Raw genomic sequence first — 115,343 nt, 5'->3', positions numbered from 1 at the left:
CACCACCGTCCTCGGTGCGCCAGAGTACAGTGGAGTCGCTGTACACAACGTTGGAATTTTTCGGATCGACGGCTATCGTCGGCAGATCACCGCCACCAATGCGTATGGTCGGGCGGGGATCCACCGTCGCAGTCGGCGATGCGGCGGACGTGTGCGGGTCGTGTGCGGCAAGATACCAATGCTCGCCAGCGTCCGTCGACTTGTAGAGATTGACCGTCCCCGTCGTACCCTCCTTGGCCGTGGCAACTTTCCCGACGGTGCCGGCGACCATCGCGTAGATCGTGCCCGGGTCGCTCAACGAGAGGCTGAGGTTCGCTTCGATGACGCCGGAGGGCAATCCGTTGCTCAGTTGCTTCCACGTGCTGCCGCCGTCGGTGGACTTGAAGATCCCGCCTTCGGTTCCGCCGAATTCGGCGCCTTCGAGATAACTCTGCTGCTGCTGCCACAACGCGGCGTAGACAATGTTCGGATTGCTCGCATCAATCCGCACGTCATTGCCACTGACATACTCGTTTTTGTACAGCACCTTGGTAAATGTCTTGCCACCATCGGTGGAGCGGAAAATCCCGCGCTCCGGATTCGGCCCATACGGATGACCCAGGGCAGCGACGAACAGGCGGTCGGGATTCCCGGGATCCACCACGATGTTCGCAATCATCTGACTGTCGCGCAGACCCAGGTGGGTCCAGGTCTTGCCGGCGTCGGTCGATTTGTAGACTCCGTCACCTACCGCGAGATCCGGACGGATGATCCCCGCGCCAGTTCCCACGTAAATGATGTTGGGATCGGAAGGTGCCACCGCGATGGCCCCTATCGAGCTGGTTGGCTGATCGTCAAACAGTGGCACCCAGTTGGCGCCGTAGTCTGTCGAACGCCAGACGCCACCATTGTCGTAACCTGCATAGAACACGTTTGGCTGGCTGGGAACGCCAGACAACGCGCGGGCACGACCGCCGCGAGTCGGTCCGATACCCCTCCAATGCATTTCCCCGTACAGCTTGGTGGACTGGGTTGTCGCACTCGCCTTCCCGGGTTGCGCTGTGGTTACCGACGGCAACGCGAGCAGGCCAAATGCGGTGGCGATCAAGCCGATCGAGGCAGCCGTAAACGAGCGGAGAATAGACATGGGTCTTGCCTTCGGCTTCAGTTGGGGGCGGGTTTGTCGCGGAACACTAGCATCGAAAGGTGGAGCGGCCAACCTGCCGCCTTTTCGAGGACCCATGACGGCTGCGCAGGGTGAGCAACAGCAAGCCAGAGAATGTTCCGGGGCCGTAACGCTGATGGCCGCGTAGCCGACTCCGCTGGTGGACCGGTCCGCGTGCCGCGCCACTCCGGATTGGAGGACTTCCGGCATATTGTGCAAGGGACATACTGTGCACGACCATCGGGCGGGGCCGGGGGTCAAGGCACTTCGCGGCGTGGGCGACGGTGTGATTCCTTGGATGCGCGTTGCTTCGCCCTTGCCGGGGCATTCGGAATCTTGAGGCGCGTTGGTTGGTCCGGCAGGGGGCTCGCTTCAGGTTTTCGGCAATTTCCTGCAATCACTATCTTGATGTTCGTGGCGTTCGTGTCGCAGGGCGTACCACACCCGGATTGAGGACAGATTCATGCAAGCAACACGCAACCCCGCGATAAAGCTGTGTTCCGCGTTGCTGCTTTCGACGCTGACCCTGCTGGCACTTCCCGTGTGGGCTCAGCACCCGGGACCAGACGAGCAAAGCGGGATGCAGTGGCGGTTGATTGGGCCGTTTCGGGGAGGCCGCACGGTGGGGGTTTCCGGCACGGCAATGCAGCCGAATGTCTTCTACATGGCGCCCAACAATGGCGGGGTATGGAAGTCCGAAAACTATGGTGTGACCTGGGAGCCGCTGTTCAAGGGCGATGAAAACAATTCGGTGGGCGATCTTGAAGTGGCGCCGTCGGATCCGAACGTGATCTACGTGGGCTCCGGCGAAGGCCTGTTGCGGCCGGATCTTTCCACTGGCGACGGGATGTACAAATCCACGGACGCCGGCAAGACCTGGGTGCACCTCGGCCTTCGCGATAGTCAGCAAATCGCTTCGGTGGTAGTGGATCCCCATGATGCCAACCGCTTGTTCGTGGCCGTACTCGGGCATCCCTACGGCCCGAATCCGGAGCGCGGCGTGTTCCGCTCGACCGATGGCGGCAAGTCGTTCGAGAAGGTGTTGTACAAGAATCCGAATGTCGGAGCGGTACAGGTCGCGCTGGACCCGAAAAATGCGCAGATTGTCTACGCCGTGTTGTGGGCCGGACGCACGCCGCCGTGGTCGATGAAGTCAGAGAATACCTCCATCAATGGTCCTGGCAGCGGCGTGTTCAAGTCCACTGATGGCGGCAACACCTGGAATCAGATCGGACAGGGCCTGCCGAGCGTGGCGCAGGGCCTTGGCCGGATTGGTATCGGCATCGCGCCAAGCGATCCCATGCGCGTCTATGCACAGGTGCAGGCTCCGCCCGACTTTGGTGGAACATATCTTTCCGACGACGCGGGCCAGACCTTCCATCGCGTCAACCACGAGGAACGCATCTACGGTCGCGGAGCAGACTTCGCCGAAGTCGCCGTCGCGCCCGACAATCCCGACGAGATTTATGTGGCCAGCACGTCTTTCTATCGCTCGATGGATGCAGGAAAGAGCTTCAGCGCCATCAAGGGTGCGCCCGGTGGAGATGACTATCACCGCATCTGGATCAACCCCTCGAACCCGAAGATCATCCTGCTGGGCGTGGACCAGGGCGCCACGCTGACGGTTGACGGCGGCCAGACCTGGAGCTCCTGGTACAACCAGCCAACCGCCTCCTCGTACCACATCATTACCGATAACGTCTTTCCTTACCGCGTCTACAGCTCCCAGCAGGACAGTGGCTCGGTGGGAAGTTCGAGCCGGAGCAATGACGGTCAGATCACACTTCGCGACTGGCATCCGGTCGGCGCGGGGGAGCATGCGTACGTGGCACCCGACCCTCTGGATCCGAACATCGTCTATGGCGGTGATGTCACCCGTTACGACTGGGTCACCGGGCAGAGCCAGTTTGTAGGCCCGCAAGTTGTCGGGGACCAGTACCGTACCAACCGAACGGCGCCCCTGTTGTTCTCACCGGCCGATCCGCACCTGCTGTATTACGGGATGAACGTCCTGTTCAAGACCACCAATGGCGGCCAGAGCTGGCAGAAGATCAGCCCCGACCTGTCACGCTCCAACCCGGGGTTGCCATCCACGCTGGGAGTGTTCGGCAGCCATGAGAACCCGCTCCATCACCGCGGCGTGATCTACAGCATCGGGCCGTCTTTCAAGAACGTGGATACGATCTGGGTCGGTACCGATGACGGCCTCATCTGGATCACCCGCGACGCCGGCAAGCATTGGGCCAATGTCACGCCCAAGGCCATGACACCGTGGAGCAAGGTGTCGATGCTGGTCGCTTCGCATTTCGACGACCAGACCGCGTACGCCGCCGTCAACCGCTTCCGCCTGGACGATCTGAAACCGTACATCTACCGCACCCACGATGGCGGCAAGACCTGGAAGCTGATCGTCAATGGCTTGCCCGACAACGCCTCGGCGAACGTGGTGCGCGAGGATCCCGAACAGAAGGGGCTGCTGATCGCGGGAACGGAACGCGCCGTGTGGTATTCGACGGATGATGGCGATCACTGGCAATCGCTGCAGCTCAACCTGCCACAGACTTCGATGCGCGACCTGGTGATCCACGACAACGATGTGGTGCTGGGCACGCATGGCCGTTCGTTCTGGATTCTCGACGACATCACCCCGCTGCGCCAGATCGCCGCAGCCGAGGCCGCCGATCCTGGCTATCTCTACAAACCGGCTGCTGCCTACCAGGTTTTGCGCAACACCTATACCGACACCCAGATGCCGAAGGAGACCCCCGCAGGCCAGAATCCGCCGGACGGTGCGATCCTCGACTATTACCTGAAAGCAGATACCCGTGGACCGGTGACACTGGAGGTCTACGACGCGGCCGGCAGGCTCGCCTTCCACCTGTCCTCGGCAGATCAGCCCAAGCCGGTTGATCCCGGCACTCTCAACTTCCCCACCTATTGGCTGCGTCCGCCTCTGGCACTCCCGTCGAACGCAGGCATGCACCGCATCGTCTGGGACCTGAACTATCCGGCGCCGAAGTCGTTGCGCCGGAGCGCGCCGATTTCAGTGATCCTGCATGACACGCCGCTTGGACCTCCCGGGCCCTCGGCCGTGCCGGGCGAATACACCGTCAAGCTCACCGTGGACGGCAAAACCCAGACGCAGCCACTGACGCTGCGCATGGACCCGCGAGTCGATACACCGATCGCAGGGCTTGCGCAGCAATTCGACGTGGCGACCCAGCTCGTCGACGACATGAACCGCACGTTTGACGCGTTGCAGGAAGCAAAGGCCAAGGGCAGCAAGGTCGATGCCTTGCGGAAACTGAATTCGGCACTTGGCGCAGCCTACAGCTCCATTTATGGCGGTCAATATGGTGCCGTGTCGGCCTTGGCGCCACCAACGACGCAGCAGATGTCGACGGCTGCGGACCTGCATCGACAGGTGCTCGCCGCGCTTGGCCACTGACCGCAGCGCGTTCCGCATGTTTCCTTTTCCGGGATACGCGGGAAATCGGTCAGTGCTTTGCGCGTCACGGAAGAACCGGTCCAGGCGGCAGCATGCATCGATGTGCGGCTACTGGCTGTTGCCCGCCGCTGGCGTGCAAACCGATTTCTGTGTGGGCCAGCCTTTGTACGTAATTCCATCGGGAGTGCTCACATGATTATTTGGCCCCGCGCGCGGCGCTTGCTGTGGATTGCATCGGCCGCTGCCATGGTTGCCACGATGCTCCCGGTGACCGTCAGTGCCCAGAAATACGACCCCAGCCTCCTTTCCGGCCTGCAGTGGCGTTTGCTCGGACCATTCCGCGCCGGCCGCACCGTGGCCGTGGCGGGGGTCCGCAGTCAGCCCAACGTCTTTTATTCCGGGGCAGTCGACGGTGGTGTATGGAAGACCGACAACGCGGGCATCACCTGGGACCCGATCTTCGATGATGCGCCGATTGCCTCGATTGGCGCGATCGCGGTGGCGCCGTCCAATCCCGACATCATCTATGTGGGCACGGGCGAGTCCGATCCGCGCTCGCAGATTTCCTACGGCGACGGCATGTACAGATCCACCGATGCGGGCAAGAGCTGGACGCATATCGGCCTGGACCGGAGCATGCACATAAGCCACATCATCGTGGACCCGGCCAATCCGGATCGTCTGTTCGTTGCGGTACTTGGAAACCTGTATGCCGCCAATCCGGAGCGGGGAATCTACCGCTCGAACGACGGCGGCAGCTCATGGCAAAAGGTGCTGTACAAGAATCCGGACGTGGGCGCTATCGATGTCACGTTCGCGCCGGACAACGCCCAGGTGATTTACGCGGCGCTGTGGGCAACACGCCGTCCGCCGTGGAATGTGTACCCGCCCGCGAATGGACCCGGCAGCGGTGTCTACAAATCCACCGACGGCGGCGCGAACTGGACGCATCTCACCAACGGTTTGCCGACTGCCGGCCTGGGCAAGATCGGACTGGCCGTGGCACCGACCAACAGCAATCGTGTCTACGCCATTCTTGATGCCGACCAGGGTGGTCTCTATCGCTCCGATGATGCGGGTGCGACCTGGAAACTGGCCGATGGCGAGGCCCGCATCTGGGGCCGTGGCTGGTACTTCGATCGCGTCACGGTGGATCCTAAAAACCAGGACAAGCTCTACATCATGAACACGTCGGTTTACCGTTCGACCGACGGCGGCAAGAGTTTCGATGCGATCAAGGGCACCGCCGGTGGCGATGATTATCATCGCCTGTGGATCAATCCCGACGATCCGGACCGCATGGCCCTCAGCAGTGACCAGGGCACCATCGTGAGTGTGAACGGCACGCGCAACTGGAGCGATTGGCATAACCAGCCCACTGGCCAGTTCTATCACGTGATTGCCGACAACCGTGATCCGTTCTGGGTGTATGGCGCGCAACAGGATAGCGGCTCCTGGGGTGTGGTCACGGACGTACCCGAGGGGCGCATAACCTACCGCCAGTGGGCGCGTACCTGCACCGGAGGTGAAAGCGACATGTTCGCCATGGATCCGGACAGCAAGGCGGACCTCTACGCCACCACGCTGCTCTACGATCTCAATGACAACACGCTGACGCGCTGCAACCAGATCACCGGCGTGAAGAAAGTCGTGACGCCGTGGCAGGCCTATCCGGGCGTGGCATTCCGGCATACGTGGACCTTGCCAACGGTATTCTCGCTGGCGGAAGGGCACGCGTTGTACTTCTCCAACCAGTTCCTGTTCAAGAGCATCGATAAGGGGGAACACTGGAAAAAGATCAGCCCGGACCTGACCCGGGCACACCCCGGTGTCCCCGCCAATCTGGATCCGGCCACTGCGGCCGATACCAGCTACCTGCAAAAAACCGGTGACTCGCACTGGGGTGTGATCTACGCGATTGCGCCGTCGCCACTGCAGGCGGACACAGTCTGGGCAGGTACCGATGACGGCCAGATCTGGATTACCCGTGACAGCGGAGATCATTGGCAAAACGTCACGCCACGCGAGGTCACCGCCTGGAGCAAGGTGATCATGATGGACGCTTCGCATTTCGATGCGAACACCGTTTATGCGGCGATTGATCGGCATCGCCTAAACGACTTCACGCCACATGTGTTGCGCACGCGTGACGCGGGCAAGACCTGGCAGGAAGTGACCAAGGGCCTTCCTGCACATGCTTACGTACAGGCGGTCCGGGAGGACCCCGATCGCAAGGGCCTGCTGTTTGCCGGTACGTCCATCGGCGTCTACGTATCCTTCGATGACGGCAATCAGTGGCAGTCATTGCGATTGAACATGCCGGTGGTGGAAATCCGGGATTTCGCCTTTCATGCCAATTCCGTTGCGATCGCCACCTTCGGCCGTTCGCTGTGGATTCTGGACGACCTGAGCCCGCTGCATCAGCTCGACAGCGCCATTGCCCGGTCGAACGTCCACCTGTTCAAGCCGGAAGTGGCGATCCTCCGGCCGGGCGACGACCATCCCAACCGAGACACAAACCTGGTCGTAGCCACCAACCTGACCCCACTCGACATCGCTTCGGGTGCGCCGCGCATGAAGGGCGCGCTGCTGGACTACTACCTGAAGTCCGCGACCAAAGGCCCAGTCATGCTGGACATCCTCGATGCGGGCGGCAAGGTCATCCGGCACTACTCGAGTGACACGACGTATCCCGAGGTAGATCCGAAGAGCCTGAACGTGCCGGCGATCTGGCGAAGCAATCCGCCGCCGTTGCCGGCTGCGTCCGGCATGCATCGCTTCAGTTGGGATCTGCGCGCCGTGGCCACGGGAGCGCACGGCTTCGGCGGCTACCGGGTTCTGCCCGGTGAGTACACGGTCAAACTGACCGTGGACGGGAACAGTTATACCCAGCCGTTGACAGTCGAACAGCATGCCGGCACCCGACAGGATCCGGCCGCACTTCAGGCGCAAACCCGGATGATGCAGCAGATCATTGGTCTGCAAACCGAGGTGGCCGAGGCACAAATCGATGTGGCACATTTGCGCACGCAACTTCAGAAGCTGCGGCGGCAGGCGTCAGGCAAGAAGGGAATTGCGGCTGAGATCGCTGTGGTGGACAAGCACGCACGCGAGATCGAGGGCCATGCCCCGCCGCCGCTCCCGGATACGACCGGTGTGGGTGATGCGGCACCGGCCACGAACAGCTTGATGGGACTTGCACAGATTCTGGATGGAATCTCGAAAACAACCCAGGAGAGCAGCGGCGCGCCCACCGCGGCAAGAGTCTCCGGCCTGGACAAGGTGAGGCAGATCGTCAGCGCGACCATTGCTCGCTGGGACCAGTTCAAGACCAAGGATGTGGCGCAACTGGACGTCAAGCTGCGCCTGGCCGGACTACCGGAGGTCGACCACGCCCACTGACGTGCAGTGTGGCGAGCGGCGATGGCAGCGGACGCATGCTTGCGCAAGCATGGCCGTCTCGATTAGCAAACAGGAAGCGGGCCCGCTGCCCGAAGACCAGATGAACCCGGTTTCCCGATTTGCTGCTTGCATAAATTGATCGTAGCCGCCGTCAAAACAACCAGCCTTGCAGATGGCGACGACGAAGGCAGGGCGATCGGGCAGTTGGCGAGACAGCCGCCTTGGGGCGTCTTCAGGCGTTATGAAACCGCGTGCGGTGTTGTTGCCCCGCAAGCCGGTCACAACGGCGTCAGCCAACAGTCGCGGGGCCACGAACTCTGACCAGGAACCCGATCCGACCGCAGTGCATTGGCGGCTCTTGCGGGCGTCAATGCACTGCGGGGTCACGTCGAACATCCGGCTCCATCGCAAACGGGCGCAATGACCCGTATTACGACTTGTTGAGGAGTGCCGTGGCCTTTTCAATTTGCGCCCGATAACCGTCGATAACCTTGGCGGTGACGCCAGCGTACTCATTCGCCTCGTTCCAGCGGCGCGCCTCGAGGGCTTCACGTACACCCGGCAGGGTCTTCACTCCATAGCCGGTGAGCATGCCAGGTGCATAGACCATGTGCTTGAACCAGGTCCGTCCGGGAAGGCCGGCAGGATCGGTCAACGACGCCTCCATGCGCCCGATCAATTCATTCAACTGCCGCTCCTGACCCTTCGGCATCCGGTAGCCGGCATCCTGCACCTTCTTGTAGGCCGCATCATAGGCTTGCATGCTCCGCGCCAGCTTCTTGATCGACTCATCCAGCGGCTTCAGGTCAATTTGCGGCATGTCGGATTCGCGCACCGGAGGAGCGACCGGATCCAACGGATCTGCCGCAAGCTTGAACGCGTCGCTGTCCAGCAACCGGTGCTGCTGCTCCGTGGCCGCGCGCGTCTTGGCGACAAGTTGATGCAACTCGCCCATGTATTCGGTGAGCTTGGCGCTGAAATCGCTGAAGCGCATCGGCAAGACGTCTGCATCGGCCATCCGCATGACCAGTCGACCAACGACCTTGGCCAGGGTCACCCCGTATTCGAACTTCGGGTCACTGAAGCGCGCGTAATGGTCGAACGTATCGTAAGCAGAGTGGTAAACACCGCCGCCGCCTTCGCCGCCAAAACCGACATTAAGCGATGCAATACCGAGGTGTTGCAGGAACGGGGTGAAATCCGAGCCTGATCCCAGGGCCTCGATTGGCAGGTCACCGCCCGAGGCCGCGGCCTTGGCCTGGGCCTTGGCTTCGGCAGAGCCGCCTTCATGGCCAGTTGTCATCAAGTGAGCACGCAATCGTTTCTCGACGCTCACGTTGGTTTCCGGATCGGTGACGTCTGCTGCTACCTGGTTGACCAGATGTTGCAACGAGTGGCTGCCGCCAGCGCCTAGAAAACCGCGGGAGGTGCCGTCCGTGTTGATGTACAGGACCGCTTTCTGGCTCAGTTCCTTGGCATGCGTCTCGACCCACTCGGTCGAACCGAGCAGGCCGGGTTCTTCGCCATCCCAACTGCCGTAGACGATTGTGCGTTGCGGCCGCCAGCCCTTCTTGTACATGGCGCCGAGTACCTTCGCCTCTTCCAGCATGGCCACGTGGCTGGACAACGGATCCTCTGTGCCAAACACCCAACCGTCGCGATGATTGCCACGTATGATCCACTGGTCGGGCATCGTCGAGCCCTTGAGCTTGGCGATCACGTCGTAGATTGTCTTTTGATCCCAGTCCGACTCGACCACCATGTGCACCTTGGCCGGGCCGCTACCCATGTGGTACGCCATCGGCAGCGAACCGCGCCAGCTGTCCGGGGCGATCGGTCCGCCAAGCGCCTCAAGCAGCGGCGTGGCATCGCCATAGGAAATCGGCAGCACGGGTATCTTCAGGATCGTCTTGGCATCCTTGATCGCCAGACGCTTGGCATCCTTGGTCGAGCCGATATTCGGCGTCAGCGGATCACCCGGATGTACCTGCATCTTGGCGACTGAACCACGTTGCACACCCTGGTCCGGACGCCAGCTGCCCTTGGGGTAGACATCCCCCTTGAAGTAGCCATCTTCATGTGGGTCGGAATAGATGAGACAACCTATCGCGCCGTGTTCCTGTGCGAGTTCCGGCTTGAGACCGCGCCAGCCGCCGCCGTAGCGCGTGATGACAATCTTGCCGCGTACGTCGATGCCATGCCTGGCCAATTCAGCGTAATCGTCCGGCAATCCGTAATTGGCGTAGACCAATTCGCCAGTCACATCGCCGTCGCCGCCGTAAGCGTTGTAGGGCGGCAACACATTCTTGGTGATGTCGGTCGACGGATCGCCCGGAATCGGCGGCTCACGCAACACGGCGTCATAGTGGGTAGGGGCGATCAGCTGCAGTTGCACCTTTTTCGGGGTCGGATACAACACGCTGAAAGTCTCGATACGTGCGTCCCAGCCAAACTCCTTGAACTTCGCGAGCACGAACTCGGCATTCGCCTTGTCATGCGGCGAACCCACCTGGTTCGGCTCCGAGGACATGCTCTTCAGCCAGCTCTTGATGTCCGACGCCTGCAACTGGGCGTCAAAGCTCTCTTCCAGCTTTTGCTGGCTGGCCGCGGTATTCGCGCTGAATCCGAGCATGTTGCCCGCTGACTGATCGCCGTTGGCCGTAGAGGCCGCACCCAGGGCAGTCACCAGGCAAGCCACCAAGAGCAGTGGCTTGGTCGTCATTCGAATCATGGTCTCGCTCCGGGTTGATGATGAAGGTACGGGTTATCGGACAGACAGCTCACAGTTCACCGCCGAACAGGAATCTCAAACAAAGCAGTGCTCTTCAGGGGCGGTGCTCAGATGGCGCCGGCAAGATCAGCCATACCAACATGGACGCATCCCCTCGCCTCGGCGCAATTGCATGTCCATGACACGACTGGACTTAGCCAAACGGACGCTCAAGCCATCGCCGCTGGGCTAAACCAGCGGGCGCCATTCCCAGTTGAAGTGCACCACGTATCCCACAAAAACCGGAGTCACGGTCAAGTCGATTGCAGACCTCCGAAGATTAAAGCACAAAATCCGAAGCCGAAGTCCGGGGTTCTCCGATCCACGGCAGGCGTCCGGGTGATTCATCTGGCGCGTGCCTTTATGTCGGGCACGAATACCCGCTTGCGCCACCCGGGCCTGCTGGCTGGCTCGTGACGCGATGCCCGGTTCTGTGAAGATGCCGGAACATCGGCGAAGCATCTCAGCACCAACTGCATCTTTCGAACAGGCGGGCAAGGCAACGGTGAATCGCGGTTCATGCGTGCATCTCCTTCGCTGGTGCTTGGTGCGTGTCCGCTGACCACGCCGCAAGCTCAGTTCACTCGTGGAAGCTTCGACGCAACAGTCATTTCCATACGCATGACTGCTGCAAGGAGGCTGGGTCGAAAATAGCTGTCCATCAGGCCTGAAAATGATCTGACACGTGGCGGTCCCGAGGGTATTGTCACGACATCAAAGTGCAGCGAACGCTGACTGGTCCGGCTTTGAGCAGTGCGCCCGCTCGCCAGCCAGCCACTTGTTTCTGGCCCCGATCCGTCGGCCCGCGCACATTGCATGTCCAGACGTTCTGGCGCGCTGATGCATGCGTCGACCCTCGGTTGACAAACATCAAAAATCTCATCCACTATCGAACGGCATCGATCAAACCTGGGGCCGCCATGAAACGACCTGCCGATTGCACGAGATTCGACAAGCACCTATATGCGGCAGTCTTTGCGACTGCCGCTTTTTTTATGTCCATGCCTGCGGTCGCGCAGACAGCAACGAAGCCGTTGGTCGCGCCCATGAGCGATACCGAGCAGGCCAATCCGGAGTTGCCGGTGATTCTGCCGCTTCGGGATCGCGCCAAGGTCGTCAACGAAATTCTGGCCGAGCGCCTGGATACGGTCGTGCCGAAACTGATGCGCGACAACAATGCCAGCATGTGGATACTGATGGCACGGGAGTATTTCGAAGAGCCTGTCGTGGCGACCATGCTTGATGCGGAAAGCCTGCATGCCCGCCGGCGCACCATCCTGATTTTCTACAATCCCGGCAACGGCCAGCCAATCGAGAGGCTGACGGTCAGTCGCTACGGAGTTGGCGGATTGTTCAAGCCGGCTTGGGATCCCGACAAGCAGCCTGACCAGTGGAAAGCGGTAGCCGAGATTGTCGAGGCGCGTGATCCGGCGAACATCGCGATCAACACGTCCAGCATGTTCGCGTTCGCGGACGGGATGACCGTGAGTCAGCACAAGGAGATGATGGCGGCATTGCCGCAAAAATATCGCTCCCGTGTCGTCTCCGCCGAGCCTCTGGCCATTGGCTGGCTCGAAGCACGCACGCCGACCGAGCTCCGAATCTATCCGGGCATCGTGCGCGTCGCCCACGCGCTTATTGCCGAAGCGTTCTCGCGCAAGGCGATCACCCCGGGCAAGACCACCACCAACGACGTCGTCTGGTATTACCGCCAGCGCATGGCGAATCTCGGCATCGATACCTGGTTTCAGCCGTCCATCGCGGTCCAGCGCAAAGGGGCGAAGAAGATGCTGGAGGGAGACACGGTGATCCAGCCGGGTGACATGCTGTGGACGGACTTCGGCATCACCTACCTGCGCCTCAACACCGACACGCAACACCTCGCCTATGTGCTCAGGCCGGGCGAGACGGACGCACCGGCCGGACTGCGCGCTGGCCTGAAGGCAGTCAATGGTGTGCAGGACGCTTTGCTCTCCTCGTTCAAGGCCGGCGCCAGCGGCAACTCGATACTTGCTGCTGCACGCAAAAGGGCGATCGCCAACGGACTCGACCCTTCGATCTACTCGCACCCGACCGGCTACCACGGTCATGCAGCTGGATCGGCGATTGGCATGTGGGACAACCAGAATGGCGACGATCACGGCGAATATCCGGTACATGCCAATACAACTTGGTCGATCGAGCTGGTCGCCTACAAGGGTGTCCCGGAATGGGACGGCGAGAGGGCGGAGTTCCGCCAGGAAGAAGATGCCTGGTTCGACGGCGAGAAAGTGCATTTCCTGGATGGTCGGCAAACCAGGTTCACGCTGATTCCCTCGGACTCCTGAATTTCATGATCAACAACCTAGAGGCTGTATGACCATGCACAAGACACTAGTCAAACTGGCGACCACGGGACTTGCGCTTCTGGCAACATCCGCAACAGCCGAAACTTTTCGTGTAACCATCCCGTCAACGGCCGCCAAGGGTCCTTTTGATGGCCGGGTCATCCTCATCCTGACCCCCAACGGCGCGACTGAACCACGCGAGCAGGTCGTCCCGGGCGTAAAGGCCGCGCAGATATTCGGCGTTACCGTGGATGGCCTCAAAGCGGGGCAAAGTGCGGAAATCGACACCAGTACCTTTGGCTATCCAAAGGAAGACCTGAAACAGGTGCCTGCCGGACGCTATTTTGTCCAGGCGGTGCTGCACCGCTATGACACCTATCATCTGGGCAACGGGAAGACAGTGAAGTTGCCTGCGGCCCGCGGCGCAGGTCAAAACTGGCGAATGGAGCCCGGCAACCTGGTCAGCACGCCGCAGCAGGTCAGCTTCGATCCAGCCAAGAGCGGCGAGATCAACATTACCCTCGACAAGGTCAACCCGCCGATCGTGGCCGAGAAGGACACGAAATATATTCGCCACTTCAAGTTCCGCAGCGAGAAGCTGTCCAGGTTCTGGGGGCGCGACACCTATATCACCGGGCACGTACTGGTGCCGAAGGGGTTCGACGAACACCCGAATGCACGCTACCCGCTCATGGTCAACCAGGGACACTTCCCGATGACGGTAGGTGGCTTTCGCACCACGCCACCCGACAAGAACCTGAAGTGTGAGTACAGCGAGCGCTTCAACTTGCCCTGCTACAACCGCATGGAGCAGGAAGAAGCGTACAAGTTCTACCAGAAGTGGATCTCGGATGATTTTCCGCGCTACCTGGTCGTGGAGATCGACCATTCCAATCCGTATTACGACGACTCATACGCCGTCAATTCGGAAAACCTCGGCCCGTACGGCGATGCGATCACGTATGAATTCATCCCCGCGCTCGAGAAGAAATTCCACGGCCTCGGCCAGGGCTGGGCGCGTTTCCTCTACGGTGGTTCGACCGGCGGCTGGGAGGCGCTCGGCGTACAGGTGAAGTATCCGGACCAGTACAACGGTGCGTTCGCCGCCTGTCCGGATCCGATCGATTTCCGCAAGATGATGCTGACCAACATCTACACCGACAAGAACATGTATTACAACATCGGCACATTCAACAACGTCCAGCGCCCGGCTCACCGCAACTATCTCGGCGAGGTTCAGTACACGATCCAGGACGAGAACCACCTGGAGTTGGTGTTGGGCGACAAGAACCGTTCCGGCGGCCAATGGGATGTCTGGGATGCCGTGTTCTCGCCGATGGGCGACGATGGCTATGTCAATCCGTTGTGGAACAAGCGTACCGGCGAGATCAACCCCACGGTCGCCAAGTACTGGCAGGATAATTACGACCTGCGCCACATCATGGAACGCGACTGGCAGACGCTTGCACCGAAGCTAAAGGGCAAGATCCACATCTTCGTCGGCGACATGGACAACTATTATCTCAACGACGCCGTGTATCTGACGGAGGACTTCCTGAAGAACGCCAAGCCAGCCTACGAGGGGGTGGTGGAGTACGGTGATCGCGCCGAGCACTGCTGGAACGGCGAAAGTCCCAACGCGCTGGGCCGCCTGCATTACAACACGATGTATCTGCCCACCATTCTGAAGCAGATGGAAGATACGGCGCCGAAGGGAGCAGACCTCACCAGCTGGAAATACTGACTGGTCAAATCGCGGCAGCGAGACACGGCCCCGGTTGGTCGATGAGAGGTGCCTTCTCCGGTACCTCTCATCGCCTGACGCATGTGCAAGTTCGCGCTGTTGGCTTCTGGTCGTCACGGGCCCCAGGTACTGTCTGCCTGAAATCAGCATCGGCTCGCGCGCGAGACGCGACACCGGCCGACGAACCTCCTGATACCTGGCTCCACCCAAGGCCCGCCTTTTCCTCTCTGGAAATTCCCGCGGCTTGCCAAGTTCGAAAGGCTACCGGGCCGACACTTCAATTGGTCACTGCGCGTTGCCGGCATGGGCGGCGCCGGGATCGAGGCGAATGATGTAGCAAAGGCGAAACGCGCGTGGTCTGAGCATTTCAGAGGCATGCGGCCAGCACGCGCACGCGCGAGCCGATTCAACTTGCACTACGACTCCGCCGGGTGATTTGAAGCTGGTGTATTTCCGAGGTTGTACTTCATGATGGCGCCGTGCGGGCCGGCGCGATCGCGTTCCAGTGCATACACCTCTCCACTCGGGCCGCGCCGCTGGGCGAGGATCAACTCAATCGCCTCCCGGTCCTGCGCAGTCAGCTTGAGTGTGCCCAGTCGAATCGTGTCTTCCAGGTGGCCGGCGTGGCTTGCGCCCACGATCACCCCGGCGACCAGCGGCAGTTCCAGCACATAGCGGGAAGCGACATTGGCGATGCTGGCACCGTGGCGCTCGGCCACCCGCCTGAGTGTTTCCAGCAGGCCCTGGAACAGATCCCAGCCACCGAATTCGTCGATGATGAGTTTGTATTTGACGCGTGAGCGATTCGTCAGCACATCGGTCGGCTCCGCCTTGCCAAGCCAGCTTTCGCTGAGGAAGCCGCCGGCGAGCGTGCCGTAGCAAAGCAACCTGGTTCCCAATTGCCTGCAGGTGTCAGTCAGGCCCCCTGCAGGTCGATGATCGAGCAGCGAGTACTGGACTTGCAACGTGGCAAAGGTGACGCCCGCATCAGCAATCTGCTGTACGTGACCGGCGTCGAAATTGGTTCCACTGATCAGATCGATCTTGCCCTCGGCCTGCAGGTCGCGCAGATGCAAGGCGGTATCGACATAGCGCGGTTGGGTGTAATCCCACCAATGGAACTGCACCAGGTCAAGGCGTTCCATGCGCAAGCGCCGCAGGGAGCGATTGATGATGCGGCGCACGTCCTGAGCGGTGATTGTCGGCAACAGGTCGATGTCCGGGACAAACTTGGTGTGGACCTTGAGTCGGTCCAGTGCGTGCGAGCCGCGACTCTGCAACATGGCCGCGCGGAAGTCGCCAATCATTTCCTCGACGCCGGTGTAGATATCGGCGCAATCAAACGTGGTCACGCCAGCATCGTAAAAGGCCGCGAGATCCCGGGTCACCCCATCGCGTTCGACCGTGCCGTGTCCACCGGCCAGTTGCCAGCCGCCGCGAATGATCCGCGAGATGACATAGCCCGGCTTGATTTCGCAAGTTTCCGACAGCGTCATGGCGCGGAAGTCCGCACGGCAGTGACCTCATCGTGATGGAAGCGCCGGCGGCCGAGCCGGGTGATGCGCAGGCGCGATGGACAGCCCGGATCGGGGCAGGCCACTTCGGCGTCGGTGCTCATCCAGTCGTTCGCATCGGTCACCCGCTGCTTGGCAGCCAGCAGCGGGAGTACTGCTGCCAGCGAATAAATGGAAAATCCCTGCCCGTCCGGAAGATGGAGCAGTTCACCGCGCAGCTCGAAACTGTCGCCCACCGTGGCCGAGCAGTACAGCTTGGCGCCGGGCGGGGCCACCACTTCGACCCGCAGGTCGTACAGCTCAAAGGTGTCTTCGTCGGATGGTTGCATCAGGATCTCCGTGTTCGGATGGCGGCTGCCAGCACCAGCGCTGCCAACAGGTAGGAAACGACTACTGTAAAGCTGATCGCGGGCCCAAGCCCGGCGCCCGGCCCGAACACATGGTCTCCTGCGAGTGCGACTGCAGTCGGGCCAAAGCCTGCGCCGATCGCCACGTTGAGAAAGAAGCTGATCGCCATTGCCCGCCCGCGCATGCGATTGGGTGTTGCGTCGAGGATCGCGGACAGGCCAGATGCGGTGACCACGGCCGAAAGCGCGAAATAGATGGGAACGGCAAACATGACGCCGGATGCGCTGTGGCTGTTTATCATCACTGCGGCCGGCAAGGTGGCCACCACGGCCAGACAACACAGTTCGATCTTGCCGTTCCGTCCGCGCCAGATGGCGAAGCGGTCGGCCAGGGCGCCACCCGCCAGCATGCCGCCACCGTAGCCGAGCATCAGCAGCAGTCCGAGTTCAACGCCAACCTTGGCCGGATCCATACCAAATTGCCGTATCAACAGCGAAGGCGCCCACGCGCCAACGGCATTGTCGACCATGGATGCCACGGCAACGACCAGAAACACCGGCGCCATCCTTCGCAGGATCGGGAACAGCGAGTTCTGGCCCGCGGCAGGCGGCAAGTTCTCCTCGAAAACCTGATCGTGCCTGCGTACCGGCTCCTTGATGACAAGCAGAAGCAGGGCCCACAGCATGCTGGGCAGGCCCACTGCCAGAAGCACGAGCCGCCATTGCGCCCAGTGTGCAACCGGCGTTGCTGCAAACAAGCCATCGCGCACCAGGTCAAGTACGCCACCGCCGATCAGGATCGAGCCGCCGATCCCGACCGCGATGCCGGTGAAGAACGTGCCGACCGCGAGTCCGCGCCGCTTGGGCTCGAACGTATCGCTGATGAGGGAGATGGCTGCCGGCGAGAGCACGGCCTCGCCAAGACCGACTACGACCCGCCCCACGAACAACATTGCAAACGAAGGCGCCACGGCACACATGAGCGTGCCCACGCTCCAGATCAGCACACCGGCAACGATCAGATTGCGGCGCGACGTGCGGTCGGCAAGAAACCCCAGCGGAACCCCCGCGACCCCGTAGATCGCGGCAAACGCAGTACCCAGCAACAGGCTCATCTGCGTATCGCTGATGTGCAGATCGTGCCGGATCGGATCGACCAGCAGGCTGAGTACCTGACGGTCGGTGTACGCGAGTACCGCTGTGGCAAACAGGATCAATACGACGGTGCAGGCGCGAGCGAGGCTCGGATAGGGTGCAGTGGTCTGAGTGGAAAGTGTCATTCGGCGACCGGCTCGATTTCGGCGCAAGATGCAGCACCCACCCGTATGGCACATGGGTGGCAGGGATTGCCCGGCTTTGGCTGGTTGCTGGCGATGGCGGCGGCTTTTTGAATATCGATGGCAGTGCAGTTGCGTAACAGTCTACGACTGAATACATCGGTTGCGCTCGTCGGAAAGCGACAGGGAACCTCGGCTTTCTTACCCCGTCGTAAGTCACGGTGGCCTGTTGTGCTGGAACAGCGGCTCTTCACCCGCGAGGCCGGAGAAGATCCCCCGAGGCTGTCGGGTTCCGGCAGAGCGGCACCGGCAGCGCAAGGTATTCACTGGCGGAGCCAGCCGATGACGCTTCGTTGATTCAACCATCGCACCCCACTATATTGCCGGCCATTCGTCCGAGTTTGTGCGACCTTCGAGATGACCGCGGGCAGACGGCACGAACGGCCGACTCGCACCCGCTGCATCATGAGCACCTCTTGCGGAATTTCGCGCCATGACATCCACGTTGGCAACGTCGCTCGAACGCAGACTTGGCCTCGTGGGTCTGGCTGCCACCGGTATCTGCTCGATGGTGGGCGCCTCGATCTACGTGATTCCGTTCATGATCCAGCGGAACGTGCCGGGGATCGGTCCCTATGTCTTGCCGGCGTTCCTGCTTGCTGCGATTCCCGCTGCACTTGCGGCCTTTGCTTACGCGATTCTCGCCTCGGCCATGCCGCGCGCCGGCGGGAGCTACGTGTACGCGAGCCGCGCACTCGGACCCTACTTCGGCTTCGTGGCCAGCTTCTCGCAATGGTTTGGCTTGTCCATTGCGATCGGGGTGGTGGCCTATCTGGTCGTGCCGTTTTTTCGCGATGTCGCGAGCTTGCTTGCTCTGAACCAGCTCGCTGGTGTACTGGACAGGGGAGCGGTCCGCGTCACCGTCGCGCTGTTCATCCTGTGGACGTTCGTCTGGCTGAACATTCGGGGAGTCAAGCTGTATGAGCGGATCGTGATACCGCTCATGATCTTGATGTTCCTGTTGGGCGGCGTCGTGATAGTGGCCGGACTGTCCTTCAATCATCAGGATTTTGCTGCAGCGATCCTGCACAAGGAAAACCGGACCCTTGCGCCGACGGACGCCGCGTTTCACTGGTCTACACTGGCCGCCGGTTCCGCCGTCTTGTTCTCGAGTTTCATCGGCTTCGACTCGATTGCGCAAGCGGGAGGTGAAGCGAAGGACCCATCGCGCGCACTGCCGCGGGCGATTGGCATAGCGATCGTCGCGGTCACGCTTTTCTATGTCGCGTTCACGTTCTCGGTCTACCACACGGTTCCCTGGAGTTTTGTAGCCGAGCAGGCGCGCAGCGGAGACGTTACCGCGCCTGGCCTGCTGGGCTACGTGCTGTCTTCGGGTTGGGCCGTGCCCATCGTTCTCGGTGCTTCCATCGCATTGTTGAACGATCTGCCCGCAATGATCCTGTCGGTGTCGAGGCTCATGTTCGCGTGGGCCGAGGACGGGATATTCCCCGCACCCATGGCGTCGATCCACCCCACGTACCACACGCCATACATGGCCATCCTCCTGAGCGGATTCATGGCGACCGTCGGTGTCCTGGGCAGCCATTTCGCTGGCGATTTCTTTCTCGGCATCGACATCATGGTCACCTCGATGCTGGTCAATTACCTGTTGATGTGCGTGTCGGTCCTGTGGTTGCCACGGAACAACCCGGAGATCGCAGCGAGAGTCACGGTGGTGCGATCTATCTCTTTGCAGCGTTCGCTGGCCGTTGGCGGAATTTCATGTCTTTCGCTCCTGCTGATTGTCCACATTGTCAGCGACCTTGGAACGACAGTGAGCGCGTGGTATTTCCACTCGACAGTTCCGTGGCTTCTCGTGATGCTGATCGCCTCGGTCATTTTCCTGTACTACTGGAGAAGGCTCCGCGCTTCAGGCGTGGATACGGCCGAACGCTTTTCCAGACTGCCCCAAGGTTGAAGGATCCCGATGAACAACAACGCAAGCCGCGAGCCATCCCCGGGTCTGGTGGTCTGTCCGGTCGTCACAGGCCTGTGGCAAGTTGCCGACCTCGAGCGCGACGGATGCGTGCTCGATCCTGCGCAGGCCGCGCTGTCCATGAAGGAGTATCTGGATGCCGGATTGACCACGTTCGACATGGCCGACCACTACGGATCGGCCGAAGACATAGCCGGTGTGTTTCACGCACGTTTCGGGGGAAGCGACGCGCAGTTGCTGACCAAATGGGTGCCCGCGCCGGGCGTGATCACAAAACAAGATGTCCGCGCAGCAGTGCAGAAGTCATTGCGGCGTCTGCAATCCGAGCGGATAGACCTGCTGCAGTTTCACAGCTGGAACTATGCGGACCCGGCTTGGCTGGACTGCCTGTACTGGCTGAATGAACTGAAGGCGGAAGGGCTCATCGCCCACCTGGGACTGACCAATTTCGATACCGCACATCTGGAAATGGTTGTGCACAGCGGTATCGAGGTGTTTTCGAACCAGGTGTGTTACTCCTTGCTCGACCAGCGCGCGTCCGGGTCGATGACCGCGGCGTGCCTACGCCACGGCGTCAAGCTGCTTGCGTTCGGAACGGTTGCCGGCGGCTTTCTCTCCGGGAAATGGCTGAACCAAAGCGAGCCGCGTCTCGACGATGCACTCACGTGGTCGCAGATGAAGTACAAGCGCTTCATCGACACGGCCGGTGGCTGGACAAGGTTCCAGCAACTTTTGCAGGTGCTTCACGAGGTGAGTCTGACAAGCGGCATGTCAATCGCCAATTTGGCCAGCCGTTACATACTCGAACAACACGGCGTGGTCGGCGTGATCGTTGGCGCACGGCTGGGTCGGAGTGAGCACATCGCAGAAAACAAGGCGTTGCTGACGCAGCCGCTGGACGACGCCAGCAAGAGCAAGATTCGAAAGGCCGTATCGGGAATGAGCCCGATACCCGGCGATTGCGGCGATGAATACCGAAAGCCTCCGTTCCTGACCGCGTCCGGCGACTTGAGCCATCACATGGATGCAGCAGTCACGCCCTATGCGTGCCAGTCTTCTGGCACTGACGGACGGCAAAAAGTGCTCACGGGGACGACATGGGAAGAAGTGGCCGGCTTCAGCAGGGCGGTGCGCGTGGCGGATCGAATTCTGGTCTCGGGAACCACCGCCACGCTGGGCACCCGACACATCGGCGGCTCGGACCCAGCATCGCAGATGCACTTCGTGATCGACAAGATCGAAGGCGCCATCCAGTCCTTGGGAGGCAGCCTGCAGGATGTCGTGCGCACCCGGGTCTTCGTGAAAAACATCTCAGACTGGGAACAGATTGCCCGCGTACATGGTGAGCGATTCAGGGGAATCCAGCCTGCCAATACGATGATCGGTGCCGAACTGATTGGGGAAGAGTACCTCGTGGAAATGGAAGCGGAAGCGGTGCTGCCTCAAAGGACGCTTCCCGCAGCTTGAAAAAGTGTTCGCCTGGCCGCCGATATCAAGGTCCCTGCACGGCCCTTGCTGCGGCAATGCGTCTTGCCGCTGACCATCAGCCACTGTGTATCCTGCATCGCTGCGGAGCACTTGTCGCCGTTCTTGGGCGCCAGCAAGTACTGATGCACCTTGATCTGGCATGGCAGCGGAACACTTCAAGTCTCCGCTGCCATGATGTCGGGACGCTATCGTTCGCGCTCCATCAGGTTGCCGTTTTCGTCGCTGGGCGGCGGGGCAGGCATTCTGAGCAGTGGCAATGCCAGCGTCGGATGGCCCTTGCTCGTGAGCCTGGCGTTGAACTCCGACAGGCCCGTGCCCTTCACCTTGTCCCACTTGGCCATCACTGCTTGCACGTTTTGACGTGCCTGGCTGCAGGCTTCGATCTGCGCCGCCGTGGGTGCGGTGTCCGCCGTCTCCAGTGCCAGCGAAGCAGCCAACGCGGCATCGCTGACGTCCTTCAACGTGGCGGGTGTCGGGTAGGGCAAGCCATACCCGCGCGGACCTGTGCTCTGCGCCACGGCATCGACGCTGGCCTTGAACGATTTGCTGGCAGCTGGTTCGATCGACTCCAGCTTGCCCACTTCCTGGGCAAGCTCCCGGGCCTGCCCATAGGCCATGAGCGTGCTGCGCGCCAGCTCGTATATTTCAACCGAGAGCTTCTCTGACTGGGCCAGAGCGGCAGCAGGTGTGGTCACCCGCGGATCAAGGCGCACCGTCAGCGGCTGTGTATACGTCTTGCCATCGACCGCGAGGCGCACCGTGTATTTCCCCGGAGGCGCCCACGGTGAGCTCGGCAGCACTGAGCTGCGATGCGGGATCACGATCGGACGCTGGATGGGAGAACGTTCCTGCGCAAGCGGCTGGTAGCGCAGGCTCCAGCTGATGCGATGCATGCCGGCGCTGGTCGGCATGGACTTGATCGGCGAGGGCCAATACAGCGGGATGCTGCAGTCCGGTGAATCGGGTTTGGCCTGGCAAATCTTGTTGTACGCAGCGGGGTCCACGGCGGGGTCCGGATTGCGCTTGAGTTCGCTCGAATACGTCCGCACGACACTGCCTGCTTGATCCAGAATGTCGATGGTCAGCGGGCCGGTGGCGTCGGAAGCGAGGTAATAATCGATGATGGCGCCGTTTGGCGGATTTTCGCCGGACGGGACTTCCGGAGGGAACGGCATCGAATCGTAGGTCACCAGTCGTACGCGCGTAGCCGTTTGCGGCTTGAACAGATAGGCGGCCCCGGCCTTGCGTGCATCGGCCACCTGTCGCAAGGGCGTCACGTCGTCGAGGATGTAGAAGCCGCGGCCATGCGTGCCGGCAATGAGGTCGGCACATCCGCATTTGGCATCGTCCTTCACCTGCAGGTCGCGCACCGAAATCGCCGGCATGTCGAGCCGCAGCGATTGCCAGTGATCCCCATCGTCGAACGATACCCATACCTGGGTATCCGTGCCCGCGTAAAGTAGTCCCGGCTTGCGTGGGTCTTCGCGAATCGTGTTGGTCAATACGCCCGGGCTGATGCCGTTGTTGATTTCGGTCCAGGTCTTGCCGCCGTCATGCGTACGCCACAAGTGCGGGTTCATGTCGTCGATGCGCATGGAGTTGGCGGCCGCATACGCGGTTTTCGCATCGAAATGGCCGGCCTCGATGTTGTAGATGCGTGTCCATGGCTTGATCGGTGGCGGAGTCACGTTTGACCAGTGCGCGCCACCGTCCATGGTCACCTGGATGTTACCGTCGTCGGTGCCCGCCCAGAGCACGTTCACATCGAGTGCGGACGCCGAAAGCGCGGTAATGCTGCCTTGGGGACCTGGCTTGACCTTGTTTGCATACTTGCCGACGGAGGCCGGAATCTTCCACGTCTGTCGTGCAAGGTCAGGGCTGATGCGCGTCCAACTGTGGGCCTGGTCGGACGACTTCCAGACCACGTTCGATGCGTAGAACAGCACCTTCGGATCCTTTGGCGACCAGAGCAGGGGCATCGTGCGCACATTGCGGTTGTAATCGATGCCGCGCTGTTCGCGCGATGGTCCGACCAAGGTGGTTTGTCCGGTCTTGCGGTTGTACAGCGTGACGTTGTTGCGTCCGCTCCCAAATACCAGGTCTGGATCTTTCGGGTCGCTCGCCGCAATGCCGTATTCCTGGATGCTCACGGAGTGCCAGTCATGGAACGTGATGCGGCCGTCCATCGAGCGGCTGGCGACGCAGGCCGAACCCGAGTCCTGCTGACCGCTGCACACGCGGTAGGGAAACGCATCGTCGGTGGATACGTGATACATCGCTCCGGTGAGCTGGTTGTACCAGTTGCTCCACGACACACCGCGGTTGGCCGAAACCGTCGCTCCCTGATCGGCAACGACGAAGACGATGTCAGGATTGTTTGGATTGACCCACGGCTTCTGGTAATCGTCCCCGTTCGGGCCGCCACGAACCGCAGCCCAGGTCACGCCGCCATCTTCGGTACGCCAGAACACGGTCGAAGCGCTGTAAACGACGTTCGGGTCCTTGCCGTCCACTGCCAGGGTCGGCAGGTCGCCGCCACCGATGCGCACGACCGGCCGCGGATCCGGTACGGCGTTCGGTGACGAGCCGACATTTTCCGGAGCGCGCGCGGCGAGGTGCCAGTGTTCACCACTGTCGATCGACTTGTAGAAATTTACCGTTCCGGTCGTGCCTTCATGTGATGTTGGCACCTTGCCGACGGTGCCGGCCACCATCGCGTAGATCGTGCTCGGCTGGCTGGGGGCGATGCCGAGATTTGCCTCGATCACGCCGGCGGGCAGGCCGTTCGTCAGCTCCTTCCAGGTATTGCCGCCATCGGTGGACTTGAATATGCCGCCTTCCGTGCCGCCGAACTCAGGGCCTTCCAGATAGCTTTGCTGCTGCTGCCACAGCCCGGCGTAGACAATGTTCGGGTTCTGCGGGTCGATGCGCACGTCATTCCCGCTGACATACGGGCTTTTATACAGGACCTTGGTGAAGGTCTTGCCGCCGTCGGTGGAGCGGAAGATGCCGCGTTGCTCATTTGGTCCGTACGGATGGCCCAGCGCGGCGACGAACACGCGGTTCGGATCGTGCGGGTCGACGGCGATGTTCGCGATCATCTGCGTGTCGCGCAGGCCCAGGTGGGTCCAGGTCTTGCCCGCGTCCGTGGACTTGTACACGCCATTACCCACGGACAGGTCCGGGCGGATGATGCCGGCGCCCGTGCCCACGTAGATGATGCTCGGATCCGAGGGCGCCACCGCGATGGCGCCTATCGAGCCGGTCGGTTCGTTGTCGAACAGCGGCGCCCAGTTCGCTCCGTAGTCGGTCGAGCGCCAGACGCCACCATTGTCGTAGCCGGCATAGAACACGTTCGGCTGACTTGGAACCCCGTCCAGTGCCCTGGCGCGGCCACCTCGGGTCGGCCCGATTTCTCGCCAGTGCATCTCGGCGTAATACTTCGAGGACTGATCAGCTTGGGGCGTGTTGCCGGATGCGGCCTTGGCGACCGAAGGCAACGAGACAAAGGCAGTGGTGGCACCAATGAAACCACAAGCGACAAGACCAAGCAGGCGTGAAATCGACATCGGCGGTCAACTCGCTGAGGCTGTATGGAGAAGTTCCCTGATCTCAAACCATAACAGTGTAGAAACTGTGTAGCCAGCCGATAGCTCTTGCGCGCGCCGCGGCTCGGTCATATCGGACCATAAGAGAACCTGATTGGCGACGACGCGCAGCCATGAAAAATGGTCAACATCCGGGTAATGAGCGTATGGCAGAATGACCCGACGCTTACCCAGCAGATTCACCCCGTACATTCGAGGAGATCACCCACGATGATTCGTGTACGTAACGTCTTGTGGTCCGGGTGCTGGATGCTGATCTCCGCTTTCACGTGGCCAGTGTTTGCCAGCCAATCGGTTAAAACGCCGCCGCCGGTAAAGGCCGTGGTGACCAATTTCTATTACAACAATTTGCCGGCCGCGAAAGCGTGGTATGTGGATGAGATAGGTTTTCCGGTCGTCTACGACGATGGCTGGGTGGTTATCGTGGAAGTCGGCAAGGGCATGCAAATCGCGTTGGTCGATGCATCCAGGGGCGCGCTAAAGGCTGTAAAGAACAAAGGCGCCATGCTGGCAATTGAAACTGGCGCACTGGAACAATGGCATGACTACATGAGCAAGATCAGCGGCATCGAATGGTATCCATATAACGGTGAGGATCCGCGACATTTCAAACATGAGATCCGGACACATGGAGACTATGAGGAGTTTCGCGTGCTCGATCCAGGTGGATACATCATTGAATTCTATCGATGGAAGTCCGGAAAGACCCCATGAGGCAACGGCTCTGCGTCTAACTCGACGCGATGCTGCCATCAGCATTGATGTCGCCACCATTGCTGCGTGTCCTTCCAGGTGACCTGGCAATGGCGAGGAACACGGTAGTAGCGCCAACGCGTCCGATGCAGCAGGCTTGTGCGTCGCCCTGATCCGAAGTGCTGTGGCAGGCGTGGCTGAGTCAGCGACCGCGGAGAGGGCGGTGTTACGCGGCAACTGCCAACAACGCAGGCGGATTCAACCGGTCGGCGCAACACATCGCCGCGGACAAGCTGCTGCATGGCAAGGAGAAGAAGACCGTCTACGCTGATGCCGGGTATATCGGTGCCGAGAAGCGCGCGCCCAAACGCGGCCGCACGTGGCACATCACCGCCAAGCGGATGTGGTCAAGGCGATCCCCGAGGACGAACTCAAGGATGTTGTCAGGCACACGGAACACGTGAAGGCAGCGGTACGCTCAAAGGTCGAACATCCGTTTCGCGTCGTGAAACGCCAGTTCGGCTTTCCCGAAGGTTCGCTTCAAGAGCTTGGCAAGAACACGGCACAGATACCGACGCTGTTCGCCTTGTCGAACCTGCGATGGCACGACGAACGCTGATGCTGACGGGAAAGGTACGCGATGAAGCATAAAAAAGCCCGCCGAAGCGGGCTTTTTTTCCATCTGTGCCGGGGGAGGGCTTGGGACGGTGCGCCTCACGGCGGGGGAACCAACAGAGGTGATACCGATCACATTTACTCATGTTGGCCGAGGTGGTTTTGTGATTTCCATCACGGTCTGAAGAAAAACAGGCCCCGGTGGAGGGCTCGCGAGGCTGCGAAGCCCCTGCAGCACGGGAATCTGAACGCTGCCGACCACACTTAACCGGACCATCGCGATTCTTGAACTTCTGCTTGAGCACGCTCGAATCTCCGGAAAATGCGAGGTTGCCCGTCATGGGAACGCTTTATGTGGTGCAGTGTTTTCATGAGGTCGACGGTGACGTGGTCGCCGACAAACCCATCCTGCACGGGATGGAGCAACTTGCGCGCCATCGCGCCGAATTGCTGGCAGAAGAGCGCGATGGGGTGCTCGTCTATGCGCAGGCGGCGGATGCCGATCGCGGCGAATATTCCGAACCGGTGATCCTCGCCAAATACGGTCGCGTGCCTCATCCCGAACAGCAGAGCCTGCGTCAGGCCGGTTGAGCGGATCCTCGAATCGCAGGACCGTCAAGTCAACGAGAGCGCCGTTGGCCATCATCGACTCGCTGGCACGAAAACTGCGTGGGTCCGGGATGTGCATTTCGCGCAAAAAACTTGTTAGGATCAGCCCATTGGTTGCAGGGGTAGCCGAGGGTAAACTGACATGCAAACGCTTCTCGCACATTCCGCCTTCTGGCGCGGAATGTCGCCGTTTGCAGGGATGCTGTTGGCGAAAGTCGTTCGACACGCAGAGTCCGGATCCGTGACGGATCGCCGCGACGAACTGGTCTCATGGTGTTCAGGCGCGCGATCGCGTCGCGAGGACGAACTGGCACGAAGTCGCCAGGAGTCACCACAGTCGCAGGCCGACTACGCGTCTTCGTCGGGTTGTCGTACCGGTTGTTGATCAGCGGCTGGCGTCAAGCCGATGCGGTGGCAGGCGCCTCGCGCATCATTTCGCCAGCTTGTCCACCATCCGCAGCAACACGCCGCCGCCGGGTACGATCGCGCTGGCCAGTTCGACGCCCAGGTCGAACAGCGCATCACGCGAACCCAGCGCGCGCAATTTACCGCTCAGCATGCGCCCCTCGCGGTTGACCCGGCCGTTCAGGCCATCGATCTCGATGACGCCGTGGCGTTCTTTCCAGACGAAGTCGAACGCATACATCGGTCGGTAGAACAGGGTGATCGACTCCACCTCGATGAGATCCTCCAGGATCTCGTCGGCGTCCAGCGGTTTCATCAGCCGCGACTTCATCTCCTGCATCAGGAACGAAGCAGTCACTACCGGCACGATGAAGTGCGGCTCGCTGCTGGTCTCGATGACGTGGTTCGCGAAATGATTGGCGTAGTCCAGCAGCACCTTGCCGGGCGTTTCCCGCTGCATGCCGTCAAAATACTCCGACAGGGTCACCACGCCGCTGCAATGCTCGATCGCGGCAAGTTGCAGCATATGCCGGGCGTCCGGCACGCAGGATTGCCCGAGCACCTCCACGCTCTGGATATGCGGGTTCGCCAAGGCGATGCTGTAGCAGGTCTTCTTGTCGTAACGGGTCTTGCGCACCGCCCTGAGGTGCCAGAACGGCTCGTAGCGTTTCTCGGTGGAATGCAGCGTGATGTCGGCATCCTTTGGCCGGTCCCACACCTTCATCCGCGCGAGCATGCCGAAGGCCTGTGCCTTTTCTTTCTCGGCCTGCGAATGCGCAGCGCCCTCGTGATAGACATCGTCGAATACACAGATCTGCTCTTCCATCGCGCTCTCCGTTGAGTGCGGCCCGCATCCGACGCCAGGCTGATGTACGCCCGGGCGATTATCTGCCCGGAGCGGCGCATTGTGCGAGCACGAACGCGCGAGCGGCAGGCGATCCGGCGCCGAAAGGGCTGTTTCCGGTAAACTTCAATCCGTCTGCGACGTAGTGTCGCGAATGTTTTTTTCACAGGGATGGCGGTGATTCGTTCGGAGTTGGCGGCATGGCGCCGCGATCCGGCGAATGCCGCACCGAATCTCGACGGCGCGATCGGCCAGCGCGAAGTCGACATGCCACAGGCAGGTAAACAAGTTATGAGCAAACAGCCCGTTTCACTGATCGGCGTTCCCACCGATATCGGCGCCGGCCATCGTGGCGCCGCGATGGGGCCGGAGGCATTGCGGGTGGCCAACCTCGCCGCGAAACTGGAGCGCTGCGGGCGAACGGTGATCGATCGCGGCAACCTGCAGGGGCCGCTCAATCCGTGGCAACCGCCCGAACAGGGTTATCGCCATCTGGACGAGGTGGTTGCTTGGAATACGGCCGTCTATACGGCCGTTCACCAGGAGTTGCAGTCGGGCCGCCTGCCGATCATGCTCGGTGGCGACCACTGTCTGGCGATCGGCTCGATTTCGGCAGTGGCCCGCTATTGCCTCGACGAGGGCAAGCGGCTGCGCGTGTTGTGGCTGGATGCGCATACGGATTTCAATACCGCCGATGCGACGCCATCGGGCAATATCCACGGCATGCCGGTGGCTTGCCTGTGTGGCAACGGTCCGGCCGAACTTGCCGGGCTCACCGGCAGCTCGCCGGCAACCACGCCGGACGTGTTCCGCTACATCGGCATTCGCTCGGTCGACGAGGGCGAGAAGCGGCTGGTGCGCGAGGCGAACATGCAGGTCCACGACATGCGCCACATCGACGAGATCGGCATGAAGCGCGTGATGGAAGAAGCCCTGGCCGGCATGGACGAGAATACGCACCTGCACGTGAGCTTCGACGTCGACTTTCTCGACCCCAGCATTGCACCCGGCGTCGGCACCACCGTGCGCGGCGGTCCGAATTACCGCGAAGCGCAGCTGTGCATGGAGATGATCGCCGACACGGGTCGCATGGCATCGCTGGACATCGTCGAGCTGAATCCGGCCTACGACAAGCGCAACCAGACCGGCAAGCTGGCGGTGGACCTGGTCGAATCGCTGTTCGGCAAGTCCACGCTCATCCGCTGATTGCAGCGTCTCGAACCCAAGCGAAACCCCATGCAGACTCGTGTACTCACCGGCATCACCACCACCGGCACTCCTCACCTGGGCAACTACGTCGGCGCGATCCGCCCGGCCATCGAGGCGAGCCGCCGCGATGAGGTCGACGCGTTCTATTTCATGGCCGACTACCATGCGCTGATCAAGAGCGACGATGCCTCGCGCATCGAGCGGTCGCGGCTGGAGATCGCCGCGAGCTGGTTGGCTGCGGGCCTCGACCCGCAGCGGGTGACGCTCTACCGGCAGTCGGATATTCCGGAGATCCCGGAACTGACCTGGTTCCTTACCTGCATCGCCTCCAAAGGCATGCTCAACCGTGCGCATGCCTACAAGGCCGCCGTGGATCGCAATACGGAAATCGGCGATGACGCGGATGCCGGCATCACCGCCGGCCTGTACATGTATCCGGTACTGATGGCGGCCGACATCCTGGCGTTCGATGCGAACCAGGTGCCGGTGGGTCGTGACCAGATCCAGCATATCGAGATGGCGCGCGATCTCGGTCAGCGCTTCAATCACCTCCACGGCCATGCGTTCTTCGTGCTGCCGGAGGCGTTGATCGAGGACCAGGTGGCCACGCTGCCCGGCCTGGACGGGCGCAAGATGTCGAAGAGCTACGACAACACGATCCCGCTGTTCGCTGGCGGCAGCCGGCAGTTGCGCGAGGCGATCATGCGCATCGTCACCGACTCGCGGCTGCCCGGCGAGCCGAAGAATCCGGAAAACTGCGCGGTGTTCACCCTCTTTCGCGCATTCGCCAGCGAAGTGGAGACGGCGGCGTTCCGCCAGGCCTTGCTCGACGGCATCGGCTGGGGCGAAGCGAAGCAGGTGTTGTACGAGCGCATCGAAGCCGACGTGGCGCCGATGCGCGAACGCTACGAGGCGCTGATGGCCGACCCCGCCGCGATCGAGACGATCCTGCAACAGGGTGCGCAGAAGGCGCGCGCGGTCGCCACGCCGAAGCTGGCCGCATTGCGCGAGGTGCTGGGTTTGCGCGCGATGACCACGGCGCCAACGCCTGCCGGTCGGCCGAAGGTCCCGTCGAAGCAGGGCAAATTGCCGCGCTTCGCCAGTTTCCGCGACGCCGATGGTAACTTCCGCTTTCGCCTGTTTTCCGCGGACGGCGAGGAGTTGCTGCTGTCCCGGTCGTTTGCCGATCCGAAGGCGGCCGGTGCGCTGCAGAAGCAGATCAGGTCGTTGGGTGCGGGCGCTGCCGAGCTGCAGATCCGTCCCCTTGGCATGAGCCTGGCGCTGGATGGCGAGACGGTGGCCAGCACTCCCGATTATCGCGACGAGCAGGCACGTGACGATGCGCTGGCGCAATTGCGTGATGCGCTGGATCGACTCGCCGCGCAGGAGTGACGCGCGGCACCACGCCAACGGAGTGATTGATCGATGCGTTACCTCGCCATCCTGCTGCTCGCGCCCTGGCTGCTGATCCTTTGCTGGGGCTACTGGGCCTACCCGAAGAGTCTGCCGCGCACGTCGTTCCGGCGCGTTTTCGATGTCGTCGCCCTGTCGCTGGCGCTGCTGGCCGCGGCGGAATGTGCGGTGATCGGTTTCGACAGGGTCGAGTTGCCCACGGTCGATGGCTTCGGCCGCGCCAGCGGCGCCATCTGGCAGCAGGTGTTGCCGGCGCTTTACGGCTACGGCGCGTTCACCGTCGTGCTGGTGCTGGCCATGCTGCTGCGTCACCTTGTCTGGGGACGCAAGCGACTGCCGTGAGGCGCACGCGAGGGGTCGCGATCGGCCAGGAACAAGCGTGATCACGCGTGCGTGACCAATGGCTCTGGCCGACAGCTAAACCCTGACGGCAATCTGTGCATCTATCTGCTGCGGCGAGTACGTCGTCGCAGGCGCAATCCCGCACAGTCCCCACTGGAAGTCCCCACGACATGCGCATGGCATGCCTGTTGTTTCTTGTTCTTGCCGCATTGTCGGCACCCGTGTTTGCCGTCGAGATCGACGGCCATCTAAGCCCCGGCGAATGGGCGGGGGCACGGCATGTCACCGACTTTCGGCAGACCCAGCCGCTCACCGGCAAACCCTCCTCGCTGCCGACCGAGGCCTGGATTCTGGCTACGCCGGACGGGCTGGCCGTGGCCTTTCGCTGCGAGCAACCGGCCGACGTCCCGCGCACGCGACAGCGCGTGCAGCGCGACTTCAAGGATCAGGTCGACCGCGTGAACCTGATGGTCGACTTCGACGGCAACGGTCGCACCGGCTACGACTTCGTGGTCAGCTCCACCGGCGGCATCAACGACGCCGTGGTTACGAACGAATCCAACTTCAATACCGACTGGGACGGCAACTGGCAGCATGCGGTGAGCGAAGACGCCGCCGGCTGGACGGTCGAGATACTGATCCCGTGGTACACCGCGCCGATGCACATCGCGCAGGACGGCAAGCGCACGCTCGGCATCTACCTCGACCGCGTGACGGGCTCGACCGGCGAGCGCGATGCGTGGCCGGTGGCCAGCTTCATGCGCTCGCGCTTCCTGTCGGATTTCAACCCGGTCGAGGTGCCCACGTACAGCCAGTCATTGCTGGCGATCACACCCTATGTGTCCGGCCTGTACGATCATGTGCGTGGCCGCAGCCACGTGCAGGAGGGCGCCGACATCCTGTGGAAGCCGAGTGGCCAGTTCCAGCTGACCGCGGCGCTGAATCCGGATTTCGGCCAGGTCGAGAGCGACGATCTGGTGGTCAACTTCGGTGCCACCGAAACCTATGTCAGCGACAAGCGGCCGTTCTTCACCGAGAACCAGGGCATCTTCGATTTCAGCCTGCTGGACGACAACAGCCAGCTGGTCTACACCCGACGTGTCGGCGGCCCCTCCGACGACGGCCACGGCGCCGCCGACATCAATGCCGCGGTGAAGCTCAACGGCAGTGTCGGCAGCACCAGTTACGGCGTACTGGCGGCGGACGAGGACGGCGAGGCCGGCCGTTTCTTCGGCGCGGCGCGGGTGACCCATGATTTCGGCTCGCAGAGCCTGGGCATGCTGCTGACCCGGGTCGACCGGCCATGGCTGGATCGACAGGCGACCGTGCTCGGCGTCGACCATCATTGGCAGCCGACGCCGAAGCTGACCATCGCGACCAACGTGGTCGGCAGCGACATCCTGCAGTCCGGCACGCGCACGCGCGACAGCGGCGCGACCTTGATTGCCGATTACGAGATGGGCGGCGGCTGGCGCCAGCAATGGCTGGGCATGCATTTCGGCGATCAGTTGCAGATCAACGATTTCGGTTATCTCCCGCGCAACAATTTCAACTACGCGCATTGGGAAGTGCGCAAGCGCAACACGGCGTTGCCGGCGGATTCCGCCTACAGTTCGCACGACTGGCATTTCCGCATCGACGCGCTGGACAACGACCACGGCCTGCGCCTGCGTCGCCAGCTGCGCATCCGGCGCACCAGCGAGCTGCGCGACGGCGCCACTGAGGATGCGCAGATCAACATCAACAGTGCCGGCTGGGATGACCTGCTCACGCGCGGGCACGGCGCACTGTTCCTTCCGCCATCGCTCGACTTCTTCTACGAACGGATCAGCCCGCGCCACGGCGACTGGGCGTTCAAGCTGGATGCGGAAATGCTCAGCGGCGGCCTCGGCGGCAACCGCCAGATCGGCTACAACATCAAGTTCATCCCGACCTATTTCATCAGCGACGCGTTCAGCGTGTATGCCGGCCCCTACTACGAGCACATTCCGGACTGGCTGGTATGGCAGCACGACAACCTGATCGGCCGCTTCGACGAACACACCCTGCAGCTGGATGCCGGCTTCGACTGGAGCATCGACGACCGCCAGGAGCTGCGCCTGAAACTGCAGGCGATCGGGTTGGATGCGCGGTCACGCGGCGGCTATCGCGTCGACGCCAATGGCCGTGCCGTGGCCAGCGCCGACGATGTCGGCGACTTCAGCGTGCGCAATCTCGGCCTGCAGATCCGTTACCGCTACGAGCTGGCGCCGCTGTCCTACCTGTACGTGGTCTACGGACGCGGTGGCTATGCCATGGATGGCTATGCGCGTACCACCGGCGACGTGTTCAGCAACAGCTTCGCGCTGCGCGACGACGAACAATTGCTGGTCAAGCTGAGCTATCGCTTCGACATCTAGCTCATCATTCCCAGCGATTGAGGTGCCGCCCGGGTACCTCGCGCTGTGGCCGCACCACGCAGAAGCGATGACCGGTGGGTGCTTCCATGACCCACCAGCGCTCCCGCACGAACGCCACGCGCTGCGCGCCGAGTTGCTCCAGCCGCGCCACTTCCGCATCGAGGTCGTCCGTCTCGATATCCAGGTGCACGCGGCTGGCGTGATCCACCTTTTGCAGCAGGATGATCGGCTCGTCCGCGGCGGTCCGCAGTTCCGCGTATCTGCCGTCGCCATCCTGGTCGGGATCGGCGACCGGCTTGCCCAGGGCCTGGCTCCAGAATGCCGTGGCCGTGGCGAGGTCGTCGACCTGGCAGTCGATGACGAGGGTGCTGAGTCGGCTGTGATGCATGGATCGTCTCCGCTGGACGGCGCGCGAATCGGCGCAGTGCGAGAATACGCGCATGATCCCGCTGAAATACCTTCAGGCCTATCCCGTCACCTTGCAGGACAAGGTGCGCGAGCTGATTGCGCAGGAGCGCCTCGGCGAGCACCTGGCCAGGCGTTATCCGGGGCGCCACGAGGTGCAGAGTGACAAGGCGCTGTACGCCTATACGGCGGCGTTGAAACAGCAGCACCTGAAAAACGCGCCCGGCATCGACAAGGTGCTGTACGACAGCAAGCTCGATGTCGTGCGCAATGCACTCGGTCTGCACACGGCGATCTCGCGCGTGCAGGGCGGCAAGCTCAAGGCGAAGAAGGAGATCCGCGTGGCGACGCTGTTCAAGGCCGCCGCGCCGGAATTCCTGCGCATGATCGTGGTGCACGAACTGGCCCACCTGAAAGAGATGGACCACAACAAGGCGTTCTACCAGCTGTGCACGTACATGCTGGCGGACTATCACCAACTGGAGTTCGACCTGCGCGTGTACCTGACCTGGCGCGAGTTGCCCTCGACGATCGACGCGAACCCACGGGAATGACGATGGACAGTGTGGCGCTACAAAAATACCTGCTCCGCTTGTTCGAACGGCACGATGTCGAGCTGGAAGCCGATGAAGACGGCTGGCTGGTGACCGATGGCGACTTCCCGGCCATCCGCGCCGAATGGCACGAAGGCGCCGTGGGCGGGCCGGGCCGGCTCGATGTCGACGTGGTGCTTGGCGAGGAACGCCGCATCGAGGAGAGCTTCGCCGGCATGGGTGCCGGCGAAGCCGGTTGTCGCAATGCGTTGCACACGTTCGAGCAGAGCGTGTTCCACCCGCTGCTGGCCGCGTGCTGGTACGTCACCGACGACCGCAAGGTGCGGATCGCGGCGTGGGAGATCGGCGTGCGCACCTGGGACGTGTTCATCGGCCCGTTCAGCGCGCGCGGCGCGGACGCCGCGAACATGCCGGCCGAAGCGCTGACGTCGATCGAGGCCGCATTGAAACGCGAAGCGCTCAGCCCCGAGCTGCACTGGCTGCGCCTGGTGCACAGCCATGCCGAAGAGGGCGACTCGCGCTGCAAAGCGCTGCTCGACAACGAGCTGTGGACGGCCGGCACGCTGGCGCTGAACGAAGTGGCCTGGCCGCGTGGCGGGGACTACAGCGCGCGCTGTTTCATGCTGCTCGACGTGCGCGATTACTGACAAGGCGTTCCGGCCCGGTGGAAGACCTCGGTCGACCCCGGGTCACATCTGGCGAAAGAGGTGCAGGTAGTGGCGGCTTACCGGCAGCACGTCGTCGCGTGCCTTCAGGTGAATCCGTGCGGTTTCGTTCTCACCTCGCGTCACGTGGCTGATGGCGTGAAGGTTCACCACCACGGCGCGATGCACCTGCGCGAACTGCGTGGCGTCGAGCTGGGCCACCAGTTCCTTCAATGGCGCGCGGATGAGCGCTTCGACCGGCTTGCCCTCGTCGCGCCAGGCAATTCGCGTGTATTTCTCGTCGGAGCGAAGAAAGTCGATGTCGCCGACCGCGATCATCCGCACCGTTGATCCCACCGAGGCGCGAATCCATTGCAGAGCAGCGGGCGCGCTGTCCTTGCGAAGACGCGTCGCGAGTTGTTCGATCAGCGTCTCGGCATCGATCGCGGGTTGCGCGGTGAGCCATCGCTCACGCAGCCGCGTCACCGTGTCGGCCAGGCGTGCCGGCTCCACCGGCTTGACCAGATAGTCGAGTGCGCCGTGTTCGAAGGCCTGCACGGCGTACTGGTCGAACGCCGTGACAAACACGATGTGAGCTCGCCGGCCGATATGACGCGCCGCCTCCACGCCCGACAGCCCGGGCATCTGCACATCGAGAAAGCAGATGTCCGGTCGCCGGGCCTCGAACTGCTCGACCGCCTCGCGGCCATTGCGCGCCTGCGCCACGACCTCGAGTTCCGGCCAGGCCTGCGCCAGCAGGCGCGCCAGTGCCTTGCGCAACAACGGCTCGTCGTCGGCAATCAGGGCGCTCGGGTTTCGCGCGATCATGCAGCCTCCATGCGTGCGGGGAATTCCAGCTCGGCGCAGACGCCATGCGGAACGACTTCGCTCAGTCGCAGTTGCGCATCGTGGCCAAAGGTCAGCTGCAGGCGTTCGCGCAGTGTCGTCAGCCCGGTACCCAGACTGTCGCCAGCGGGCTGCAGGCCGACGCCGGTATCGATGACCTGGGCGAGACACCGGCCTTGGCGCAGCGTCACGCGAACTTCGATCCGGCCGCCATCCTCGCCGGGATCGATGCCGTGACGCACGGCATTCTCGACCAAGGTCAACAGCGTCATCGGCGGGCAAAGCAGCACGAGGGCGGCCTCCTCGACATGCAGCGTGTACTGCAGGCGGTCAGGGATGCGCATGTGCATCACTTCGAGATACGCGCGCACCAGGTCGATTTCCTGCGCCAGTGTGGTGGCCGGATTGTGCAGGCGAGGCACCGCGGCGCGCAGGTAGGCGATCAGGCTGCCAAGCACCACCGATGCGTGTGGCGAACCGGAATCCACCAGTTCGCGCACGTTCGCCAGCGTGTTGAACAGGAAGTGCGGTTCGACCTGCGCCTGCAGCAATCGCATGCGCGCATCCAGCGCCTTGCGTTCCAGCTCGCTGCGTTCGAGCTCGAAGGAGAGCGACTGCCGCTGCGCCTCGCCATTGATCTGGCCGATCAGCGCCGACACCGCCATCCACGGCGCCAGCAACACGCCCACGAAGGTCATGAAGCCGAAGCCCATGAGGCGATCGCTGTCCCGCCAGAACGGCACGGGATCGCTTTGAGTGGTCGCGAAATAGGCCACCCATGCCGCGAGTGGAATCACGATCGCCACCGCGGCGATCTGGAGGACCCAGCGCGCGATCCACCGCGGCTGACGCGTCGGCCATTTTTCGAACAGGCCGAAGGCAAGCGTGGCGGTCAGCGCGACGAAGAGCAGGCGTGCGAACAGGATCCAGTAGTGGTCCTTCCAGCCCGGCATGAGCAGCAGCCCCAGCAGTACCGCCGCGCCGGACGGATAGCGCACGCGTCGCCAGCCCAGCACTCGCTGAACGCCTCGTGGCTTGGCTGGGATGTCAGTGGGCATGCAGGAGCGATGGTAGCGGTTGCGGCACGCGACGGGTGGCCGAGCGTGCCGCCGTGGCGATCAGGGTCCGGAGTCGGGGGAAGTTTTCACACCTCGTACCCACAGCCAGAGGCCCGTGCCGATCTCGGCAACAAAGATCGGCGCCCACCCGAACTGGATCACGTCGGCGTGGGCCGGCAGTACCAGATTCCCGAGGCTGGTGAACAGCACGACGATAGAAGCGAACACTCCCAGCGCCGAAAGCACCCGCGGAATGCAGCGTGATGCGAGAAACAGGTAGAAGAACAGCGTGGAGCCGACGGAGAAGAAAGTGGTGGTGATGTTGAAGCTCGCGAATCCCACGCTGCGGGCCAACCCGATGACGGCCTGCAGCTTGTCCGCACCGAGGAGCTCCAGATACTTCGGATCGGCGTAAAGGTTCAGGGTGGCGAAATCGATCATGGCTGCGGCACCACCAATGAAAGCTTCGCCCAGCCGCCAGTACATGGCCATCCGGGCAAGGTCCTCATTTACCGACCGCAGCGTCGCATACAGCGCATAAGCCAACAGCACCGTGAGCACCGAGGCAAGCATCTGGAGCGATAACGCAACCCGGTATAGCCGTTCGCCGGCAACGATGTGTTGTACGTCGTCGGCGAAGTTTTCCTCGCCGACGACGTGGGAGATCGCGAATTGCCCACTCATGAACAACACGATCAGCAACAGGTAAATGAAGCCGGCTATCCGGGCATATCGGATCCTGGCGTTGGCTGCAAGGGCTTCTGGCATGGCTCCGTCCTTGATGAATGGATATCGCGGGAGACTCGTCCTGCTAGCGCAGATGCGGCAGCCACAGCATCATCGAGGCCGCGACGATGCCGGCTGCCGTAACCAGCGTTGACGCGAACAAACCTGCACTCATGGCCATGCGGCCGTGCGACCCTGCACGGTCCTGCGTGTGGAAGTAGAGCTGGAGCATGGCCAGCGGCAGCAGGTACTGGGCAAACGCGATGACGGTGAGTGCCGGTCCGGTGAACGTGTCCGGGTCGAAACCCGCCGGACCCTGGTTCACCATGATCCAGAGCGCCAAGCCGATGCGGAAGAACCACACGCCGCTCACCACCAGGAACAGACGCAACGCCCAGCGCCGATGCAGGGCGAAGCGGCGTGTCAGTGCATGGCGCAACACCATGACCGCACACAGCATGATCAGCACGGCATTGATGCTGATGGCGATCTGCTGTGAAATATCGCCCACGTTGGTCCCCGTCCATACCATCGCCAGTCCGCCCAGCCCCATCACGAAGGCCGAGACCAGATAGGCTCGACCGTTCCAGCGATGAAACCGGGGAAACCACCGGCGCACTCCGGTGATCAATTGGAGCAGTCCGCCGACGGTGATCAGTGCGGCGAACGCCAGATGCATGGCCACGACGGCGTTGTGCCCGGTGTCACCGGCGACGTGGGCGCGTTGGAAAACCTGGTTCCAGGCTTCGAATCGGCCCAGGACTGCCGTGCGTCCGTAGAAGCCGAACAGATAGGCAACGAACATCAACTGGCCGAGTCCGGCGACCACAAACCAACCCGTGACCGCCGCCTGCAGTGTCGATTTCGCCCGGCTGGACGAACGGCCCTGCCGAGAGAGGACAACGGGGCGGGGCGTCGCCGTGCTGAAACCGGTCGACGGGATGGAATCGGCGATGAGGGTTGCCGCATCGATCGGGTGAGGCATCGGAACCAGTCCCAGTCATGAGTTCCTGAACAGTGTTGCCGGCGGCTGATCAGCCTGGGAAGCGCGAAATGACGGACGACGGTTCCAGATCATTGAAGGGCGTGGGAAGGCGACAGGCTGCGTAGCGCGGGTGGCGAGTGGCAGCATCGCCCCGCGGAATGCAGGCGACTTCACGCACCCGCAAAAAAAAGCGGACGCCCGCAGGGCGCCCGCTTTTCCATCCGCCATGACCGCCGGCTGGATCAGTTCGGCAGGGACAGATCGTCCAGCATCGCCTTGAGGAACCTTGCCGCTTCGCCGCCGGTGGCGGCGCGGTGGTCGAAGGTCAGCGACAGCGGCATGCGGCGGTGCACTTCGATGCCGCCGATCACCGCGACCACGTCGTGGCTGAGCTTGCCGGCACCGACGATGGCGACGGTCGGCGGCACCACCACCGGCGTGGCGTAACGGCCGGCGAACATGCCGAAGTTCGACAGGCTGATGGTGTAGCCGGACAGCTCCGAGGCCGGAATCGTGCGCTCCTCGACCTGCGTGCGCAGGCGCTTGATCGCGGCGCGCACGCCGGCGGCGTCGAGCACGTCGGCGTTGCGCAGCGCCGGCACGAACAGGCCGTCGTCGGTGTCGACCGCGATGCCGATGTCGACCTGCGGATGCAGGGTACGGGTGAGGTTCTTGCCGTCGAACCAGGCGTTCAGCGCCGGCACCGTCTTGCAGGCCGAAACGATCGCGCGGATCAGGCGCGCGGTGATGTCCTGCTTGCCGATCCATGCGTGCAGGTCGGCGTCGTCGACCAGGGTGGTCGGCACGACCTGGGCATGTGCGTCGGCCATCACGCGGGCCATGTTGCGACGCACGCCCTTCAACTGTTCCGGCTGGCCGCTGGCCGTTTGCGACGGCGGTGCGGTGCGCACCGGCTTGCCGGCGAGCGACACCGGGCCGCGGCTCGGCTCGGGCTGCGGCAGTTCGGGTGCAAGGTGACGGCCGGCGGAAGCCGGCACGCTGCGCGCCGGGGCAGCGCCGAGCGCGGCCGAACCGTTCGCGGCGGCGTCCTTGACGTCCTTCATCGTCACCACGCCATCGGCGCCGCTCGGACGCACGCGGCCGAGGTCGACCTTGAGCTTCTTCGCCAGCGCGCGCACGGCCGGCACGGCTTTCACGCCGCCGATGCTGGCGGCCTGTTCGACGTGCACGTGGCTGCCGCTGACCATCGCGCCAACCACGGTGCCTTCGTCTTCGCGATCGGCCTTGCCGTTGCTCTCGACCTCGCCACCTTCGTCCGAGGCGACCACCTTGCCGCCATCGTCGGGCGCCGGGCTGCCGACGCTCTTCTTCGGGCCATGGTGATGGCCGGTTTCCTGCGACTCGGCGCGCTGCTTCGCGTTCGGATCGGGTTCGAAGTCGGCCAGCGCGGCGCCGGTCTCGACGATGTCGCCGGGTGCGCCGTGCAGCTTGACGACCTTGCCGGTGTACGGCGAGGGCACGTCGACCACCGCCTTGGCGGTTTCCATCGAGCACAGCGGCGCGTCGAGCTTGATGCTGTCGCCCACCTTCACGTGCCACTCGACGACGGTCGCGTCGGGCAGGCCTTCGCCGAGGTCGGGCAGGTAGAACGTCTTGATATCAGCCATGAGTTTTTATCCGGGAACGGGAAACGGGGAACAGGGAACGGGTTTGGGTGCGCGAGGACTTGATGTTCCCCGTTCCCTGTTCCCCGTTCCCCAGGCCAGATCAGCTTGCCGCCAGCGTACGCTTCGCCGCGTCAACGACGCGCTCCACGCTCGGCAGGTATTTCATTTCCAGGCGGAACAGCGGGATGTGCGTGTCGAAACCGGTGACGCGCTCGACCGGCGCGAGCAGGTCGTACATGCATTCCTCGGCCAGGCGCGCGGCGATCTCGGCGCCGAAGCCGGCGGTCTTCGGCGCCTCGTGCACGATCACGCAGCGGCCGGTCTTCTGCACTGATTCGGCGATGGTGTCGAAGTCCAGCGGGGTCAGCGTGGCGACGTCGATCACTTCGGCGCTGATGCCCTGGCTGGCCAGTTCATCGGCCGCTTCCAGCGCTTCCTTCACCTGTGCGCCCCAGGTCACCAGGGTCACGTCGGTGCCGTCGCGCAGCACGAAGCACACGTCCAGCGGCAATGCCTCGCCGTCGTCCGGCACTTCCTCCTTGTACTGGCGGTAGATGCGCTTGGGCTCGAAGAACATCACCGGGTCGGGATCGCGGATCGCGGCCAGCAGCAGGCCGTAGGCGCGCGCCGGCGAGGACGGCATCACCACGCGCAGGCCGGGGATGTTGGTGAACAGGTGCTCGTTCGCCTCGGAGTGGTGCTCCGGGGCGCGGATGCCGCCGCCCCATGGCGCGCGCCACACGGCCGGCACGGTGAGGCGGCCGCGGGTGCGGTTGCGCATGCGTGCGGCGTGGCAGGCGATCTGTTCCATCATCGGGTAGATGAAGCCTTCGAACTGCGCCTCGGCGACCGGCTTCATGCCTTGTACGGCCAGGCCCACGGTGACGCCGGCGATGGTGGTTTCGTCCAGCGGCGTGTCGAGCACGCGCAGCTCGCCGAATTTTTCCTGCAGGCCCTGAGTGGCGCGGAACACGCCGCCGTTGACGCCGACGTCCTCGCCCAGCACCACGACGCTGTCGTCGTGCGCCATTTCGTAGGCAAGCGCCTGGGTGACCGCTTCGATGAGAGTGATTTGTGCCATGACTTAGTGGCCCTTGGTTTCAAGCGAGAGGACGTAATCGCGCTGCTTGGCGAGATCGGCGGGGACTTCGGCGAAGATGTAGTCGAACATCGCCGAGACCGGCTGCGTCTTGGTTTCGAGGTAGGCGTTGACCTCGTTGTCCATCCACTCGTCGCACTCGGCCTTCCAGGCTTCTTCCTTCGCGTCGTCCCACACGCCCTTGGCCACCAGCCAGTTGCGCAGGCGCTTCATCGGCTCCTTGTCCCAGCCGTCCTTCACTTCCTGCTCGCCGCGGTAGCGGCGCGCGTCGTCGGCGGTGGTGTGGTCGCCGAGGCGGTAGGTGACCGCCTCGATCACGCTGCCGCCCTTGCCGCTGCGGGCGCGCTCCAGCGCATCCTCCATCGCCTTGCGCACGGCGATGATGTCGTTGCCGTCCACCTGGATCGAGAACAGGCCGGCGGCGATGCCCTTCTGCGCCAGCGTCGGGGCGCCGGACTGGATCTTGCGCGGCACCGAGATCGCCCACTGGTTGTTGACGATGACGCAGACCAGCGGCAGGTTCTGTGCGCCGGCGATGTTGATGGCGCCGTAGAAGTCGCCCTTGGACGAGCCGCCGTCGCCGATCGTGCACACCGCCACGCGCTTCTCGCCGCGGATCTTGAACGCCAGCGCGCTGCCTGCGGCATGCAGGCACTGCGTGGCGATCGGCACCGACCAGGCAAAGTCGTGCCGCGCCGGTTCCTTCTGGTAATCGTTGCCGCGTTCGTCGCCACCCCAGTACATGTACACCTCGCGCGGCTGTACGCCGCGATAGAGCTGCGCGCCGTATTCGCGGTAGCTCGGCGCGTACACGTCCTCGGGTTTCATCGCGCTGCCGATACCGACATGCGCCGCTTCGTGGCCGAGGCAGCTGGCATAGGTGCCCAGCTTGCCGGTGCGCTGCAGCGCGATCGACTTGGCGTCGAACACGCGCGTGGACAGCATCAGCTTGTACAGCTCGACCATGTGGCCGAGGTCTTTCGCGAACTCGGGCAGGTCATCACGGACCTGCTTGCCCTCGGCATCGAGGTATTGCAGGTATTCGATTTCAAACTTGGCGGCGATGGTCACGACTCGCTCCGGATTGAGGAAAAGGGTTGGCGGTGGCGTGCGCCGAAACGCACAAACGACCGAACAAGACCGCGCTTGATAACAGGCGGGCATGTTGCGCTGCAAGGTACGGTGCAGCATTCGAGGGCGTATGGGGAGCGGGTTTTACCTGCGGCGGAAGAGCGCCAAGGCGCATTCCACCGGGTCTTTTCGACCGCCACCGGCAGGAGCCCGCTCGCGGGCGATGCTTTTCTCATGGGACCCGAAATCGCAAGAGCATCGCCTGCAAGCGGGCTCCTGCGCGGGGCGATCGACACGGTCTGGGGGATCGGGCACTTCTCCGCTTCTCCACATCTGCTCGCCGCCCATGTCCTGGGTCAAGATTTGATCGGGGCTCAACCGTTACCATGACCGTTCTCGAAATTACGTGATGGACCAGCATGAGCGACAACCAGCGCGATCTCGAAGCGGGCATCCAGACCGATCTCAACGGACAGATCACCTATGGCGGCTATCTGCATCTGGACACGCTGCTGTCCGCGCAGCAGCCGTTGAGCGATCCGCCGCATCACGACGAGATGCTGTTCATCGTGCAGCACCATGTCTCCGAGTTGTGGATGAAGCTGCTGATCCATGAATTGAAGGCGGCGGTGGCCTACCTGCAGGCGGACGACATCGACGCCTGCCTGAAGATCCTGGCGCGGGTGAAGCAGGTGCAGCGCCAGCTGTTCGAGCAGTGGGCGGTGCTGGAGACGCTGACACCGTCGGAATACCTGGAGTTCCGCGGCGTGCTGGGGCCGTCGTCCGGCTTCCAGTCGCTGCAGTACCGCAAGATCGAATTCCTGCTCGGCAACAAGAATGCCGACATGCTCAAGGTATTCGCGCACGATCCGCCGGCGCAGGCCGAACTGCGCGCGGTGCTGGAGGCGCCGAGCCTGTACGACGAGTTCCTGCGCTACCTGGCGCGGCGCGGCCACGCCGTGCCGGCCGAACTGCTGCAGCGCGACTGGACCCAGGCCTACCGGCGCAACGAGGCGCTGCTGCCGGTGCTCAAGCGCATCTACGAGCAGCGCGCAGAGTTCTGGCCGGAATACCACATGTGCGAACAGCTGGTGGACGTGGAAGAGAGCTTCCAGCTGTGGCGCTTCCGCCACATGAAGACGGTGGAGCGCATCATCGGCCACCGCCGCGGCACCGGCGGTTCGTCCGGCGTGAGCTTCCTGAAGAAGGCGCTCGACCTGGAATTCTTCCCCGAGCTGCTCGACGTGCGCACCGTGCTGGGCAGCTGACTCTTTCGTAGGAGCCCGCTCGCGGGCGATGCTCTTTGGGCGGAATTCGGAAAGGCATCGCCCGCCAGCGGGCTCCTACATAATGGGGCTCGGGGTGGTGCCGTCGGCACGACAGCTCTTGAGGAGATTCCATGAGTCAAAGCATCGATACCGCGCCGGCCGACGCGCCGACCTACCCGCAAATGCTCGGTCACCCGCGTCCGTTGTGGATGCTGTTCATGACCGAGTTCTGGGAGCGCTTCGCGTTCTACAGCGTGAGCTGGGCGCTGGCGTTGTACATCGTGGCGCACTTCTACCACGGCGACGCTTCCGGCCAGGCCTGGGCCAGCAGCATCTTCGGTGCGTATACCGCGCTGATCTACGCTTCCGCCATTTTTGGTGGCTACGTGGCGGACAAGATCATCGGCTACCAGCGCTCGATCCTGCTCGGCGCGCTGATGATGGCGCTGGGCCTGTTCGTGGTGATGCTGCCCAGCCGCGAAGTCTTCCTGATCGGTCTGGCGATGGTGATCGTCGGCAACGGCCTGTTCAAACCGAACATTTCCACCATGGTCGGGCAGCTGTACGGGCGCGACGACCCGCGTCGCGATCGCGGCTTCACCCTGTTCTACATGGGCATCAACGGCGGTGCGCTGCTGGCGCCGCTGCTGACCGGCTGGATGGCCGGTTATTTCACCGACACGCCGATGCAGCAGAACTACCGGATCGTGTTCGGTGCCGCCGGCGTCGGCATGCTGCTCAGCCTGTTCTGGTTCTGGTTCGGCCGGCGTGGCCTGAAGGGCGTGGGCCGACCTGCGCCGGAGGCCGCCAGCCGCATGCGCGTGGTGTGGGTCGTGCTGGGCATGCTGGTCGCGGTGCCACTGGTGTACCTGCTGCTGGCGTTCGTCACCAAGGGCCTGTCGTGGGTGCTCGGCGTGCTGTTTGCCGCCGCCGCCGTGATGCTGCTGGTCGAGGCGGTCAGGCATGGCCGGGTGCAGGTCGATCGCGTGGTGGCGATGCTGATCATCTTCGCCTTCAACATCCTGTTCTGGATGTTCTACTTCCAGCTCGGCACCTCGTTCAATTTCCTCGCCGAGAACCTGGTCGACCGGCAGATGTTCGGCGGCTGGATCTTCCCGGTGGGCTGGTTCCAGTCGGTGAGCCCGCTGGCGATCATCGTGCTGGCGCCGCTCGTTGCCATGATCTGGAGCCTGCTGGCCGCGCGCCGGAGCGAGCCGTCGATCCCGCGCAAGTTCGGCCTGGGCCTGATCTTCAACGGGCTGGGTTTCGCGGTGCTGATGTATGCGCTGGCGCGCCTGCTCGATGCGCAGGGGCTGATTCCGTTCTGGCCGCTGGTGCTGTGCTACGTGCTGCAGACGGTGGGCGAGCTGTGCCTGTCGCCGATCGGCCTGTCGATGGTGACCAAGCTGGCGCCGCCGCGGCTGGTCGGGCTGGCGATGGGCGGCTGGTTCCTGTCGCTGGCGGTGGGCGGCAACCTGTCCGGCCTGCTGGCCGGGCGCATCAGCGGCAACAGCGGCATGACCGCGGCGTCGGCGCTTTCGGGTTTCAGTTTCAGCTTCTGGCTGCTGGCCGGTGCCGGCGTGTTGCTGCTGCTGGTTTCGCCGCTGATCAACCGGCTGATGCACGGGGTGCGCTGAGCGGCGCCAAGCGCGGGGCGGGCACGATAGCCCCGGCCGCTAGGTGCCCTTGCCGATCCGCCAGCAGGCTGCGAGGAACAGCCGTCGTTCCGACTCGCCATCGATTTCCGGTGCAAGGCGCTGCGCCATGGCATCCAGATCGCCGCCCTCCTGCGCGGCCCGACGTATCAGGTGCCCGGCCAGTGGTCCGATGCGCCTGGCGAGTTCGACCTCCAGCAGGCGCAAGTGCGCGGCATCGACACCGGCGGCCGGATGGGCGATGTCGGCCGGGCCGGTGCCTCGCAATGGCCGCTGTTCCACTGGCAGGTCGCGCGCGACGGATCTGCCCAGGGCCGTGTCGAGGTAATCGCACAGGCGATCGATGTGCGGCTCGATGGGTGGCGGGAACGCGTCCATCCAGTGCTGTGCGCTGAGGAAATACTCCAGGCTCTTCGATGGCAGTACATCCTCGATCCGGAACGGCAGGATCGGCAACTGCTTGTGCACGGCCCGCTCGACCTCGCGGCGCACCTGGCCCGAGTCGTTGCTGCTGCCGGAGAAAACCAGAACCATGAGGCGCGCACTGGAAATCGCGTCGATGATTTCGGCAGCCCAGTCGGCCGCCGGGGACACGTCGCGCGGCGCGATCCACACGCCGATGCCACGCGCCTCCAGGCGCTGCACGAGAACGAAAGCGGCTTCCCGGTCCGGCTGCGAATAGCTGACGAATATGTGTGTCACGGCTCAGTCGCCAAGCATCCGCAGCGCCTTGTCCAGGCTCTTGCGCATGCGGTTGAAGGAAGCCGACAGCGCCGCCACCTCGCGTCCGCCGCCGCTCGGAAATTCCGCGGCCGAGGTATCGCCGAGGCTGACCTGGTCGGCGATCCGTGCGATCCGGCGCACCGGGCGGATGACCAGCACATAGAGCGAGGCATTGACGACCAGCAGTACGCAAACAAGCATCGCGGCGATGGCGGTCAGCACGTTACGGCGCACGCGTCCGGCGCTCGACTCTGCGTCGGCGAACGGCACCGAGACGATTTGCGCACCGACGATCTCGTTGGCCTGCCAGCCGAAGCCGTTGTCGCTGCCATAGCGCGCGAGCATCGTTGCCGGTGCCGCCGAAGGCAGGCCGTGACAGCCCAGGCATCCGGTCTCGACGTGAATCGGGCGCGCCATGTAGAGGACTCTGCCGATCGGGGTGTCGCGTGTTCCACTCACTTGCCGGGCGGCGGAGTCGTTGCGGAAGCGCTGCACGATGTCCGCCTCCCAGTCGGTCGCGCGGTCGCGTGGATTGGTCGGGTTGAGCGTCGCTTCCTTGTAGGAGTAGTCGGGATGCTTCTTGTGCAAGGTGAGGAAGTTCTGCGTCGCGGCATAGAACGGCACGCTCTGCGGGCGAAACGCGGTGACCATCTTCTCGTCGAGCAGCGGCCCGATCTCGGTTTCCGTGTAGGAGCGGATGGCCGCGGCGCTGTCCAGCATCAAACCGGCTTGGGCAAGCACCTCGCGCGTGGCGTTTTCCTGCAACGTCGAGGTCACGACGATGGAGATCGCGAACATGCCGAGCGCGAAGGCGACAAGCAATATCAGGTTGATCCGCAGCAGCACACCAGACTCCGATGGCGGGAGCGCGGGTCCCCGGGCCTCGATCCGACCGTGTTCACTGTCGCTGGAACCACGCTGGCGCCCGCAGGGCGCCATCCGCCGCGATTATGCCCCCAACGCGCCGGCAAGACTGCACTTTTCATGTCGCCATCACTGGCGCAGCTCACTGCGCCCGGTCGCGTGCTGCAGCGCATTTGACGGGCGCGCTGCCTCCGGTTACATCTGGCCGTTCGCAATATCTTGCGATTCACCCACAACCAGGGGTTTCACCGCATGGGCAACACCGCACGTCCCGACGCCATCGGCGCACTACCCGACTACCCGCAACTGCTCGGCCATCCGCGTCCGTTGTGGATGCTGTTCATGTCGGAGTTCTGGGAGCGCTTCGCGTTCTACGGCATGCGCTGGGCGCTCACGCTGTACATCGTGGCGCAGTTCTACAACGGCGACGTCGCCGGCCAGGCGGATGCCAGCCGCACCTACGGTGCGTACCTGGCGCTGGTCTACGCCACCGCGGTGTTCGGCGGCTACGTGGCCGACAAGATCCTCGGCTACCAGCGCTCGATCCTGCTCGGCGCGGTGGTGATGGCGGCCGGCCTGTTCATGATCATGGTGCCGATCCACGAGGTATTCATGCTCGGGCTGGCCACGATCATCGTCGGCAACGGCCTGTTCAAGCCGAACATCTCCTCGATGGTGGGCCAGCTCTACACGCAGGGCGACTCGCGCCGCGACCGCGGCTTCACCCTGTTCTACATGGGCATCAACGCCGGCGCGCTGATCGCGCCGGTGCTGACCAGCATCCTCGCCAACAAGGTGTTCGGCACGCCCGGCCACCACAGCTACAACGTGGTGTTCGCCGCCTCCGGCGTGGGCATGCTGATCAGCCTGGTGTGGTTCTGGTTCGGTCGCCGTCAGCTCGGCCCGGTCGGTCGTCCGGCCCCGGAGCAGTCCAGCCGCATGCGCGTGGTGTACGTGGCGCTCGGCGTGCTGGTGGCGATCCCGCTGGTCTACCTGCTGATGGACAAGGCCGGCGCGGTGGCGATCCAGTGGCTGCTGACCGTGCTGTTCGTCGGCGTGGGCGTGATGCTGGTGGTCGAGGCGATCCGCACCGGCCGCGTGCAGATCCAGCGGGTGATCGCGATGCTGATCATCTTCGCCTTCAACGTGCTGTTCTGGATGTTCTTCGAGCAGGCCGGCAGCTCGTTCAACTTCCTGGCGCAGCACATCGTCGACCGCAACCTGGGCGGCTGGGAGTTCCCGATCGGCTGGTTCCAGTCGGTCAACCCGGTGGCCATCGTGCTGCTCGCGCCGCTGGTCACCCTGGTGTGGGCGTGGCTGGACAAGCGCCGCATCGAGCCGTCGATCCCGCGCAAGTTCGGCCTGGGCCTGATCGGCAACGCGCTCGGCTTCGCCGTGCTGATGTACGCGCTGTCCCACCTGGTCGGCGGCGACGGGCTGATCCCGCTATGGACGCTGGTGCTGTGCTACGTGCTGCAGACCGCCGGCGAGCTGTGCCTGTCCCCGATCGGCCTGTCGATGGTGACCAAGCTGGCCCCGGTGCGCCTGGTCGGCCTCGGCATGGGCGGCTGGTTCCTGTCCACCGCCATCGGCAACAACCTGTCCGGCCTGTTCGCCGGTCACGTCAGCGGCGAGAGCGGCATGACGGTGGACTCGGCGCTGTCCGGCTACACCATGGGCTTCTGGATTCTGCTCGGCGGCGGTGTGCTGTTGTTCGTACTTGCGCCGTTGATCAACAAGCTGATGCACGGGGTGAGGTGAGCGACGTGACCCGTTTGCAGCCGCTTTGAGCGCGATGCAGCGCGGGTTGAATCGCGCAACTCCCGGCGCCTGCAAGGGAAGCTAGCGTGTCGAGGGAGTTTGCGTAGGGTTGCCCGGATCAGTGTCCACGTAGCGCAACAGAACGCTCATGAAGAATTACTGGACGGCTATGTAGCGCAATAGAACATCGATGAAAATTCAGTGGCCGCCCTTGTGGCGCAATAGAACGTTCATGAAAAATAGATGGGCATCCATCTGGCTAGATAGAACGTCCATGAAGAATCACTGGGCGTCCACGTCGCGAAATAGAACGTTCATGAAGAAACTCTGGCCGTCCATGTGGCGCAATAGAACGTTCATGAAGAGCCACTGGCCGTCCAAGTGGCTTGATAGAACGGCCATGAAAAATTACACGTCGTCCATGTAGCGCGCATGGACGCGAAATTCGACCCGAAGACGCCGGCGGGTACGCGAGGCGTGGATCCGCCGGCATGTCCGTCAGGCCGCTACTGAAGCTGGCGCGGTACGATTGCCCCGTGGTCCAGGAAAGCGCACGCGAAGATCGTCATAGGCATCCTGTGCCCCAGCTTGCCCGGTTTTGGCCGCTTCGCGGACGCCTTTGTAATAGTCCAGGTCAGCCAGCCAAACCTCACTGGACACCAGTTGCAGGGTATCGTCGGCGCAACTGGACAGCGTTTGAAGTTCCATCGTGAAGCGAAGTAGCTGCGAGCGAAGCGCCCGAACCTTTTGTACCTCAGCGACATCGACGAAGCCTGGTGCAAACTCAGGGCGATTGTTCATGTAAGTCGCGCACTTCTCATCAAAACCCACGGACTTCGGCCCCATCTTCGCCAGTTCGCGCCGCTCCTGTCCGGACAGAGTTACCAAGAATGGCAATACGCCGCGGATGCTGGTCAGTGCTGTCTGGATAGTGGTCACGTCTTCATCTGATAGGACTGCATCGACGCGATTGTCATAAGCCATGAAACTCTCCTTGTCTTAAAAAAAAAGCCGCCCCAATGGCGGCATGGAAATCGTATCAGTGGTCTACTGCAGGCTTGGGGCGTGACATCGTGTAGGAAAAGGATTAACGCTTCAGACCACATGGCGGATCAGGCATCCCCTACTTGTTGCCAAGGTGATATCCGCTTTAGCAAATATGGGTTGGACGCGATCCTAGGGCCGCTCTGTGAGTCAGGAACAACAAACCGACTAGACGCCAGGCGTTTGCCGACATCGGGAAGTCAGGCGGAACCGACGAAGCAGGGCGACCACATCATCTGTATTGCGGTGCACATGGCCGTCTACGTAATCGAGTAAGAAGATAACGGGAACTAGATTGCCCGGGTTCCCCTACTTGCGTCGCACAACATCCTCTCCAGCTGCCTCGCGTAGCCCCCGATCTCTTTCGCGCGATTGAGTTCACTTGCCTTAGGGATGTAAAGCCCCGTCTTGAATGGAGTATCGGGTATCGCGCACTGGCTGCGCTTGCGAACTGCCTTTCGACAGTTGGCGTTGATCACAGCACGCGAACGATCGTAGTCGACCTCGGTGTCAGTGATAAAATCGCTAATCAAAATTGGGGTTTCGGGTTTAGTCACGCCGCCCGCGGCATCGGTTCGATATGGTTCGAACCACCCCTTAATCATCCCTTTCGCCAGAATGGTGTATGCGATCTCTGGTTTTGTCGCGAGATCTGCGTTGTGAAGGAGGTCTATGCCCAGCATCTTGCCAATCTTATCGTACCTATAGTAACCGGTGAGCTGCACCCAGCCTCGACCCTTGTATATCGTGCCTCCAATAGGTTTCATGTAGTCACTATCCGCGTTGGCGTGCCCTTGAATTTCGTGACCTGGCGTAAAGTCAATCACCGCTGTTTCACCTACCGCAGTGGCGAGCAAGTAGGCAGCGGTGCCAACGTTCGGCACTTCTGCATCGTTCAAGACCTTATCAAGCAGCCAGCTAAAATTCTTCCATCGCGCCGAACAGTTTTTACTATGCGCGCAGAAATTTTTCACGAAGTCTTGCTTTACACGGTCAACGGGCACCGTGTTGAGGTGATCGATTCGACAGGCCGGTTCCTCTGCGAGAGCAATCCCGGATACCGCCAGCGACATCCACACCCCGACGACACAAAGGTTCACGTTCATCGTAGGCACTCCTTGATCAAAAACGGTATTAGGAGGCGCGAGACCAATTACCTCGCTATTCTTGCTAAGGAATATTTTTGGACTGCGTGCTGCCGCGCTGCGCATCGATAATTCTTTTGTCTGACTCTTGGACCTTTGCTGCCGCCGAGGAGATGGCATCGAGCACGGCCTTGTCTGCCTTGGAGGAAGCTACACGACAGTTGTTAGCCATGATGTTCGCGTCCGCTACGCGAGAAGAACTGTCGTGGTCCTTCTGAAAGGTTGCCGTGCCGGCCGTCATGGCATCGGCGATAGCGGCACGCTCCTGTACGGTGATCGCGTAAGAGAACTGCTCATCAAACTGGGATTGAATGCCGTTCGCTGCGCCGGAAACGCCCGACCAAGCAGCCGTTCCGGACCCTTTTGCCAAAGGTGCCGCAACTGCTCCGGCTAAAGCCCCTACTAGGGCGATGCCGAAGTGAAATCGCTTGGAATTAAACCCGCGCTTTTCGTATAGGTTTTGGGTTGAAGTGCAGGTCTTAAGCGCAAGATCGAGCGCTGCAAGGGCATCTGCGTCATCACATTTCGGATTTTGGCAACTGTACGGCGCGATTTTCGACGTCTGACCGCCCCCTTGGTCCCCTGGTCGTTGGCCCCTCCTTACGCCGTTGCTGCAAGCACTCAATGTTGCAGCCAAGATGCAGCTTAAGACCAATACTGCGTGTCTCATGAGGCCCCCGAGGAGCTCAAGGATACAGTGGAGAAAAAGGGCTTGGACTTTAGCTCCTCGTGTCTCAAGCTTCTGTGAAATTTTCGCGCGTCCAACCGCCCGCTTAGGTTTCGGTTCAACGCTGACGGTTTATTCGTACTGCGTTCCTTTAGCTTCAACTTTCGAAGGCGGCTGCCGCCAATGATCAGGTCGGCTGGCGGAACCATGCGTCAACAATCCGAGCGCGTGAGACGGGTCGCCGTTATCCTGACCACCAACTTCGGAGGCGGCGGGCAGTCCCATGTGTTATTCGGCGCAAATCTGGGATGACTTTACAAAATACGCGCGCTTCGGCGGCAAGCTCAATATCAAAGAGTTTGCCAAATTAGTCGGCTGGACCAAGCAAAAGGGCTCGTGGATCAAGGTCGTCCCGAAGGCCATGCGGAGCGCCATCACCGATGCCGCCAGCGGCACATTGGACGTCGAAACTATAAGTGCGGCACGAGCTGCCGATACGGAGGCGATCGCCTTGATCGCGTCGGAGATTGGGGTTCAGGAGGCACGCTTGGTCGAGGCCAACGCCAAGCTTGCGTCGCCCAAGCCAACCAAGAAAGCCGAGTACGATCGCAGAGTGGCAACCAACAAGATCGAGGCCGGAAAGAAGAAGCTTGAGGACATGGCGTCGCCCTCGCCGGCGGACGGTGTCGACCGCATTTGGCCTGGCCATTTCGCGCCGGTGCTTATTTGCGATCCGGAAAGCGGCGAGCGCATGATTGTCCCGATGCGCTATCGCTGCCGCCTGCCGGGTTGGACGGAAGCGGATGAGATCGAGAAGCCGGGTACGTACAACGCGCGTCGAGACAAGCTATCGACGGTCTGGCGCAACGTGTTCGGCTACGGCCACGGCGTCATGGTTGTGGATCGCTTTTATGAGAGTGTGCATCTGCACGACCTGCAACAGCGGGCACTGGTGCCCGGGGAGCGCGAGCAGAATATTGAAGTGATGTTCACGCCTTCGACCCGCCAAGAGCTCTTCGTCGCCTGTTTGTGGACATATGTCGAGGCGGCTGGTGACAATCCTGGGTTCTACACGTTCGCAGCCATAACAGATGAGCCACCGCCGGAGGTGGCCGCTGTGGGGCACGACCGCTGCATCGTTCCGCTTCGACAGGAGAACATTGACGCCTGGTTAAATCCGGACGCGATGAACTTGTCGGCGCAGATAGGCATCCTCGACGACCGCGAGCGGCCGTATTACGAACACCAAGTGGCGGCTTAGGCGATGGCCCGCAAGGTTCATCGCGCGAAGTCCTTCTCTTACGATCTGCTGGCCGACTGGCGACCTCACGCTGCGCCGCCGGACGCGTCTCGCAATGTGCACGGCTGGATCTACCACGGCACTGTGACACTTGAAGGCACCACCGGCGCGCTGGCGCATCGCCAAGGTTGGTACGGCATCGCGATCGGGAGCTTCGATGTCCGCGAGCTTGGGATGTGGGAACGCATCCGGATAGGCGACGACATCCGATCCCGGAGTGTCCCAGGTTGGGACACGACGCCGACGTATCCCGACGCGCATCCGACGCCAGCAACGGGACGCTAGATAGGCCATACCCTACACGCGCCGACGCTCGCCGCCGATGCATGCCAAGCCTCCGTCCGTGCAATCTGTAAGTGCCCCGTTAGTCAGGAACAAACCGACCGGACGTCCGGCGTTGCCGACATCACAAGGTCAGGCGGAACCGACGAATCGGGGCATTCCTCATGGTGGGGCTTTCGTGCCCCGATAGCCTCAACCCTTCGCGCCTGAGTGTCAGGCGCCGTTTTTGAGAAGCGCCGACCATGCTCGAAGTCCAGCCAGCACCCGACGGTTTCATGGTGTATGACACCGACGCCGGCGAGGCCGTGATGAAGTTTGCCAGTCGGGCCCAGGCGGATGAGATGATCGCCATGCTCCAAATTGCGGACGTGCATGCCGAGCTGCAAAGATGGGCACCGGATGCGATGCCGCAGGCATACTGACCGTTCCAATCGGGGCAATCGTCGCTCAGTTGTTCAGCCGGATGACGGCTGGTAAATCGTTCAAGGCGGACTGCTTCGCACCGTCGGCTTCCGACCCAAATCTGACGCTGATTGTCATCGTCTTTTTTTTGAACCGCCCGCGTTAACGGGGCAGGCCCCCTAGCAGCTGTTGAGAATGCAGTCTCCGCCAAAATATCTAGCAACCGCGTCGTTCTATACCCGCACACTAGCCTGCGTAACTCATACACCCTCGAAAGTGCCGGGTAACTCTGGCATCGCGCACCGAGCCCGACTTCGATTTTTGACCGCAAGCGTAAGACCAGTCGCGAAAATTCGCCGCTTGAACGGTTAGAAAATGGGCCGCATACTCGGTGCAACACCTCGTTTCTGGGGGCTACCAAGCGTTAACACTCACAGGGGAAGGTTCGGTGGACGGTCGCGATCTCGTATGGGACCACTTCAAGTTCAATGCCGAGCAGCGTTTGCGCGGGTTCAACTTCTTTGTCCTCCTCTCAATTTTTGCCGACGGCGGCGTCTTCACCGCCTTGGAAAAAGGGCTCAACCCCAAACTACTGCTGCTTCTTGGCGTCTTTATCGTCGTACTTGCCTTCGTTTTCTGGCTCGTAGATGCGCGTAGCCGCCAACTACTCAATCTCACAATTCCTGCGCTCAAGGAAATTGAGTCATCGTTTCCCGAGACGCACCGGCTCTTCGCGCTCGACGCAACTTTGCAAGGCAAGTATGTTCGCTACACGTTTGCGATCCGCGTGCTGCTCGTAGCCCAGCTTCTCTTCGGGCTTGGCATTGCGTTGTATGGGGCTTGCCGGTGGTGAGCGCTAACCATTCATCTGAGGCTGACGGCTGCACCGTCGCTCAACTCCAACGTTAGTCCTGACTGGTCACATCATGAATCCCCAGCTGTTTTTTTCCGACTATTTCGAGATTCAGCCTGGTGTGCTCCAAAAGTTTGGGACGTTGAACATCTGCGTGGAAGCAGATCTACCCCTCTTCATTGACCCATTCCTACTGTTTGCTTCGAGTAAGCCGGAATACAAATCGCTTCACAAAAGAATTGTTGGGCACCTGCTTGAGCTAAAAGGAGTGGCTCTTTCAACAAGCTCACCAAACGAAGAGCTATTCAAATTCCCCGAGGTCAAACAAAACTGGCTGGGCGTCTGCAAGTGGGGCAACAACGGTCGAGGATTAGGGCCAAAGTTTGCCAAGAGCCTAATAAGAGCCTTTCGAGGCTTCTATCGCAACTTTGGCGAGGAAGATATTCTCGAATCGTCCCACATCGAAAAACTAACACTTGTAGGGTCAGGGATCGGGCGTGACTTCATTAGCGATTTCACGGCTAACTTGGCCCTTGAATATTTGCTTGAGTATACGGAGCGCTTCGCCAAGAAGTATTTAAAGCCTTATCAAAGAGCACGGTTCAGTGTCAGGTGCTCATATGACGCAGAGCTGAAAGTATGGCAGCCGCGAAGCTTCGAACTCCCATACTTCTACCGGGATGGCTATAGCGGTGACTTCATCGTTCTGACGCCACTGGATATCCTGAGCAAAGACGAGGCTTTCATCTCACACTCCAGCTTTGTGAGTCAATTCAGATCCGTCACAAATTCCCTTGACAACACGACTCTTAGGAACTCGATAAACGAGTTCTTCGCATCAAAGTTGCCAGCAAATCCGAAGCGCGACGAAGTTGAGTACGCGATCGATAAGACAGTCGAAAGGTTCCCTGAAATCCTAGACTACTACATTCATCACCAAGAGAAGAACAAAGATCGCGCATCGGCCATCTCCGCCGAGAAGGTAGAAAAGTTTAAATCGGAGATTATTGAAACCATCGGACAGCTGGTTCGAGCCCTCTTCAAGGAGAGTGAGTTCTATAGAACGCCTACGACTAGTTACGGTGAGGCCCTGGCTAGAGCCAAATTCCTTAAGGACGTTATAGAAAACAATGATGGCTATCGGGTTTTCTACAAAGACGGTAAACCAATAGCTCAAGAAGAGTCTGTCCAGCGCATATTTCGTCTTACCTGGTTTTCATCTCCATACGACGTAAATGCGGAAGTGAACAATGGCCGAGGCCCGGCCGATTATAAAATTTCGTTTGGAGAGAGAGACTCAACAATCGTCGAGTTCAAGCTCGGCGGCTCATCATCCCTTGAGCGAAATCTCAAAAATCAAGCCGCCATCTATAAGAAGGCGTCCAAAGCAATCACCGATATCGCGGTGATCCTCTGCTATACAAGGCCTGAAATTGCACGTGTTGGTAGGGTTTTGAGGAAGCTAAAGATTGAGGACGCCGAGAACATCATCGTAATTGATGCGTCCCCAAAAGTCTCCGCGTCAAAGGCGTGAGGGCTAACGTTCATTAGCCGAAGCCGCTTCGGGCTCGGAATAATTCAGGTGTTATCCAGCAGAGGTGATTTTTGCGCAACGCAACCGATGAAGCAATCGATCAAGACGAGCATCTGTGGCGATACTTCAAGACGGAGCGATTCGTCGACCTTATGCAGACAGCTGAGCTCTACTTTGCTGCTGCCCGTCAGTTTCCAGACCGATTCGAGGGCGCAACCGCCATACTACCGCCGGGGGCCTATATCGATCCTCGCTACCCGCTCGACGGTGAACTTGGTGAGCGTGCATTTGAGGAGCTTCGGCGGCTAACAAAGATAAGTTGTTGGCATCGTTCGTCATACGAAAGCGATGCAATGTGGCAACTTTACGCTGGTGCTTGGAAGGGAGTTGCGATTCGCACAACTCCGGGGCGTCTGTCAGAAGCGGCAGCAACTTTCCGTTTGGAGCCACAACATAAGGGCGAAGATTTGTGGGGCGGCAACGTAACGTATGTTGATCTGCTTAAAGAGAGGCTTCGAGTCAACTCACTAGCGAGGTTTTGGCACAAGCACATGGCATTCTCCTGGGAGCGCGAGTTCCGTCTCGGCATATCGCTTAGCTTCGCTGAAGAGTTCGGCGTGTCTGTCCCAGAGCAAGGAATCAGGGTTCCTTTCAGTCTTGACGTGCTCGTGGATCGCATATTTCTTGGGCCCTCTCTTGATCCGCCGTCGATTGAGGTCATAAGGCGGGCTGCGGAGCAGGCTGGCCTAGGCGAGCGAATTCGCGTTTCAAGCATGCTTGGTGTCCCGAGGTACACGTGATGCTGGCTAACAATTGGTTCGAGGCGGACGGCGCCGCCGCCGCTCAACTCCAGCGTTGAACGTTAGTTCCTGGCCGATAGCGGACGGCTCCGGGTGTCAGTAGGTTAATTACTCCGCCTCAAACGCCCCACGCAACCATTCACGGCGAACAGCCTCCGCCGGCCCGTCATAACTCACCACATCAAAACGACAAGCGCCTCGCGCGTGTTGCGGATGCGCGGCCAGCCAGTGTTGCGCAGCGAGGATCAGCTTGCCCTGTTTGCTGGTGGTGACGGAGGTGGCGGCGTCGCCGTGGCTGGCGCTTTTGCGGTAGCGCACCTCGATGAAGACGACGGTGTCGCCGTCGCGCATCACCAGGTCCAGTTCGCCGTGGCGGGTGGTGTAGTTGCGCGCGAGCAGTGTGAGGCCGGCGCGTTCGAGTTCGATGCAGGCGCGCTGCTCGAACTCGTTGCCGGCGGCGCGCATCAGCCTGTGATGGGCTGGGTGATCGGCTCGAAGCCGCCGCTCGACGACGACGGGCTGGCCGGTGCCGGCATACTGGCGGGCGGTGCGGTGGAGGGCATGTCGTCCATCTGCAGGCTGCCGCCCAGGGGGCGGGCCAGGCCGTTCTGGAATTGCGCCCAGATCAGCACGCGGCGCACGCGGCCGAACTGGTCGGCGGCGAGCTGGCCGCTGGCGCCGGGCATGTAGCTGCCCGGGTGGGCGCGCAGCCAGTCGAGGTAGGGCACCAGGTTCCATGCGTCCATGCCGAACGCGAACAGTCGCGCGCCGCCGCCGCGGGCGGCGGGCAGCTGGGCGGCGATGTCGTCGTGGTTGGGCAGGCCGGGCTGGGCGTCGAACAGCCACGGCGCGTCGCAGAACTCCAGGCCGTTGAGGTCGCTGTTGGCGGCGACGTCGTCGCTGCCTTCATAGGCATGCGAGGTGGCGAATACCGGCAGGTTGACGCGCGCGATGCGCAGTTGCGGCAGCAGCAGCCGCGCCTGCGGCGCACGCATGCTGATGAAGATGCCGCTGCCGTCGCTGGCGACGGGGCTGGCGGTGGCGCCGGAAGGACTGGTGCTGGCGTCGGCCGGGCTGGTGTCGGACGGCGTGGCGGTGATCGTCGCGGCGACGGGCGCGTGCAGTGCGGCGATCGCGTCGGCGTAATTGCTCGCGCCGGTCGGCAGGGTGACCATGCCGGCAAGCTCGCCGCCGCGAGCGGCCAGTTCGGCCTTGAACGCTTTCGCCGCGCGCTGCGCGAAGTCGTCGTCCGAGATCACCACGTAGGCCTTGCGTGCGCCGCGTTCGATCATGTGATCGGCGGCCTGGGCGCCTTCGGTCTCCGGCAGCAGGCCGAACTCGCTGGCGTCGCCGGCGGGCAGTTGCCGGTCGTCGGGGTGGTTCAGCGCCAGCACCGGCACCGGCAGTTGCGCCAGGCCGAAGACGGCGGAGACTTCCGTGCGCGTCAACGGGCCGACCACCAGTTTGGCGCCATCGCTGACCGCCTGCTGGTAGGCCTGCACGGCGCCGTCGGGCGTGCCGTGGCTGTCGTACACGCGTACCGACGGACGCGGCGCGTGGTTGCGTCCGGCGTCGATGTAGGCGGCGAAGAAGCCTTCGCGGATCGAGGTGCTGGCGGCCGCGTAATTGCCGTCGCCGGGCAGCAGCAGCGCGACCTGCGCGGGTACCTTGTAGCCCTCGCGCACGTTGGCGTCGGCGCCGGGCAACAGGGTGCCGACGGCTTGCTGCAGCTCCGGTGGCGGCTGCGCCACGGTGACGCCAAGTTGGCTCAATGCCTCGTTGACCCACGGCAGCATGCGGTCGCCCGGTTTCATCGCGGCGGCGCGATTGCGCAAGGGAGCGACGCCGAGCTTGGTCAGCAGATCGAGGATCTGCTGGCGGTTCTGGGCGTGGTCGAAGCCGCTCAGTTGATCGTCCATCTGCACGCGGGTGCGGGCGGCGCCCCACGTGTCGCCGCTGGCCAGCATCGCGCGCGCGCGCAGTTCCAGCAGGCGCAGCTGCAACGCGGCGGGCACCGTGACGTTCGGTTGCGTGGTGAGTCGCAGCGCGGTCGCGTTGTCGTGCTGGGCGAGCGCCATCTCCGCGCGCAGCAGGTCGAAGCGCAGCGGCTCGTCGCCGCTCAGGCGTTCGCGCTTGATGTCGGCGAGGGTCGGCGCGGCGCGTTCGATCTGGCCTTCCTGGCGCCATGCTTCCGCCGCCGCCAGCCGATAGGAATCGGCGTGGCCGCGGTACTGCCCGGCCAGGTCGAGGTAAGCCTGTGCGGCCTGGTCGAACTGGCCTTGGCGGGCGAGCGTCTGCGCGCTCTGGACGGCGGCGAGCTCGGCCGGCGAGCGCTGCACGTTCATCGGCGCGCATGCGGCCAGCACCAAGGACAACAGCAGTGCGGTCGCGGCGGTGCGCGAAAGGCGCATGAGGCGCATGGGAGATCCCTTGTTCGTCATGGTCGTCAATGCGCGATCATAGCCGATCGACTTGCCGGCTTACGGCGCAGGAGTTCTCGATGTCATTAGAGCCTGTTCATGATCTCCAAGTGCCCCGCGCCGGGAGCTGTTTGCGTGCAGGCCAAGGAAGAGCGAGGGAGTGGACGTCCGTCCACGACCGAGTGATGACGCCAGCCTGTGGGCAAACAGACCCGGCCCCGGCATTAATAGGTGCTGGGGTTGCCATCCAGTGGCCGCCATGCGGCAGCGCGTGGCTTGACCTGACCGCCAGTCAGGCGCTGCGCCACGCACTACCACCTGACGGCCACTCGATGACAACGCGGGGTACTTGGAGATCATGAACAGGCTCTCAATTCAGTCAGGCTGCCTGTGGGTAGTGGCCACCCCGATCGGTCATCGCGATGATCTGTCCGTCCGTGCGATCGAGACCTTGCGCGCGGTGGCGGTGATCGCCGCGGAGGACACCCGGCATAGCCGACCCTTGCTGGTTCATCACAACATCGACACGCCGCTGATCGCATTGCACGACCACAACGAACGCGACGCGGTGGATCCGATCGTGCGACGGATGGTGGCGGGCGATTCGGTGGCGCTGATCTCCGATGCCGGCACGCCGCTGATCAGCGACCCCGGTTTTCGCCTGGTGCGCGCCGCGCGTGCGGCCGGCATTCGCTGCATTCCGGTGCCGGGCGCGTGCGCGGCGATCGCCGCGTTGTCGGTGGCGGGGCTGCCCAGCGACCGTTTCGTGTTCGAGGGCTTCCTGCCGCCGAAGGCGGCGGCGCGGCGCAGCCGATTGCAGGAGCTGGCCGGCGATGCGCGCACGCTCATCTTCTACGAGTCGTCGCATCGGGTCGCCGAGAGCCTGGCCGACATGCGCGATGTATTCGGTGCCGAGCGCGAGGCGGTGCTGGCGCGCGAATTGACCAAGATGTTCGAGACCGTGCTGGGCGAGCCGCTGGCGGAACTGGCGGCGCGGGTCGTCAGCGATCCCGATCAGCAACGCGGCGAACATGTGATCCTGGTCGCGGGTCGCGGCGAGGAAGTCGATGCGAAGCTCGCCGAGGGCCAGCGCATCTTCGCCATTCTGCGCGAGGAGCTGCCGCCGGCGAAGGCGGCGAAGCTGGCGGCGGCGATCAGTGGAGCGCCGCGCAAGGCACTTTACGAGAAGTGAGTGAAGCGGAGTGAGAAAAGAGAGAGCCAGGCGCGCGGCGGCTTTTCTCTCGTTTCTCACTCCTCTCCACTCACTCCTGTATTCTTGCTCGTGGAGTCGGCCGGACAGTCGCGTCGCGCGCAAGCGCATCGAGGAAAGTCCGGGCTCCATAGGGCAGAGTGCCAGGTAACTCCTGGGCAGCGTGAGCTGACGGCCAGTGCAACAGAGAGCAGACCGCCGATGGCCCGGCTACTTTCGGGTAGCTCGGGCACAGGTAAGGGTGAAAGGGTGCGGTAAGAGCGCACCGCGTACGGGGCCAACGTCGTACGGCACGGTAAACCCCACTCGGAGCAAGACCAAATAGGGGAACGATAACGCGGCCCGCGTTGTTCCCGGGTAGGTTGCTGGAGCCAGGCGGCGACGCCTGGCCGAGAGGAATGACTGTCGCGTCGCAAGACGTACAGAACCCGGCTTACAGGCCGACTCCACCTCTTTCACGCCCCTGTCACCCGCGCGACACCGATCGCGCGGGTAACAGGAGGCATCTGTGTGAACGGCGATTCATCCGCGGAGCGCGATAGAGCGCAGTTTCCGGCCGGTTATGGCCTGGATGATTGCAAAGCTCGATATAAAAAATTCCATGCATTCAAACACCTTGCTGGTGTTCCTGAGAATATGCTGCACGTATGGTCAGCATTCTGCCTTTACTCCTTGATTCACAAGCGAATTTCCCTTGACAGTCTCATGGGGCGAGATTATCGTGGGTTCCAGTGTGAAATCGTGGGTTTTAGTGGAGTCAGCTGACGTGTTCCAGGGCGAAACCGCCATCACTGTAGACGACAAGGGCCGCCTGGCCATTCCGACCGCGTATCGCGAGTTGGTGGCGGGCGAATGCGCCAATCGTCTGGTGATTACCTACAACCCGTTCGAGCCGGGCTGCCTGTGGCTGTTCCCGCACGCGGAGTGGGAGCAGGTGCGCGATCAGGTGAATGCATTGCCCAAGGTCAAGGCGGCGCATCGCGACATGCAGATGAAGCTGGTCGGCGCCGCAGCCGTGGTCGAGCCCGATGGCGCGGCGCGGATCCTGCTGCCGGCCAGCCAGCGTGCGGCGGCGGGGATAGAGAAGAAGGCGGTATTGCTGGGCATGGGCAACAAGTTCGAGCTGTGGAGCGAACAGGCCCACCTGGCCAAGATCCGCCAAAGCATCGGCGAAGGCGACATCACTGACGACATGGCAGGCCTGCGCCTGTAACAGGCACGGCGGCGCAGCGGAAATCACTTGGGACGGGACGGGAGTGCAGCTGAAGTGCAATTGCGGCATATCCCGGTGATGCTGGGTGAGGCGGTGGAGGGTCTGTCAGTGCAGTCTGGCGGGCGCTATCTCGATGGGACGTTCGGTCGCGGCGGTCACGCTCGCGCCATATTGTCGCGCCTGGGCCCCGACGGCCGACTGCTGCTGATGGATCGCGACCCGACCGCGATCGCCGCGGCGCAGTCCGAGTTTGCCGGCGATCCGCGCGTGTCGATCCGGCACGCGAATTTCTCCAGTCTGGCCGAATGGGACGAAACCGCGGCAGGCCTCGACGGCGTGCTGCTCGACCTGGGCGTGTCCTCGCCGCAGCTGGACGAGGCCGCGCGCGGCTTCAGCTTCATGGCCGATGCGCCGCTGGACATGCGCATGGATACCAGCCAGGGCGAGAGCGCGGCGGATTTCCTGGCGCATGCCAGCGAGCGCGAGATCACCGAAGTGCTGTGGAATTTCGGCGAAGAGCGCCATGGCCGTCGCATCGCACGCGCGATCGTGGCCGACCGCGAAGCGACCCCGTTCATCCGCACCGGCCAACTGGCCGCGCTGATCGAGCGCGTGGTCGGCCGGCGCGAACCGGGCAAGCATCCGGCCACGCGCAGCTTCCAGGCGCTGCGCATTCGCGTGAACGGCGAACTGGATGCCTTGCAGCAGGGATTGAACGCGGCGCTGGAACGGCTCAAGCCCGGTGGCCGGCTGTCGGTGATCAGCTTCCACTCGCTGGAGGATCGCGCGGTGAAGCTGTTCATCCGCGACCACTCCGGCCGCGTGCAGAACAGCCGGCGCGGGCCGCCGCTGCAGGCCGCGCCGGCGCAATTGAAGGCCGTGGGCAAGGCGCAATTCCCCAGCGCCGCCGAACTGGCGGCGAACCCGCGCGCGCGTTCGGCGGTGTTGCGCGTGGCGGAGAAATTGCCTGCGCATGAGCACATGCGGGAGGGCCACGCATGAAGGCGATCGGCGTCCTGTGCCTGTTGATGCTGTTGGCCGCCGTGCTGGCCAGCGCGCTGGGCGTGGTGTGGACGCGGCACGAGAGCCGCGTGCTGTTCGTCAGCCTCACCGGGTTGCAGAACCAGCGCGACGAACTCAACATCGAATACGGCAAGCTCGAACTGGAACAGGCCACTTATGCCGAGCCGCGTCGCATCGACGACGAGGCGCGCCAGAAGCTGGGCATGGTCGACCCGCGGCCGCAAGACATCCGGTTGCTGCGCTGATGAGCTGGCGCAACCACACCACTCCGCAACAGCCCGTTCGCCGCCGCAGCGCCGGCCCCAGTGCGCGCAGGCGCATGGTGGTGGTGGTCGGCCTGCTGGGCCTGGCGTCGCTTGGCCTGGTCGCGCGCGCGTTCGACCTGCAGGTCGTGCGCAAGCAGTTCTACCAGCGCCAGGGCGACGCGCGTTTCCTGCGCGAGATGCCGATCCCGGTATCGCGCGGCACCATCTTCGATCGCAACGGCGAGCCGCTGGCCGTGTCGACCCCGATGATGTCGATCTGGGCCAATCCGTCCGAGGTGCTGGACAACGAGGAGCGCATCCCTCAACTGGCGCAGGCGCTGGGCGTGGATCCCGGCGAATTGAAGGATCAGCTGGCGCAGCGTTCCGATCGCGAATTCGTCTACCTGCGTCGGCAGATGGCGCCAGCGGCGGCGCAGGCCGTGCTGGACCTGGGCATTCCCGGCATCAACGGCCAGCGCGAGTTCAAGCGCTACTACCCGTCCGGCGAAGTGACCGCGCACGTGCTCGGTTTCACCAATATCGACGACCGCGGCCAGGAAGGACTGGAGCTGGCCTATGACGACTGGCTGGCCGGCAAGCCGGGCGCCAAGCGGGTCATCCGCGACCGCATGGGCCACGTGGTCGAGGACGTGGAACAGGTGCGCGCGCCGAAGCCGGGGCAGAACCTCACGCTTAGCATCGATCGGCGCATCCAGTTCCTCGCCTACAGCGAATTGAAGGCCACGCTGGACAAGTTCCAGGCGGACTCCGGCTCGATGGTGGTGCTCGACGCGAAGACCGGCGAAGTGCTGGCGATGGTCAACCTGCCGACCTACAACCCGAATGCGCTCAGCGGCAGCAAGCCCGGCCAGCGCCGCAACCGCGCGATGACCGACGTGCTCGAGCCGGGTTCGACGATCAAGCCGATCCTGATGGCGGCGGCGCTGTCCAGCGGCAAGTTCACTCCGACCAGCCCGATCATCGACACCACCGGCGGGCACTGGTATTTCCAGGGTCACGACATCCACGACACGCACAATTACGGGCTGCTGACGCCGACCGGCGTCATCACCAAATCCAGCAACGTCGGCGCAGCGCACATCGCGATGCAGCTCGACACCACGTTCATGTACGACACCTACCGCGCATTCGGCTTCGGCAACAGTACCGAGAGCGGCTTTCCGGGCGAGGCCTCCGGCTACCTGCGCATCGGACGCGACTGGCGGCCGCTGGAAAAAGCCATCATGGGTTACGGCTACGGTCTCAACGTGACCGTGCTGCAGCTGGCCAATGCCTACGCCACCATTGCCGATGGCGGCGTGATGCACAGCCCCACCTTCATCAAGGGCGGCGACAACGCGGCCAAGCAGATCATCTCGCCGGAGGTGTCCCGCGAACTGATCCAGATGATGGAGACGGTGACCGGCCCCGGCAGCACCGCGCCGCAGGCGCGCATCGCCAACTACAGCGTGGCCGGCAAGACCGGCACCGCGCACAAGGCGAGTGCGGGCAGCTATTCCAAGAACAACTACACCGCGGCGTTCGCCGGCATCGTGCCGGCGTCGAATCCGCGCCTGGTCGGCGTGGTGGTGATCGACAACCCGCAGAAGGGCAGCTACTACGGCGGCATGGTGTCGGCGCCGGTGTTCGCCAAGGTGATGGACGGTGCGCTGCGCCTGCTCGACGTGCCGCCGGACAATATCGGCCGCTGGTATGTCGGCGGTCCGCTGCAGAGCCCGGACGGGCTGGTTGGCAGCAAGCCGCCTGTCGATACGCCGATCGACGACGCTCCGGTCGACGAGGACACGCCATGAGCACCGGCCACCTCGATCAGTTGCTGCTGGGGATCGCCGACGCGCAGGTCGCTGCCGTGCCGGGTGTCGGCCGCATCGTGGTCTCCGGGCTGACCCTCGACTCGCGGCGCGTGCAGCGCGGCGACGCATTCTTCGCGTTGCGCGGCACCCAGGGTCACGGCATCGCGTTTGCCGCCGGCGCGGTGCAGCGTGGCGCGCAGGTCGTGCTGGCCGAAGCGCCTGCCATGGATGACGTCGCCGCGCTGGACGTGCCGCTGCTGTGGATTGACGGCCTGCACGACGAAGTCGGCGAAATCGCCGCGCGCTTCTACGACCGCCCCAGCGAATCGATGCGCATGCTTGGCGTCACCGGCACCAACGGCAAGACCTCGTGCGTGCAGTTGCTGGCGCAGGCGTTGACCCTGCTGGGTCATCGCGCAGCGTCGATCGGCACGCTCGGCGCGGGCGTGCATGGCCAGTTGCGCGAAGGCGAGCGCACCACGCCCGATGCGATCAGCGTGCAGGCCTTGCTGGCGGATTTTCGCGATGCCGATGTCAGCCACGTGGCGATGGAAGTGTCGTCGCATGCGCTGGAGCAGGGCCGGGTCGGCGCGGTGGACTTCGAGGTCGCCGTGTTCACCAACCTCACCCGCGATCACCTGGATTATCACGGCAGCATGGAAGCCTATGGCGCGGCGAAGGCGAAGCTGTTCGCCTGGCCGGGGTTGCGCAGCGCGGTGATCAATATCGACGACGCATTCGGCCTCGAACTGGCTGCGCAGCTGCCTGCCGGCGTGCAGCCGCTGCGCTTCAGCATGGCCGACGACAGCGCGGCGGAAGTGGCCGCCAGCGCCATCGTCACTTCGTCCGAGGGGTTGGCGTTCCAGTTGCGCACGCCGTGGGGCACGCGGGCGATCCGCAGCCATCTGCTGGGCCGCTTCAACGTGGCCAACCTGCTTGCGGTAGTGGCGTGCCTTGGCGCACTGGGCGAACCGTTCGGGCGCATCGTCGCCGCGGTCGAGCAGTTGCAGCCGGTCAACGGCCGCATGAGCCGGCTCGGTGGCCTCAAGGGCCAGCCGCTGGTGGTAGTCGACTATGCGCACACGCCGGACGCGCTGGAGCAGGCGCTCACCGCCGTGCGCGCGCATTGCGCCGGCCAGCTGATCTGCGTGTTCGGCTGTGGCGGCGAGCGTGACGCCGGCAAGCGCCCGTTGATGGGCGCCATCGCGGCGCGGCTGGCCGACGTCGCCATCGTCACCGACGACAACCCGCGCGGCGAAGACGGCGACGCGATCGTGGCGCAGATCGTCGCCGGCATGTCCGCCGCGCGGGCAATGACGGTCGAACGCGACCGCGCGGCGGCGATCGCCGCCGCGCTCGGCCTGGCTCGCGCCGGCGATGTGGTTCTGATCGCCGGCAAGGGCCACGAAACCTATCAGGACGGCGCGGCCGGCAAGCGCCCCTTCGACGATCTGGCGGTGGCGCATGCCGCGCTGGAACGGCTGAACCGGGAGCCGCGCGCATGATGCAGCTCGGCACCATCGCGATGTGGACCCACGGACAGCTTTCCGGCGGCGATGCGCAGATCGGCAGCGTCGAGGTCAGCGGCGTCGTCATCGATACGCGCAAGCTGAAACCGGGCGACCTGTTCGTGGCGATCAAGGGCGAACGGGCCGATGGCCACGACTACCTCGCCGCCGCCGCCGCGCGCGGCGCCGTCGCTGCGCTGGTGACCCGCAAGGTCGACAGCGAGCTGCCGCAGATTCTTGTCAACGACGCCGAGCTGGCGCTGGGCGACCTGGCCAGCGCGGTGCGTGCGCAGCGCGACGTGCGCGTGGTCGGCATCACCGGTTCCAACGGCAAGACCACGGTGAAGACGCTGGTCGCCTCGATCCTGTCGCGGCACGGCCGCACCCACGTCAGCGCGGGCAACTACAACAACGAGCTCGGCCTGCCGCTGACCCTGCTGGCGATGCCGCGGGACACCGAGTACGCCGTGCTGGAGATGGGCGCCGGCAAGCCGGGCGACATTGCGTATCTGGCGGCCATCGCACGGCCCGATATCGGCCTCGTCACGCTCATCGCGCCGGCGCATCTTGCGCGCATGGGCAGCATCGAAGGCGTGGCCGAGACCAAGGGGGCGATGTATCAGGCGCTGCCGGCCGACGGCATCGCGATCATCAATGCCGACGACAGTTTCGCCAGTTTCTTCAGTGGCCTGGCCGGCGCGCGCAGGCAACTGCGCTTCGGCCTCGACCAGCCGGCCGACATCGGCGCCGACATCATCGAGCAGCGCGTGGACGGCTCGCGCTTCGTGCTCAGCACGCCGCAGGGCGATGCCGAAGTGTCGCTGCCGCTGCCCGGCCGCCACAACATCGCCAATGCGCTGGCGGCGACGGCGGTGGCGCTCGCGCTTGAGGTGCCGCTGGAAACCATCGTGGCCGGGCTGGAACAGGTGCCTGGCGTGGCCGGCCGGCTGCGCCGCGAAGTGACGGCCGGCGGCTGGACGCTGATCGACGACAGCTACAACGCGAATCCCGGCTCGATGGCGGCGGCCATCGACACCTTGCGGCTGGCCGGCGGCGAACGCTGGCTGGTGCTTGGCGACATGGCCGAACTGGGAGCGGATGCACGTGCGCTGCATGCCGGCATCGGCGAGCTCGCCCGCGTGCGCGGCATCGAGCGTCTGTTCGCGGTCGGCCCGTTCGGCGCGGCCACGGTGGAGGCCTTCGGTGCGGGTGGCGAACATTTCGACGACAAGGCGGCGCTGATTGCCGTGTTGCAGGCGCAACTGCACGCGGGGGTCACCTGCCTGGTGAAGGGCTCGCGCTCGGCCGGCATGGAACAGGTGGTGCTCGCCCTCGGCGGCGCCGACAAGAACAAGGGGGATGCATCCGATGCTGCTTGAACTGGCCGACTGGATGGCACGGCATTTCACCGCCCTGCATCTGTTCCAGTACATCACCTTCCGAACCATCATGGCCGCGCTCACCGCGCTGGCGATGTCGCTGCTGTGCGGGCCGTGGCTGATCAACCGGCTGGCCGCGTTGAAGGCCGGCCAGGTGGTGCGCAGCGACGGTCCGCAGACACACCTGGTCAAGGCCGGCACGCCGACCATGGGCGGCGTGATGATCCTGCTCTCGGTCACCGTCGCCACGCTGCTGTGGGCCGACCTGCACAATCGTTACGTGTGGGTGGTGCTGGCGGTGCTGCTGAGTTTCGGCGCGATCGGCTTCTATGACGACTACCGCAAGCTGGTACTGAAGGACAGCCGCGGCCTGGCCAGCCGCTGGAAGTATTTCTGGCAGTCGCTGTTCGGTCTCGGCGCAGCGCTGTTCCTGTATTACACCGCGCCGCATGCCGCCGCCGGCGCGCCGGTGGCGGAGACCGCGCTGTACGTGCCGCTGTTCAAGCACGTCGTGCTGCCGCTGGGGCTGTTCTTCGTGGTGGTCACTTATTTCATGATCGTCGGCTTCTCCAACGCGGTGAACCTCACCGACGGACTGGACGGCCTGGCGATCATGCCCACCGTGCTGGTCTCCGGCGCGCTCGGCGTGTTCGCCTACCTGGCCGGCAACAAGGTGTTCTCCGAATACCTCGGCATCCCCTCGATTCCCGGCGCGGGCGAGCTGGCGATCTTCACCGGCGCGCTGGCCGGCGCGGGATTGGGCTTCCTGTGGTTCAACACGTATCCGGCACAGGTGTTCATGGGCGACGTCGGTGCGCTGGCGATGGGCGCGGCGCTTGGCTGCGTCGCGGTGATCGTGCGCCAGGAGATCGTGCTGCTGGTGATGGGCGGCGTGTTCGTGATGGAAACCGCCTCGGTGATGATCCAGGTGGCGAGCTTCAAGCTCACCGGCAAACGCGTATTCCGGATGGCGCCGATCCATCACCACTTCGAATTGAAGGGCTGGCCCGAACCGCGGGTAATCGTGCGCTTCTGGATCATCAGCGTCGTGCTGGTGCTGATCGGTCTTGCCACGTTGAAGGTGCGCTGATGCCGATCTTCGACGCCGCCACCCAGGCCAAACGTCGCACCGGTCCGCGCGGTCGCTTCGACCTGTGGCTGCTGGTCGCGCTGATCGGGCTGGCCAGCATCGGCGTGGTGATGGTGACGTCCAGTTCGATCGCGGTGGCGGACAGCCAGCATCTGGGCGAGTTCTACTTCCTGAAGAAGCACCTGCTGTTCCTCAGCCTTGGCATGGTCGCCGCCGGTTTCGCGATGCGCACCGAGCTGAAGCTGCTGGAGAAGTTCGCGTTCCCGCTGCTGGCGCTGGCGTTCCTGATGCTGCTGGCGGTGTTCGTACCGCACTTCGGCATGCGCATCAACGGCGCACGGCGCTGGCTCAACCTGTTTGTCACCACGTTCCAGCCGGTCGAGGCGGTGAAACTCATCCTGGTGGTCTACGTCGCCAGCTACCTGGTGCGTCACCGCGAGAATGTGGAGACGAAATTCCTGGGCCTGTTCAAGCCGGTGCTGGTGGCGGGCCTGATCGTGCTGCTGCTGCTGGCGCAGCCGGACTTCGGCTCGGCCACGCTGGTGATCGCGGTGACCATCGCGATGGTCTGGCTCGGTGGCGCGCGGCCGATCTTCCTGTTCCTGATGGGCTTGCCGCTGATGCCGCTGCTGTACGTGGCAGCGACCGGCGAGAGCTACCGCATGAAGCGACTGACCTCGTTCATGGATCCGTGGAAGGATCCCTTCAACGACGGCTTCCAGCTGACCCAGTCACTGATGGCGATCGGCCGCGGCGAATGGACCGGGGTGGGGCTGGGTTCCAGCGTGCTGAAGTTGTCCTACCTGCCCGAGGCACACACCGATTTCATCTTCGCGGTGATCGGCGAGGAGCTCGGCCTGGCTGGCGTGGTGCTGGTGATCAGCCTGTTTGGGCTGGCGGTGGGCCGCGGCCTGTATCTGGGCCTGAAGGGCGTCGAGGTGGGCCAGCGTTTCGCCGGCTATGTCGCGTTCGGCATCTCGCTGATGCTGGCGATGCAGGCGATCGTGTCGGTCGGCGTCAATCTCGGCGCGTTGCCGACCAAGGGCCTGACCCTGCCGCTGATCAGCTACGGCGGTTCGTCGATGGTGTTGACCTGCGCGATGGCCGGCGTGCTGCTGCGCGCCACCTACGAGATCAATCGCGCGCTCGACGCGCGGCAGATGGCCACCCGGATGCCGGCAGCCGTAGCCGCGGTCGATGCGAACGCGGCGGCGAAGCCGCGCGAGGCGGTGGCCGCATGAACACACAGGCACCCGTGCTGATCATGGCCGGTGGCACCGGCGGGCACATCTTCCCCGGCCTGGCCGTGGCCGAATGCCTGCGCGCGCACGGCGTGCCGGTGGTATGGCTCGGTGCGGTCGGCGGGATGGAGACGAAGGTGGTGCCGGCGCAGCGGATCGAATTGCACACGGTGGCGGTCGGTGGTTTGCGCGGCAAGGGCATCAAGACCCGGCTGCTGGCACCGCTGATGTTGCTGCGCGCGCTGTTTGCCGCGCTGCGCGTATTGCGCAAGGTGCAGCCGCGCAGCGTGCTGTCGATGGGTGGCTACGTGGCCGGTCCCGGCGGTGTTGCCGCGTGGCTGCTGCGCCGTCCGTTGCTGGTGCATGAGCAGAATCGCGTGGCCGGTTTCACCAACCGCAGGCTGGCCGGATTCGCCAAGCGCGTGCTGGCCGGATTCGCCGATGCGCTGCCGCAGGCGGAGTGGGTCGGCAATCCGGTGCGCGACACGATCGCGGCGTTGCCACCGCCAGCCGAGCGGATGGCAGGCCGTGAGGGCAGGCCGCGCCTGCTGGTGCTCGGCGGCAGTCTCGGTGCCCGTGCGCTGAACCTCGCGCTGCCGCAGGCGCTGGCTCGATTGGCTCCGGCGCAGCGTCCCGAGGTGCTGCACCAGTGCGGCAGCCGTGGGCTCGACGAGGCGCGCGAGGCGTATGCAAAGGCCGGCGTCGAGGCGCAGGTGGTGGCTTTCATCGACGACATGGCCGGCACCTACGGCTGGGCCGATCTGGCGGTCTGCCGCGCCGGTGCGCTGACCCTGGCCGAGCTCGCTGCGGCCGGGCTCGGTGCCGTGCTGGTGCCGTTTCCCCACGCGGTGGACGACCACCAGACCCGCAATGCGGAAGTGCTGGTGGCGGCCGGAGCCGCCGAACTGATGCAGGAGAACAAGCTGGACGTACAGATTCTGGGGCAGCGACTGCAAGCGCTGCTGGGCGATCGCCCGCGACTGCTGGCGATGGCCGAAGCGGCGCGCACGCTGGCCAAACCCGACGCGGCGCGAGTCATCGCTGCCGCCTGCCTGGAGGTGGCTGCATGACCCTGCGTCGATTGCTCGCACACGAAGACCTGATGAGCACGTTTCGCCGGGTGCACTTCATCGGCATTGGCGGCGTCGGCATGAGCGGCATTGCCGAGGTGCTGCACAACCTCGGTTATGCGGTGTCCGGATCCGACCGCGCGAACTCGCCGACTGCGCAGCGGTTGCAACAACTGGGCATCGTCGTGCACGTCGGGCATGCGGTGGAAAACGTCGGCGATGCCGACGTGGTGGTGACTTCGAGCGCGATCAAGCAGGACAACCCGGAGCTGGTCGCCGCCCGGGACGCGCGTATCCCGGTGATCCCGCGCGCCGAGATGCTGGGCGAGCTGATGCGCTTCCGCCGCGGCGTGGCGATCGCCGGCACCCATGGCAAGACCACCACCACCAGCCTGACCGCCAGCGTGCTGGCCGAGGCCGGTTATGACCCGACCTTCGTGATCGGCGGCCAGTTGAATGCTGCTGGCGCGAACGCGCGACTCGGCACCGGACAATACCTGGTCGCCGAGGCCGACGAGTCCGATGGCTCGTTCCTGCTGCTGTCGCCGGTGATCGCCGCCATCACCAATATCGATGCCGATCATCTGGAGAACTATCACGGCGACTTCGCCGAGGTGAAGCAGGCGTTCGACGATTTCCTGCACCGGCTGCCGTTCTACGGACTGGCCGTGCTGTGCGTGGACGATGCCGAAGTTGCCCTGCTGGCGAAGTCCACCAGCCGCCGCGTGATGACCTATGGCATCGACGCGGCGGACGCCGACGTGCGCGCGCTGAACCTTAGCCAGCACGGCTTCGAGATGCATTTCGATCTGCAATTGCCGGGCCGCGCCGAAGCGTTGCCGGTGAAGCTCAACCTGCCGGGCCGGCACAACGTGTTGAACGCGCTGGCCGCTGCCACGATCGGCTGGCAGCTGGGCGTGGAAGCCGAAGCGATGGCTCGCGCGCTGGAGAATTTCCAGGGCGTCGGCCGGCGCTTCCACCGTCGCGGCGAGATCGCGCTAGACCACGGCAGCGTGTTGCTGGTCGACGACTACGGCCATCACCCGCGCGAACTGGCCGCGGTGTTCGCCGCGGCCCGCGGCGGCTGGCCGGAGCGCCGGTTGGTGGTCGGCTTCCAGCCGCACCGCTACAGCCGCACGCGCGACCTGCTGGACGATTTCGCCAACGTGCTGGCCGAGGCCGACGTGCTGGTGTTGACCGACGTCTATCCCGCGGGCGAGGCACCGATTGCCGGCGCCGACGGCCGTGCGCTGGCGCGCGCCGTACGCGCGCGCGGGAAGGTCGATCCGGTGCTGGTGGAGCACCCGCGCGACCTGAAGGAAACCTTGCCGACCCTGCTGCGTGACGGCGACCTGCTGCTGTTGCTCGGTGCCGGCGACATCGGCGCGGCCGCGGCCGAGCTGGGCCAGCTCGGTCACCTGAGGACAAGCAAGTGAGCACGAAGATGACCGTGAACAAGATCAGCGACCCCGCCCAGTTCGGCCGCGTCGCCGTGGTGATGGGCGGCAGTTCGGCCGAGCGCGAGGTGTCGCTCGATTCCGGCCGCAACGTGCTGGCCGCGCTGCAGGCGCGTGGCGTCGACGCACATGCGATCGACGGCATCCCCGCATTGCTCGACGCGCTGCGCGCCGGCCACTTCGCACGGGTGTTCAACATCCTGCACGGCCAGCATGGCGGCGGCGAGGACGGCGTGCTGCAGGGCGCGCTGGAATCGCTCAACGTGCCGTACACCGGCTCGGGCGTGCTCGGTTCCGCATTGTCGATGGACAAGACGCGTTCGAAGCGCGTGTGGCAATCGCTGGGCCTGCCGACGCCGAAGTTCGAGGCCTTGCCACGCGGCGCGGATGTGCATGCGGCGGCGAAGCAGGTGGGTTTTCCGCTGATCGTGAAGCCGGCTTGCGAAGGCTCCAGCGTGGGCGTGACCCGCGTGTTCGACGAGTCGCAACTGGACCAGGCGGTCGCACTGGCGGCGAAGTATCCGGGCGACCTGCTGATGGAAGCCCTGATCGAGGGCGACGAACTGACCGTCGCGATCCTCGGCCGCGAGGTGCTGCCGTCGATCCACATCGTGCCTAAGGGCGCGTTCTACGATTACAACGCGAAGTACATCGCCGAGGACACGCTTTACTTGTGCCCCGGTCAGGAAGGCGACGCCGAGGCGGAACTGCGCGCACTGGCCTTGCAGGCCTTCGATGCACTCGGCTGCGCCGGCTGGGGCCGCGTGGACGTCATGCGCGACCGCGCCGGTCGCAATTGGCTGCTGGAAGTGAACACTGCGCCAGGCATGACCTCGCACTCGCTGGTGCCGAAGGCAGCCGCGGTGGCCGGTATCGATTACCAGGAACTGTGCTGGCGCGTGCTGGAAACCAGTTTCCGGGAGGGCATGTGAAAGGAACCGTCCGCCTCGTCGCCTGGTGTCTCGCCATCGCTCTGGTAGCGCTGCCGATCGTCGGCGTGCTGCGCGGATGGTTTGCGGCAGGCCGGTGGCCGGTGACGCAGCTGACGGTGCAGGCCGAGTTCAAGCACGTCAGCGCGGCGGATATCCGTGCGGCCGTGCGGCCGCGGCTGGGCAAGGGTTTCTTCGCGCTGGATCTCGATGCGGTGCAGAAGGCGGTGGCCGCGTTGCCGTGGGTGGAGTCGGTCGAAGCGCGCAAGCGCTGGCCGGACACCCTGCAGCTGCGCATCTACGAACGCCAGCCGTTTGCGCGCTGGAACGACAAGCAGCTGATCAGTCGGCAGGGTTTGGTGTTCGACGCGCCGGGTGCGGCCGATACCGGTGCGTTGCCGGATCTGCACGGGCCGGATGCGCGCCTGGCCGAGGTGGTCAGCTTCTACGCGGAAACCCGCAAGGCCTTTGCCGGCACCCATCTGCAGATCACCGGCGTGGCACTGACCGAGCGCGGCAGCTGGAGCGTGAGTACCGCCGACGGCGCGCAGATCGTGATCGGCGACCGCGAGCAGGCCGGGCGCCGACTGCGTCGCTTCCTCGATGTCTACCCGCAGCTGATCGCCGGACATACCGAAGGTTTTGCCTACGCCGACCTTCGTTACACCAATGGATTCGCCGTGCGCTGGCCGCAAGCGGCCGCCGTCAACGCTGGAGGTTCGCCCCGCTCATGAAGCCACGCAACGACAAGCAACTGGTAGTGGGGCTCGACATCGGCACCTCCAAGGTGGTGGCGATCGTCGGCGAGTACGAACCGGGCGAGCCGATCACCGTGATCGGCATCGGCACCCACGTCTCGCGCGGCATGAAGCGCGGCTCGGTGGTCGACATCGAATCGACCGTGCACTCGATCCAGCGCGCGGTGGAGGAGGCCGAGCTGATGGCCGGCTGCGACATCCGCTCGGTGTACGCCTCGATCTCGGGTAGCCACCTGGAGACCCGCAACTCGCACGGCAACGCGGCGATACGCGATCGCGAAGTCACTGCCAGCGACCTGGAGCAGGTGCTGGAGGCGGCCAGCGCGGTGGCGATTCCGGCCGATCGCAAGGTGCTCTACAAGGAATCCCAGGAATATCGCATCGACGGCCAGGACGGCATCCGCTCGCCGGTCGGCATGAGCGGCGTGCGGCTGGAGGCGAACGTGCATCTGGTCACCGGCGCGGCGGCGGCCGTGCAGAACATCACCAAGTGCATCCAGCGCTGCGGCCTTGCCGTGGACGAACTGGTGCCTTCCGCCGTGGCCAGTGCCAAGGCGGTGTTGACCGACGACGAGCGCGAACTCGGCGTGTGCCTGGTCGACATCGGTGCCGGCACTACCGATATCGCGATCTACACCCAGGGCTCGATCCGCCACACCGCCTCGCTGCCGGTCGGCGGCGACCAGGTCACCAGCGACATCGCCTACGGCGTGCACACGCCGACCGCGCACGCGGAGGAGATCAAGATCAAGTACGCCTGCGCGCAGACCGGACTGGCGCACGCCGAGGAAACCATCCAGGTGCCCAGCGTGGGCGATCGCCCACCACGCCGGCTCGCCCGGCAGTCGCTGGCGCAATCGGTGCAGGCGCGCTACGAGGAAATTTTCGAGATGGTGCAGGACCAGTTGCGCCGCTCCGGCTACGAGAGCCTGGTCGCCGCCGGCGTGGTGCTGACCGGCGGCGCCTCGAAGATGGAAGGCGCGCTGGAGCTGGCCGAAGAGATCTTCCACAAGATGGTTCGCATCGGCGTGCCGCAGCAGATCGACGGCCTGGGCGACGTGGTCGCCAGCCCGCTGCATGCCACCGGCGTGGGCTTGCTGCTGCACGGTTCGCGCGCCGGCGGCATGCGCGTGGGCGGGCCGATCGGCGGCAGCGTCGGTGGCGTGGTCGGCAAGTTCCGCAGCTGGCTCACCCGGAATTTCTGATGACGATTTTTCTGAGCGGTGCAGGAAGCGCAGCCACGGGCAGAAGGAGATTCGCCCACCACCACGGACCGACAGGAGTCGCGTTCCATGGTTACAACGACAACAACTCTACGGAGGACGGGAAATGTTTGAACTGATCGATAAACTCGCACCCAATGCAGTCATCAAGGTAATCGGCGTGGGCGGCGGCGGCGGCAATGCCGTGGCGCACATGCTCAATTCCAACATCGAAGGCGTCGAGTTCGTCGTCGCCAACACCGACGCGCAGGCGATGACCAGCTGCGGCTCGCGCACCCACCTGCAACTGGGTGGCAACGTGACCAAGGGCCTCGGCGCCGGCGCGAATCCCGAAGTGGGCCGGCAGGCCGCACTGGAGGATCGCGAACGGATCGAGGCGATGCTCGAAGGTGCCGACATGGTGTTCATCACCGCCGGCATGGGCGGCGGCACCGGTACCGGCGCGGCGCCGGTGGTGGCACAATTGGCCAAGGAGAAAGGCATTCTGACGGTCGCCGTCGTCACCAAACCGTTCCCGTTCGAAGGCCGTCGGCGCATGCAGGTCGCGTTGAAGGGCATCGAGGATCTGTCCCAGCACGTCGACTCGCTGATCACCGTACCGAACGAGAAGCTGCTCAGCGTGCTCGGCCGCGACGTGACGCTGTTGAACGCGTTCAAGGCGGCCAACGACGTGCTGCAGGGCGCCGTGCAGGGCATCGCCGACCTGATCACCGCCCCCGGCCTGATCAACGTCGACTTCGCCGACGTGCGCACGGTTATGTCCGAAATGGGCCTGGCCATGATGGGCTCGGGCACCGCCCGCGGCGACGACCGCGCCCAGGCGGCAGCCGAGGCCGCGATCAAGAACCCGCTGCTGGAAGACGTCAACCTCAACGGCGCCTGTGGCATCCTGGTCAATGTCACGGCTGGTCCGAACCTGACTATGCGCGAATTTGACGAGATTGGTCGCATCATCCATGACTTCGCCAGCGAGGACGCCACCGTGGTGATCGGTACTTCGCTCGATCCGGAAATGAAGGACGACGTGCGCGTCACCGTGGTCGCCACCGGCCTCAACCGTGCCAACGCCTCGCGCGGACAGCCGCCGATTCGCATGGTCGAGACCCAGCAGGTGCAGATGCGCCCCCGTCCGGTGGTGTTGCGCACTGGCACCGGCAACGAAGTGGTCGACTATGCGCAACCGGACATGACGCCCAGCAGCCATAGCCGTGCAGAACCCGCCGCTCCGGCAAAAAACGCGGAGCCGGGCTTCGACTATCTGGATATCCCGGCCTTCCTGCGCCGACAGGCCGATTGATGGCAGATTCCGAAAACTGAAGGAGCTGCGAAGCTATTGAACGAAGCCAGGCGGGGTGGGTCATTCTTCCCATGTGCCGCAAACGCGGTGTTTGCTGCCATCGGCATGGGTGATCGACGTCGCCGGAGTTGTAACAGATGCGGGGTCGTCGATACCGGGCGAATCGTCCGCAGAGGTACAAGCAGCAGGACTGTGCGTCGGGATGACGCATGGCCGGTGGTCACGTTTAGCCGTGACGGCCGGCCCGACGTTCCGTGCCGGATTCCCGTCCCAGGCGCGGGCGTCGTGTCGGGTTGCCGGAATGGTGGGAGTGGCAACGGATGCCCATCGCTTTCAAGGATGAAAGAAACATGAAGGCTTAATCAGACTGTACGGTACGGTTTGCTTTTATCACAGGTTAAAACTGTGTTAGCATCCGCCCCTGATTGGCTGCTGCCTACACAGGTACCAACAACAATGATCAAGCAGCGTACGCTCAAGAACGTGATTCGTGCGACCGGCGTCGGCCTGCATACGGGCGACAAGGTGTACATGACCTTGCGTCCAGCGGCACCGAACACCGGCATCGTTTTCCGTCGTACGGATCTCGATCCGCCGGTGGACATCCGCGCGCGCCAGGACAATGTCGGCGACACCCGACTGTCAACCACACTGGTCAACGGCGATGCGCGTGTAGCCACCGTCGAGCATCTGCTCTCGGCGATGGCTGGCCTGGGCATCGACAATGCCTACGTCGATCTGTCCGCACCTGAAGTTCCGATCATGGATGGCAGCGCCGGGCCGTTCGTCTTCCTGCTGCAGTCTGCCGGCATCGAAGAACAGAACGTGGCCAAGCGCTTCATCCGCATCAAGAAGCCGGTGAAGGTGCAGGAAGGCGACAAGTGGGCCAGCTTCGACCCGTTCGAAGGCTTCAAGGTCGGCTTCTCGATCGACTTCAACCATCCGATCATCAGCAAGCGCACCTCGCGCGCCGAGATCGACTTCTCCACCACGTCCTTCGTCAAGGAAGTCAGCCGGGCCCGTACCTTCGGCTTCATGCGTGACATCGAGATGCTGCGCGAGCACAACCTGGCGCTGGGCGGATCGATGGACAACGCCGTGGTGCTGGATGACTACCGGGTACTCAACGAAGACGGTCTTCGTTACGAGGACGAATTCGTCAAGCACAAGATCCTCGACGCGATCGGCGATCTCTACCTGCTCGGCCACAGCCTGATCGGCGCCTATCATGCGCACAAGTCCGGCCATGAGCTGAACAACAAGTTGCTGCGCACACTGATGGCCGATGCCTCGGCGTGGGAAGAAGTGAGTTATCAGGACGATCCGGCCGTTTCGCCGATCTCCTATGCACATCCGGCGCAGGCGATCTAGCAAGCAGTGGCCTGATTGGCGGCGTGCCATCACATGGCCCGCGCCAGCGGGGTTTTTTCGAGGGCTTGCCGAAACAAGCCGCCTCTGCGGAACAAAAAAAGACCGGGCCATCGAGGCCCGGTCTTTTTTTGTGATGTAACCCACACTCGAACCGGCCTTGCTTCACGCTCCGACGACATCGCGAATGAACCGTTAACGTCTGCATGCTATAAACCCACCTGCATCACGCGGGCTGATGGCAGCGGGAGGCGGCCCGGAGTGGGTGGTTGATCCGCTTCGGGAACAGGGGGCTCAGGCAGGTTCGGCGAGGGACGCCAGCTCAAGGAACAGTACCCGCATTTCGGGGTCTGTGAATGATGCGGCAGCGGCCCGGAGGTGGGCGGCTGCGGCAGCCGAAAGCGGTTTTGACCTGTCCGGCTCGATGGCAGCTGGTGGTTGGGGGGCCACTTTCACGGTGACGGAACTGGCGCAGGTGCCTATGGCGCGTGCGGTGGCAAGGATCTGTGTCTGCATCAAGCGCAGGCGCGATGCCCAGGCCGGTGAAGACGCCAGGAAGACGAGGCGGTCGTTGCGCAGGTTGGCGAATCTCACCTGCTCGCGCAATGGCGACGGCAACGTCTGGCGCAATGCGCGATCCAGCGCTTCCAGCGCGTCGGCCTTTCGGGCCAGCGTCGCGAAGGAGCCACAGTCGGCAAGGGGCTTCGGTCCGTTGCCGATGCGGCGGGAAATGGCTGGAGTGGCGCGTTGCATGGTGCCGGAATTCGATGTTGGACCGATATGCAAATCATACTCGTATCACGTGCCAGGAAATTGCCGAAGACCCTCGACCTGGCGGATCGCCGCCTGCGTTGGAAGCTGCTCGGATTGTTGTCGGTGGCGGTGCTCGGCTGCATGGGCGCCGGCGTGGCGCTGGCCTTGATGGTCGCCAGTCCGCGTGATCGCGCTTTGGCGGAAATCCACGGCCTGCAGCAGCAGGTTCGGCAGCAGGATGCCCAGTTGGGCAGCGTGCGCCAGGATGCCCGTCGCAGCATCGATGCGCTGGCCGTGAAGCTGGGACAACTGCAAGCGCAGTCGACCCGTCTCAATGCACTGGGCGAGCGGCTGGCCGAGGTCGGCAAGCTCGACGCCGACGAATTCAATTTCGACCAGCAACCGGCGGTCGGTGGCGTCGAGGACGCCAGCGGCAGTGCATACGCATTGCCAGCGGCGCTGGACAGCAGCATCAACCAGTTGGCCAGCCAGTTCGACACGCAGCAGGCGCAGTTGTCGGCGCTGCAAAGCCTGTTGCTGGACGCCAAGATCGAATCCAACCTGAAGCCGACCGGCATGCCGGTGCCGGGCTATATCTCTTCCTATTTCGGAGTGCGCCCGGATCCGTTCGACGGCCATTCCGCGCGTCATACGGGCCTGGATATCGCCACCCCGTACGGCACCCCCGTACATGCCGTGGCCGAGGGCATGGTGACCTTTGCCGGCGTGCGCAGCGGTTATGGCAACGTGATCGAGATCGATCATGGCAACGGCTACATGACCCGCTATGCGCACAACAGCAAGCTGTTGGCGCACCCCGGCCAGCACGTACAGGTGGGTGACGTGATCGCCAAGGCCGGCTCCACCGGGCGATCGACCGGGTCGCACGTGCATTTCGAGGTCTGGTACCACGGTCGGGTGGTCAATCCGCTGGCGTTCGTGCGCAATCACCGCTAGGCGCCGCCCGGCGGCGCTTGCCCGCCCACGTTTCCGGTACGGCCGGTGGTGTCTTCCGTCCTTGAATCCGGCCAATGCCGGCACCATCGAGGACCAGTGGATTGCATGTCCGGCGCGGCTTGCCGCGATGGGCGCGTCCCCGCAAACATGCCTCCAACAGCATGGGTTTATGGGCATGTAGTAATATGCCCGATTGCCCCGTGAAGTTGCGGGCATCCCGTTTCCCAAACCGGAAGATCGATGTTCAATCGTGCCCTGACGAGTCTTTTTGGTAGCCGCAACGAGCGCGTGCTGCGCCAGCTTTCCAGAATCGTTTCCCGCATCAACGCGCTGGAGTCCGAATACGAAAAGCTGGACGACGATGGCCTGCGCGGCAAGACCGTAGAGTTCAAGCAACGGGTTGCCGCCGGCGAGTCGCTGGACAAGCTGTTGCCGGAGGCCTTCGCGGTAGTGCGCGAAGGCGCCAAACGTACCCTGGGCATGCGTCACTACGACGTGCAGATGATCGGCGGCATGGTGCTGCACCAGGGCAAGATCGCCGAGATGCGCACCGGCGAGGGCAAGACCCTGGTTGGCACGTTGCCGGTTTACCTGAATGCGCTGGCCGACAAGGGCGTGCACGTGGTCACCGTCAACGACTACCTTGCACGGCGCGACTCCGCGCAGATGGGCAAGTTGTACAACTTCCTCGGCCTGACCGTGGACGTGGTGTATCCGGGCATGGACCATGCCGACAAGTACGCTGCCTACCGCGCCGACATCACCTACGGCACCAACAACGAATTCGGCTTCGACTACCTGCGCGACAACATGGCGCTCAGCAAGGAGCAGCGCTACCAGCGGGGCCTGCACTACGCCATCGTCGACGAGGTCGACTCGATCCTCATCGATGAGGCGCGCACGCCGCTGATCATTTCCGGCCCGGCCGAGGATTCCCCGCAGCTGTATCTGGCGGTGAACAAGATCGTGCCGCGGATGATCCGGCAGACCGAGGAAGAGGGCGAAGGCGATTACTGGGTCGACGAGAAGCAGAAGCAGGTGCACCTCTCCGAGGCGGGCATGCAGCACGCCGACGAGCTGCTGCGCGAAGCGGGCGTGATCGACCAGGACAGCGGCCTGTACGACTCGAAGAACCTGGCGGTGGTGCATCACCTCAACGCCGCCCTGCGCGCCAACGGCATCTACCAGCGCGACGTCGATTACATCGTGCGCGACGGCGAGGTGATCATCGTCGACGAGTTCACCGGTCGCACCCTGGCCGGCCGGCGCTGGTCCGACGGCCTGCACCAGGCCGTCGAGGCGAAGGAGGGGGTGCCGATCCAGCGCGAGAACCAGACGCTGGCCACGGTGACGTTCCAGAACCTGTTCCGCATGTACAAGAAGCTGGCCGGCATGACCGGTACGGCCGACACGGAAGCGTTCGAGTTCCAGAGCATCTACGGCCTGGAAGTGGTGGTGATCCCCACGCACAAGCCGATGATCCGCAAGGACAACGCGGACATGATCTTCCTGTCGCAGACGCCGAAGTACAACTCGGTGATCGAGGACATCAAGGATTGCCACAAGCGTGGCCAGCCGGTGCTGGTCGGTACCACGTCGATCGAAGTGTCCGAGCTGCTGTCCGGCATGCTGAACAAGGCCGGCGTGCCGCACGAAGTGCTCAATGCCAAGCAGCACGAGCGCGAAGCGCACATCGTGGCGCAGGCCGGTGCCCCCGGACAGGTCACCATCGCCACCAACATGGCCGGTCGCGGTACCGACATCGTGCTCGGAGGCAGCCTCGACGCGGCTCTGGCCGCACTCCCCGAAGATGCCAGCGAGATGGATCGCCAGCGCGCGAAGGCCGAGTGGAAGAAGCTGCACGAACAGGTACTGGCCGCCGGCGGCCTGCACATCATCGGCACCGAGCGACACGAGTCGCGGCGCATCGACAACCAGCTGCGCGGCCGTTCCGGCCGCCAGGGCGATCCGGGCTCCTCGCGCTTCTACCTGTCGCTGGAAGACAACCTGCTGCGCATCTTCGGCGGCGAAGGCCTGGTGCGCTGGATGAAGCGCTTCGGCATGAAGGACGACGACGCACTGGAAGATCGCATGATCAGCCGGCAGATCGAAAAGGCCCAGCGCAAGGTCGAACAGCACAACTTCGACATCCGCAAGCACCTGCTGGAATTCGACGACGTCGCCAACGACCAGCGCAAGGTGATCTATCGCCAGCGCGACGAATTGCTGGAAGGCGACGACGTCTCGGCCACCGTCGCCGACATCCGCGAAGACGTGGCGCAAACCATGACCCGTGCCTACGTGCCGGCCGAAAGCATCGACGAACAATGGGACCTGGCTGGTCTCGACCGCGAACTGGAGAGCTCATTCGGTCTTTCGCTGGATCTCAAGCACTGGGTGGAGCAGCAGCAGGAGGTCGACGCGGAGATGATCTTCAAGCACGTGCGTGATGGGGTGAATGCGTTGTTCCAGGCGAAGGAGGCGCAGATCGGCGCCGAGACCATGCGCCAGCTGGAAAAGCACATCATGCTGACCGTGGTCGACAATGCCTGGAAGGATCACCTGTCGAACATGGACTATCTGCGCCAGGGCATCTATCTGGTCGGCTATGCGCAACAGGATCCGAAACAGGCATTCAAGCGCGAGTCGTTCAAGCTGTTCTCCGAGATGCTCGACCGGATCAAGGCCGAGGTGGTGCAGATGCTGGCGCGGATCCGCATTCGCAGCGAGGAGGAAGTCGCCGCGATGGAGGCCGAGCAGCAGCGCATGGCCGAGCGTCTGCAGAAGCAGATGCTGGCGACCGGCGGTGGCGCGCCGGTGGGTGCATTCGGCGGCGACGCGGAGGCGCCGGTCGGCGTCGGCATGCGCATCGCGCAACCGGCGCAGCACGATGGCCCCAAGGTGGGTCGGAATGATCCGTGCCCGTGCGGCTCGGGCAAGAAGTACAAGCACTGCCATGGCCAGCTGGCCTGAGCGCGAAGAGCAGGAGCGCGAAGAGCAGGAGCGCGAAGAGCAGGAGTGAGTGAGGAGGAGTGAGAAAGAGAGAGAAGGCAGTGCAGCTTTCTCTCACTCCTCACTCCTCTTCGCTCACTTCTCGCTGGTCAGTCCTCGACGCCTGGAGGCCGTTTGCGATGCGGCTCGGCGTTGACCGTGGTGTATTGCGGTTCTTCACCATCGAGTCGCAACGCGGTGAGTTTTCCGCCCCACACGCAGCCAGTGTCGATCGCATACACGCCGAGTCCGGCAAAGCGGCCCAGCGTCGACCAGTGGCCGCAGACGATGTTGGTGTCGCGTCGATGCATGCCGGGCACCGAAAACCATGGATACAGTCCCGGTTTCTGCGTGCCCGGAATGCCCTTGGCGTCGAAGTCGATGCGCCCATTGACATCGCAATAACGCATTCGGGTCATCGTGTTGATCGTGGCACGCTGACGCTCCAGTCCCTGCAGCCTGCTCGACCACACCGCCGGCCTGTTGCCGAAAAGATTGCGCAGCAGGCGCGGGTGGCGCGGACTGGACAGCTCCCGCTCGACATCCTGCGCCGCGCGCAACGCTTGCCGCAGCGTCCACATCGGCGCCAGGCCCGCATGCACCATCGTCCAATTCAACCGCTCGTCGTGATGCAGCAGCTTCTGCGAACGCAGCCATTCGAACAGCACCGGTGCGTCGCTGGCGAACAGCACTTCGCGCAGTTCCGGGTTCACCCGTGCCTGCGCGTCCGGACGCCGCTGCGCGATCGCGAGCAAACTGAGGTCATGGTTGCCGAGCGTGACGACGCTGGAATCGCGCAGGCTGTGGAGCAGCCGCAAAGTCTCCAGCGACTGGCCGCCACGGTTGACCAGGTCGCCGCAGAACCACAGTTGATCCAGCGCCGGGTCGAAGCGCAGCTTTTCGAGCAGGCGTTGCAGTTCGGGATAGCAGCCCTGCACGTCGCCGATCGCGTACGTAGCCATGTCAGCGCAGGGCCATCAGTGCAGTGTGCGCGGAATGGAAAGGGTGAAGGTCGGAATGGGTGCCTCGAACTCCGTGCCGTCGTCTGCCAGCATCCGGTAGCTGCCGCCCATCGTGCCCACCGACGTCTCCAGCACCGCGCCGGAGGTGTACTCGAAATCGTCGCCGGGTCGCATCCATGGCTGTTCGCCGATCACGCCGTCGCCGCGAACTTCTTCCACCTTGCCATTGGCATCGGTGATCATCCAGTGGCGTGCAAGCAGGCGCGCGGGCATGTCGCCCGCATTGCGCAGGGTGACCGTGTAGGCGAAAACGTAGCGATTGTCACCGGGCTTCGATTGATCGGGGACGAAGCGGGTTTCGACCTGCACGTCGATCGTGTAGGAAGATTTTTCAGTCATGCGCCGATTGTAAGGCCTGCCGCCGTGAATGGGGCGGCAGGCGGCATCCGGCAGGCATCATTCTTCGTCAGAGACTGCCGTAGACCTGGGCCAGGCGCACGAAGGCCTCCGGCGCGAGCGTTTCGGCGCGCGCCTTGGGATCGACATCGGCGCGTCGGATCGCATCGCTGTCGAGCAGTTGCTTGAGCGCATTGGCGAGCGTCTTCCGGCGTTGCCCGAACGCGGCCTTGACCACCGCATGGACGTGCTCGGGCCGGGCGTCGTGGAGTTCGTGCGGCGCCAGGGGAATGAGCCGAACCACCGCCGAGTCGACCTTCGGTGGCGGACGGAACGCCTCCGGCGGCACGTCGAACAGCGGCTCGACCCGGCATGCCAGTTGCAGCATTACCGATAGTCGTCCGTATACCTTGCTGCCCGGCGCCGCGGCCATGCGATCGACCACCTCCTTCTGCAGCATGAAATGCATGTCCTGGATCGCCGCCGCGTGCTCGACGCAGTGGAACAGGATCGGGCTGGAGATGTAGTATGGCAGGTTGCCGGCGATGCGCAGCCGCGGCACGCCGTGGCTGTGCGCCAGCGCGCTGAAGTCGACCTTGAGCACGTCGGCGTGGATGATGTGCAGCTCGCCGGCTGCGGCCGCCCGGGCCTCAAGGCCCGGGATCAGGTCGGTATCCAGCTCGATCGCGGTGAGCTTTCCTGCTGCCGCCAGCAGCGGCAGGGTCAACGCGCCTTCGCCGGGCCCGATTTCGACCACGAAATCCTCCGTTCGCGGCGTCATGGCGCTGACGATCCAGTCGATGTAGCGGCGGTCGTGCAGGAAGTGCTGCCCGAAGCTTTTCTTGGGGCGGGCGTTCATGGGGTCGCTTCCGGCGAGGATGGTCCCTCATTCCGAACCGTTTCCCCGAGAGGAGCCGCGAAGGAGGCGCTGCGCGCGATCAGCTCCATGGCCATCCTGGCGGCGGCAATCAGGCTGGCCGGATCGGCCGTGCCGGTGCCGGCAAGGTCAAGCGCGGTGCCGTGGTCGACCGAGGTGCGGATGAACGGCAAGCCGAGGGTGAGGTTCACGGTACGGTCGAACGCCTCGCTCTTCAGGACCGGCAGGGCCTGGTCGTGGTACATCGCCAGCACGGCGTCATAGTGGCGACGTTGCGCCGGGACGAAAGCGGTATCGGCCGGCAACGGTCCGAGCAGTTGCATGCCTTCGCCGCGCAGTTCGTCCAGCAACGGGATCAGCGTGTCGATTTCCTCACGACCGAGATGACCGGCCTCGCCCGCATGCGGGTTGAGGCCTAGCACGGCAATCCGCGGCTCGGCAATACCGAATTTCGCGCGCAGCTCGGCGTGCAGGATGCGCAGCGTGCGACCGACCGATTCACGCGTGATCGCCGTCGATACCGCTGCCAGCGGCAGGTGCGTGGTGGCCAGTGCCACGCGCAGTTCGGGGCTGGCCAGCATCATCACCACGTTGGCGTGCGCACGTTCGGCAAAAAATTCGGTGTGACCACTGAAGCGGATGCCGGCGTCATTGATCGAGGCTTTCTGCAACGGCGCGGTGACCACCGCGGCATAGCGGCCGGCCATGCAGCCATCGGCCGCTTCATTCAGTGTTGCCAGTATGTGGTTGGCGTTGCGCGGATCGGGCTGCCCGGGCACTTCCTCGACCGCCAGCGGTACATGGTGCAGCCGCAATGTGCCCGGGCGACGCAGGGACTGCATGGTGCCGTCGTCGTCGATCAGCTCGACATGCAGCCCGCATCGTGCCGCCGCCCGTTGCAGCAGGGCGGGATCGGTGATGGCGACAAGAGTGGCCGCCAGCGGCGTGGCGGCCAGTCGGATAAGCAACTCCGGACCGATGCCCGCCGGCTCACCGGCGGTGACGGCAAGCCGGGGAAGGTGCGCGTTCAAGCGGGCTTTACGGCGAACCGGCTGCAGGCTGGTCGCCCGCAGCACGCAACTCGGGCACCAGGATGTTCACATAGGCGTTGGAGCGCAAGTCACGCAGGAAGTCGTCGTAGGCCTGCTCGGCCTTGCGGTTGCCGATCGACTGACGCGCCTGGTCACGGGCGATTTCGTCGGTCTGGTCGCTCTGGCGCGAGCCGAGCCGTTGCAGGATGTGCCAGCCCGCCTGGGTCTGGAACGGCTGCGAAACTTCATTGTCCTTCAGCTCGGCGAGCTTGTTGGCGATGATCGTTCCCCACTGACTTTGCTGGAACCAGCCCATGTCACCGCCCGCGTTGGCAGTGGTGGGGTCCTTGGATTCCTCTTTCGCCAGGGTGGCGAAATCCTCGTGCTTGTTGACGATGCGGTTGTAGAGGTCCTGCGCCTTCTGCTGGGCCTGCGCCGGGGTGACCAGCTCGCTGGGGCTGATCACGATCTGCCGCGCGTGAAATTCGGTGACCATCTGCCGGCTGGGTTGGCGCTGGCCGATCAGCTTCAGGATGTGGAAGCCGGTTGGGCCGCGCAGTGCCGCGCTGACGTCACCGGGCTTCATCGTCTCGATGGTATCGGCAAACGCCGGCGGCATCTCGTCCAATCGACGCCAACCCAGGTCGCCACCGTCGAGTGCATCGGCGGCGTCGGAGTAGCGGATCGCCGCGGCGTTGAAGTCCATGCCACCCTTGATGGCCGCAAGCGCCTGCTCTGCCTTGGCCTGGCTGGCTTGAATGGCTGCAGCGTCGGCACCGCTGGGAATGCTGACCTGGATATGTGCCAGATGCACTTCGCCGGCCTTGTAGGTGGGGCTGCTGAGCAGGTTGTCTATCTCGCTGTCGGTAACCGAGACCGAGTCGCGTACCACGCTGTCGTGCAGGCGCTGCACGGTGATCTGGTCGCCCAGCTGCTGGCGGAACTGGGCGAAGTCGCCGCCGTTCCGCTCCACTGCGGCACGCAACTGCTCGGGCGTGAGCTTGTTCTGTTGTGCGACGCCGGCGACTGCCTGATCGATGTCGGCGTCGGACACATGGACGCCCTGATCCTGTGCCTTCTGGATCTGCAGGCGCATCAGTATCAGCCGGTCGAGCACCTGCTTCTGCAGTACGTTCATCGGCGGCAACTGATCGGGATGGCTTGCGTATTGCTGCTGCACGGAGCGGACGGCGTCGTTCAACTCGCTCTGCAGGATCACGTCGTCGTTGGCCACCGCCACGATGCGATCAAGCGGCTGGCTGGCGCTTGCTGCCGCAGCCGGGGCCATCAACTGGGCGTGAGCGGGAAGCATGATCGCGAGCGCGAGCAGGAGAGATGCAAGGAATTGCTTCATCGATGGAAAGCCTGGATCGCCGGGGCGAATGCGTTTATTGATAGCCGAGAATATCACGGCGCAACAGCGGGTCGATCTGACCACCCGATGAGCCGAGTCCCTTGAAAACCACTTCGAACATGATTGCATTGTCGCGCAGGCTGGTATTGCCACCCGCGGGAGACGGGCCGAAGCCGTAGTAGTTCTGGTTGATGTAATTGCGGGCGACCAGTTGCAGCGAGACGCAACAGCTGTCGTACTCCACGCCGGCCAGCGCATCGACGGTCTCGCGATCCTTGACCGAATAAGTCCAGGCTCCCACCAGCTTCCAGCGATCGGATATCGGATAGACCACCGAAGCGTTGTATTGTTCCAGCAACCCGCGGCGATAGCGGTACGAGAAGTTGAAGATGCCGTCGCTGCCCAGGCGCCGCTGCAATTCCACGGACGCCATGTCCGTGAGGCGCGTGTTCGGACTCCACTGGTAGGAGCTGGCAAGCCGCCAACGGTCGCTGAGCTGTACGTCGAGCTGCGCCACGTAGGCCGAGCGGACCCAGTCGGTAGCCAGTACTTTCTGCGGGCTGAAATAGTGGATCTGGCCGATGCTGGCCGACACTCGCTCCACACCACTGTCGTCGAGCAGGCGGCTGGTGAGAGCGGCAGTGAGATTGTTCGCATCCATCTGCCGATCGGCACCGGAAAACTGGTTCGGCGAGAACAATTGCCAGTAATCGAACGACATCAGCCTGGTGTCGAATACCGGCAAATTGTTCTGGTTGCGATAAGGCACATACAGGTAGTACAGCCGGGGTTCCAGGGTTTGTGTGTAGCTGCTGCCGAACAGCGAGGTGCTGCGATCGAAGATCAGCCCGCTGTCGAGGCTGACGATCGGCAGTGCGCGGCTCGGCGATTTCTGGTCGAACGGACCGGTTGCGCCAGCAGCGAGAGGCCCGCCATAGCCGTAACCCTGATAGCCGCCGCTCAATTGGTAGGCGGTATAGCGATACGCCAGCTTAGGCCGCACGAACCAGGCCGAGCTGCCGAAATCGGCCGTCAGGTAGGGATAGATATCCTCGCGCTGACCCTCGACGAAACCGGGTTTGCGGAAGGCCACCGCCTGGGCATCCATGCCGAATTCCAGCCATCGCGACAGTGGCAGATCCATGCTGAAAGTCGCGTAGGGCAGTTGCCGGTACGGCAACGTGCGGTCGGTCACGAACGGGTTCACGTTCTGATAGATGGTGCCGCCGAACGACGCGTTCCACCATGTGCCGCCGCCCCTGACCGCGGCACTGGATGCCAGACGGTAGACCGCGGCATGCGACAGGCTGTCGCCGTAGTCGTACAGGTAGCTGCTGTCCGAGGCATGGTTGTACGAACCCACGAACTGCCAGCCCGGCCACAAAGCCGTTCGATCGTAGAACTTGGCCAGGTAGCGCGAATCGCCCTTGGTGTCGGCCAGACCATCGCTCTCGCCGTGGTCTTTCGGCACGTATTCCACGTTGAGCTGGCCGTTGCTGCCAGGCACGAGGTAACGGAATTCGCCAGCGAGCATGGCGCCGCGGTCGCTGTACGTGCGCGGATCCAGCGTGGCGTCGTAATTGGGCGCCAGGTTCAGGTAATACGGCGCGCTGACCTCGAATCCTGAACGACTGGTATTGCCGATGGTGGGATACAGGAAGCCACTCTTGCGCCGGTCGTCGGTGGGGAAAGTGAAGTACGGCAGGTAGAGGAACGGCACGTTGCCGATCCGCATGGTGGCGTTGCGCGCCACGCCCACGCCGGTGTCCTTGTCGATGGTGATCGACTTGGCACGGAACTCCCACAGGTGATGGCCGACGTCACAGGTGGAATAGGTGGCCATCGAATAGCGCGAGTGCTGGGCATCCAGCAAGTGGCCCTGTTTGGCGACGCCGTTGCCGCGCGAGTCGAGCATCTGGTAGCGCACGTCGTCGGCGATGCCGCGGCTGGCGTCGGTGTTGCCGCGCATGTGCGAAGCGGCCAGCAACTGGCCCGCCTCCTGATAGCGCACGTTGCCGCGGGCGTCGTAATCGGTGCTGGTGTTGTTGTAATCGACGCTGTCGGCCTGCAGCTGCTGGTCCGCGCGTTGAAGCTTGACCGTTCCGGACAGGCGATAGATCGTCTGGCTGGAGCTGTCCACGTGCTGCGCCTGGACCCGGGTGGGACTGGTTTCGCGCAGGGCAGGGTCCTTGCCCAGGCTCGGATCGTAGAAATCCAGCAGCGCATTGGGTCGACACATCGCGTAATTGAGAGGGCGCGGCGCACAGTGGAACGAGCCAAGTGGACAGGCCTGATCAACCGGTTCCGGCGAGCCCGGGGGAACGTTCTGGCCGCTGCTGGCATCGGCCGGCCCGCCGATCAGGGCAAGTGCGGCGGCGACCGCCAACAGGCGGCGCGGGGGAAACTTGGACGTCAGCATGGAAATCTGTCGGTTTCGAAGGCTCGTTAAGCTAGCAGAAAGACCCCCTCGAAGGCAGGCAGGCGTTTTGCGCGGCTCGCGCCAGGATTCAGCATGAGTGGCTCGGCCCATGCGGAATTCCCCGCCAGTCGGGTGAGATCTATTCCATGAGCGCGCCGACATGCGCGGCCGTGCTGGCCGCCAGCGCGGCAAGGTCGTAGCCGCCTTCCAGGCTGGAAACCAGCCGGCCCCGCGCATGGGTGCGGGCCAGCGTCAGCAGCCGTTCGGTGATCCAGGCGTAGTCCTCCTGGCCCAGCCGGATGTCCGCCAATGGATCGTTGCGGTGGGCGTCGAATCCGGCCGAAACCAGCACCAGCTGCGGCTTGAATGCGTGCAGGCGCGGCAGCAGCACACCGTCCCACAGTTCACGGAACTCGTGTGAGCCGGCACCGGGCGACAACGTGCCGTTGACGATGTTGCCGACGCCGCATTCATCCTCGCCACCGCTGCCCGGATAGAGCGGCGACTGGTGGCTGGAAGCGAACAATACGCGCGGCTCTCGTTCGAAAATCGCCTGGGTGCCGTTGCCATGGTGCACGTCGAAATCGGCGATCGCGATCCGCCTCAGGCCATGCGCCGCCAGTGCGTGGGCGGCGCCCACCGCGATATTGTTGAACAGGCAGAATCCCATGGCCTGGTCGCGCGTGGCGTGGTGCCCCGGTGGGCGCACCGCACAGAACGCGCGCTGGCTGGCGCCGCTCATCACGGCGTCGACGGCGGCCACCACGGCGCCGGCCGCGCGCACCGCGGCTTCGGCCGAGCCAGGCGACATCACGGTGTCCTCGTCGAGTGTGAAGGTCGTGCCAGCCGGCGGCGCGCTGGCCAGGATTCGTTCGACGTGGTTGCTGCCGTGCACCCGCAACAGCTGCTCGCGAGTCGCTCGCGGCGCCTCGACGCGGTCGAGCGCGGCGTAGCGGTCGTGGTCCAGCGCCTGCAACACGGCACGCAACCGAGCTGGCCGCTCGGCATGTCCGGGGCCGGGATCGTGCTGCAGGCAGGCGGGATGGGTGTACAACCGCAGCACGGCGGCTTATTCGGCGGCTTTCGGTTTGCGGCGGCGCTCGTGCTGCCAAAGCACTTCGCCGTGACCACTGGCCCGTGCCAGTACGCGCGAGATCACGAAGAGCAGATCGGACAGCCGGTTGAGATAGCGTTGCGGCTGGCTGCGGATGTCTTCCACCCGCGACAGCGCAATCACCTCACGCTCGGCACGACGGCATACCGTGCGCGCCAAGTGGCCGCAGGCCGCGGCCATGCCGCCGCCGGGCAGGATGAACTCCTTCAGTGGCGGCAACGGTTCGTTCAGCCGGTCGAGGATGTTTTCCAGTCGATCGATGTCGCTGTTCTCGACCATCGCCATGCCGGGAATGCACAGCTCGCCGCCAAGGTCGAACAGATCGTGCTGCACCTGGGTCAGCGCCTCGCGCACCTCGTCGCCGACGCCGTCGGCAGCCAGAACCATGCCGATGGCGCTGTTGAGTTCGTCCACCGTGCCGTAGGCGTTGACCCGCAGCGAGTCCTTGCCCACGCGCGAACCGTCGCCCAGGCCGGTGCTGCCGTCATCGCCGGTGCGCGTGTAGATCTTCGAAAGACGATTGCCCATCGCCGATCAGCGCGGCAGCCCGGCCCGTTCGGCTTGCAGCGCGCGCGAGACTTGCGTCGCGAGCACGTGCGCCACGGCGCCGATGGCGACATACAGCGCCGTGGTCTGCAGGAACGGCAGATACCAGTCGCCCAGATTGGCGAACCATGCGGCGGAACTGCGCGGCAGCGGCACGCTGGCGCTGAGCCAGTAGAAGCTGCCATTGGACAGGAGATAGCACGCGGTCCAGCTGACCACGAACGCCACGATCGCCATACCCAGCGTCTGCAGTTGCAGGCCGGCCTGGTGTTTTGCCAGCCAGCTGCCGCCCAGCCACAGGCTGAGGTAGGACGGAACCAGGAACCAGTACGCCACCGACACGCAGTAATGGCTCCAGAAGTCGATGCCCTGGCCGTTGATCACCAGATAGTCGATCACGACCGCTTCGATCATCAGCAGCGGGAACGCCCAATTGAGGCCGGCCCGCCGGCCGGCGCCACGAAGCCAGAAGCCGGCGAGGAAGAAAATGGCCCAGGAGGCGTCCCACAAGGCGTGATGGAGCAGCGAAATGTGGATGCGGGTTGCCGCCATCACCACGGCGAGTGCCAGGAAGATGCCGAGGCGTTGGGTCGCGGTCTTGGCCATGAGAGGCTCCGTGTAGACGTCTGGATACAGACCATTAGTCTAGCCCAATGCACTGCAGCCCAGACAGTCTCAGCGCGTATCATCGGCGCATGAATACCTCCGGATCCCCTACCGTCAGCGAATCGGGCGTAATGATCGTCGGCGGCGGCCTGGTCGGCGCCAGCCTGGCGATCGCACTGGACGCCGCCGGCATCGCCGCCACCCTCGTCGAAAGCGCCGCGCCGCGTGCCGATGCCCAACCCAGCTACGACGAACGCAACCTGGCGCTGGCTCGTGCCACCGTCAACGGCCTCGAAGCCATCGGCGTATGGCGGCATGCCGCCGCGCGCGCGACACCGATCCGGCACATCCATGTCAGCCGCGCCGGTGAGTTCGGCAGCGCGCGCATCGATGCGGATCGGCAGGGCGTCGACGCGCTGGGCTGGACCTTGCCCGCGCGCGAACTCGGCGCGGCGCTGCTGCGCCGGCTCGACGAATGCACCCGGCTGACCCGATTCGCTCCCGCCACCCTGTCTGCGCTTGAGCCGCTGTGCGCCGGTTGGCGTGCGCAGATCGACACCACGGAGGGCATTCGCGCCGTCGACACGCCGCTGCTGGTCGGCGCCGACGGCACCGGCTCGTTCGTGCGCGCCCGACTCGGCATCGACGCCGAGCGACACGACTACCGACAGACCCTGATCGTCTGCACGATCACGCCGGAACGCGATCACGCCAACCGCGCCTACGAGCGTTTCGCCGATACCGGCCCGATCGCACTGTTGCCGCTGGCCGAACGCCGGTGCGGGCTGGTACTCACGGTGGCTACCGACGAGGCAGACGCGGTCGCCGCGCTGGACGATGCCGGCTTCATCGAGCTGGCCCAGCGCCGTTTCGGCTGGCGACTGGGTCGGCTCAGCCGCCCGGGCAAGCGGCATCCCCATCCCATTCACCGCGTGGCCGCCGCGCAGCTGACCGCGCCGCGCGCGGTGCTGGTCGGCAACGCCGCGCAGACCGTGCATCCGATCGGTGCCCAGGGTTTCAACCTGGGCCTGCGCGATGCGTTGACCCTGGCTGAACTGGTGACCGCCGCTGCCGATCCAGGCGATGCCGACCTGCTGGCGCGCTACGCCGCGCGCCGTGCGCCGGATCGCGAAGGCACCATGGCAATGAGCCATGGCCTGGTGCGGTTGGCCTGCCTGCCGCAACCGCTGTTGGCGCCGCTGCGCTCGCTGGCGTTGCTGGCCTGCGACCGGCTGCCGCCGCTGCAACGCGCGCTGGCACAGCGCGGCATGGGCTTCCGCGGAGAGCCGCCACTGGCGGTACTGGAGCGCCTGCCATGAACGCGCCTGCACAAGACGCTTCGATTCGCCGCCGCGGCCCGGCGCTGGACGTTGCCGTGGTCGGCGGCGGCATGGTCGGCGCGGCTGCCGCGCTCGCGCTGGCACGCGCCGGCTTCAGTACCGCGTTGCTGGAAGCGCGCGCGCCAGCGGCATGGAGCGCCGAGGCCGAAGTGGACCTGCGCGTGGTCGGGCTGGCACCGTCATCGCTGGCGCTGCTCGACGAACTGGGCGTCTGGACGTCCATTCGCGATGCCCGCTCCAGTCCGTACACGCACATGCACGTGTGGGATGCACAAAGCGGTGCGGCGATCGACTTCGATGCAGCCAGCGAAAGACACGACCGGCTCGGCTGCATCGTAGAAAACAACCTGGTGCAATGGACATTGTGGCGGGCGCTGGAAGCTGCCGGCGTACGCCGGTTGTGTCCGGCCGAAGTAAAGGGTTTCGAGGCTCGCGACGATCGCGTCCAACTGGAACTGGCCGATGGCGCGACGCTGGCCGCCAGCCTGCTGGTAGCTGCCGATGGCGCCGCCTCGCCGCTGCGCCAGCTGGCCGGCATCGGCACGCGTGGTCGCGATTACGCGCAGCGCGCCGTGGTGGCGCACGTCAGCACCGAACGGCCGCATGAAAGCACCGCCTGGCAGCGCTTCCTGCCCGGCGGGCCGTTGGCGTTGTTGCCGCTGGCCGACGGCCGCAGCTCGATCGTATGGTCCTTGTCCGAGGCGGATGCCAGGCGAGTGCTGGCGCTGGACGACCAGGCCTTCGGCGACGAACTCGGCGTGGCCAGCGATTTCCGGCTGGGCCGGATCACGGCCAGCACGCCGCGCGCTGCGTTTCCGCTGAAACTGCAGCTGGCCGAGCGCTATCAGGCCGATCGTCTCGTGCTGCTGGGCGATGCCGCCCACACGGTGCACCCGCTGGCCGGACAAGGCGTCAACCTGGGCCTGCGCGACGTGGCCGAACTGCGCGATACCTTGCTGGACGCTCGCCATGCCGGCCGCGACATCGGTGCCGCACACGTGTTGCGTCGCTACGCGCGCCGTCGCCGCAGCGCCGACACGCTCGATGCGCTGGGCTTCGACGCCCTGGCACGCATCTACGCCTGGCAGTCGCCGGCGCTGGTCGCCGCACGCGGCGTCGGCACGAGCCTGCTCGACCGCCTCGCACCGCTGAAGCGCCGTATCGGCGAACACGCCGCGGGGCTTTGAAGTCTTGCCCTTCTTCCTGTCCACGGGGAAGGGCATCGCCAACCCACTGGAGGATCGATCATGCGCATGACCCGACTTTGCTGCCTGCTCTTGCTGGCCGGTTCGAGTTTCGCCGTACAGGCGAAGATGGTCCACCGCCCGGTGGAGTGGAGCCAGGACGGCACGCATTTCCGCAGCGTCCTGGTGTACGACAATGCATCGAGCGCGAAACGTCCCGGCCTGGTGATGGTGCCGAACTGGTATGGCGTCAACGACGCGGCGGTAAAAAAAGCCGAAACGATTGCCGGGAAGGACTACGTGATCCTGCTCACCGACATGTACGGCGAGAAGGTGCGCCCGACCAGCAATGCGCAGGCGCAGGCGGCAGTGAAGCCGTTGTACGGCGATCGCGCATTGATGCGCAAGCGGATCAACCTGGCGCTGGATCAGCTGAAGGCGCAGGCCGCGAACGCTCCGCTGGATACCGCGAAACTGGCGGCGATCGGTTTCTGCTTCGGCGGCTCGGCCGTGCTTGACCTGGCCCGCAGCGGCGCCGATGTCGCTGCGGTGGTGTCGTTCCATGGCGGCCTGGATACCGACGACCCGGCGCTGGCGAAAGACATCAAGGCGCGCGTGCTGGCGATGAACGGCGCCGACGACAAGGGCACCATGCCCGACGCGGACAAGTTCATGGACGAGATGCGCGGCAGCCCGGCGGACTGGCAGTTCGTGGTGATCGGCCATGCCGTGCATTGCTTCACCGAGGTCGGCGAGAACTCGCCCGGCTGCCGCTACGACGAACGCGCCGCCACGCGCAGCTACCGGCTGATGCACGACTGGCTGCGCGCCGCGTTCGCCGGCACGCCGTAACCGTCAGGCAGCTGTGGCAGGAGTCCGCTCGCGGCGATGCTTTTCCGAATCCCGCGAGAAGAGCATCGCCCGTCGGCGGCTTCCGGCTAGAACGTGCGCTGCACCGAATAGTCGGCCAGCGTCGCCAGCGCATCGCGATAAGGCGAGGCGGGCAACGGCGCCAGCGCATCGCGCGCGGCTCGCGCGTGGCGCAACGCGCGTTCGCGGGTGCGCTCCAGCGCGCCGGAGTCGCGGATCGAGGCGATGATGCGGTCGAGCGAATCCAGCCCGCCATGCTCGATCGCATGGCGCAACGACTGTGCCTGCTCCGGGCTGGCCGGATCCGATTGGGCACGTTCCAGCGCATAGATCAGTGGCAGGGTGGGCTTGCCTTCGGCCAGATCGTCGCCGATGTTCTTGCCCAGGGTGCCGGCATCGCTGGTGTAGTCGAGCAGGTCGTCGGCGATCTGGAACGCGTAACCCAGCTCCATGCCATAGCGACGCAGCGTGGCGACCTGATGCTCCGGCAGGCCACCGAGGATGCCGCCCAATTCGGTGGCGGCGGCGAACAGCACCGCGGTCTTGCGTTCGATCACCGCGAGGTAGGCGGCCTCGCTGACATCCGCGTTGCCGATGTTGAGCAACTGCAGCACCTCGCCTTCGGCGATCGTGTTGGTGGTGTCGGCGAGGATGCGCATGATGCGCATGTCGTCCAGCTCCACCATCAGCTGGAAGGAGCGCGAATACAGAAAGTCGCCGACCAGCACGCTGGCGGCGTTGCCCCACAGGGCATTGGCGGTCTTGCGGCCGCGGCGCAGGTCGGATTCGTCGACCACGTCGTCATGCAGCAAGGTGGAGGTGTGGATGAACTCGATGATCGCCGCCAGCTTCACCTGCTGCTCGCCGCGATAGCCGGCCGCACCGGCGGCGAGCACGTGCAGCATCGGGCGCAGTCGCTTGCCGCCGCCTGCGATGATGTGGTCGGCGATCTGGTTGATCAGCACCACATCCGAAGACAGCCGCCGGCGGATCAGCGCATCGACACGCTGCATGTCGGCGGCGGCGAGGTCGCGCACGTGGGCAAAGTCGGCGGGTCGGGTGGCGTCGGCGGGCGTCAGGTTCATGGAGGTTTTTGGGGGCGGCGTGTGGGGCGATTATAGGGCGTGCAACAACCCCGGTGCCGCTGGCGGCAACATGCCGTCGCAAACGGTGGCGGCGCCGCGTTGCCGATGTCCGGCGCACGACGAACATCAGCCAATCGAAGGCTGCGAAGGTTCGACGGGTACCGCGCGCCCACGATTTGCAATAGCCGGGTGGCGGCCCAATCATGAGCGCCTGCGGCGTCGCCGCCTCGTGCATCGAGTACTGCCCCGATGGCCCATGAAATCATCGCGCTGATCGCCCAATACGGCCTGCTGGTGGTGTTCCTGAATGTGCTGGTGGAACAGGCCGGCGTGCCGGTGCCGGCGGTGCCGACGCTGGTGGTGGCAGGCGCACTGGCAGCTACCGATCGGTTGCCGGTGAGCGGCGTGGTGCTGGCGGCGGTGCTGGCATGCCTGGTCGGCGATCTGGCCTGGTATGCGGCCGGGCGGCGTTTCGGCTCGGGCGTGATGCGCACGATCTGCCGCATTTCGCTGTCGCCCGATTCCTGCGTGAAGCAGTCCGAGCTGCGCTTCCAGCGCTGGCGTGGACGGGTATTGCTGATCGCCAAGTTCGTACCGGGACTGTCGACCGTGGCGCCGCCGCTGGTCGGCGCGATGGGCCTGCGCCTGCCAACCTTCCTGTTGCTCGATGGGCTCGGCTCGCTGCTGTGGGCCGGCCTGGCGGTGGGGCTCGGCTATGCCTTTGCCGCGCAGATCGATGTGGTGCTGGCGACGCTGGCCAGCGCGGGCACGTTCGCGTTCGAGCTGCTGCTGGTGCTGCTCGCGCTCTACATCGCCGTCAAATGGTGGCAGCGCCGCCGCTTGCTGCTGGCCTTGCGCATGGCGCGCATCACGGTGGACGAGTTGAACCAGGCCATCGCCGGCGGGCGATCCCCGATCGTGGTGGACGTACGCTCGCAACCGGCGCGCCTGCTCGACTCCCGTGTGATCCCCGGCGCGCTGCTGGCCGACCTGGACAGCGTCGGCCGCACCTTGCAGGACATACCGCCGGATCGCGAACTGGTGATCTATTGCAGTTGCCCCAACGAGGTCTCCGCCGCCAAGGCGGCCAAGCTGCTGATGGCGCTCGGTTACCGCCGCGTACGGCCGCTGCTGGGCGGGCTCGACGCGTGGGACTCGGCCGGCTACGCGATCGAGCGGTTGCCGTCGGATCCGGCGGCCGACGGCGACGATTCGCTGCATTTGACGGCCTGAGCCGCGACCGGGGCGACCGCGCGGAAATCTTTACGCGTTCTATACGCGCAGCGGCCGGATCGCTATCCCGTTCTTATACGTGACTTCCTACAGTGCGCGTCGTCCTTTCCACGAGTCGACGCCGATGGATTTCGTCTACCTGTTGTTCCTGCTCGTGCTGTGTGCGGTCGTGCTGGGCTTTGCGCTGATCTGCGATCGGCTGGGTCCGCGCAAGTAGGCCCGGTTGGCCGGTTCGTCCTTCCCCACTGCATGAGTTCCCAATCATGAACGTCCTCTACGTCCTCGCTGCGCTCATCGCGGTGGCGCTGGCCGGCTACCTGTGCGTGGCCCTGCTCAAGCCGGAGTGGTTCGAATGACCACGAACGATTTTCTCCAGATCGGCCTGTTCCTGGCCGTGTTGCTGTTGCTGGTGAAGCCGGTCGGCAGCTACCTGGCGCTGGTCTTTGCCGATGCACCGAACCGCATTACCCGCTTCGGTGGCCGCGTGGAGCGCGGCATCTATCGCCTGTGCGGCATCGCCAGCACCGAGGAGATGGGCTGGAAGCGCTACGCGCTGGCGATGCTGCTGTTCAACGTGCTCGGCCTGCTGGTCGTGTATGTGTTGCAGCGGCTGCAGCCCTGGCTGCCACTGAATCCGCAACACTTCGCGTCAGTGTCGCCGGACTCGGCGATGAATACCGCGATCAGCTTCGCCAGCAACACCAACTGGCAGGGCTACGCCGGCGAGTCGACGATGAGCTACCTGACCCAGATGCTGGGGCTGACGGTGCAGAATTTCCTCTCCGCCGCGACCGGCATCGCGGTATTGGTGGCCGTGGTGCGTGGATTCGCCCGGCGCAGCGCGCTCGGTATCGGCAACTTCTGGGTCGACCTGACGCGCAGCACCCTATACGTGCTGGTGCCGCTGTCGTTGCTGATGAGCCTGCTGCTGGTCTCGCAGGGCGTGGTGCAGAACTTCAAGCCGTATGTCGACGTGCCGATAGTGCAGGCGGGCAGTTACTCGACGACCGCGAAGGACGCCGCTGGCCACGACGTGACCACGCAGACGGCAGTCACCACGCAGACCTTGCCGATGGGTCCGGCCGCCTCGCAGGTCGCGATCAAGATGCTCGGCACCAACGGTGGCGGCTTCTTCAATGCGAACTCGGCGCATCCGTACGAGAACCCTACGCCGTTCTCCAATTTCATCGAGATGCTGGCGATCTTCCTGATCCCGGGCGGCCTCTGCTACATGTTCGGCGAGCTGGTGGGCGACCGGCGGCAGGGCTGGGCGATCCTCGCCACCATGCTGTTGATCTTCATCCCGCTGACGATCGGCCTGGTCGCGGCGGACCAGGCCGGCAACCCGGCGCTGCACGGACTGGCGGTGGATGCGCATGCTTCGGCGCTGCAGTCCGGCGGCAACATGGAAGGCAAGGAGACCCGCTTCGGCATCGCCGCGTCCGGCCTGTTCGCGGCGATCACCACGGCCGCCTCGTGCGGCGCGGTGAACGCGATGCACGACTCGCTGACCCCGCTTGGCGGCCTGGTGCCGATGTGGCTGATGCAACTGGGCGAGGTGGTCTTCGGCGGCGTCGGCTCGGGTCTGTACGGCATGCTCGCCTTTGCCGTGGTGGCGGTGTTCATCGCCGGGCTGATGGTGGGGCGCACCCCGGAATACCTCGGCAAGAAGATCGAAGCCTACGAGATGAAGATGGCCAGCCTCGCGGTGCTGCTGCCGTGTGCGCTGGTGGTGATCGGCACGGCGATCGCGGTGATGACGCCGGCCGGTGTGGCGGGCATCGCCAACCCCGGGGCGCACGGCTTCAGCGAGATCCTCTACGCGGTCAGCTCGGCCTCCAACAACAACGGCAGCGCGTTCGGTGGTCTTTCCGCGAACACGCCGTTCTGGAACGCGCTGCTGGGCATCTGCATGTTCCTCGCGCGCTTCCCGCTCGCCATCGCGATGCTGGCGATGGCTGGCTCGCTCGCCGCCAAACGTCACGTGCCCGAATCCGCCGGCACGCTGCCGACGCACACGCCGCTGTTCGTCACGCTGCTGGCCTGCGTGGTGATCGTGGTCGGTGCACTCACCTTCCTGCCGGCACTGGCCCTGGGGCCGATCGCCGAGCAACTCATGTCTGCCATGGGACGTTGATCCAATGACTTCGCAAACCCAAGCGGCAAGCGGCTTCCATCGCGAGCTGGTTCTTGCGGCCATGGCCGATGCGTTCCGCAAGCTGTCGCCGCGGATGCAGTTCCGCAATCCGGTGATGTTCGTGGTGTTCGTCTGCAGCGTGCTGACCTCGCTCTTGTGGGCGCAGGCGCTCGCCGGCCACGGCGAGGCGCCGACCGGCTTCATCTTCTGGGTCAGCCTGTGGCTTTGGTTCACCTTGCTGTTCGCGAACTTCGCCGAGGCATTGGCGGAAGGCCGCGGCAAGGCGCAGGCCGATGCGCTGCGCAGCTCGCGCAAGGACGTGATCGCGAAGAAACTCGCCGCGGCCGACCGCCATGCGGCGATCACCTTCACGCCGTCCAGCGAATTGCGCAGCGGCCATCACGTGCTGGTCGAGGCGGGCGAGCAGCTGCCCGGCGACGGCGAGGTGGTGATGGGCGCGGCCAGCGTGGATGAGAGCGCGATCACCGGCGAATCCGCGCCGGTGATCCGCGAGTCCGGCGGCGACCGCAGCGCGGTGACCGGCGGCACCCGCGTGCTGTCGGACTGGCTGGTGGTGCGCATCACCAGCAATCCGGGCGAAAGCTTTCTCGATCGCATGATCGCGATGGTCGAAGGCTCCCGGCGGCGCAAGACGCCGAACGAGATCGCGCTGACCATCCTGCTGGCCAAGTTCACGCTGATCTTCCTGCTGGCGTGCGCCACCTTGCTGCCGTACTCGATCTACAGCGTGCAGGCGGCCGGCATCGGTCATCCGATCACGCTTACCGTGCTGATCGCGCTGCTGGTATGCCTGATTCCCACCACCATCGGCGCGCTGCTGTCGGCGATCGGCATCGCCGGCATGGACCGGATGATCCGCGCCAACGTGATCGCCACTTCGGGGCGCGCGGTCGAGGCGGCCGGCGACGTCGACGTGCTGCTGCTGGACAAGACCGGCACCATCACGCTGGGCAATCGCCAGGCGGTGGCGTTCCATCCGGCGCCGGGCATCGCCGAGAGCGTGCTGGCCGAGGCGGCGCAGCTGGCCTCGCTGGCCGACGAGACGCCCGAAGGCCGCAGCATCGTGGTGCTGGCCGGCGAGCGCTTCGGCCTGCGCGAGACGGCGCCCGCGGCCACGGCGCAGTTCGTGCCGTTCACCGCGCAGACCCGCATGAGCGGCGTCGACGTGGGTGAGCGGCACATCCGCAAGGGCGCACTCGACGCGGTGGAACGGTACCTGGAAGCGCAGGCCAGCCATCTGCCACCGCCGGTCAGGCGCATCGCCGAGGAGGTCGCGCGCCGCGGTGCCACCCCGCTGATCGTTACGGACGGCAATCACGCGCTGGGCGTGATCGAGCTGAAGGACATCGTCAAGGCGGGCATCAAGGAGCGCTTCGCCGAGATGCGCAGGATGGGCATCAAGACCATCATGATCACCGGCGACAACCCGCTCACCGCGGCGGCCATCGCGGCCGAGGCCGGCGTCGACGATTTCCTCGCCGAGGCCACGCCAGAAGCGAAGCTCAAGCTGATCCGCGACATCCAGTCGCAGAACCGGCTGGTGGCGATGTGCGGCGACGGCACCAACGACGCGCCCGCGCTGGCCCAGGCCGACGTCGCGGTGGCGATGAACACCGGCACGCAGGCGGCGAAAGAGGCTGGCAACATGGTCGACCTCGACTCCAACCCGACCAAGCTGATCGAGGTGGTGGAGATCGGCAAGCAGATGCTGATCACCCGCGGCTCGCTCACCACGTTCTCGATCGCCAACGACATCGCCAAGTATTTCGCGATCATCCCGGCCGCGTTCGCCACCACCTATCCGGCGCTCGACGCGCTCGACGTGATGCACCTGGCCACGCCGCGGAGCGCGATCCTGTCGGCGGTGATCTTCAACGCGCTGATCATCATCTGCCTGATTCCGCTGGCGCTGAAGGGCGTGAAGTACCGCGCGCTCGGCGCCGGCGCGCTGCTGCGCCGCAACCTGCTGGTCTACGGCCTGGGCGGCATCGCGGTGCCGTTCGTCGGCATCAAGTTGATCGACATGTTGCTGGTTCTGGCGGGGCTGTCCTGATGCGCGCGCTTCGATGGGCCGCGCTCGCCGCGATATGGATTCCCTGCCTCGCCGACGGCATGCCCGTCGCCGGCAATGTCGCGCTGACCTCCGACTACCTGTTCCGCGGCCTCACCCAGACCTGGGGCCGTCCGGCGATCCAGGGCGGCGCTGACTACACCAGTCCGGATGGCTTCGCGGCTGGCTTCTGGGGTTCGAGCATCAGCGAGCGCAGCTATCCCGGCGGCGCGATGGAGCTGGATCTGTATGCCAGCTACGGCCGGGCGATCGACAGCGACTGGTCGTGGCGCGCCGGCCTCTACGGCTATGTCTATCCCGGCGCCAACCTCGACCATGCCGGCCTTGCATCGCGCTCGTTCAACACGGTCGAGGCCAATGTCGCGTTGCGCTGGAAGCAGTTCACGCTGAAGTACAACCACTCGCTCACCGACTATTTCGGCGTGGATACGGGGCAGGGCTATCGCGGCGATTCGAAGGGCACCGGCTACCTGCAGCTGGACGCGGCATTCTCGTTGAGCGATGCATGGAGCCTGGCGCTGCACGCCGGCCACACCCGCTACACCACTACCCTGGCCGCGCCGCTGGCCAGCGGCGCGCGCGATCCCGGTTACAGCGACGTCGGCGCCACGCTGAAGTACCAGCTCGCCACGCACTGGTCGCTGAGTGCAGGCCTCACCCATGCCACCAATGCGGATTTCTACCGCCGCACTGCCAGCTTCCTCGATGCCGGCGATACGCGCAATGTGGGCGGTTCGCGCGGTTTCGTGATGCTGCAAGGAAATTTCTGAGGAGCAATCCCATGAGCAAACTATTGCGTCAATCCTTCATCCTGCTGGTGCTGATGACGGTGATCACCGGCGTGCTTTACCCGCTTGCCGCCACCGGGCTGGCCCAGCTGATCTTCCCGCGGCAGGCCAACGGCAGCCTGATCGTGAAGGACGGCAAGCCGGTCGGCTCGGTGCTGATCGGGCAGTCGTTCACCGACCCGAAGTACTTCTGGGGGCGGCCGTCGGCGACCTCGCCGAATGCATACAACGCCAGCGCTTCGTCCGGTTCCAACCTTGGCCCGACCAACCCGGCGCTGACCGGCGCAGTGAAGCAGCGCATCGCGGCGCTGCGCGCGGCCGATCCAGGCAACAATGCACCGGTGCCGGTGGATCTGGTCACCGCCTCGGGCAGTGGCCTCGATCCGCAGATCAGCCCGGCGGCGGCGCAGTACCAGCTGGCGCGGGTGGCCAAGGCGCGCGGGCTCAGTGCCACGCAAGTACAGGCGCTGGTGAATGAATACACCAGCGGCCGCCAGTTCGGTGTGCTCGGCGAGCCACGGGTGAATGTGCTGCAGCTCAACCTGGCGCTGGATGTTCGATGAGGCGCCATCGCTTTTTTGGGGGCGGCTCCAGCCGCGATGCTTCTGATCTATCAAGGCCAGCGGCATCGCGGCTGAAGCCGCTCCCACGGAAGGCATCGCCCAGACAAGGGCAACGCGCTAACGTGCACAACCATCTCTTGCTCGCAGCCAGCTTGCATGACTGAACCATCCCGCGAAGCCCGTGCCGATGCCCTGCTGAGCACCGGGCGCGACGAACGCAGCCATCGGCTGAAGATCTTCCTCGGCGCCGCGCCCGGCGTCGGCAAGACCTACGCGATGCTGTCGGCTGCGCGCGAGCTGAAGCGGCAAGGTGTCGACGTGGTGGTTGGTTTGGTCGAGACGCACGGCCGCGCCGAAACCGCAGCCTTGCTTGAAGGCATGGAGGTGCTGCCGCGCCGGCCGGTGCGCTATCACGATCGCGACGGCGGTACTCACGACCTCAGCGAATTCGATCTGGATGCCGCACTGGCTCGCAGGCCGGCGGTCTTGCTGGTCGATGAGCTGGCTCATCGCAACCTGCCGAACGGTCGCCACGAGCGGCGCTGGCAGGACGTCGCCGAGCTGCTCGACGCCGGCATCGAGGTATACAGCGCCCTCAACGTGCAGCATCTGGAAAGCCTCAATGACCAGGTGCGGCGCATCACCGGCGTGACCGTGCGCGAGACCGTGCCCGACGTCTTCCTCGATCGCGCGCGCGACATCGTGCTGGTCGACCTGCCGCCGCGCGAGCTGATCGGCCGCCTGAAGCAGGGCAAGGTGTATGTGCCGGAGACGGCTGCCGCCGCCCTCGATGCGTTCTTCTCGCCGACCAACCTCGCGGCCTTGCGCGAGCTGGCGCTGGACACCATCGCAGGCCATGTCGACAGCGACCTGCGCGAGCACATGCTGGCGCGCGGCAGCGCGATGCCGGTGCGCCGCCGCGTGCTGGCGGCGATCGACGGCCACGCGCAGAGCGAATACCTGGTGCGGGTGGCGCGGCGCATCGCCGAACGCCGCGGCGCACCGTGGAGCGTGGCCTACGTCGATACCGGCATCCGGCTGGACGCCGCGCGGCGCGAGCAACTGGATGCGGCGATGCGGCTGGCGCGCCGGCTCGGCGGCGAGGCCATCATCCTGCGTGGCCACGCCATCGCCGACGAACTGCTGGCGCACGCGGATCGCGAAGGCGTCGGCCAGATCATCCTCGGCCGCACCCGCGAGCGGCTGGTGGCGCGCATGCTGGGGCGTTCGCTGACCCAGCTGCTGCTGCGCCGCGGCGCCCACATGGAGCTGACCATCATCGCCACGCCGGGCGAGCGGGCAAAGGCACGTCGCCGCCGACGCCTGCCATCCACGCGTGGCGCGCGCAACGAATATATCTATGCCACGTTCGCCACGCTGGTCGCGTTCGGCCTGTCGTTCATCGCCGATCGCTACCTGTCGGTGGCCAACCTGTCGCTGATCTTCCTCACCACGGTGCTGGTGGTGGCGGTGCGCACGCGCATGTCGGTAGCCGTCTATACGGCTGTATTGTGTTTTCTCGGTTACAACTTCTTCTTTGCGCCGCCGCGCTACACGCTGGCCATCTCCAGCGCCGACGACCTGCTCGCGGTGACCTTGTTCCTGGTCGCGGCATTGATCTGCAGCCGCCTTGCCACGCGCCTGGCCAACCAGGTGGCCTCATTGCGCAGCGCACACGTGCAGGCGCGCGCACTGCTGGTACTGGGCCAGCAGCTGACTGCCAGCACCGACGCCGGCGGCATCCGCGATGCCGGCAGCAAGGCACTGGCCCACGCGCTGCGCTGCGAGGCGGCGATCCTCGCCCGCGATGCCGAGCGGGTGCTGCAGGTGGTGGCGAGCGTGCCGCCGCAGCATGCGCCATCCACGCAGGATCTGGCGGCGGCCGACTGGAGCGATCGGCATGGCGAGCAGGCCGGCCGCTATACGGACACGTTGAACGCCGCGCCATGCTGGATGCTGCCGTTGGGCAGCGAGACCCAACCGCTGGGTGTCGTGGCGCTGCGCTTCGATCCGGCCCTGGGCGAACCCGATCCCGACCAGCGCAGCCTGGCGCTGGCGATGACGCAGGACATCGGCCAGGCGCTGGAGCGCGCGCGCTTGTCCGACGAGCTGGAAGGTGCCCGCGTGCAGGGCGAGACCGAACGCCTGCGCAACGCGCTGCTGTCGTCCGTCTCGCACGACCTGCGTTCGCCGCTGGCCTCGATGATCGGCGCGGCCGGCACCCTGGTCAGCTACGAGGACAAGCTGCCGCCGGGTGAGCGGCGCGAACTGCTGGAGGCGATTCTCGGCGAGGGCCAGCGCCTCGATCGCTACATCCAGAATCTGCTCGACATGACCCGGCTTGGCCACGGCACGCTGAAGCTCAACCGCGACTGGACCGACAGCGCCGAGATCGTCGCCGCAGCCGTGACGCGATTGCACAAGCTGTTTCCCGACCTTCGCGTGGAAACGCCGATGCCGGGCGAGCCGGTGCTGCTCTACGTGCATCCGGCCTTGATCGAGCAGGCGCTGTTCAACATCCTGGAAAATGCCGCGCGCTTCTCGCCGCCGGGCGAGCCGGTGCGGATCAGTACGCGCAACGACGGCGAGTATCTGCTGATCGACGTCAGCGATCGCGGCCCGGGCATTGCGGAAGACCAGCGCGCGCGCATCTTCGACATGTTCTATTCGGTCTCGCGCGGCGACCGTGCACCGCAGGGTACCGGCCTGGGCCTGGCGATCTGCCGCGGCATGATCGGCGCGCACGGCGGCAGCGTGGAGGCCTTGCCCGGCGACGGCATCGGCACCACCATCCGCATCAGCCTGCCGCTGCCGCCACCGTCCGGCACCCACTCATGACCTCAGCCGCTCCACGCATCCTGGTGATCGACGACGAAGCGCAGATACGCCGTTTCCTCGATATCGGCCTGCGAGCCGAGGGCTACGAGGTGTTGCTGGCGGCCACCGCGGCCGAGGGGCTGGCGCTGGCGGTCACGCAGTCACCGGACCTGGTCATCCTCGATATCGGCCTGCCCGACATGGAAGGCCATGCCGTGCTGGCCGAGCTGCGCCAGTGGAGCCAGCTGCCGGTGCTGATGCTGTCCGTGCGCGACGCCGAGCGCGAGAAAGTGCGCGCGCTCGACCAGGGTGCCAACGACTACATGACCAAGCCATTCGGCATCCAGGAGCTGATGGCGCGCCTGCGCGCGCTGCTGCGCAACCGGCCGGGTGGGCCGGACGTGTCGCCACGTTATGACGACGGCCGCCTGGGCATCGACCTGGCCCGCCGTGAGGTGAGCCTGGACGGCGCGCTGCTGGCGTTGACCCGCAAGGAATACGCGGTGCTGGAGCTGCTCTTTCGCCATGCCGGCCGGGTGGTCACCCAGCAGCAGTTGCTGCGCGAGATATGGGGGCCGAGCCACACCGGCGACAGCCAATATCTGCGCATCGTGCTGGGCAAACTTCGGCAGAAGCTGGGCGACGACCCGGCCGACCCACGCTGGCTGAAGACCGAGCCCGGCGTGGGTTACCGCTTCCTGGCGGATTGAGTGGCGCGGCGGCCGGCGGCGCACAGCCCGGCGCGGCCGGAGCCGACGCCCGTTCAGGTTTCCGCCGTCTGGACGCCGCCACGCCCGCGGTTATGATAGCCAGCCAGTTTCATCACTCCGGCCGCAACCCATCGAAGAATTTGCGGCCGGCTCAACATGAGGACACTCCCATGGCACGTGGCATCAACAAAGTCATCCTGGTCGGCAACCTGGGCTCGGACCCGGAACTGCGCAGCACCGGCAGCGGCGTCAGCATCTGCAGCTTCAGCCTGGCCACCTCCGAATCCTGGACCGACAAGCAGTCCGGCGAGAAGCAGGAACGCACCGAGTGGCACCGGATCAAGATCTTCGGCCGCCTCGGCGAAATCGCCGCCGAATACCTGAAGAAAGGTCGTCAGGTCTACATCGAAGGCTCGATCCGCACCGACAAGTTCACCGGCAAGGACGGCGTGGAAAAGTACTTCACCGACATCATCGCCAGCGAAATGCAGATGCTGGGCAGCAACGAAGGCGGCGGTGGCGGCGGCCAGCGCGAGCGCCCGCAGAGCAGCGGCGGCCAGCGCCAGGGCGGCGGCAACTACGGCAACCAGTCGCGCGGCAACGACGATCACGGTGGTCAGTCGCGGCAATCGCCGGCACCGGCCGACAGCGGTTTCGCGGATGACGAGATTCCGTTCTGACGCCTACCGCGAGGTAGAACGTTGCAATGACACAGGGAGCCAGCTGTTCAGCTGGCTCCCTCCGTTTTGGACTCGTGGCATCTGGTCGACCGATCTTGCCTCGCCTGTCGACGTTGACGAAGTCGTCGCCGTGGGCATGCATCTTTGCAAAACGCAGAGTCACACTGTGTCCTGTCGTTGATGGATCAGTCTTTCGATCAGGCAGTCTTGGACAGATTCTTGAATGCCGTCGCCAGCGTATGCAGCGCATTGCGCGATCGACGGTCATGCAGCGCCGAATACAGCAATACCTCGTGCGTGGGTAGCGCAGGCAATGAAAGCGCGTGGCCAATATCGATGGTGCCGGACGGTGCAGCACGCTTCGGCAGCACGGCGACGGCCAAGCCAATCGTCGCTGCGGCCCCCACCACGGCAGCGCCCCTGCCGATGAACACCTCCGTCCAGGCGATGCCGGCGCGATCAAGCGCACGGACCGCTGCCGCACGGATGCTGCATGTTTCCCCCTGGGTCGACAGCGGCAACGGCTGACCTGCACGCGGCTGCCAGTGTGCGGCAGCGATCCAGGCGAACGATTCGGCGAACAGCACTTCACCGGTGCGGCGACGATCTTCCGGCTGCAATACCAGGGCAGCATCCAGCACGCCATCGTCGTAGGCCTTGAGCACTTCGTTCGAGCCGGCTACGCGCAGCTCGATCAGCAGATTCGGATCGTGCTCGTTCATCCGACGCAACAAGCCGGGCAACTCGCTGCCCACCAATTGGTGGCTGATGCCGATAACCAGTCGGCGCTGCTTCACCTCAAACGAGGCGATGGCGCGCTCATGCGCCCCGACCAGCTCGCGCGCCGCCTCCATGAAAGCGGCCCCCTCGGCGGACAGCCGCACCTGGCGCGGCGTCCGCTCCAGCAGCCGTCGGCCCAACTGGTCTTCCAGTCGGCGCAATTTCAGGCTGATCGCCGATTGCGTGCTGTCCAGCGCGTCTGCGGCGCGGGTGAAGCTCTGCAGCTCGGCGGTCAGGACAAAGGCTTTGACGGCATCCAGATCGAGCGATTTCATGGCTGATACATGTCATTTTCAAATGGCTGAAATACGTATTTATACGTTTTCTAAATGGATGATAGCGCACACACTGCGCCGCACATCGTCGATCGAAGCGGCAAATCTTTCGTGGTTCGTCTTCCAGCCATCATCTGAACAGGTACTTGCGCATGCGCTCGCTCTGGCGCGGTCTGCTGAGGCTGCACGGCCATCTCGTCGATTCGCGCCGCACGCTGCGTTGGGCCGATCCGTCCGCAGGGAAGGCACGGCAGAACATCGAAAGAACGAATGCATCAGTCAACGACACAGCCGATTCGGCACAACCTGCAGGTACCCAGTCATGAAATCAGCAAAGACGTTTCTATTCGCCCTCCTGACCCTTCTCCCGATCCACGCAGTCACCGCCTCGGAGCCGGATAACATGAAAACAGTAGCTGCCATCGAAGGCACCTGGACGCTTGCCTTTGCCGACGTCGAACATCCGGATGGGACGCGCACGCATGACTACGGCGATGCCCCCAAGGGCACGCTGCAAATTGATCATGCCGGGCACTATTCGCTGTTTGTCCTGGACAGCTCTCGTCCCAGGTTCGCCGCCAACGACAAGCACGCAGGGACGCCGAACGAATTCCGGGCTGCCGCACTGGGAGCCAGCGCTCATTTCGGCACCGTCGATATCGACCCCGCGAAGGGCACGCTCACCTTCCATATCGAGGGAGCGACGTATCCGAATTGGGAGGGAGCCACCCAGGTGCGCAGTTATGAACTGAGCGGTGACATGCTGAGCTACAAGGTGCCGCCGCGACCGAATGGCGATATCCCGTTGACGGGGTGGAAGAGGGTTTCGCATTGATTGAGGCGTGTAGACATCCGTCTTCGAGCTCCCCCGTGGACATCGCTGATACGGATATCCGCGTTTCAGAATCGTTCGATGTACGGTGATGGCACATGCTCCAGCCAAGAGCCGTTCCAAATTCCGCCGCTCGCATAAACGCTGCGATTACAAGGGGAGCCAGCTACTTGGCTGGCTTCTTTTCTTTTTTGGATCTGTTGCAAGATTGCGTCATGCCACGCCGGATTTGAGTTGTTTCACCAATTCGGTCTTGCGTGCCGCCATCCTGGTGCCCAGGGCTGCCAGTTCGTCCTTGCTCAGCAGCTTCTTCGAACGCGGGAACATCTCCTTTTCTTCCTCATCGGCGTGATGTTTGACCAGTTCCTTGAGTACCTTGGCACGCCCAGAGAATTTTTCACTATCCACCGGCGTGTTCAGCAGATCAGGGAGTACCAGATCGCCGGCAGCGCGATGTTCTTCCAGAGCCTCGAAGTACATCTTGTCGTCATCTGCCCTGTCACCCTTTGCCTTGAACGCAGGGTAGAAAATCTCCTCTTCGATCATGGCATGGGCCTTCAGCTCCACGCGAATCTTTTCCAGGAGTTCGGCGCGTTTTTTGACCGCGCGCGAGGTGCTCTCCGCCAGTTCGGTAAGCAAGGCTTCCACGGCGTCGTGGTCATCTTTGAGAAGGGATATCGCATCCATCATGGAAACTCCGAATCGAGGGCCCTCAACTATGTGGGTCATCCGATGAAGATCCTGTACATGAGTGTTTCGGGGGTTATCGACTCGTGCCTTCGGCACGAAAGCGCACATCGGCGTCGACCAGGCCACCGGCCTGGTGCACGGCATGGTGACGACTGCGGCCAACGTGGCCGATGTGACCCGGGCGCTCGCCGACCCGACAACGAAGGCCCGCACCGCGGGGCCTTCTTCGGCTTATTGCCGTTCAGCGGGAAGGTGCGATGAACCTTTTTGCTTCGCCGGAATGACGAGCTTGTCACGGTCATTCACAGCGACTTACTTCACCCGCACCGAGTTGTTGCTGCGATCGATGTCCGGCAATGCATGCGCCGGATCGATGCTGACGGACTTCACCTCGCGCGCGCCGTCCACGTGCACGACGTAGCTGCGGTGCTGCTGCCAGGTTTCCCAAGGTAGGCGCACGTCCTGCTTGCCGCCGTCGTCGTAGGTCACTTCGAGGGTGGCGGGCAGGACCAACTGGTCGAGGTTGGCGACGGTGACGTCGAGGCCTTTGCGGTAGTCGCCGTGGGGGTAGACGGCTTGCTGCACGGCCAGGTCGAGGGTCCAGTCGTGCTGGTACCAGCCGCGCCAGAACCAGCCAAGATCCTCGCCGGTTTCGCTTTCCATGAAGCGGAAGAAGTCGGACGGGCTGGGATGCTTGTAGGCCCAGGTGGCGATGTATTTGCGGAACGCGGGGTCGAAGCGCTCGGGGCCGATGATCTGCTCGCGCAGCAGCACCAGCCCGAACGCGCCCTTGAAGTAGCTGATCGGGTGGCGGTACTTCTCCGGCACCATGTCGGCGCCGATCAGCAGCGGCGGGGCGTCCTTGTCCTGCATCACCTTGGCCATTTCGTCGGCGGGGTTGCCGTGGCCGGGTGCGTATTCGCTGTCGCGCTTGGGTGCGTATTCGCCGTGGTTGAAGGCGTCGGATTCGTAGACGTCGATGAAGGTGTTGAAGCCCTCGTCCATCCAGGCGTCGCGGCGTTCGTTGCTGCCCACGATCATCGGGAACCAGCTGTGGCCGATCTCGTGCGCGATCAATCCCTGCAGGTCGCCGCCCTTGGCGTGTTTTGAGTCGAAAGTGATACCGGGGTATTCCATGCCGCCGGCGGTGCCGGCCTCGTTGATCGCCACCGGCCAGGGATAGGCGAACCACTGCTTCGAGAAGTATTCGGTGGAAGCCTTCAGGTATTCGGTGGCGCGGCCCCAGGCGGCATCACCGGCGCTCTCGACCGGATACAGCGACATCGCCAGCGCGGTCTTGCCGTCGGGCAGGTTCATGCGCGCGGCGTCCCACACGTAGGCCTTCGACGCGCCGAAAGCGACGTCGCGGGTGTTGTGCATGCGGAAGTGCCAGGTCAGCGTGCCGCTGTGTTTTGGACGGCTGGATGGCTGGGTGACCTCCGCTGCGGTGCGGATCATCACGGTCTTGTCGCTGTGCCGTGCCTGTTCCAGTCGCTGCTGCTCGGTCTTGGTCAGCACGTCCTGCGGGTTCAGCAGCTCGCCGGAACCGGTGACGATCATGTCCCACGGCACGGTGACCGCGTAATCGAAATCGCCGTATTCGAGATAGAACTCGCTGTTGAGATACGGTGCGGTGTCCCAGCCGCGCAGGTCGTCATAGACGGCCATGCGCGGGTACCACTGCGCCATCTCGAAGATCTCGCCGTTCTTGCTGGCGTTCACGTCGGTGCGGCCGCCGAACTCGCCGGGCACGGTGTAGTGCCAGCGGATATGCAGGCGCAGTTGGCCGCCGTTGGCCTTCAGCGAGGTGGGCAGAATGACCTGCATGCGCGTGTCGGAGATCACCCAGCGCGCATCCTGCAGTTCGCCGGCGGCGTCCTCGACCTGGATCGCGTCGATGCTTTCGCCGCTGGTGAATTCCGTGGGGAACTTGCTGGTGAATGCGCCGCGCGCGTCTTTCAGGTAACGGTTTTGCTCCACCTGCAGCCACAACACGTCGAGTACGTCGGGGCTGTGGTTGGTGTAGGTGATCACTTCGCTGCCGCTGAGCTTGCGGCTGGCCGGGTCGAGCGTGGCGGTGATCCTGTAGTCCGCACGGTTCTGCCAGAACAGCGGGCCGGGTTTGCCGCTGGCCGAGCGGTAGGCGTTCGCCGGCTGCGGGTAGACGAACGGCGCAAAGGTCTGTTGCGGGTCGAAACGCGAGGCCGGCTCGCTGGCGGCGAACACACTGGCCGTGGCCAGCAACGACAGGCAGGCCAGGCCGGACAGGGCGAGGTTTCTCATGTGTGGGTTCCGGGGATGGGATCAGGCGTGCGGTGGCGGGAACGAGGGCGGTGCGTTGTCGACGGCGCTGCCCCACTGCGTATTCGGTGCGTTGCCCAACTCGAACTGCAGGCGACCGCCATGTTCGACCAGCGACGGCGACAGCCACGGGCGATCGTATGGCTTGCCGTCGACTCGCAGCGCAGTGACATAAGGCATCGCGGCGGATGCGCCGGGGGCGTCGATCACCACGTCGCCGCCGCTGCCGTGCACCACGGCATGCGGGAACAGCGGGCTGCCCAGCAGCAGCTCGGCGCGGCCGGGGATTTCCGGGTACATGCCGAGCGCGGCCCACACGTACCAGGACGACATCTCGCCGAGGTCGTCGTTGCCGGGGATGCCGTCCGGCGCGTTCTTCCAGATCGTATCGACCACGATGCGCACCGCCTTCTGGGTCTTCCACGGCTGGCCGGCGTAGTCGTACAGCCACGGCGTGGCCACCGACGGTTCGTTGTCCAGTTCGGCGTGCAGCGGGCCGGCCTTGGTCAGCGCCCAGTGGCCGTCCTTGTCGTGGAAGAACGCGTCCAGCCGCGCGGTGGCCTTGGCGCGCCCGCCCAGCGTGTCGAACAGGCCGTGCACGTCGAACGGCACCATCCACAGGTAGACGGCCGCGCTGGCCTCGACGAAACCGTCGTCGGTATCCGGCGTGAACGCCGGCCAGCTGCCGTCGGCGTTGCGGTTCTGGATGTAGCCGCCGTGCGGCGTGGCGTTCGGATTGAACAGGTTGCGCCAGTAGCCGGCGCGGGCGAGGAAGCGCTGCTGGCCGGCATGGTCGCCGACGCGGCGCGCGAGTTCGGACAGCGCGAAGTCGGCGCTGGCATCCTCCAGCGTCTCGCCGGCACCGCCCCAGGCGTGCGACTTGCTGGCGATGTAGTGCAGCTTCAGCCACTGGTCGAGCGAAGGCCGCTGGCCCACGCATTCGACGTTGCAGCCGTCGTCGCTGAGGTCGTTGGCGGTGACCGCGGTGGCCGCCGTGCGCAGCGAATCGTAGGCGCCGCGCAGGTCGAAGCCGTGGCCGCCGAACGCGACGATGTCGGCCAGCGCCGGCGCCGCCGGGTCGCCGCTCATCACGTGGGTGCCGCCGGAGTTGTGCGTCCAGCGATCCCACTCGCCGCGGTTCTGCTGCGCCTGGTGGTACAGCGATTGCGCGATGTCGCTGCCGGTCTGCGGCTGCAGCCAGGTGACCAGTTGCAGGTGCGAACGGTAGATGTCCCAGCCGGAGAAGTTCGCGTATTGCGCGTGCTGGCCGGGCGCGAGGCGATGGGTTTGCTGATCGAAGCCGCGGTACTCGCCATCGACGTCGCTGTACACGTTCGGATGCATCAGCACGTGATACAGCGCGGTGTAGAACGTGCTGCGCTGGTCGGCGCTGCCGCCGTCGATGGCGATGCCGCCTAGCGCCTTGTCCCAGCGGTCGTGCGCGCGCTGGCGGACTTGCGCCAGCGTGGTGCCGGCGGGGATCTCGGCCTTGAGGTTCGCCCGCGCGTTGGCGAGGCTGACGTAGGAGATGCCCACGCGCACGTGCACGGTCTTGCCATCGGCAAAACCGACCCAGGCGCCGGAACCCTTGCCCAGCGGCGGGAAACCCTTGTCGGCATAACTGGTGCCGCCGTCGGCCGTGCTGCCGCCCGGCTGCACGTCGGCATCGTGCCAACTGCCGCTGCGGGTGAATGGCTGATCGAACCGGGCGACGAAATACAGCGTGTAGTAGCTGCGCTGGTCGGCCTTGGCCAGGTAGCCGCAGAAGTTTCCGCTGGTGACCGAGCCGGTGACGGTGTGATGGACGCGATCGACATGCACGTCGGCGGCGCTGCTGCCCACTTCGGAATCGGAGGTTCGGATCAGCAGGTTGGCCGGCTTGCCGGCGGGGAAGGCGAAGCCGGCCATGCCGCTGTGCATCGCTGCGCTCAATTGCACGTCGGTGCCGTTGGCCAGCTTCACCTGGTAGTAGCCCGCTTCGGCGTGCTCGTCGGCGTGGCTGAAGTCGCTGGCGTAGCGGCTGTCGTCGTCATCGGCGGAGGGCGAAGTAGTGACCGCGGCGGTGACCGGCATGAACGGCACGTCGCCGCTGGCCCCGGCGCAACCGGTGCCGGACAGGTGGGTCAGGCTGAAACCGCGGATACGCGTGGCGCTGTGCAGATAGCCGCCCGGCGCGGCGGTGCGGTTGTGTTTGCCGCGGGTGGTTTCCGGGCTCCACGCCAGCATGCCGAACGGCAGCATCGCGCCGGGAAAGGTGTTGCCGCCGTTGCTGCTGCCGATCAGCGGGTTGACCGATGAAGCAGGCGATTGCGCGATCGCTGCAACGCTGAAAAACATGCCGGCGATCAGCGTGGCGAGGCGAATAGGTTGGCGCATGTGATTCTCCGGTAGGAGCCCGCTTGCGGGCGATGCTTTTCGTGATGCCAACCCAAAAGCATCGCCCGCCAGCGGGCTCCTACAACGTGGTGGCTTTTTGCAGGCGCAGCAGCTCGTGGCAGGCACCCATGGTGTGGTAGTCGCACTTGCCGGCCGGGCTTTTCTCGTCGCTGTACTTGCGGTTGTCGCGGGTGAGGATGCGGTACCAGGCGCCGTGGCGGTGATCGACGAAATGTTCCCACGCATACGCCCACAGCTTCCCGTACCAATCGTCATACACGGCCAGCCCGGTGCGCGCGTGCAACAGCGCGGCGGCGGCCAGCGATTCGGCCTGCACCCAGAAGTATTTGTCGTCGTCGCAGATGCTGCCGTCTGGCGCGAAGCCGTAGCCGATGCCGCCGTATTCGTTGTCCCACGCGCGTGCCAGCGCG

At 64.2% G+C, this 115,343-nt stretch carries 93 protein-coding genes, 1 other RNA gene and 2 pseudogenes (1 of these 96 running past the window's edge); 58 read left to right on the top strand and 38 right to left on the bottom strand.

Annotated elements, in window-relative coordinates:
* A protein-coding gene (locus tag CIW53_RS15225; RefSeq protein ID WP_197736671.1) for a hypothetical protein crosses the window boundary here: on the bottom strand, positions 1-1,126 show its 5' end (the start). 2,264 nt of this gene lie to the left of the window's left edge; the window shows 1,126 of its 3,390 coding nt (coding positions 1-1,126); its start codon is at positions 1,124-1,126; its stop codon lies off the left edge, out of view.
* Between the two features lie 523 nt (positions 1,127-1,649).
* On the opposite strand from CIW53_RS15225, the gene CIW53_RS15220 reads away from it, so the two are divergent.
* Positions 1,650-4,592 (top strand): hypothetical protein, encoded by a 2,943-nt coding sequence (locus CIW53_RS15220; RefSeq protein ID WP_207105468.1) that lies wholly within the window; start codon positions 1,650-1,652, stop codon positions 4,590-4,592.
* A gap of 192 nt (positions 4,593-4,784) precedes the next feature.
* Positions 4,785-7,994: a hypothetical protein gene (locus tag CIW53_RS15215; RefSeq protein ID WP_197736669.1), complete on the top strand. Its 3,210-nt coding sequence runs from the start codon at positions 4,785-4,787 to the stop codon at positions 7,992-7,994.
* A gap of 430 nt (positions 7,995-8,424) precedes the next feature.
* On the opposite strand, the gene CIW53_RS15210 is transcribed toward CIW53_RS15215, so the two are convergent.
* A complete protein-coding gene (locus CIW53_RS15210) occupies positions 8,425-10,725 on the bottom strand; it encodes a transferrin receptor-like dimerization domain-containing protein (RefSeq protein WP_149365564.1) in 2,301 nt (766 codons plus the stop codon).
* A gap of 1,085 nt (positions 10,726-11,810) precedes the next feature.
* Between CIW53_RS15210 and CIW53_RS15205 the strand changes: the two genes are divergently transcribed.
* Both CIW53_RS15205 and CIW53_RS15200 read left to right on the top strand, forming a co-directional pair.
* Positions 11,811-13,091: a M24 family metallopeptidase gene (locus CIW53_RS15205; RefSeq protein ID WP_149365563.1), complete on the top strand. Its 1,281-nt coding sequence runs from the start codon at positions 11,811-11,813 to the stop codon at positions 13,089-13,091.
* 28 nt (positions 13,092-13,119) lie between these two features.
* Positions 13,120-14,835: an alpha/beta hydrolase-fold protein gene (locus CIW53_RS15200; RefSeq protein ID WP_197736668.1), complete on the top strand. Its 1,716-nt coding sequence runs from the start codon at positions 13,120-13,122 to the stop codon at positions 14,833-14,835.
* Between the two features lie 416 nt (positions 14,836-15,251).
* On the opposite strand, the gene CIW53_RS15195 is transcribed toward CIW53_RS15200, so the two are convergent.
* Genes CIW53_RS15195 through CIW53_RS15185 form a run of 3 tightly spaced genes read right to left on the bottom strand, consistent with a single transcriptional unit; the run spans position 15,252 to position 17,976 of the window.
* Complete coding sequence (locus CIW53_RS15195) at positions 15,252-16,331, bottom strand: aldo/keto reductase (protein WP_149365562.1); 1,080 nt, start codon at positions 16,329-16,331, stop codon at positions 15,252-15,254.
* Positions 16,328-16,678, bottom strand: a complete 351-nt coding sequence (locus CIW53_RS15190) for a TIGR04076 family protein (RefSeq protein WP_149365561.1) — start codon at positions 16,676-16,678, stop codon at positions 16,328-16,330. Before CIW53_RS15190 ends, CIW53_RS15195 begins: the two co-directional genes overlap by 4 nt.
* Positions 16,678-17,976, bottom strand: coding sequence for an MFS transporter (locus CIW53_RS15185; protein ID WP_172969691.1), 1,299 nt, complete (start codon positions 17,974-17,976; stop codon positions 16,678-16,680). The genes CIW53_RS15190 and CIW53_RS15185 overlap by 1 nt, the downstream gene beginning before the upstream one ends.
* Before the next feature lie 490 nt (positions 17,977-18,466).
* Between CIW53_RS15185 and CIW53_RS15180 the strand changes: the two genes are divergently transcribed.
* Positions 18,467-19,951: an APC family permease gene (locus CIW53_RS15180; RefSeq protein ID WP_149365559.1), complete on the top strand. Its 1,485-nt coding sequence runs from the start codon at positions 18,467-18,469 to the stop codon at positions 19,949-19,951.
* A gap of 9 nt (positions 19,952-19,960) precedes the next feature.
* Entirely contained in the window at positions 19,961-21,436 is a 1,476-nt protein-coding gene (locus tag CIW53_RS15175; RefSeq protein WP_149365558.1) for an aldo/keto reductase, read from the top strand.
* Between the two features lie 206 nt (positions 21,437-21,642).
* Here the strand turns inward: CIW53_RS15175 and CIW53_RS15170 are convergent, their stop codons facing one another.
* Positions 21,643-25,026, bottom strand: a complete 3,384-nt coding sequence (locus tag CIW53_RS15170; RefSeq protein WP_197736667.1) for a sialidase family protein — start codon at positions 25,024-25,026, stop codon at positions 21,643-21,645.
* Between the two features lie 249 nt (positions 25,027-25,275).
* Between CIW53_RS15170 and CIW53_RS15165 the strand changes: the two genes are divergently transcribed.
* The 3 genes and pseudogenes from CIW53_RS15165 (at position 25,276) to CIW53_RS15155 (ending at position 26,964) form a co-directional block, all read left to right on the top strand.
* Complete coding sequence (locus tag CIW53_RS15165) at positions 25,276-25,779, top strand: VOC family protein (RefSeq protein ID WP_149365557.1); 504 nt, start codon at positions 25,276-25,278, stop codon at positions 25,777-25,779.
* 269 nt (positions 25,780-26,048) lie between these two features.
* A pseudogene (locus CIW53_RS15160) lies at positions 26,049-26,409 on the top strand (transposase); the annotation flags it as partial.
* A gap of 261 nt (positions 26,410-26,670) precedes the next feature.
* The gene (locus CIW53_RS15155) at positions 26,671-26,964 is read left to right on the top strand and encodes a hypothetical protein (protein WP_242451929.1); all 294 of its coding nucleotides are present in this window, start codon (positions 26,671-26,673) and stop codon (positions 26,962-26,964) included.
* Positions 26,965-27,412: 448 nt separating this feature from the next.
* On the opposite strand, the gene CIW53_RS15150 is transcribed toward CIW53_RS15155, so the two are convergent.
* Positions 27,413-28,213, bottom strand: a complete 801-nt coding sequence (locus CIW53_RS15150) for a hypothetical protein (protein ID WP_149365556.1) — start codon at positions 28,211-28,213, stop codon at positions 27,413-27,415.
* A gap of 309 nt (positions 28,214-28,522) precedes the next feature.
* Between CIW53_RS15150 and rocF the strand changes: the two genes are divergently transcribed.
* The 4 genes from rocF (at position 28,523) to CIW53_RS15130 (ending at position 33,594) form a co-directional block, all read left to right on the top strand.
* A complete protein-coding gene (gene rocF / locus CIW53_RS15145; RefSeq protein WP_149365664.1) occupies positions 28,523-29,437 on the top strand; it encodes an arginase in 915 nt (304 codons plus the stop codon).
* A gap of 30 nt (positions 29,438-29,467) precedes the next feature.
* Positions 29,468-30,832, top strand: coding sequence for a tryptophan--tRNA ligase (locus CIW53_RS15140; protein WP_149365555.1), 1,365 nt, complete (start codon positions 29,468-29,470; stop codon positions 30,830-30,832).
* 33 nt (positions 30,833-30,865) lie between these two features.
* Entirely contained in the window at positions 30,866-31,195 is a 330-nt protein-coding gene (locus CIW53_RS15135) for a hypothetical protein (RefSeq protein WP_149365554.1), read from the top strand.
* Between the two features lie 176 nt (positions 31,196-31,371).
* Entirely contained in the window at positions 31,372-33,594 is a 2,223-nt protein-coding gene (locus CIW53_RS15130) for a DUF5916 domain-containing protein (protein ID WP_242451928.1), read from the top strand.
* A gap of 4 nt (positions 33,595-33,598) precedes the next feature.
* Here CIW53_RS15130 and CIW53_RS15125 read toward each other — a convergent pair whose 3' ends face one another.
* A complete protein-coding gene (locus CIW53_RS15125; RefSeq protein ID WP_149365552.1) occupies positions 33,599-33,982 on the bottom strand; it encodes a VOC family protein in 384 nt (127 codons plus the stop codon).
* Positions 33,983-34,034: 52 nt separating this feature from the next.
* On the opposite strand from CIW53_RS15125, the gene CIW53_RS15120 reads away from it, so the two are divergent.
* Complete coding sequence (locus CIW53_RS15120; protein ID WP_149365663.1) at positions 34,035-34,553, top strand: M48 family metallopeptidase; 519 nt, start codon at positions 34,035-34,037, stop codon at positions 34,551-34,553.
* Between the two features lie 2 nt (positions 34,554-34,555).
* The gene (locus CIW53_RS15115; RefSeq protein WP_149365662.1) at positions 34,556-35,200 is read left to right on the top strand and encodes a DUF6348 family protein; all 645 of its coding nucleotides are present in this window, start codon (positions 34,556-34,558) and stop codon (positions 35,198-35,200) included.
* 42 nt (positions 35,201-35,242) lie between these two features.
* Here CIW53_RS15115 and CIW53_RS15110 read toward each other — a convergent pair whose 3' ends face one another.
* The 7 genes from CIW53_RS15110 to pdhA form a co-directional block, all read right to left on the bottom strand.
* The gene (locus CIW53_RS15110; RefSeq protein WP_149365551.1) at positions 35,243-36,025 is read right to left on the bottom strand and encodes a LytTR family DNA-binding domain-containing protein; all 783 of its coding nucleotides are present in this window, start codon (positions 36,023-36,025) and stop codon (positions 35,243-35,245) included.
* The gene (locus tag CIW53_RS15105) at positions 36,022-37,101 is read right to left on the bottom strand and encodes a histidine kinase (RefSeq protein WP_149365550.1); all 1,080 of its coding nucleotides are present in this window, start codon (positions 37,099-37,101) and stop codon (positions 36,022-36,024) included. The genes CIW53_RS15110 and CIW53_RS15105 overlap by 4 nt, the downstream gene beginning before the upstream one ends.
* Positions 37,102-37,161: 60 nt before the next feature.
* Positions 37,162-37,869, bottom strand: a complete 708-nt coding sequence (locus tag CIW53_RS15100) for a DUF4386 domain-containing protein (protein ID WP_149365549.1) — start codon at positions 37,867-37,869, stop codon at positions 37,162-37,164.
* 43 nt (positions 37,870-37,912) lie between these two features.
* On the bottom strand, positions 37,913-38,812 hold the full coding sequence (locus tag CIW53_RS15095; RefSeq protein WP_149365548.1) for a DUF2306 domain-containing protein: 900 nt from the start codon (positions 38,810-38,812) through the stop codon (positions 37,913-37,915).
* A gap of 242 nt (positions 38,813-39,054) precedes the next feature.
* Positions 39,055-40,440 (bottom strand): dihydrolipoamide acetyltransferase family protein, encoded by a 1,386-nt coding sequence (locus tag CIW53_RS15090; RefSeq protein WP_149365547.1) that lies wholly within the window; start codon positions 40,438-40,440, stop codon positions 39,055-39,057.
* Between the two features lie 100 nt (positions 40,441-40,540).
* Positions 40,541-41,521 (bottom strand): alpha-ketoacid dehydrogenase subunit beta, encoded by a 981-nt coding sequence (locus CIW53_RS15085; RefSeq protein WP_149365546.1) that lies wholly within the window; start codon positions 41,519-41,521, stop codon positions 40,541-40,543.
* 3 nt (positions 41,522-41,524) lie between these two features.
* Positions 41,525-42,610, bottom strand: coding sequence for a pyruvate dehydrogenase (acetyl-transferring) E1 component subunit alpha (gene pdhA, locus CIW53_RS15080; protein ID WP_149365545.1), 1,086 nt, complete (start codon positions 42,608-42,610; stop codon positions 41,525-41,527).
* 419 nt (positions 42,611-43,029) lie between these two features.
* On the opposite strand from pdhA, the gene CIW53_RS15075 reads away from it, so the two are divergent.
* On the top strand, positions 43,030-43,878 hold the full coding sequence (locus tag CIW53_RS15075; protein WP_149365544.1) for a tryptophan 2,3-dioxygenase family protein: 849 nt from the start codon (positions 43,030-43,032) through the stop codon (positions 43,876-43,878).
* A gap of 131 nt (positions 43,879-44,009) precedes the next feature.
* Positions 44,010-45,515, top strand: coding sequence for a peptide MFS transporter (locus tag CIW53_RS15070; protein WP_149365543.1), 1,506 nt, complete (start codon positions 44,010-44,012; stop codon positions 45,513-45,515).
* Positions 45,516-45,554: 39 nt separating this feature from the next.
* Here CIW53_RS15070 and CIW53_RS15065 read toward each other — a convergent pair whose 3' ends face one another.
* Both CIW53_RS15065 and CIW53_RS15060 read right to left on the bottom strand, forming a co-directional pair.
* Positions 45,555-46,235 (bottom strand): toll/interleukin-1 receptor domain-containing protein, encoded by a 681-nt coding sequence (locus tag CIW53_RS15065; protein ID WP_149365542.1) that lies wholly within the window; start codon positions 46,233-46,235, stop codon positions 45,555-45,557.
* 3 nt (positions 46,236-46,238) lie between these two features.
* On the bottom strand, positions 46,239-47,102 hold the full coding sequence (locus tag CIW53_RS15060) for a DUF3365 domain-containing protein (RefSeq protein WP_197736666.1): 864 nt from the start codon (positions 47,100-47,102) through the stop codon (positions 46,239-46,241).
* Between the two features lie 270 nt (positions 47,103-47,372).
* Between CIW53_RS15060 and CIW53_RS15055 the strand changes: the two genes are divergently transcribed.
* Positions 47,373-48,881 carry a peptide MFS transporter gene (locus CIW53_RS15055; protein ID WP_149365540.1) on the top strand — a complete coding sequence of 503 codons (1,509 nt, stop codon included), beginning with the start codon at positions 47,373-47,375 and terminating at the stop codon, positions 48,879-48,881.
* Between the two features lie 498 nt (positions 48,882-49,379).
* Here CIW53_RS15055 and CIW53_RS15050 read toward each other — a convergent pair whose 3' ends face one another.
* From CIW53_RS15050 to CIW53_RS15040, 3 genes are all read right to left on the bottom strand, one after another.
* Positions 49,380-49,865: a hypothetical protein gene (locus CIW53_RS15050; protein WP_149365539.1), complete on the bottom strand. Its 486-nt coding sequence runs from the start codon at positions 49,863-49,865 to the stop codon at positions 49,380-49,382.
* A gap of 350 nt (positions 49,866-50,215) precedes the next feature.
* Positions 50,216-51,031 carry a hypothetical protein gene (locus tag CIW53_RS15045; protein WP_172969690.1) on the bottom strand — a complete coding sequence of 272 codons (816 nt, stop codon included), beginning with the start codon at positions 51,029-51,031 and terminating at the stop codon, positions 50,216-50,218.
* A 64-nt stretch (positions 51,032-51,095) separates the two neighbouring features.
* Positions 51,096-51,707 (bottom strand): hypothetical protein, encoded by a 612-nt coding sequence (locus CIW53_RS15040; RefSeq protein WP_149365537.1) that lies wholly within the window; start codon positions 51,705-51,707, stop codon positions 51,096-51,098.
* 313 nt (positions 51,708-52,020) lie between these two features.
* Here CIW53_RS15040 and CIW53_RS15035 point away from each other — a divergent pair, with 313 nt between their 5' ends.
* From CIW53_RS15035 to CIW53_RS15010, 6 genes are all read left to right on the top strand, one after another.
* A complete protein-coding gene (locus CIW53_RS15035; RefSeq protein ID WP_149365536.1) occupies positions 52,021-52,998 on the top strand; it encodes an SOS response-associated peptidase family protein in 978 nt (325 codons plus the stop codon).
* A gap of 3 nt (positions 52,999-53,001) precedes the next feature.
* Positions 53,002-53,322 carry a hypothetical protein gene (locus CIW53_RS15030; RefSeq protein WP_149365535.1) on the top strand — a complete coding sequence of 107 codons (321 nt, stop codon included), beginning with the start codon at positions 53,002-53,004 and terminating at the stop codon, positions 53,320-53,322.
* Between the two features lie 239 nt (positions 53,323-53,561).
* A complete protein-coding gene (locus CIW53_RS15025; protein ID WP_149365534.1) occupies positions 53,562-53,741 on the top strand; it encodes a hypothetical protein in 180 nt (59 codons plus the stop codon).
* Positions 53,742-54,169: 428 nt separating this feature from the next.
* Positions 54,170-54,574: a hypothetical protein gene (locus tag CIW53_RS15020; RefSeq protein WP_149365533.1), complete on the top strand. Its 405-nt coding sequence runs from the start codon at positions 54,170-54,172 to the stop codon at positions 54,572-54,574.
* Between the two features lie 73 nt (positions 54,575-54,647).
* Positions 54,648-56,108 carry a hypothetical protein gene (locus tag CIW53_RS15015; protein WP_149365532.1) on the top strand — a complete coding sequence of 487 codons (1,461 nt, stop codon included), beginning with the start codon at positions 54,648-54,650 and terminating at the stop codon, positions 56,106-56,108.
* 71 nt (positions 56,109-56,179) lie between these two features.
* Positions 56,180-56,908, top strand: coding sequence for a DUF2971 domain-containing protein (locus CIW53_RS15010; RefSeq protein ID WP_149365531.1), 729 nt, complete (start codon positions 56,180-56,182; stop codon positions 56,906-56,908).
* A gap of 108 nt (positions 56,909-57,016) precedes the next feature.
* Here CIW53_RS15010 and CIW53_RS15005 read toward each other — a convergent pair whose 3' ends face one another.
* Complete coding sequence (locus tag CIW53_RS15005; RefSeq protein ID WP_149365530.1) at positions 57,017-57,373, bottom strand: YraN family protein; 357 nt, start codon at positions 57,371-57,373, stop codon at positions 57,017-57,019.
* Positions 57,373-59,328: a penicillin-binding protein activator gene (locus CIW53_RS15000; RefSeq protein ID WP_149365529.1), complete on the bottom strand. Its 1,956-nt coding sequence runs from the start codon at positions 59,326-59,328 to the stop codon at positions 57,373-57,375. Before CIW53_RS15000 ends, CIW53_RS15005 begins: the two co-directional genes overlap by 1 nt.
* A gap of 358 nt (positions 59,329-59,686) precedes the next feature.
* On the opposite strand from CIW53_RS15000, the gene rsmI reads away from it, so the two are divergent.
* The 17 genes from rsmI to lpxC all read left to right on the top strand — a co-directional run bounded on the left by rsmI (position 59,687) and on the right by lpxC (position 78,156).
* Positions 59,687-60,520, top strand: a complete 834-nt coding sequence (rsmI, locus tag CIW53_RS14995) for a 16S rRNA (cytidine(1402)-2'-O)-methyltransferase (protein ID WP_149365528.1) — start codon at positions 59,687-59,689, stop codon at positions 60,518-60,520.
* 92 nt (positions 60,521-60,612) lie between these two features.
* An RNA gene (gene rnpB / locus CIW53_RS14990) (RNase P RNA component class A) lies at positions 60,613-60,990 on the top strand.
* Positions 60,991-61,304: 314 nt separating this feature from the next.
* A complete protein-coding gene (gene mraZ / locus CIW53_RS14985) occupies positions 61,305-61,751 on the top strand; it encodes a division/cell wall cluster transcriptional repressor MraZ (RefSeq protein WP_149365527.1) in 447 nt (148 codons plus the stop codon).
* A gap of 54 nt (positions 61,752-61,805) precedes the next feature.
* Positions 61,806-62,753 carry a 16S rRNA (cytosine(1402)-N(4))-methyltransferase RsmH gene (gene rsmH, locus CIW53_RS14980; protein WP_277949641.1) on the top strand — a complete coding sequence of 316 codons (948 nt, stop codon included), beginning with the start codon at positions 61,806-61,808 and terminating at the stop codon, positions 62,751-62,753.
* A 5-nt stretch (positions 62,754-62,758) separates the two neighbouring features.
* Positions 62,759-63,019 (top strand): cell division protein FtsL, encoded by a 261-nt coding sequence (gene ftsL, locus CIW53_RS14975; RefSeq protein ID WP_172969696.1) that lies wholly within the window; start codon positions 62,759-62,761, stop codon positions 63,017-63,019.
* Entirely contained in the window at positions 63,019-64,833 is a 1,815-nt protein-coding gene (locus CIW53_RS14970; protein WP_149365524.1) for a penicillin-binding protein 2, read from the top strand. Before ftsL ends, CIW53_RS14970 begins: the two co-directional genes overlap by 1 nt.
* Positions 64,830-66,338: a UDP-N-acetylmuramoyl-L-alanyl-D-glutamate--2,6-diaminopimelate ligase gene (locus CIW53_RS14965; RefSeq protein WP_149365523.1), complete on the top strand. Its 1,509-nt coding sequence runs from the start codon at positions 64,830-64,832 to the stop codon at positions 66,336-66,338. The genes CIW53_RS14970 and CIW53_RS14965 overlap by 4 nt, the downstream gene beginning before the upstream one ends.
* Entirely contained in the window at positions 66,335-67,720 is a 1,386-nt protein-coding gene (murF, locus tag CIW53_RS14960; protein ID WP_149365522.1) for a UDP-N-acetylmuramoyl-tripeptide--D-alanyl-D-alanine ligase, read from the top strand. Before CIW53_RS14965 ends, murF begins: the two co-directional genes overlap by 4 nt.
* Positions 67,710-68,810 carry a phospho-N-acetylmuramoyl-pentapeptide-transferase gene (mraY, locus tag CIW53_RS14955; protein ID WP_149365521.1) on the top strand — a complete coding sequence of 367 codons (1,101 nt, stop codon included), beginning with the start codon at positions 67,710-67,712 and terminating at the stop codon, positions 68,808-68,810. Before murF ends, mraY begins: the two co-directional genes overlap by 11 nt.
* Complete coding sequence (gene ftsW, locus CIW53_RS14950) at positions 68,810-70,051, top strand: putative lipid II flippase FtsW (RefSeq protein ID WP_149365520.1); 1,242 nt, start codon at positions 68,810-68,812, stop codon at positions 70,049-70,051. The genes mraY and ftsW overlap by 1 nt, the downstream gene beginning before the upstream one ends.
* Complete coding sequence (murG, locus tag CIW53_RS14945; RefSeq protein WP_149365519.1) at positions 70,048-71,121, top strand: undecaprenyldiphospho-muramoylpentapeptide beta-N-acetylglucosaminyltransferase; 1,074 nt, start codon at positions 70,048-70,050, stop codon at positions 71,119-71,121. Before ftsW ends, murG begins: the two co-directional genes overlap by 4 nt.
* Positions 71,118-72,557 (top strand): UDP-N-acetylmuramate--L-alanine ligase, encoded by a 1,440-nt coding sequence (murC, locus tag CIW53_RS14940; RefSeq protein WP_149365518.1) that lies wholly within the window; start codon positions 71,118-71,120, stop codon positions 72,555-72,557. The genes murG and murC overlap by 4 nt, the downstream gene beginning before the upstream one ends.
* A gap of 8 nt (positions 72,558-72,565) precedes the next feature.
* On the top strand, positions 72,566-73,510 hold the full coding sequence (locus CIW53_RS14935) for a D-alanine--D-alanine ligase (RefSeq protein ID WP_149365661.1): 945 nt from the start codon (positions 72,566-72,568) through the stop codon (positions 73,508-73,510).
* Positions 73,507-74,241 carry a cell division protein FtsQ/DivIB gene (locus CIW53_RS14930; RefSeq protein WP_149365517.1) on the top strand — a complete coding sequence of 245 codons (735 nt, stop codon included), beginning with the start codon at positions 73,507-73,509 and terminating at the stop codon, positions 74,239-74,241. Before CIW53_RS14935 ends, CIW53_RS14930 begins: the two co-directional genes overlap by 4 nt.
* On the top strand, positions 74,238-75,470 hold the full coding sequence (ftsA, locus tag CIW53_RS14925; RefSeq protein WP_149365516.1) for a cell division protein FtsA: 1,233 nt from the start codon (positions 74,238-74,240) through the stop codon (positions 75,468-75,470). The genes CIW53_RS14930 and ftsA overlap by 4 nt, the downstream gene beginning before the upstream one ends.
* A gap of 124 nt (positions 75,471-75,594) precedes the next feature.
* Positions 75,595-76,785 (top strand): cell division protein FtsZ, encoded by a 1,191-nt coding sequence (ftsZ, locus tag CIW53_RS14920; protein ID WP_149365515.1) that lies wholly within the window; start codon positions 75,595-75,597, stop codon positions 76,783-76,785.
* 456 nt (positions 76,786-77,241) lie between these two features.
* Positions 77,242-78,156, top strand: coding sequence for a UDP-3-O-acyl-N-acetylglucosamine deacetylase (gene lpxC / locus CIW53_RS14915; RefSeq protein ID WP_149365514.1), 915 nt, complete (start codon positions 77,242-77,244; stop codon positions 78,154-78,156).
* Positions 78,157-78,447: 291 nt separating this feature from the next.
* Here lpxC and CIW53_RS14910 read toward each other — a convergent pair whose 3' ends face one another.
* A complete protein-coding gene (locus CIW53_RS14910; protein ID WP_149365513.1) occupies positions 78,448-78,906 on the bottom strand; it encodes a DUF721 domain-containing protein in 459 nt (152 codons plus the stop codon).
* A 27-nt stretch (positions 78,907-78,933) separates the two neighbouring features.
* On the opposite strand from CIW53_RS14910, the gene CIW53_RS14905 reads away from it, so the two are divergent.
* Positions 78,934-79,863 (top strand): M23 family metallopeptidase, encoded by a 930-nt coding sequence (locus tag CIW53_RS14905; protein ID WP_149365512.1) that lies wholly within the window; start codon positions 78,934-78,936, stop codon positions 79,861-79,863.
* Positions 79,864-80,103: 240 nt separating this feature from the next.
* Positions 80,104-82,836 carry a preprotein translocase subunit SecA gene (secA, locus tag CIW53_RS14900; RefSeq protein ID WP_149365511.1) on the top strand — a complete coding sequence of 911 codons (2,733 nt, stop codon included), beginning with the start codon at positions 80,104-80,106 and terminating at the stop codon, positions 82,834-82,836.
* A 128-nt stretch (positions 82,837-82,964) separates the two neighbouring features.
* On the opposite strand, the gene CIW53_RS14895 is transcribed toward secA, so the two are convergent.
* From CIW53_RS14895 to CIW53_RS14855, 9 genes are all read right to left on the bottom strand, one after another.
* Positions 82,965-83,816: a symmetrical bis(5'-nucleosyl)-tetraphosphatase gene (locus CIW53_RS14895; RefSeq protein ID WP_149365510.1), complete on the bottom strand. Its 852-nt coding sequence runs from the start codon at positions 83,814-83,816 to the stop codon at positions 82,965-82,967.
* Between the two features lie 15 nt (positions 83,817-83,831).
* Positions 83,832-84,215: a Co2+/Mg2+ efflux protein ApaG gene (gene apaG, locus CIW53_RS14890; protein ID WP_149365509.1), complete on the bottom strand. Its 384-nt coding sequence runs from the start codon at positions 84,213-84,215 to the stop codon at positions 83,832-83,834.
* 67 nt (positions 84,216-84,282) lie between these two features.
* Positions 84,283-85,071, bottom strand: a complete 789-nt coding sequence (gene rsmA / locus CIW53_RS14885; RefSeq protein ID WP_149365508.1) for a 16S rRNA (adenine(1518)-N(6)/adenine(1519)-N(6))-dimethyltransferase RsmA — start codon at positions 85,069-85,071, stop codon at positions 84,283-84,285.
* Positions 85,068-86,120 carry a 4-hydroxythreonine-4-phosphate dehydrogenase PdxA gene (gene pdxA, locus CIW53_RS14880; protein WP_149365507.1) on the bottom strand — a complete coding sequence of 351 codons (1,053 nt, stop codon included), beginning with the start codon at positions 86,118-86,120 and terminating at the stop codon, positions 85,068-85,070. Before pdxA ends, rsmA begins: the two co-directional genes overlap by 4 nt.
* 7 nt (positions 86,121-86,127) lie before the next feature.
* Positions 86,128-87,474: a peptidylprolyl isomerase gene (locus tag CIW53_RS14875; RefSeq protein WP_149365506.1), complete on the bottom strand. Its 1,347-nt coding sequence runs from the start codon at positions 87,472-87,474 to the stop codon at positions 86,128-86,130.
* 34 nt (positions 87,475-87,508) lie between these two features.
* Positions 87,509-89,890, bottom strand: a complete 2,382-nt coding sequence (lptD, locus tag CIW53_RS14870; RefSeq protein WP_149365660.1) for an LPS assembly protein LptD — start codon at positions 89,888-89,890, stop codon at positions 87,509-87,511.
* A 142-nt stretch (positions 89,891-90,032) separates the two neighbouring features.
* The gene (locus CIW53_RS14865; protein WP_149365505.1) at positions 90,033-90,956 is read right to left on the bottom strand and encodes a histone deacetylase family protein; all 924 of its coding nucleotides are present in this window, start codon (positions 90,954-90,956) and stop codon (positions 90,033-90,035) included.
* A 6-nt stretch (positions 90,957-90,962) separates the two neighbouring features.
* The gene (locus CIW53_RS14860; RefSeq protein ID WP_149365504.1) at positions 90,963-91,535 is read right to left on the bottom strand and encodes a cob(I)yrinic acid a,c-diamide adenosyltransferase; all 573 of its coding nucleotides are present in this window, start codon (positions 91,533-91,535) and stop codon (positions 90,963-90,965) included.
* A 6-nt stretch (positions 91,536-91,541) separates the two neighbouring features.
* Positions 91,542-92,159 (bottom strand): hypothetical protein, encoded by a 618-nt coding sequence (locus tag CIW53_RS14855; protein WP_149365503.1) that lies wholly within the window; start codon positions 92,157-92,159, stop codon positions 91,542-91,544.
* A gap of 89 nt (positions 92,160-92,248) precedes the next feature.
* On the opposite strand from CIW53_RS14855, the gene ubiH reads away from it, so the two are divergent.
* The 3 genes from ubiH to CIW53_RS14840 are packed head-to-tail and all read left to right on the top strand — an operon-like array spanning position 92,249 to position 95,535.
* Positions 92,249-93,478, top strand: a complete 1,230-nt coding sequence (gene ubiH / locus CIW53_RS14850) for a 2-octaprenyl-6-methoxyphenyl hydroxylase (protein ID WP_149365502.1) — start codon at positions 92,249-92,251, stop codon at positions 93,476-93,478.
* Positions 93,475-94,686: a UbiH/UbiF/VisC/COQ6 family ubiquinone biosynthesis hydroxylase gene (locus tag CIW53_RS14845; protein ID WP_149365501.1), complete on the top strand. Its 1,212-nt coding sequence runs from the start codon at positions 93,475-93,477 to the stop codon at positions 94,684-94,686. The genes ubiH and CIW53_RS14845 overlap by 4 nt, the downstream gene beginning before the upstream one ends.
* 60 nt (positions 94,687-94,746) lie before the next feature.
* The gene (locus CIW53_RS14840; protein WP_149365500.1) at positions 94,747-95,535 is read left to right on the top strand and encodes a dienelactone hydrolase family protein; all 789 of its coding nucleotides are present in this window, start codon (positions 94,747-94,749) and stop codon (positions 95,533-95,535) included.
* Between the two features lie 86 nt (positions 95,536-95,621).
* On the opposite strand, the gene CIW53_RS14835 is transcribed toward CIW53_RS14840, so the two are convergent.
* Complete coding sequence (locus CIW53_RS14835) at positions 95,622-96,638, bottom strand: polyprenyl synthetase family protein (RefSeq protein ID WP_149365499.1); 1,017 nt, start codon at positions 96,636-96,638, stop codon at positions 95,622-95,624.
* A 249-nt stretch (positions 96,639-96,887) separates the two neighbouring features.
* On the opposite strand from CIW53_RS14835, the gene CIW53_RS14830 reads away from it, so the two are divergent.
* The 10 genes from CIW53_RS14830 to ssb all read left to right on the top strand — a co-directional run bounded on the left by CIW53_RS14830 (position 96,888) and on the right by ssb (position 107,658).
* Positions 96,888-97,871: a VTT domain-containing protein gene (locus CIW53_RS14830; RefSeq protein WP_149365498.1), complete on the top strand. Its 984-nt coding sequence runs from the start codon at positions 96,888-96,890 to the stop codon at positions 97,869-97,871.
* 79 nt (positions 97,872-97,950) lie between these two features.
* Entirely contained in the window at positions 97,951-98,088 is a 138-nt protein-coding gene (locus CIW53_RS17700) for a hypothetical protein (RefSeq protein ID WP_172969689.1), read from the top strand.
* Between the two features lie 46 nt (positions 98,089-98,134).
* On the top strand, positions 98,135-98,227 hold the full coding sequence (kdpF, locus tag CIW53_RS14825; RefSeq protein WP_140648480.1) for a K(+)-transporting ATPase subunit F: 93 nt from the start codon (positions 98,135-98,137) through the stop codon (positions 98,225-98,227).
* Positions 98,224-100,008 (top strand): potassium-transporting ATPase subunit KdpA, encoded by a 1,785-nt coding sequence (gene kdpA, locus CIW53_RS14820; protein WP_149365497.1) that lies wholly within the window; start codon positions 98,224-98,226, stop codon positions 100,006-100,008. Before kdpF ends, kdpA begins: the two co-directional genes overlap by 4 nt.
* Positions 100,009-100,012: 4 nt before the next feature.
* Positions 100,013-102,082: a potassium-transporting ATPase subunit KdpB gene (gene kdpB, locus CIW53_RS14815; protein ID WP_149365496.1), complete on the top strand. Its 2,070-nt coding sequence runs from the start codon at positions 100,013-100,015 to the stop codon at positions 102,080-102,082.
* Complete coding sequence (locus CIW53_RS14810) at positions 102,082-102,870, top strand: TorF family putative porin (RefSeq protein ID WP_149365495.1); 789 nt, start codon at positions 102,082-102,084, stop codon at positions 102,868-102,870. The genes kdpB and CIW53_RS14810 overlap by 1 nt, the downstream gene beginning before the upstream one ends.
* A gap of 11 nt (positions 102,871-102,881) precedes the next feature.
* Positions 102,882-103,451 (top strand): potassium-transporting ATPase subunit KdpC, encoded by a 570-nt coding sequence (gene kdpC, locus CIW53_RS14805; RefSeq protein ID WP_149365494.1) that lies wholly within the window; start codon positions 102,882-102,884, stop codon positions 103,449-103,451.
* Positions 103,452-103,607: 156 nt separating this feature from the next.
* On the top strand, positions 103,608-106,289 hold the full coding sequence (locus CIW53_RS14800) for a sensor histidine kinase KdpD (protein WP_149365493.1): 2,682 nt from the start codon (positions 103,608-103,610) through the stop codon (positions 106,287-106,289).
* Positions 106,286-106,978: a response regulator transcription factor gene (locus CIW53_RS14795; RefSeq protein ID WP_149365492.1), complete on the top strand. Its 693-nt coding sequence runs from the start codon at positions 106,286-106,288 to the stop codon at positions 106,976-106,978. The genes CIW53_RS14800 and CIW53_RS14795 overlap by 4 nt, the downstream gene beginning before the upstream one ends.
* A 170-nt stretch (positions 106,979-107,148) precedes the next feature.
* On the top strand, positions 107,149-107,658 hold the full coding sequence (gene ssb, locus CIW53_RS14790) for a single-stranded DNA-binding protein (protein ID WP_149365491.1): 510 nt from the start codon (positions 107,149-107,151) through the stop codon (positions 107,656-107,658).
* A 197-nt stretch (positions 107,659-107,855) separates the two neighbouring features.
* Here ssb and CIW53_RS14785 read toward each other — a convergent pair whose 3' ends face one another.
* The gene (locus tag CIW53_RS14785; protein WP_149365490.1) at positions 107,856-108,713 is read right to left on the bottom strand and encodes a LysR family transcriptional regulator; all 858 of its coding nucleotides are present in this window, start codon (positions 108,711-108,713) and stop codon (positions 107,856-107,858) included.
* Between the two features lie 322 nt (positions 108,714-109,035).
* Between CIW53_RS14785 and CIW53_RS14780 the strand changes: the two genes are divergently transcribed.
* Complete coding sequence (locus tag CIW53_RS14780; protein WP_149365489.1) at positions 109,036-109,548, top strand: lipocalin-like domain-containing protein; 513 nt, start codon at positions 109,036-109,038, stop codon at positions 109,546-109,548.
* Positions 109,549-109,758: 210 nt separating this feature from the next.
* On the opposite strand, the gene CIW53_RS14775 is transcribed toward CIW53_RS14780, so the two are convergent.
* Entirely contained in the window at positions 109,759-110,235 is a 477-nt protein-coding gene (locus CIW53_RS14775; RefSeq protein ID WP_242451927.1) for a hemerythrin domain-containing protein, read from the bottom strand.
* 88 nt (positions 110,236-110,323) lie between these two features.
* Here CIW53_RS14775 and CIW53_RS14770 point away from each other — a divergent pair.
* Positions 110,324-110,416, top strand: a pseudogene (locus tag CIW53_RS14770) (transposase); the annotation flags it as partial.
* Positions 110,417-110,547: 131 nt separating this feature from the next.
* Here CIW53_RS14770 and CIW53_RS14765 read toward each other — a convergent pair.
* From CIW53_RS14765 to CIW53_RS14755, 3 genes are all read right to left on the bottom strand, one after another.
* Entirely contained in the window at positions 110,548-112,518 is a 1,971-nt protein-coding gene (locus tag CIW53_RS14765; protein WP_149365488.1) for a M1 family metallopeptidase, read from the bottom strand.
* A gap of 21 nt (positions 112,519-112,539) precedes the next feature.
* Complete coding sequence (locus CIW53_RS14760; protein WP_149365487.1) at positions 112,540-114,912, bottom strand: GH92 family glycosyl hydrolase; 2,373 nt, start codon at positions 114,910-114,912, stop codon at positions 112,540-112,542.
* 79 nt (positions 114,913-114,991) lie between these two features.
* Positions 114,992-115,343, bottom strand: a 352-nt coding sequence (locus CIW53_RS14755; RefSeq protein WP_172969688.1) for an AGE family epimerase/isomerase, incomplete at its 5' end; no start/stop codon positions are given.

The organism is Rhodanobacter sp. T12-5 (genome assembly GCF_008329435.1).
In the GTDB taxonomy this organism is placed as follows: domain Bacteria; phylum Pseudomonadota; class Gammaproteobacteria; order Xanthomonadales; family Rhodanobacteraceae; genus Rhodanobacter.
This window is presented reverse-complemented; position numbering and strand designations above follow the sequence as displayed.

Excerpts from the sequence above, each read along its gene's own strand:
- CIW53_RS15215 (WP_197736669.1), top strand. The coding sequence starts at position 4,785 with ATGATTATTTGGCCCCGCGCGCGGCGCTTGCTGTGGATTGCATCGGCC.
- CIW53_RS15210 (WP_149365564.1), bottom strand. The coding sequence starts at position 10,725 with ATGATTCGAATGACGACCAAGCCACTGCTCTTGGTGGCTTGCCTGGTG.
- CIW53_RS15205 (WP_149365563.1), top strand. The coding sequence starts at position 11,811 with ATGAGCGATACCGAGCAGGCCAATCCGGAGTTGCCGGTGATTCTGCCG.
- CIW53_RS15200 (WP_197736668.1), top strand. The coding sequence starts at position 13,120 with ATGACCATGCACAAGACACTAGTCAAACTGGCGACCACGGGACTTGCG.
- CIW53_RS15195 (WP_149365562.1), bottom strand. The coding sequence starts at position 16,331 with ATGACGCTGTCGGAAACTTGCGAAATCAAGCCGGGCTATGTCATCTCG.
- CIW53_RS15190 (WP_149365561.1), bottom strand. The coding sequence starts at position 16,678 with ATGCAACCATCCGACGAAGACACCTTTGAGCTGTACGACCTGCGGGTC.
- CIW53_RS15185 (WP_172969691.1), bottom strand. The coding sequence starts at position 17,976 with ATGACACTTTCCACTCAGACCACTGCACCCTATCCGAGCCTCGCTCGC.
- CIW53_RS15180 (WP_149365559.1), top strand. The coding sequence starts at position 18,467 with ATGACATCCACGTTGGCAACGTCGCTCGAACGCAGACTTGGCCTCGTG.
- CIW53_RS15175 (WP_149365558.1), top strand. The coding sequence starts at position 19,961 with ATGAACAACAACGCAAGCCGCGAGCCATCCCCGGGTCTGGTGGTCTGT.
- CIW53_RS15170 (WP_197736667.1), bottom strand. The coding sequence starts at position 25,026 with ATGTCGATTTCACGCCTGCTTGGTCTTGTCGCTTGTGGTTTCATTGGT.
- CIW53_RS15165 (WP_149365557.1), top strand. The coding sequence starts at position 25,276 with ATGATTCGTGTACGTAACGTCTTGTGGTCCGGGTGCTGGATGCTGATC.
- CIW53_RS15150 (WP_149365556.1), bottom strand. The coding sequence starts at position 28,213 with ATGGAAGAGCAGATCTGTGTATTCGACGATGTCTATCACGAGGGCGCT.
- rocF (WP_149365664.1), top strand. The coding sequence starts at position 28,523 with ATGAGCAAACAGCCCGTTTCACTGATCGGCGTTCCCACCGATATCGGC.
- CIW53_RS15140 (WP_149365555.1), top strand. The coding sequence starts at position 29,468 with ATGCAGACTCGTGTACTCACCGGCATCACCACCACCGGCACTCCTCAC.
- CIW53_RS15135 (WP_149365554.1), top strand. The coding sequence starts at position 30,866 with ATGCGTTACCTCGCCATCCTGCTGCTCGCGCCCTGGCTGCTGATCCTT.
- CIW53_RS15130 (WP_242451928.1), top strand. The coding sequence starts at position 31,372 with ATGGCATGCCTGTTGTTTCTTGTTCTTGCCGCATTGTCGGCACCCGTG.
- CIW53_RS15125 (WP_149365552.1), bottom strand. The coding sequence starts at position 33,982 with ATGCATCACAGCCGACTCAGCACCCTCGTCATCGACTGCCAGGTCGAC.
- CIW53_RS15120 (WP_149365663.1), top strand. The coding sequence starts at position 34,035 with ATGATCCCGCTGAAATACCTTCAGGCCTATCCCGTCACCTTGCAGGAC.
- CIW53_RS15115 (WP_149365662.1), top strand. The coding sequence starts at position 34,556 with ATGGACAGTGTGGCGCTACAAAAATACCTGCTCCGCTTGTTCGAACGG.
- CIW53_RS15110 (WP_149365551.1), bottom strand. The coding sequence starts at position 36,025 with ATGATCGCGCGAAACCCGAGCGCCCTGATTGCCGACGACGAGCCGTTG.
- CIW53_RS15105 (WP_149365550.1), bottom strand. The coding sequence starts at position 37,101 with ATGCCCACTGACATCCCAGCCAAGCCACGAGGCGTTCAGCGAGTGCTG.
- CIW53_RS15100 (WP_149365549.1), bottom strand. The coding sequence starts at position 37,869 with ATGCCAGAAGCCCTTGCAGCCAACGCCAGGATCCGATATGCCCGGATA.
- CIW53_RS15095 (WP_149365548.1), bottom strand. The coding sequence starts at position 38,812 with ATGCCTCACCCGATCGATGCGGCAACCCTCATCGCCGATTCCATCCCG.
- CIW53_RS15090 (WP_149365547.1), bottom strand. The coding sequence starts at position 40,440 with ATGGCTGATATCAAGACGTTCTACCTGCCCGACCTCGGCGAAGGCCTG.
- CIW53_RS15085 (WP_149365546.1), bottom strand. The coding sequence starts at position 41,521 with ATGGCACAAATCACTCTCATCGAAGCGGTCACCCAGGCGCTTGCCTAC.
- CIW53_RS15075 (WP_149365544.1), top strand. The coding sequence starts at position 43,030 with ATGAGCGACAACCAGCGCGATCTCGAAGCGGGCATCCAGACCGATCTC.
- CIW53_RS15070 (WP_149365543.1), top strand. The coding sequence starts at position 44,010 with ATGAGTCAAAGCATCGATACCGCGCCGGCCGACGCGCCGACCTACCCG.
- CIW53_RS15055 (WP_149365540.1), top strand. The coding sequence starts at position 47,373 with ATGGGCAACACCGCACGTCCCGACGCCATCGGCGCACTACCCGACTAC.
- CIW53_RS15050 (WP_149365539.1), bottom strand. The coding sequence starts at position 49,865 with ATGGCTTATGACAATCGCGTCGATGCAGTCCTATCAGATGAAGACGTG.
- CIW53_RS15045 (WP_172969690.1), bottom strand. The coding sequence starts at position 51,031 with ATGAACGTGAACCTTTGTGTCGTCGGGGTGTGGATGTCGCTGGCGGTA.
- CIW53_RS15035 (WP_149365536.1), top strand. The coding sequence starts at position 52,021 with ATGTGTTATTCGGCGCAAATCTGGGATGACTTTACAAAATACGCGCGC.
- CIW53_RS15030 (WP_149365535.1), top strand. The coding sequence starts at position 53,002 with ATGGCCCGCAAGGTTCATCGCGCGAAGTCCTTCTCTTACGATCTGCTG.
- CIW53_RS15025 (WP_149365534.1), top strand. The coding sequence starts at position 53,562 with ATGCTCGAAGTCCAGCCAGCACCCGACGGTTTCATGGTGTATGACACC.
- CIW53_RS15015 (WP_149365532.1), top strand. The coding sequence starts at position 54,648 with ATGAATCCCCAGCTGTTTTTTTCCGACTATTTCGAGATTCAGCCTGGT.
- CIW53_RS15005 (WP_149365530.1), bottom strand. The coding sequence starts at position 57,373 with ATGCGCGCCGCCGGCAACGAGTTCGAGCAGCGCGCCTGCATCGAACTC.
- CIW53_RS15000 (WP_149365529.1), bottom strand. The coding sequence starts at position 59,328 with ATGCGCCTCATGCGCCTTTCGCGCACCGCCGCGACCGCACTGCTGTTG.
- rsmI (WP_149365528.1), top strand. The coding sequence starts at position 59,687 with ATGAACAGGCTCTCAATTCAGTCAGGCTGCCTGTGGGTAGTGGCCACC.
- CIW53_RS14970 (WP_149365524.1), top strand. The coding sequence starts at position 63,019 with ATGAGCTGGCGCAACCACACCACTCCGCAACAGCCCGTTCGCCGCCGC.
- CIW53_RS14965 (WP_149365523.1), top strand. The coding sequence starts at position 64,830 with ATGAGCACCGGCCACCTCGATCAGTTGCTGCTGGGGATCGCCGACGCG.
- murF (WP_149365522.1), top strand. The coding sequence starts at position 66,335 with ATGATGCAGCTCGGCACCATCGCGATGTGGACCCACGGACAGCTTTCC.
- mraY (WP_149365521.1), top strand. The coding sequence starts at position 67,710 with ATGCTGCTTGAACTGGCCGACTGGATGGCACGGCATTTCACCGCCCTG.
- ftsW (WP_149365520.1), top strand. The coding sequence starts at position 68,810 with ATGCCGATCTTCGACGCCGCCACCCAGGCCAAACGTCGCACCGGTCCG.
- murG (WP_149365519.1), top strand. The coding sequence starts at position 70,048 with ATGAACACACAGGCACCCGTGCTGATCATGGCCGGTGGCACCGGCGGG.
- murC (WP_149365518.1), top strand. The coding sequence starts at position 71,118 with ATGACCCTGCGTCGATTGCTCGCACACGAAGACCTGATGAGCACGTTT.
- CIW53_RS14935 (WP_149365661.1), top strand. The coding sequence starts at position 72,566 with ATGACCGTGAACAAGATCAGCGACCCCGCCCAGTTCGGCCGCGTCGCC.
- ftsA (WP_149365516.1), top strand. The coding sequence starts at position 74,238 with ATGAAGCCACGCAACGACAAGCAACTGGTAGTGGGGCTCGACATCGGC.
- ftsZ (WP_149365515.1), top strand. The coding sequence starts at position 75,595 with ATGTTTGAACTGATCGATAAACTCGCACCCAATGCAGTCATCAAGGTA.
- lpxC (WP_149365514.1), top strand. The coding sequence starts at position 77,242 with ATGATCAAGCAGCGTACGCTCAAGAACGTGATTCGTGCGACCGGCGTC.
- CIW53_RS14910 (WP_149365513.1), bottom strand. The coding sequence starts at position 78,906 with ATGCAACGCGCCACTCCAGCCATTTCCCGCCGCATCGGCAACGGACCG.
- CIW53_RS14905 (WP_149365512.1), top strand. The coding sequence starts at position 78,934 with ATGCAAATCATACTCGTATCACGTGCCAGGAAATTGCCGAAGACCCTC.
- secA (WP_149365511.1), top strand. The coding sequence starts at position 80,104 with ATGTTCAATCGTGCCCTGACGAGTCTTTTTGGTAGCCGCAACGAGCGC.
- CIW53_RS14895 (WP_149365510.1), bottom strand. The coding sequence starts at position 83,816 with ATGGCTACGTACGCGATCGGCGACGTGCAGGGCTGCTATCCCGAACTG.
- apaG (WP_149365509.1), bottom strand. The coding sequence starts at position 84,215 with ATGACTGAAAAATCTTCCTACACGATCGACGTGCAGGTCGAAACCCGC.
- rsmA (WP_149365508.1), bottom strand. The coding sequence starts at position 85,071 with ATGAACGCCCGCCCCAAGAAAAGCTTCGGGCAGCACTTCCTGCACGAC.
- CIW53_RS14875 (WP_149365506.1), bottom strand. The coding sequence starts at position 87,474 with ATGAAGCAATTCCTTGCATCTCTCCTGCTCGCGCTCGCGATCATGCTT.
- CIW53_RS14860 (WP_149365504.1), bottom strand. The coding sequence starts at position 91,535 with ATGGGCAATCGTCTTTCGAAGATCTACACGCGCACCGGCGATGACGGC.
- CIW53_RS14855 (WP_149365503.1), bottom strand. The coding sequence starts at position 92,159 with ATGGCCAAGACCGCGACCCAACGCCTCGGCATCTTCCTGGCACTCGCC.
- ubiH (WP_149365502.1), top strand. The coding sequence starts at position 92,249 with ATGAATACCTCCGGATCCCCTACCGTCAGCGAATCGGGCGTAATGATC.
- CIW53_RS14845 (WP_149365501.1), top strand. The coding sequence starts at position 93,475 with ATGAACGCGCCTGCACAAGACGCTTCGATTCGCCGCCGCGGCCCGGCG.
- CIW53_RS14840 (WP_149365500.1), top strand. The coding sequence starts at position 94,747 with ATGCGCATGACCCGACTTTGCTGCCTGCTCTTGCTGGCCGGTTCGAGT.
- CIW53_RS14835 (WP_149365499.1), bottom strand. The coding sequence starts at position 96,638 with ATGAACCTGACGCCCGCCGACGCCACCCGACCCGCCGACTTTGCCCAC.
- CIW53_RS14830 (WP_149365498.1), top strand. The coding sequence starts at position 96,888 with ATGGCCCATGAAATCATCGCGCTGATCGCCCAATACGGCCTGCTGGTG.
- kdpF (WP_140648480.1), top strand. The coding sequence starts at position 98,135 with ATGAACGTCCTCTACGTCCTCGCTGCGCTCATCGCGGTGGCGCTGGCC.
- kdpA (WP_149365497.1), top strand. The coding sequence starts at position 98,224 with ATGACCACGAACGATTTTCTCCAGATCGGCCTGTTCCTGGCCGTGTTG.
- kdpB (WP_149365496.1), top strand. The coding sequence starts at position 100,013 with ATGACTTCGCAAACCCAAGCGGCAAGCGGCTTCCATCGCGAGCTGGTT.
- CIW53_RS14810 (WP_149365495.1), top strand. The coding sequence starts at position 102,082 with ATGCGCGCGCTTCGATGGGCCGCGCTCGCCGCGATATGGATTCCCTGC.
- kdpC (WP_149365494.1), top strand. The coding sequence starts at position 102,882 with ATGAGCAAACTATTGCGTCAATCCTTCATCCTGCTGGTGCTGATGACG.
- CIW53_RS14800 (WP_149365493.1), top strand. The coding sequence starts at position 103,608 with ATGACTGAACCATCCCGCGAAGCCCGTGCCGATGCCCTGCTGAGCACC.
- CIW53_RS14795 (WP_149365492.1), top strand. The coding sequence starts at position 106,286 with ATGACCTCAGCCGCTCCACGCATCCTGGTGATCGACGACGAAGCGCAG.
- ssb (WP_149365491.1), top strand. The coding sequence starts at position 107,149 with ATGGCACGTGGCATCAACAAAGTCATCCTGGTCGGCAACCTGGGCTCG.
- CIW53_RS14785 (WP_149365490.1), bottom strand. The coding sequence starts at position 108,713 with ATGAAATCGCTCGATCTGGATGCCGTCAAAGCCTTTGTCCTGACCGCC.
- CIW53_RS14780 (WP_149365489.1), top strand. The coding sequence starts at position 109,036 with ATGAAATCAGCAAAGACGTTTCTATTCGCCCTCCTGACCCTTCTCCCG.
- CIW53_RS14775 (WP_242451927.1), bottom strand. The coding sequence starts at position 110,235 with ATGATGGATGCGATATCCCTTCTCAAAGATGACCACGACGCCGTGGAA.
- CIW53_RS14765 (WP_149365488.1), bottom strand. The coding sequence starts at position 112,518 with ATGAGAAACCTCGCCCTGTCCGGCCTGGCCTGCCTGTCGTTGCTGGCC.
- CIW53_RS14760 (WP_149365487.1), bottom strand. The coding sequence starts at position 114,912 with ATGCGCCAACCTATTCGCCTCGCCACGCTGATCGCCGGCATGTTTTTC.